General features: G+C 29.6%; 116 protein-coding genes and 1 riboswitch (2 of these 117 cut by a window edge). Of the genes, 110 read left to right on the forward strand and 6 right to left on the reverse strand.

What is annotated here, in order from left to right:
* The 36 genes from sigE to K5V21_RS08670 all read left to right on the forward strand — a co-directional run.
* Positions 1-181, forward strand: partial view of an RNA polymerase sporulation sigma factor SigE gene (gene sigE, locus K5V21_RS08495; protein ID WP_221860837.1) — the 3' portion only. It extends 527 nt beyond the left edge of the window; only the last 181 of its 708 coding nucleotides appear in the window; its start codon lies off the left edge, out of view; its stop codon occupies positions 179-181.
* 80 nt (positions 182-261) lie between these two features.
* Positions 262-1,035 (forward strand): RNA polymerase sporulation sigma factor SigG, encoded by a 774-nt coding sequence (gene sigG / locus K5V21_RS08500; protein ID WP_221860845.1) that lies wholly within the window; start codon positions 262-264, stop codon positions 1,033-1,035.
* 92 nt (positions 1,036-1,127) lie between these two features.
* On the forward strand, positions 1,128-1,406 hold the full coding sequence (locus K5V21_RS08505; RefSeq protein WP_204595677.1) for a YlmC/YmxH family sporulation protein: 279 nt from the start codon (positions 1,128-1,130) through the stop codon (positions 1,404-1,406).
* A gap of 81 nt (positions 1,407-1,487) precedes the next feature.
* Positions 1,488-1,937, forward strand: a complete 450-nt coding sequence (nrdR, locus tag K5V21_RS08510) for a transcriptional regulator NrdR (RefSeq protein ID WP_204595678.1) — start codon at positions 1,488-1,490, stop codon at positions 1,935-1,937.
* A 507-nt stretch (positions 1,938-2,444) separates the two neighbouring features.
* Positions 2,445-3,002, forward strand: a complete 558-nt coding sequence (locus K5V21_RS08515; protein ID WP_221860847.1) for a DUF4352 domain-containing protein — start codon at positions 2,445-2,447, stop codon at positions 3,000-3,002.
* Positions 3,003-3,519: 517 nt separating this feature from the next.
* Positions 3,520-4,254, forward strand: coding sequence for a peptidoglycan editing factor PgeF (gene pgeF, locus K5V21_RS08520; protein ID WP_221860849.1), 735 nt, complete (start codon positions 3,520-3,522; stop codon positions 4,252-4,254).
* A gap of 15 nt (positions 4,255-4,269) precedes the next feature.
* On the forward strand, positions 4,270-4,977 hold the full coding sequence (locus K5V21_RS08525) for a response regulator transcription factor (protein ID WP_204595217.1): 708 nt from the start codon (positions 4,270-4,272) through the stop codon (positions 4,975-4,977).
* Positions 4,974-6,665, forward strand: a complete 1,692-nt coding sequence (locus K5V21_RS08530; RefSeq protein ID WP_221860851.1) for a HAMP domain-containing sensor histidine kinase — start codon at positions 4,974-4,976, stop codon at positions 6,663-6,665. Before K5V21_RS08525 ends, K5V21_RS08530 begins: the two co-directional genes overlap by 4 nt.
* A gap of 204 nt (positions 6,666-6,869) precedes the next feature.
* Positions 6,870-7,748: a phosphate ABC transporter substrate-binding protein gene (locus K5V21_RS08535; protein ID WP_221860853.1), complete on the forward strand. Its 879-nt coding sequence runs from the start codon at positions 6,870-6,872 to the stop codon at positions 7,746-7,748.
* 31 nt (positions 7,749-7,779) lie between these two features.
* Positions 7,780-8,670, forward strand: a complete 891-nt coding sequence (pstC, locus tag K5V21_RS08540) for a phosphate ABC transporter permease subunit PstC (protein WP_221860855.1) — start codon at positions 7,780-7,782, stop codon at positions 8,668-8,670.
* Between the two features lie 2 nt (positions 8,671-8,672).
* Positions 8,673-9,557, forward strand: a complete 885-nt coding sequence (gene pstA / locus K5V21_RS08545; protein ID WP_221860856.1) for a phosphate ABC transporter permease PstA — start codon at positions 8,673-8,675, stop codon at positions 9,555-9,557.
* A gap of 9 nt (positions 9,558-9,566) precedes the next feature.
* Positions 9,567-10,316, forward strand: coding sequence for a phosphate ABC transporter ATP-binding protein PstB (gene pstB, locus K5V21_RS08550; protein WP_221860858.1), 750 nt, complete (start codon positions 9,567-9,569; stop codon positions 10,314-10,316).
* Between the two features lie 21 nt (positions 10,317-10,337).
* Positions 10,338-10,994 carry a phosphate signaling complex protein PhoU gene (gene phoU, locus K5V21_RS08555; protein ID WP_221860861.1) on the forward strand — a complete coding sequence of 219 codons (657 nt, stop codon included), beginning with the start codon at positions 10,338-10,340 and terminating at the stop codon, positions 10,992-10,994.
* Between the two features lie 168 nt (positions 10,995-11,162).
* Complete coding sequence (locus K5V21_RS08560; protein ID WP_221860863.1) at positions 11,163-12,494, forward strand: DUF512 domain-containing protein; 1,332 nt, start codon at positions 11,163-11,165, stop codon at positions 12,492-12,494.
* Positions 12,495-12,496: 2 nt separating this feature from the next.
* Entirely contained in the window at positions 12,497-13,813 is a 1,317-nt protein-coding gene (gene der / locus K5V21_RS08565; RefSeq protein WP_221860865.1) for a ribosome biogenesis GTPase Der, read from the forward strand.
* A 2-nt stretch (positions 13,814-13,815) separates the two neighbouring features.
* A complete protein-coding gene (locus tag K5V21_RS08570) occupies positions 13,816-14,808 on the forward strand; it encodes an NAD(P)H-dependent glycerol-3-phosphate dehydrogenase (protein WP_204595226.1) in 993 nt (330 codons plus the stop codon).
* 425 nt (positions 14,809-15,233) lie between these two features.
* Entirely contained in the window at positions 15,234-16,712 is a 1,479-nt protein-coding gene (gene spoIVA, locus K5V21_RS08575; RefSeq protein ID WP_221860867.1) for a stage IV sporulation protein A, read from the forward strand.
* Positions 16,713-16,860: 148 nt separating this feature from the next.
* The gene (locus tag K5V21_RS08580; protein WP_221860869.1) at positions 16,861-17,256 is read left to right on the forward strand and encodes a PBECR3 domain-containing polyvalent protein; all 396 of its coding nucleotides are present in this window, start codon (positions 16,861-16,863) and stop codon (positions 17,254-17,256) included.
* 218 nt (positions 17,257-17,474) lie between these two features.
* Positions 17,475-18,467 carry an asparaginase gene (locus K5V21_RS08585; protein ID WP_204595229.1) on the forward strand — a complete coding sequence of 331 codons (993 nt, stop codon included), beginning with the start codon at positions 17,475-17,477 and terminating at the stop codon, positions 18,465-18,467.
* Positions 18,468-18,561: 94 nt separating this feature from the next.
* A riboswitch (purine riboswitch) is annotated at positions 18,562-18,659 on the forward strand.
* Positions 18,660-18,738: 79 nt separating this feature from the next.
* A complete protein-coding gene (locus tag K5V21_RS08590; RefSeq protein ID WP_221860872.1) occupies positions 18,739-20,103 on the forward strand; it encodes an NCS2 family permease in 1,365 nt (454 codons plus the stop codon).
* A 157-nt stretch (positions 20,104-20,260) separates the two neighbouring features.
* A complete protein-coding gene (locus tag K5V21_RS08595; RefSeq protein ID WP_221860874.1) occupies positions 20,261-21,142 on the forward strand; it encodes a YicC/YloC family endoribonuclease in 882 nt (293 codons plus the stop codon).
* 14 nt (positions 21,143-21,156) lie between these two features.
* The gene (gene remA / locus K5V21_RS08600; protein ID WP_039316141.1) at positions 21,157-21,426 is read left to right on the forward strand and encodes an extracellular matrix/biofilm regulator RemA; all 270 of its coding nucleotides are present in this window, start codon (positions 21,157-21,159) and stop codon (positions 21,424-21,426) included.
* Complete coding sequence (gene gmk, locus K5V21_RS08605; protein WP_221860877.1) at positions 21,426-22,058, forward strand: guanylate kinase; 633 nt, start codon at positions 21,426-21,428, stop codon at positions 22,056-22,058. Before remA ends, gmk begins: the two co-directional genes overlap by 1 nt.
* Complete coding sequence (gene rpoZ, locus K5V21_RS08610; RefSeq protein WP_221860879.1) at positions 22,039-22,260, forward strand: DNA-directed RNA polymerase subunit omega; 222 nt, start codon at positions 22,039-22,041, stop codon at positions 22,258-22,260. The genes gmk and rpoZ overlap by 20 nt, the downstream gene beginning before the upstream one ends.
* Positions 22,261-22,266: 6 nt before the next feature.
* Positions 22,267-23,457 (forward strand): bifunctional phosphopantothenoylcysteine decarboxylase/phosphopantothenate--cysteine ligase CoaBC, encoded by a 1,191-nt coding sequence (gene coaBC, locus K5V21_RS08615; RefSeq protein ID WP_221860881.1) that lies wholly within the window; start codon positions 22,267-22,269, stop codon positions 23,455-23,457.
* A gap of 53 nt (positions 23,458-23,510) precedes the next feature.
* Positions 23,511-25,706: a primosomal protein N' gene (gene priA, locus K5V21_RS08620; RefSeq protein WP_221860883.1), complete on the forward strand. Its 2,196-nt coding sequence runs from the start codon at positions 23,511-23,513 to the stop codon at positions 25,704-25,706.
* A 12-nt stretch (positions 25,707-25,718) separates the two neighbouring features.
* Positions 25,719-26,162, forward strand: coding sequence for a peptide deformylase (gene def, locus K5V21_RS08625; RefSeq protein ID WP_221860885.1), 444 nt, complete (start codon positions 25,719-25,721; stop codon positions 26,160-26,162).
* Between the two features lie 31 nt (positions 26,163-26,193).
* Positions 26,194-27,138 (forward strand): methionyl-tRNA formyltransferase, encoded by a 945-nt coding sequence (gene fmt, locus K5V21_RS08630; RefSeq protein ID WP_221860886.1) that lies wholly within the window; start codon positions 26,194-26,196, stop codon positions 27,136-27,138.
* Positions 27,139-27,149: 11 nt separating this feature from the next.
* Positions 27,150-27,839 (forward strand): zinc metallopeptidase, encoded by a 690-nt coding sequence (locus K5V21_RS08635; protein WP_221860888.1) that lies wholly within the window; start codon positions 27,150-27,152, stop codon positions 27,837-27,839.
* Between the two features lie 50 nt (positions 27,840-27,889).
* Entirely contained in the window at positions 27,890-29,203 is a 1,314-nt protein-coding gene (rsmB, locus tag K5V21_RS08640) for a 16S rRNA (cytosine(967)-C(5))-methyltransferase RsmB (protein WP_221860890.1), read from the forward strand.
* Positions 29,204-29,216: 13 nt separating this feature from the next.
* Positions 29,217-30,248 (forward strand): 23S rRNA (adenine(2503)-C(2))-methyltransferase RlmN, encoded by a 1,032-nt coding sequence (rlmN, locus tag K5V21_RS08645; protein WP_221860891.1) that lies wholly within the window; start codon positions 29,217-29,219, stop codon positions 30,246-30,248.
* 11 nt (positions 30,249-30,259) lie between these two features.
* Positions 30,260-30,979, forward strand: a complete 720-nt coding sequence (locus K5V21_RS08650) for a Stp1/IreP family PP2C-type Ser/Thr phosphatase (RefSeq protein WP_221860893.1) — start codon at positions 30,260-30,262, stop codon at positions 30,977-30,979.
* Complete coding sequence (gene pknB, locus K5V21_RS08655) at positions 30,976-33,171, forward strand: Stk1 family PASTA domain-containing Ser/Thr kinase (RefSeq protein WP_221860895.1); 2,196 nt, start codon at positions 30,976-30,978, stop codon at positions 33,169-33,171. The genes K5V21_RS08650 and pknB overlap by 4 nt, the downstream gene beginning before the upstream one ends.
* A gap of 155 nt (positions 33,172-33,326) precedes the next feature.
* Positions 33,327-34,190, forward strand: coding sequence for a ribosome small subunit-dependent GTPase A (gene rsgA / locus K5V21_RS08660; RefSeq protein WP_221860897.1), 864 nt, complete (start codon positions 33,327-33,329; stop codon positions 34,188-34,190).
* Positions 34,190-34,840, forward strand: coding sequence for a ribulose-phosphate 3-epimerase (gene rpe, locus K5V21_RS08665; RefSeq protein ID WP_204595244.1), 651 nt, complete (start codon positions 34,190-34,192; stop codon positions 34,838-34,840). The genes rsgA and rpe overlap by 1 nt, the downstream gene beginning before the upstream one ends.
* 1 nt (position 34,841) lies before the next feature.
* Positions 34,842-35,480, forward strand: coding sequence for a thiamine diphosphokinase (locus tag K5V21_RS08670; RefSeq protein WP_204595245.1), 639 nt, complete (start codon positions 34,842-34,844; stop codon positions 35,478-35,480).
* A gap of 241 nt (positions 35,481-35,721) precedes the next feature.
* Here the strand turns inward: K5V21_RS08670 and rpmB are convergent, their stop codons facing one another.
* Positions 35,722-35,913: a 50S ribosomal protein L28 gene (rpmB, locus tag K5V21_RS08675; RefSeq protein ID WP_039316116.1), complete on the reverse strand. Its 192-nt coding sequence runs from the start codon at positions 35,911-35,913 to the stop codon at positions 35,722-35,724.
* Between the two features lie 197 nt (positions 35,914-36,110).
* On the opposite strand from rpmB, the gene K5V21_RS08680 reads away from it, so the two are divergent.
* The 6 genes from K5V21_RS08680 (at position 36,111) to K5V21_RS08705 (ending at position 41,897) form a co-directional block, all read left to right on the forward strand.
* Positions 36,111-36,461, forward strand: coding sequence for an Asp23/Gls24 family envelope stress response protein (locus K5V21_RS08680; protein ID WP_204595246.1), 351 nt, complete (start codon positions 36,111-36,113; stop codon positions 36,459-36,461).
* Between the two features lie 14 nt (positions 36,462-36,475).
* Positions 36,476-38,125 carry a DAK2 domain-containing protein gene (locus K5V21_RS08685; protein ID WP_221860899.1) on the forward strand — a complete coding sequence of 550 codons (1,650 nt, stop codon included), beginning with the start codon at positions 36,476-36,478 and terminating at the stop codon, positions 38,123-38,125.
* A 76-nt stretch (positions 38,126-38,201) separates the two neighbouring features.
* Positions 38,202-40,232 (forward strand): ATP-dependent DNA helicase RecG, encoded by a 2,031-nt coding sequence (gene recG / locus K5V21_RS08690; RefSeq protein ID WP_221860901.1) that lies wholly within the window; start codon positions 38,202-38,204, stop codon positions 40,230-40,232.
* Between the two features lie 69 nt (positions 40,233-40,301).
* Positions 40,302-40,862: a 16S rRNA (guanine(966)-N(2))-methyltransferase RsmD gene (gene rsmD / locus K5V21_RS08695; protein ID WP_221860903.1), complete on the forward strand. Its 561-nt coding sequence runs from the start codon at positions 40,302-40,304 to the stop codon at positions 40,860-40,862.
* Entirely contained in the window at positions 40,862-41,377 is a 516-nt protein-coding gene (coaD, locus tag K5V21_RS08700) for a pantetheine-phosphate adenylyltransferase (protein WP_221860905.1), read from the forward strand. Before rsmD ends, coaD begins: the two co-directional genes overlap by 1 nt.
* On the forward strand, positions 41,358-41,897 hold the full coding sequence (locus K5V21_RS08705; protein ID WP_204595251.1) for an ATPase: 540 nt from the start codon (positions 41,358-41,360) through the stop codon (positions 41,895-41,897). Before coaD ends, K5V21_RS08705 begins: the two co-directional genes overlap by 20 nt.
* On the opposite strand, the gene ylbJ is transcribed toward K5V21_RS08705, so the two are convergent.
* Positions 41,880-43,058, reverse strand: coding sequence for a sporulation integral membrane protein YlbJ (gene ylbJ / locus K5V21_RS08710; RefSeq protein WP_221860907.1), 1,179 nt, complete (start codon positions 43,056-43,058; stop codon positions 41,880-41,882). The two genes, K5V21_RS08705 and ylbJ, sit on opposite strands and share 18 nt — an antisense overlap.
* 42 nt (positions 43,059-43,100) lie before the next feature.
* A complete protein-coding gene (locus K5V21_RS08715; protein ID WP_221860909.1) occupies positions 43,101-44,312 on the reverse strand; it encodes a nucleotidyltransferase in 1,212 nt (403 codons plus the stop codon).
* A 228-nt stretch (positions 44,313-44,540) separates the two neighbouring features.
* On the opposite strand from K5V21_RS08715, the gene pta reads away from it, so the two are divergent.
* The 19 genes from pta (at position 44,541) to K5V21_RS08810 (ending at position 61,383) form a co-directional block, all read left to right on the forward strand.
* Complete coding sequence (gene pta / locus K5V21_RS08720) at positions 44,541-45,542, forward strand: phosphate acetyltransferase (protein WP_204595254.1); 1,002 nt, start codon at positions 44,541-44,543, stop codon at positions 45,540-45,542.
* 55 nt (positions 45,543-45,597) lie between these two features.
* On the forward strand, positions 45,598-46,794 hold the full coding sequence (locus K5V21_RS08725; protein WP_221860911.1) for an acetate/propionate family kinase: 1,197 nt from the start codon (positions 45,598-45,600) through the stop codon (positions 46,792-46,794).
* 175 nt (positions 46,795-46,969) lie between these two features.
* Positions 46,970-47,476 (forward strand): YceD family protein, encoded by a 507-nt coding sequence (locus tag K5V21_RS08730; RefSeq protein WP_221860913.1) that lies wholly within the window; start codon positions 46,970-46,972, stop codon positions 47,474-47,476.
* Between the two features lie 2 nt (positions 47,477-47,478).
* The gene (rpmF, locus tag K5V21_RS08735; RefSeq protein ID WP_204595256.1) at positions 47,479-47,661 is read left to right on the forward strand and encodes a 50S ribosomal protein L32; all 183 of its coding nucleotides are present in this window, start codon (positions 47,479-47,481) and stop codon (positions 47,659-47,661) included.
* Between the two features lie 57 nt (positions 47,662-47,718).
* Complete coding sequence (gene plsX, locus K5V21_RS08740; protein WP_221860915.1) at positions 47,719-48,717, forward strand: phosphate acyltransferase PlsX; 999 nt, start codon at positions 47,719-47,721, stop codon at positions 48,715-48,717.
* Positions 48,718-48,794: 77 nt separating this feature from the next.
* The gene (gene acpP / locus K5V21_RS08745) at positions 48,795-49,025 is read left to right on the forward strand and encodes an acyl carrier protein (RefSeq protein ID WP_204595258.1); all 231 of its coding nucleotides are present in this window, start codon (positions 48,795-48,797) and stop codon (positions 49,023-49,025) included.
* A 108-nt stretch (positions 49,026-49,133) separates the two neighbouring features.
* Positions 49,134-49,832: a ribonuclease III gene (rnc, locus tag K5V21_RS08750; protein ID WP_221860917.1), complete on the forward strand. Its 699-nt coding sequence runs from the start codon at positions 49,134-49,136 to the stop codon at positions 49,830-49,832.
* Entirely contained in the window at positions 49,825-50,847 is a 1,023-nt protein-coding gene (locus K5V21_RS08755) for an elongator complex protein 3 (protein ID WP_221860918.1), read from the forward strand. The genes rnc and K5V21_RS08755 overlap by 8 nt, the downstream gene beginning before the upstream one ends.
* A 185-nt stretch (positions 50,848-51,032) precedes the next feature.
* Positions 51,033-54,590 carry a chromosome segregation protein SMC gene (smc, locus tag K5V21_RS08760; protein WP_221860920.1) on the forward strand — a complete coding sequence of 1,186 codons (3,558 nt, stop codon included), beginning with the start codon at positions 51,033-51,035 and terminating at the stop codon, positions 54,588-54,590.
* A gap of 22 nt (positions 54,591-54,612) precedes the next feature.
* Positions 54,613-55,527, forward strand: coding sequence for a signal recognition particle-docking protein FtsY (gene ftsY / locus K5V21_RS08765; RefSeq protein WP_221860922.1), 915 nt, complete (start codon positions 54,613-54,615; stop codon positions 55,525-55,527).
* Between the two features lie 84 nt (positions 55,528-55,611).
* Positions 55,612-55,941 (forward strand): putative DNA-binding protein, encoded by a 330-nt coding sequence (locus tag K5V21_RS08770; protein WP_204595328.1) that lies wholly within the window; start codon positions 55,612-55,614, stop codon positions 55,939-55,941.
* A gap of 16 nt (positions 55,942-55,957) precedes the next feature.
* Entirely contained in the window at positions 55,958-57,313 is a 1,356-nt protein-coding gene (gene ffh / locus K5V21_RS08775; RefSeq protein WP_221860924.1) for a signal recognition particle protein, read from the forward strand.
* Between the two features lie 34 nt (positions 57,314-57,347).
* Complete coding sequence (gene rpsP / locus K5V21_RS08780; RefSeq protein WP_204595264.1) at positions 57,348-57,593, forward strand: 30S ribosomal protein S16; 246 nt, start codon at positions 57,348-57,350, stop codon at positions 57,591-57,593.
* 51 nt (positions 57,594-57,644) lie between these two features.
* Positions 57,645-57,872 (forward strand): KH domain-containing protein, encoded by a 228-nt coding sequence (locus K5V21_RS08785; RefSeq protein WP_204595329.1) that lies wholly within the window; start codon positions 57,645-57,647, stop codon positions 57,870-57,872.
* Positions 57,873-57,958: 86 nt separating this feature from the next.
* Positions 57,959-58,456 (forward strand): ribosome maturation factor RimM, encoded by a 498-nt coding sequence (gene rimM, locus K5V21_RS08790; protein WP_221860926.1) that lies wholly within the window; start codon positions 57,959-57,961, stop codon positions 58,454-58,456.
* A complete protein-coding gene (gene trmD, locus K5V21_RS08795) occupies positions 58,446-59,162 on the forward strand; it encodes a tRNA (guanosine(37)-N1)-methyltransferase TrmD (RefSeq protein WP_221860928.1) in 717 nt (238 codons plus the stop codon). Before rimM ends, trmD begins: the two co-directional genes overlap by 11 nt.
* 119 nt (positions 59,163-59,281) lie before the next feature.
* A complete protein-coding gene (rplS, locus tag K5V21_RS08800) occupies positions 59,282-59,629 on the forward strand; it encodes a 50S ribosomal protein L19 (RefSeq protein ID WP_204595267.1) in 348 nt (115 codons plus the stop codon).
* An 81-nt stretch (positions 59,630-59,710) separates the two neighbouring features.
* A complete protein-coding gene (ylqF, locus tag K5V21_RS08805; RefSeq protein WP_204595268.1) occupies positions 59,711-60,553 on the forward strand; it encodes a ribosome biogenesis GTPase YlqF in 843 nt (280 codons plus the stop codon).
* Between the two features lie 23 nt (positions 60,554-60,576).
* A complete protein-coding gene (locus K5V21_RS08810; protein ID WP_221860930.1) occupies positions 60,577-61,383 on the forward strand; it encodes a ribonuclease HII in 807 nt (268 codons plus the stop codon).
* A gap of 39 nt (positions 61,384-61,422) precedes the next feature.
* Here K5V21_RS08810 and K5V21_RS08815 read toward each other — a convergent pair whose 3' ends face one another.
* A complete protein-coding gene (locus K5V21_RS08815) occupies positions 61,423-61,788 on the reverse strand; it encodes a YraN family protein (protein WP_221860932.1) in 366 nt (121 codons plus the stop codon).
* A gap of 113 nt (positions 61,789-61,901) precedes the next feature.
* Between K5V21_RS08815 and K5V21_RS08820 the strand changes: the two genes are divergently transcribed.
* The 37 genes from K5V21_RS08820 (at position 61,902) to K5V21_RS09000 (ending at position 103,739) form a co-directional block, all read left to right on the forward strand.
* On the forward strand, positions 61,902-63,431 hold the full coding sequence (locus K5V21_RS08820) for a YifB family Mg chelatase-like AAA ATPase (protein ID WP_221860934.1): 1,530 nt from the start codon (positions 61,902-61,904) through the stop codon (positions 63,429-63,431).
* A gap of 14 nt (positions 63,432-63,445) precedes the next feature.
* Positions 63,446-64,504 (forward strand): DNA-processing protein DprA, encoded by a 1,059-nt coding sequence (dprA, locus tag K5V21_RS08825; protein ID WP_221860936.1) that lies wholly within the window; start codon positions 63,446-63,448, stop codon positions 64,502-64,504.
* A 44-nt stretch (positions 64,505-64,548) separates the two neighbouring features.
* Positions 64,549-66,642 (forward strand): type I DNA topoisomerase, encoded by a 2,094-nt coding sequence (gene topA, locus K5V21_RS08830; protein ID WP_221860938.1) that lies wholly within the window; start codon positions 64,549-64,551, stop codon positions 66,640-66,642.
* 195 nt (positions 66,643-66,837) lie between these two features.
* Complete coding sequence (gene codY / locus K5V21_RS08835; RefSeq protein WP_204595274.1) at positions 66,838-67,614, forward strand: GTP-sensing pleiotropic transcriptional regulator CodY; 777 nt, start codon at positions 66,838-66,840, stop codon at positions 67,612-67,614.
* Between the two features lie 218 nt (positions 67,615-67,832).
* The gene (rpsB, locus tag K5V21_RS08840) at positions 67,833-68,534 is read left to right on the forward strand and encodes a 30S ribosomal protein S2 (protein WP_204595275.1); all 702 of its coding nucleotides are present in this window, start codon (positions 67,833-67,835) and stop codon (positions 68,532-68,534) included.
* Between the two features lie 95 nt (positions 68,535-68,629).
* Positions 68,630-69,538, forward strand: a complete 909-nt coding sequence (gene tsf / locus K5V21_RS08845; RefSeq protein WP_221860940.1) for a translation elongation factor Ts — start codon at positions 68,630-68,632, stop codon at positions 69,536-69,538.
* 71 nt (positions 69,539-69,609) lie between these two features.
* Positions 69,610-70,320, forward strand: coding sequence for a UMP kinase (pyrH, locus tag K5V21_RS08850; protein WP_204595277.1), 711 nt, complete (start codon positions 69,610-69,612; stop codon positions 70,318-70,320).
* Positions 70,321-70,333: 13 nt separating this feature from the next.
* Positions 70,334-70,891: a ribosome recycling factor gene (gene frr / locus K5V21_RS08855; protein ID WP_204595278.1), complete on the forward strand. Its 558-nt coding sequence runs from the start codon at positions 70,334-70,336 to the stop codon at positions 70,889-70,891.
* Between the two features lie 64 nt (positions 70,892-70,955).
* The gene (locus tag K5V21_RS08860; protein WP_204595279.1) at positions 70,956-71,717 is read left to right on the forward strand and encodes an isoprenyl transferase; all 762 of its coding nucleotides are present in this window, start codon (positions 70,956-70,958) and stop codon (positions 71,715-71,717) included.
* Between the two features lie 22 nt (positions 71,718-71,739).
* Positions 71,740-72,534 (forward strand): phosphatidate cytidylyltransferase, encoded by a 795-nt coding sequence (locus tag K5V21_RS08865; protein WP_221860942.1) that lies wholly within the window; start codon positions 71,740-71,742, stop codon positions 72,532-72,534.
* Positions 72,535-72,704: 170 nt separating this feature from the next.
* Positions 72,705-73,667: an AI-2E family transporter gene (locus K5V21_RS08870; protein ID WP_221860944.1), complete on the forward strand. Its 963-nt coding sequence runs from the start codon at positions 72,705-72,707 to the stop codon at positions 73,665-73,667.
* Between the two features lie 21 nt (positions 73,668-73,688).
* A complete protein-coding gene (gene dxr / locus K5V21_RS08875; RefSeq protein WP_221860946.1) occupies positions 73,689-74,846 on the forward strand; it encodes a 1-deoxy-D-xylulose-5-phosphate reductoisomerase in 1,158 nt (385 codons plus the stop codon).
* Between the two features lie 11 nt (positions 74,847-74,857).
* Positions 74,858-75,871, forward strand: coding sequence for an RIP metalloprotease RseP (gene rseP / locus K5V21_RS08880; RefSeq protein ID WP_204595283.1), 1,014 nt, complete (start codon positions 74,858-74,860; stop codon positions 75,869-75,871).
* A 12-nt stretch (positions 75,872-75,883) separates the two neighbouring features.
* On the forward strand, positions 75,884-76,933 hold the full coding sequence (ispG, locus tag K5V21_RS08885) for a flavodoxin-dependent (E)-4-hydroxy-3-methylbut-2-enyl-diphosphate synthase (RefSeq protein WP_204595330.1): 1,050 nt from the start codon (positions 75,884-75,886) through the stop codon (positions 76,931-76,933).
* A gap of 73 nt (positions 76,934-77,006) precedes the next feature.
* Positions 77,007-81,353 carry a PolC-type DNA polymerase III gene (locus tag K5V21_RS08890; RefSeq protein WP_221860948.1) on the forward strand — a complete coding sequence of 1,449 codons (4,347 nt, stop codon included), beginning with the start codon at positions 77,007-77,009 and terminating at the stop codon, positions 81,351-81,353.
* A 235-nt stretch (positions 81,354-81,588) separates the two neighbouring features.
* Entirely contained in the window at positions 81,589-82,047 is a 459-nt protein-coding gene (gene rimP, locus K5V21_RS08895; protein WP_221860950.1) for a ribosome maturation factor RimP, read from the forward strand.
* Positions 82,048-82,062: 15 nt separating this feature from the next.
* Positions 82,063-83,175, forward strand: coding sequence for a transcription termination factor NusA (gene nusA, locus K5V21_RS08900; RefSeq protein WP_221860953.1), 1,113 nt, complete (start codon positions 82,063-82,065; stop codon positions 83,173-83,175).
* A 14-nt stretch (positions 83,176-83,189) separates the two neighbouring features.
* The gene (gene rnpM / locus K5V21_RS08905; RefSeq protein WP_204595287.1) at positions 83,190-83,456 is read left to right on the forward strand and encodes an RNase P modulator RnpM; all 267 of its coding nucleotides are present in this window, start codon (positions 83,190-83,192) and stop codon (positions 83,454-83,456) included.
* The gene (locus K5V21_RS08910; RefSeq protein WP_204595331.1) at positions 83,449-83,766 is read left to right on the forward strand and encodes a ribosomal L7Ae/L30e/S12e/Gadd45 family protein; all 318 of its coding nucleotides are present in this window, start codon (positions 83,449-83,451) and stop codon (positions 83,764-83,766) included. The genes rnpM and K5V21_RS08910 overlap by 8 nt, the downstream gene beginning before the upstream one ends.
* 14 nt (positions 83,767-83,780) lie before the next feature.
* Entirely contained in the window at positions 83,781-85,823 is a 2,043-nt protein-coding gene (infB, locus tag K5V21_RS08915; protein ID WP_221860954.1) for a translation initiation factor IF-2, read from the forward strand.
* A 19-nt stretch (positions 85,824-85,842) separates the two neighbouring features.
* Complete coding sequence (rbfA, locus tag K5V21_RS08920) at positions 85,843-86,193, forward strand: 30S ribosome-binding factor RbfA (protein ID WP_221860955.1); 351 nt, start codon at positions 85,843-85,845, stop codon at positions 86,191-86,193.
* 1 nt (position 86,194) lies between these two features.
* Positions 86,195-87,181: a DHH family phosphoesterase gene (locus K5V21_RS08925; RefSeq protein ID WP_221860956.1), complete on the forward strand. Its 987-nt coding sequence runs from the start codon at positions 86,195-86,197 to the stop codon at positions 87,179-87,181.
* Positions 87,169-88,044 carry a tRNA pseudouridine(55) synthase TruB gene (truB, locus tag K5V21_RS08930; protein WP_221860957.1) on the forward strand — a complete coding sequence of 292 codons (876 nt, stop codon included), beginning with the start codon at positions 87,169-87,171 and terminating at the stop codon, positions 88,042-88,044. The genes K5V21_RS08925 and truB overlap by 13 nt, the downstream gene beginning before the upstream one ends.
* A 22-nt stretch (positions 88,045-88,066) precedes the next feature.
* Positions 88,067-88,993 (forward strand): bifunctional riboflavin kinase/FAD synthetase, encoded by a 927-nt coding sequence (locus K5V21_RS08935; protein ID WP_221860958.1) that lies wholly within the window; start codon positions 88,067-88,069, stop codon positions 88,991-88,993.
* Between the two features lie 115 nt (positions 88,994-89,108).
* Positions 89,109-89,372: a 30S ribosomal protein S15 gene (gene rpsO, locus K5V21_RS08940; protein WP_045725674.1), complete on the forward strand. Its 264-nt coding sequence runs from the start codon at positions 89,109-89,111 to the stop codon at positions 89,370-89,372.
* A 78-nt stretch (positions 89,373-89,450) separates the two neighbouring features.
* Positions 89,451-91,559, forward strand: a complete 2,109-nt coding sequence (locus K5V21_RS08945) for a polyribonucleotide nucleotidyltransferase (RefSeq protein WP_221860959.1) — start codon at positions 89,451-89,453, stop codon at positions 91,557-91,559.
* Between the two features lie 49 nt (positions 91,560-91,608).
* The gene (locus K5V21_RS08950) at positions 91,609-92,916 is read left to right on the forward strand and encodes a M16 family metallopeptidase (RefSeq protein WP_221860960.1); all 1,308 of its coding nucleotides are present in this window, start codon (positions 91,609-91,611) and stop codon (positions 92,914-92,916) included.
* 68 nt (positions 92,917-92,984) lie between these two features.
* Positions 92,985-93,275: a YlmC/YmxH family sporulation protein gene (locus K5V21_RS08955; protein ID WP_204595295.1), complete on the forward strand. Its 291-nt coding sequence runs from the start codon at positions 92,985-92,987 to the stop codon at positions 93,273-93,275.
* A gap of 18 nt (positions 93,276-93,293) precedes the next feature.
* On the forward strand, positions 93,294-94,493 hold the full coding sequence (dapG, locus tag K5V21_RS08960; RefSeq protein ID WP_221860961.1) for an aspartate kinase: 1,200 nt from the start codon (positions 93,294-93,296) through the stop codon (positions 94,491-94,493).
* An 82-nt stretch (positions 94,494-94,575) separates the two neighbouring features.
* Positions 94,576-95,280, forward strand: coding sequence for a ClpP family protease (locus tag K5V21_RS08965; protein ID WP_221860962.1), 705 nt, complete (start codon positions 94,576-94,578; stop codon positions 95,278-95,280).
* A 101-nt stretch (positions 95,281-95,381) separates the two neighbouring features.
* The gene (locus K5V21_RS08970) at positions 95,382-97,793 is read left to right on the forward strand and encodes an FtsK/SpoIIIE family DNA translocase (RefSeq protein WP_221860963.1); all 2,412 of its coding nucleotides are present in this window, start codon (positions 95,382-95,384) and stop codon (positions 97,791-97,793) included.
* A 96-nt stretch (positions 97,794-97,889) separates the two neighbouring features.
* Complete coding sequence (gene rimO / locus K5V21_RS08975) at positions 97,890-99,236, forward strand: 30S ribosomal protein S12 methylthiotransferase RimO (RefSeq protein ID WP_221860964.1); 1,347 nt, start codon at positions 97,890-97,892, stop codon at positions 99,234-99,236.
* Entirely contained in the window at positions 99,220-99,810 is a 591-nt protein-coding gene (gene pgsA / locus K5V21_RS08980) for a CDP-diacylglycerol--glycerol-3-phosphate 3-phosphatidyltransferase (protein ID WP_221860965.1), read from the forward strand. The genes rimO and pgsA overlap by 17 nt, the downstream gene beginning before the upstream one ends.
* 149 nt (positions 99,811-99,959) lie before the next feature.
* Complete coding sequence (gene recA / locus K5V21_RS08985) at positions 99,960-101,006, forward strand: recombinase RecA (protein ID WP_221860966.1); 1,047 nt, start codon at positions 99,960-99,962, stop codon at positions 101,004-101,006.
* 343 nt (positions 101,007-101,349) lie between these two features.
* The gene (gene rny, locus K5V21_RS08990; RefSeq protein ID WP_204595332.1) at positions 101,350-102,885 is read left to right on the forward strand and encodes a ribonuclease Y; all 1,536 of its coding nucleotides are present in this window, start codon (positions 101,350-101,352) and stop codon (positions 102,883-102,885) included.
* A gap of 172 nt (positions 102,886-103,057) precedes the next feature.
* A complete protein-coding gene (locus K5V21_RS08995; protein WP_221860967.1) occupies positions 103,058-103,318 on the forward strand; it encodes a stage V sporulation protein S in 261 nt (86 codons plus the stop codon).
* Between the two features lie 160 nt (positions 103,319-103,478).
* Entirely contained in the window at positions 103,479-103,739 is a 261-nt protein-coding gene (locus K5V21_RS09000; protein WP_204595303.1) for an HPr family phosphocarrier protein, read from the forward strand.
* 86 nt (positions 103,740-103,825) lie between these two features.
* Here the strand turns inward: K5V21_RS09000 and K5V21_RS09005 are convergent, their stop codons facing one another.
* The gene (locus K5V21_RS09005) at positions 103,826-104,041 is read right to left on the reverse strand and encodes a DUF378 domain-containing protein (protein ID WP_221860968.1); all 216 of its coding nucleotides are present in this window, start codon (positions 104,039-104,041) and stop codon (positions 103,826-103,828) included.
* A 167-nt stretch (positions 104,042-104,208) separates the two neighbouring features.
* Between K5V21_RS09005 and purB the strand changes: the two genes are divergently transcribed.
* The 3 genes from purB to cobT all read left to right on the forward strand — a co-directional run bounded on the left by purB (position 104,209) and on the right by cobT (position 108,116).
* Positions 104,209-105,639, forward strand: a complete 1,431-nt coding sequence (gene purB / locus K5V21_RS09010) for an adenylosuccinate lyase (protein WP_221860969.1) — start codon at positions 104,209-104,211, stop codon at positions 105,637-105,639.
* 108 nt (positions 105,640-105,747) lie between these two features.
* Positions 105,748-106,905, forward strand: coding sequence for an MFS transporter (locus tag K5V21_RS09015; RefSeq protein WP_221860970.1), 1,158 nt, complete (start codon positions 105,748-105,750; stop codon positions 106,903-106,905).
* A gap of 110 nt (positions 106,906-107,015) precedes the next feature.
* Positions 107,016-108,116 (forward strand): nicotinate-nucleotide--dimethylbenzimidazole phosphoribosyltransferase, encoded by a 1,101-nt coding sequence (cobT, locus tag K5V21_RS09020; protein ID WP_221860971.1) that lies wholly within the window; start codon positions 107,016-107,018, stop codon positions 108,114-108,116.
* 7 nt (positions 108,117-108,123) lie between these two features.
* Here the strand turns inward: cobT and K5V21_RS09025 are convergent, their stop codons facing one another.
* On the reverse strand, positions 108,124-108,939 hold the full coding sequence (locus K5V21_RS09025; RefSeq protein ID WP_221860972.1) for a phosphotransferase: 816 nt from the start codon (positions 108,937-108,939) through the stop codon (positions 108,124-108,126).
* 65 nt (positions 108,940-109,004) lie between these two features.
* Here K5V21_RS09025 and K5V21_RS09030 point away from each other — a divergent pair, with 65 nt between their 5' ends.
* The 9 genes in view from K5V21_RS09030 to K5V21_RS09070 are tightly spaced (at most 60 nt apart) and all read left to right on the forward strand, a layout consistent with a single transcriptional unit that may run on beyond the window.
* A complete protein-coding gene (locus tag K5V21_RS09030; protein ID WP_221860973.1) occupies positions 109,005-109,565 on the forward strand; it encodes a bifunctional adenosylcobinamide kinase/adenosylcobinamide-phosphate guanylyltransferase in 561 nt (186 codons plus the stop codon).
* On the forward strand, positions 109,552-110,304 hold the full coding sequence (locus tag K5V21_RS09035; RefSeq protein ID WP_221860974.1) for an adenosylcobinamide-GDP ribazoletransferase: 753 nt from the start codon (positions 109,552-109,554) through the stop codon (positions 110,302-110,304). Before K5V21_RS09030 ends, K5V21_RS09035 begins: the two co-directional genes overlap by 14 nt.
* Before the next feature lie 11 nt (positions 110,305-110,315).
* Positions 110,316-110,696 (forward strand): bifunctional adenosylcobinamide kinase/adenosylcobinamide-phosphate guanylyltransferase, encoded by a 381-nt coding sequence (locus tag K5V21_RS09040; protein WP_221860975.1) that lies wholly within the window; start codon positions 110,316-110,318, stop codon positions 110,694-110,696.
* Entirely contained in the window at positions 110,689-111,285 is a 597-nt protein-coding gene (locus tag K5V21_RS09045; RefSeq protein ID WP_221860977.1) for a histidine phosphatase family protein, read from the forward strand. The genes K5V21_RS09040 and K5V21_RS09045 overlap by 8 nt, the downstream gene beginning before the upstream one ends.
* Before the next feature lie 60 nt (positions 111,286-111,345).
* A complete protein-coding gene (locus K5V21_RS09050; protein WP_204595313.1) occupies positions 111,346-112,269 on the forward strand; it encodes an ABC transporter substrate-binding protein in 924 nt (307 codons plus the stop codon).
* On the forward strand, positions 112,250-113,278 hold the full coding sequence (locus tag K5V21_RS09055; RefSeq protein WP_204595314.1) for a FecCD family ABC transporter permease: 1,029 nt from the start codon (positions 112,250-112,252) through the stop codon (positions 113,276-113,278). The genes K5V21_RS09050 and K5V21_RS09055 overlap by 20 nt, the downstream gene beginning before the upstream one ends.
* A gap of 8 nt (positions 113,279-113,286) precedes the next feature.
* Positions 113,287-114,042 carry an ABC transporter ATP-binding protein gene (locus K5V21_RS09060; RefSeq protein ID WP_221860979.1) on the forward strand — a complete coding sequence of 252 codons (756 nt, stop codon included), beginning with the start codon at positions 113,287-113,289 and terminating at the stop codon, positions 114,040-114,042.
* 10 nt (positions 114,043-114,052) lie between these two features.
* On the forward strand, positions 114,053-114,703 hold the full coding sequence (locus tag K5V21_RS09065) for a Dph6-related ATP pyrophosphatase (RefSeq protein ID WP_221861047.1): 651 nt from the start codon (positions 114,053-114,055) through the stop codon (positions 114,701-114,703).
* Between the two features lie 20 nt (positions 114,704-114,723).
* A protein-coding gene (locus tag K5V21_RS09070; protein ID WP_221860981.1) for a cobyric acid synthase crosses the window boundary here: on the forward strand, positions 114,724-115,343 show its 5' portion. 916 nt of this gene lie beyond the right edge of the window; 620 of the gene's 1,536 nt are visible here — the first part of the coding sequence; the start codon lies at positions 114,724-114,726; its stop codon lies beyond the right edge, outside the window.

The following is a 115,343-nucleotide window of genomic DNA, read 5'->3' on the forward strand; positions in this document are numbered from 1 at the left end:
ACTAAAAAATTTAAACGAAAGAGAAAAGGAAATTGTAAAACTAAGATTTGGTCTAAATGGGACAAATGAAAAGACTCAGAAAGAGGTTGCAGATCTTTTAGGCATATCTCAATCTTATATTTCAAGATTAGAAAAAAAGATAATAAATAGATTAAAAAAAGAAATTAGCAAAATGGTTTAGGTTGTCTGTAGTATAAAACTATTATCTTGCGGAAATACTTTTTAGTGTGATGATATTACTTCCAAAAGGAGTTGATGATATTGATCATTAATAAAGTTGAAATATGTGGAGTAAATACTGCGAAACTTCCTATACTTAAAGAAAAAGAAAAAAGAGAACTTTTATTAAAGATGCAATCAGGAGATAATAGTGCAAGAGAAGCATTTATAAAAGGAAATTTAAGATTAGTGTTAAGTGTAATTCAAAGATTTAATAATAGAGGAGAAAATGTTGATGATTTATTTCAAGTTGGATGCATAGGACTTATGAAGGCTATTGATAATTTTGATCTTTCTCAAAATGTTAAGTTTTCAACTTATGCAGTTCCAATGATAATTGGAGAAATCAGAAGATATTTAAGAGATAATAATTCAATAAGGGTTAGTAGATCATTGAGAGATATAGCATATAAAGCATTACTAGTAAGAGATAAATTGGTTAAAGACAATAATAAGGAACCAAATATCTCACAAATAGCAAAAGAATTAGAGATACCTAGAGAAGATGTTGTATTTGCATTAGATGCTATACAAGATCCTGTATCTTTATTTGAACCAATATATCACGATGGCGGAGATGCTATATATGTTATGGATCAAATTAGTGATTCTAAAAATACTGATGAAAATTGGTTAGAAAATATCTCAATAAATGAAGCTATGAAGAGATTAACAGATAGAGAAAAGTTAATATTGGATCTTAGGTTTTTTAGAGGAAGAACGCAGATGGAAGTTGCAGATGAGATAGGTATATCTCAGGCACAAGTTTCAAGACTAGAGAAAACAGCACTAAAACATATGAGGAAGTATATTTAGAAAAAGAACTCTTAAAGAGTTCTTTTTCTTTAGATAAATAATAAATAACTATACTTTTGAATATAAATGTAAAATGTAAAGGGGGAGTTTAAATGGAAGAAAATTTACATTCAATTAATGCAATGAGAAATATGGAGATAATAGATGTAAACACTGGAAGAAAGCTTGGATATATAGTAGACATAAAATTAGATTGTGAAGAAGATAAAGTACAATCATTAATTATACCAGGAGAGAATAAAGGATGGTTTGGAAAAGGCGAGGAGATAGAGATTCCTTGGGAGAATATAGAGAAAATAGGTATTGATGTTATACTAGTATCAGCTGAAAATTTAAATATTGTTTCAAGAGATGATAATAATTACAGATAATATCTAGCCAGGAAAGGAAAAAATATGTATAATAACGATATAGAGTAAGTAATTAAATGTACAGAAAGGTGGGAGCTATCTATGAAATGCCCTTTTTGTTCTTTTCAAGAAAGTAAGGTAGTTGATTCAAGATCAACAGATGATAATACCACAATTAGAAGAAGAAGAGAATGTTCAAATTGTAATAAAAGATATACAACATATGAAAAGGTAGAAGATATTCCAATTTTAGTTATTAAAAAAGATTTAACTAGAGAAAATTTCAATAAAGAAAAAATTGTGAATGGACTAATTATAGCATGTCAAAAGAGACCTATTTCTAGAAAGCAAATAGAAGAAATTGCAGAGGATATTGAAAAGACAATATCAAATAAGATGATGACAGAAGTCCAATCAAACTACATAGGCGAAATGGTTATGGAGAGACTTAAAGAAATTGATGAGGTTTCATATGTAAGGTTTGCTTCTGTTTATAGGCAATTCAAAGATATTAATACCTTTATGGAAGAAATAAATAGATTAATGAGATAAGTGTAAAGCATTTTAATTCTAAATTTAGGATTAAAGTGCTTTTTTATATTAAATATTATTTAAAGTTTTTAAATTTAAGAATATATCCTTAAATAAAATACTTTCACTAATAAAATAATTAAACTACTTTATTAGTAAGAGCTTTTTTATAAAAATTTTAGATTATTTACTATTTAAAGTTCTAAATGTAATTTCAAAATTCTAATTTAATAAGAAAACCTATATTAGATGATTCATAACGATAATTTATATAAATATTCTAATAAATTTATATATTATAAATATATAATAATTTAAACGTTTAATTTATATAATAAGAACAAATTTTCAATGAAAATAAATAGATTAATAATTAGTTAATAATAAGAATAATATATTAATAAAAAATGTACTTTTAGTAAATTGACGATAAAATACCTCTATGATATTCTAATTATGGCATTATTACCAATTTATATAGATATTAAAGGGTAAAATGTATTTTAATATTTTTAGGGGGATTTATTAATGGGAAAAGAAAAAAAAGCTATTTTTAAAAAATGGTGGTTCTGGATTATAATTGTAGTAGTTGTTGGAGGTGCCATAGGAGCAGGATCAAATACAGCTGAAAATGGAGATACTCCGGTAGCTAATCAAGGACAAAAAGAAGATGCTAATAAAAAAGAAGAGGCCAATAAAACGGAAACCTTCAAAATAGGGGATACTATAGAAGTTAAAGATTTTAAAATAAAAGTTAATAAAATTAGCGTAGATAATGGTGGGAAAATTATTAAACCAGAAGATGGAAATGAATTTGTAAAAGTTGATGTTACAGTTGAAAATATATCAAGCGAAGAAAAAACAGTTTCATCAATTTTAATGTTCAAAGTTGTTGATAAAGATGGAAGAGAATGCAAGCAAGCGATTACAGAAAATCAAAATGGACAATTAGATGGTAAAGTTGCACCTGGAAGAAAAATAACTGGAGAATATGCTGTTCAAGCTCCTAAAGGAGAAAAAGGTCTTGAATTACAATTTGATAGTTCATTACTTTCTAGCGGACAAATAATAGTTAAATTAAATTAGTAAAATAAAAAGACTAGATTATGTTTCTAGTCTTTTATTATATTACAATAAAATAGGTATAAAGATTAAAAAAGAGATTAGATTTCTAGTTACTATAATCAATATTTTAATTATAAGTACTAATATAACAAACAGAAAATATACAAATAGAATCTAATAAAAGTGATAAGAAAAAATATACTAATAAGATAAGTGTAAGGCATTTTAATTCTAAAGTTAGGATTAAAGTGTTTTTTTATATTAAATATTATTTAAAGATTTTTAGAAGTAAGAATATAATCTTAAATAATATACTCGTAAATGATTATAAAATAATAAAATAAATCATTTTAACGAAGTAATTTAAAAATTAAAGTAAGATAAAAGATATTGAAGAATTATTAGAATGATATAGATAATAAGCAATTGAAAATTTAAAATATTTTTTAAGTTAAAGTTAAGTAAAAATAATATGAGTTTAATAGATAATAGATGTAGTAAATGTTAAAATAATATTAAAAGATATGGAGGTACTATTATGAATAGAATGCATAAAGAGAATTTTAAAATAAAAAAAGATTTTTTATTATTAGAAAATAATAAATCAAGTGTTATATTTTCAACAGCTGAAGATGAGAGAAGTTTTAATAGAAATACAGATGAGGGAATAGATGCAATAAATAGTATAAAAGAAGATTTTAATGTAGATAAGGTGATTTATCTAAATCAAATACATTCAGACATAGTATTAAACTATAACGATGAAATAGATTTTATCGAGAATGAAGGGGACGGAATAATAACAAATAAGAGAAATATTGCAATTGGAGTATTTACTGCTGACTGTGTACCAGTAATTATTGTAAATGAAGTAGATGGAGTAATAGGCGCTGTTCATAGTGGTTGGAAAGGAACTTTTAATTCAATTACAAAAAAAGCTCTACAAAGAATGGTTGATCTATATTCTGTTAATCATAAAAATACAAAAATTTATATAGGGGCTCATATAAGAAAATGTTGTTATGAAGTATCAGAAGAGCTTAAAGAAAAATTTATAAAAGAAAAAAATATCAAAGAAGATATTTTATTTGATGGCAGAAATTTAAGTTTAAAAGAGTGCATTATAAAAGATGTAATAGATAGTGGTATATTAGAAGAAAATATATATGATTTTGATTCATGCACTTATTGTGAAGATAAAGTAAAATTACATTCATATAGAAAATCAAATGGATCATATGGAAGATTATTTTCATTTGTTCTATTAAAATAGAGGGGGATTAATGTTTTGGCACAAGAAAAAATATTAATAGTTGATGATGAAGAACACATATTAGAATTATTAAAGTTTAATATTAAAAATGCTGGATATGAAGTTATTACTGCAAACAATGGATTAGACGGAGTTAAACTTGCAAAAGAGGAAAAGCCAGATTTAGTATTATTAGATCTTATGTTACCAGGGATGGATGGTTATGATGTATGTAAAGAAATAAAGAAAAATAAAGAAACAAATAATACAGCTATAATAATGCTAACTGCAAAAGGTGAGGAGTTAGATAAGATATTAGGGCTTGAACTTGGAGCAGATGATTATATGACAAAGCCGTTTTCTATAAGAGAATTGCTTGCAAGAGTCAAAGCAGTTTTAAGAAGGAGTATACATACTAATTCAAATCAAGAAGAAGATTATTATGAAAATGGAAGACTTAAAATTGATTTTGAAAGACATGAAGTATTAATAAATAAAGAAAGAATAGACATGACTCTTAAGGAATTTGAACTTCTTGAAATACTTATCAAAAATAGAGGGAAAATTTTAAAAAGAGAGGTACTTTTAGATAAGATATGGGGATACGAATATATTGGAGAAACAAGAACCGTTGATGTTCATATACGATATTTGAGAAAGAAAGTAGAAGAAGATGATAAAAATCCTAAACTTATCGAAACAATAAGAGGGGTAGGATATAGGTTTAACGGGCAAGGGTTATGAAGAAAAAAATAGTAACATCAGTAATAATAACGGTTATATTCGCTTTAGTAATATTAACATCATCTTTTATGGCATTATCTAGTATACAAGAAATTCAAAATACTAGAGATATACTTAAAAATTACAACAATATTGCTGCTAAATGGATAGATAATGGAAGATTAGAGAAGGCTGAATTAAATAATTTTAAAATAAATGGAACCGATATAAGATTTACTATAATAAATAAAGATGGAAAAGTAACATTTGACTCAATAAGCGATATTAGTAATAATTATTTAGGTAGAGAAGAAATAGAAAAAGCAAAAATGAGCTCAAGTGGAGTAGGGTATTCAGAGAGGTATAGTGAAACATTAGGATTAAACATGATATATTGTGCGACAAAACTTAGTGATGGAACTATAATAAGAAGTAGTGTACCTGAATCTACAGTGAAAATATTTTACGCAGAAAATATGAAATATTATATTATAGTAGTATTTATAGTTTTAATTCTTTCAGTTGCATTAGCACTTAAGCTTGTAAGAATAATTGTTGATCCTGTTAAACATCTAGAAAGTGTTACTTCAAAAATTGCAAATGGAAATCTTCAAACTAGAGTTAATATGGGTTCAAATGATGAACTAGGGCATTTAGGAAAAACATTTAATAATATGGCAGATCAACTCCAAAGTAAAATGAATGAAATAGTAGATAAACAAAATAGATTAGAGTCTATTTTAAATTGTATGCAAAGTGGGGTTATAGCTGTAGATAATAATAATGATATAATTACAATTAATCCTTATGCACAAAGAATATTTGGAATAAATATAAATGCCACAGGAAAATCTTTAAATGATTGTATTGAAGATAAGAGAATTAAAGATATATTAAAAGGTGAAGATGGCACTGAAGTTCAAGTTAAAATAAAAAAACCAGCTAGAAGATTCTTGAAAATAAAGACGGCAACTGTTATTAATGGATATAAGAGAATTGGCAGAGTTATTGCAATACAAGATATAACAGAAATGAAGAGACTTGAAAATATAAGAACACAATTTGTTGCAAATGTATCTCATGAACTTAAAACACCTCTTACATCTATTAAAGGTTTTGCAGAGACGTTAAGATATGTAGATGATGAGGAAACAAAGAATAAATTTTTAGATATAATAGATAAGGAAGCTGTAAGACTTACAAGGCTTATTAATGATATTCTGGTACTTTCAAATTTAGAAAGCAATACAATAGAAGAGATGGAAGAATTTTTACCAGATGATATTATTGATGATGTTGTTAATATTTTAAGTGAGCAAGCAAGTAGAAAAGATATTAAAGTAACATTTTATAGAGATAATATAAATTATATTTTAGGGCAGAGAGATAAATTTTTACAAATGGCCCTTAATATTATTGAAAATGCAATAAAGTATTCAGAAGAAGGAGCGAAAGTTGATATAAAGAGTTTCTCTAGAAATGGATACTATAACTTTATTGTAAGAGATACAGGGATTGGAATACCAGAAGATGATCTTCCAAGGATATTTGAAAGGTTTTATAGAGTAGATAAGGCAAGAAAAAGTGGTGGAACAGGGCTTGGACTTGCGATAGTAAAACATATAGTCAAAAGTTTTGGAGGTACCATAGAAGTTAAATCTGTGCTTAATGAAGGTACAGAATTTATATTTAAAATAAAACATGTTTAGTTAAAAAGGTAAAAATCTATAATTTTAGATTTTTACCTTTTTTCTCGTTATTAATACATTTGTTAAATTCATTTAACAAAATCCTAATGTAGTTTAACTTTTGTATAATAACAGCTTAACTTTCAAAAGATATTATAAAGACATAGCAATTAAGCATAATAAATCAGAAAAGGAATTATCAAATATTTTGTGGAGGTTATAGATATGAGAAAGAAAAATTTGAAAATGGTGGTAACAGCATTAGCGATAACTATGGTAGGAGGAATATTTGTAGGATGTGGTTCAGGTACAAATAATGCAGCAAATGATGGGCAAACAATAACAATAAGCGGGTCATCAGCACTTCTTCCACTTATGGAACAGTCAATAGAAAAATTCAATGAAATTAAACCAGGAAATACAATTAACGCGCAGGCAGGTGGATCAGGAACTGGACTTACTCAAGTTTTAGAAGGATCAGTAAACATAGGTAATTCAGATGTACTTGCAGAAAGCAAATTAACAAAAGAGCAAGCAAGTGAATTAGTAGATCATAAAGTAGTAGCTCAAGGATTTGGTGTAGTAGTTAACAAAGCTGCTGGAATTACTAATTTAACAAAGAAGCAAATACAAGATATATTCTCAGGTAAGGTTAAAAATTGGAAAGAGGTTGGTGGAAAGGATATGGAGATATTAGTAATTCATAGACCAGCATCTTCAGGAACAAGAGCAACATTTACAGAAAAAGTTTTGGACGGCAAAAAGGAATTAGAAAATGATTCAATCGGAGCAGTTCAAGATAGTAATGGAGCTGTATTAAATGCTATGAAACAAAATGATGGTGCAATAAGCTATGTAGCTCTTTCATATATGAATAATGAAGAGGCTAAAAAATCGTTAGATTTAGTCAAAATAGATGGTGCAGAACCTACAGTTGATAATATAAAATCAGGAAATTATAAATTCTGGTCATGGGGACATATGTACACTAAAGGAGAGGCTAATGGACTTTCAAAAGAATTTATTGATTTTGTAGGTAGCAAAGAGAATTCAGAAAGCATAAATAATCTTGGATTAATTCCTGGTAATGAAATTAAAGAATAGATATAAAAAGCAATAGATAGGAATGAGAAATATGAAGAAAAGAAGTTTTAAAGAAAGGTTATTAAATGAATATTTAGGAAAAGGATTTTCAAGTTTTTGTGGGATTTTAATAATTTTAATAACAATATCAATAATTATATTTATAGGATCAAAAGGAATACAAACTTTCACTAAAGGTGAATATAGCGTATTAGAGTTTTTATTCACAAACAACTGGAACCCAACAGGTAGCCCTAAAACCTTTGGAGCTTTTGCCTTCATATTAGGATCAACATTAGTATCATTAGGGGCAGTGATTTTAAGTGCCCCTGTTGCTATTGCATTAGGGATATTTGTTAATGTGATTTCCAAGGGATTTGGAGAGAAGATTATTAAACCGGCTTTAGAAATATTAGTTGGTATACCATCAGTAGTATATGGTTGGGTAGGTGTATCAGTACTAGTACCTCTTATAAAGGATAACTTTGGAGGTATGGGATTCTCACTTTTAGCTGGGATACTAGTATTATCACTTATGATACTTCCAACTATAGCAACACTTTCAATAGATGCAATCAAAGGAATCCCAAGAGAACATATTGAAGCATCATATGGCCTTGGAGCAACAAGATGGCAAACAATTAAAAACGTAATAGTACCTGGTTCAAAATCTGGAATACTTACAGGTGTTGTACTTGGAATAGCGAGAGCTTTTGGAGAAGCCCTTGCAGTACAAATGGTAATTGGAAATGCAGTTAAAATACCAGATGGTTTAACATCATCAGCAGCAACATTAACAAGTATATTAACAATGGATATGGCAAACACAGTAAGTGGATCAGCATGGAATGATGCTTTATGGACACTTGCACTAATACTACTAGTAATATCATTTATATTCATACTAATAGTTAGAAATATAGAGAAAAGAGGAGTGAAATAAGAATGGACGCAAAAAAAATAGATAAAATTGCAACGGGAGTATTCTACTTAGTAGCATTTATGGTAGTAGCTATACTTGGGGCATTCATTGCGTATATTTTATATAAAGGTATTGGCATGATAACTCCTTCATTTATATTTGGAAAACCTAGTATGACAAGTGCAGGTGGTGGAATTGGACCACAAATATTTAATTCACTTTACATGTTAGTTATTTCATTAATAATAACAGTACCTATAGGAATAGGAGCAGGGATATATTTAGCAGAGTATGCTAAAGAAGGTGTAGTATTAAATATTATAAGATTATCACTTGAAACAATGTCATCATTACCTTCAATAGTAATAGGTATGTTTGGTCTTTTAGTATTTGTAAATTTAGCTGGATGGGGATACTCAATAATAGCAGGTGCATTATCAGTTAGTATATTAAATATTCCATCAATGACAAGAATATCAGAAAATGCTATAAGACATGCATCTAAGAAAGTTAAAGAAGCTTCATTAGGCCTTGGAGCTAGTAAATGGCAAACTATAAGAAGATTAACACTTCCAATAGCGATGAAAGATATTCTAACAGGAATAATATTAGCTTCAGGAAGAATTTTTGGAGAAGCAGCAGCATTCTTATATACAGCAGGATTAAGTTCAGGAATGCTTAACTTTAATCAAATTAGTCTTACTGGAAACACATCTGCATTCTCACTTTTTAGACCAGCAGAAACGTTAGCGGTTCATATATGGAAATTAAATTCAGAAGGTGTAGTACCAGATGCTTCAGCAATAGCAAATGGAACAGCAGCAGTGCTTATAATAATGGTTTTACTATTTAATTTATTAGCAAAAGTTATTGGAAATAGAATGTTAAAGGCATATAGTGGCAAGTAGGAGGAACGTATGAGTATAATAGAAACTAAAAATTTAAATCTTTATTATGGAACAAATAGAGCTCTTAAAGATATAAATATGAAATTTGAAAAGAATGAGGTTACAGCGCTTATAGGACCATCAGGTTGTGGTAAGTCAACCTTCTTAAGAACAATAAATAGAATGAATGATCTTATAGACTCAGTAAAAATAGAAGGAGAAGTTCTATTTGAAGGAAATAATATATTTGATGATTATGATGAGATTGCATTAAGAAAAAGAATTGGTATGGTATTCCAAAAGCCAAATCCTTTCCCAATGTCTATATATGATAATGTAGCTTACGGTCCAAGAATACATGGAATTAAAGATAAGAAAACATTAGACGAAATAGTAGAAAAAAGCTTAAAAGGTGCAGCACTATGGGAAGAAACAAAAGACAGGCTTAAAAAGAGTGCTATGGGATTATCAGGAGGTCAACAACAAAGACTATGTATAGCAAGAACTCTTGCCATATCACCTGAAATAATTCTTATGGATGAACCAACATCAGCACTTGACCCTATTTCTACTAATAAAGTAGAGGACTTAATTGAAGAACTTAAAAAAGAGTATACTGTTATTATAGTTACTCATAATATGCAGCAAGCTGGAAGAATAGCAGATAAAACAGCATTCTTTTTAAATGGTGAGGTTATAGAGTATGGTAAAACAGAAGATATATTCTATAGACCAGAGGATAAGAGAACAGAGGATTATATTACAGGAAGATTTGGTTAATAATAATTAAGAGGTGGTTATATGATAAGGGAGTCACAAAAATTAAGAATAAATACTATAAACAACAACTTAAGTAAAATGACTGATTTAGTAAAAGATCAATTAAATCAAAGTATGCTAGCATTAAAAGAAAGAGATAGCAAATTAGCAGATGAAATAATAAAAGATGATGATAAAGTAGATAATCTTCAAAGAGTAATTGAAGAAGAATGTATTAAGTTCATAGCAACAGAGCAACCTTTAGCAAAAGATTTAAGAAGAGTATTTACAGCATCAAAAATAGTAACTGATTTAGAAAGAATGGCAGACCATGCAGTTGACATATGTAAAATAGCAAGAAAAGCAGATTCTAAAACTTATATAAGTGAAGCAAAAAAACTTTGGGTTATGGAAGAGAAAATACAAAATATGATTAATCTAGCATTAAAGGCTTATCTAGATAGAGATGCTGATAAAGCTTATGATATATGTAAATTAGATGATGAGATAGATGATTTATATAAAGAGGTCTTTAAAGATACATTAGTTTATATAAAAGATGATGAAAGTCAAGTTGAAGTTGGGACTAATTTATTGTTTGTAAGTAAGTATTTAGAGAGAATTGGAGACCATGTAACTAATATTTGCGAATGGATCATATTTAGCAAAAAAGGTGAATATGTTGATTTAAATGAATAGTTTAAAACCACGCTAATAACTTTAGTGTGGTTTTTATTATGTATTTATTTTATATAATTTAAATTATATATGTAAATGTAGTGTTTTTCATGACTTTTATTGACTAACTACATATATTAATGTAATATAACAAAAGATACACTAGTTTATAAAAAGGGGAGTGAAAATATGAAGAATTTAATAAAAAGTGTGCTTCCAGATAGTATTGCAGAAGAAGTAGGTATAGAGCCTGGAGATTTTCTTCTTACAATTAATGATAAGGAAATAGAAGATATTATTGATTATAGATTTTTAGCTGTAGATGAAGAGATAACAATTCAGGTAGAAAAAGCTAGTGGTGAGATATGGGATATTGAAATAGAAAAAGATTACGGTGAAGAGCTTGGACTAGATTTCGAAGGTGGAATAATGGATAAAGCAAAGAGCTGTAGTAATAAATGCGTATTTTGTTTTATAGATCAATTGCCAAAGGGTATGAGAGATACTCTTTATTTTAAAGATGATGATTCAAGGCTATCATTTTTACAAGGTAATTTTGTTACATTAACAAATATGAAAGAAAAAGATATAGATAGAATAATAAATTACAAAATAAGTCCTATTAATATATCAGTACATACCACAAATCCAGAACTTAGAGTTAAGATGCTTAATAATAGATTTGCAGGTGAAATCTATGAAAGAATGAAAAGACTTAAAGATGCAGGAATTCAAATGCATGCTCAAATAGTATGTGTGCCTGGAATTAATGATGGGGAAGAGCTTAAGAGAACAATAAATGATTTATATACTCTTTATCCTCAAGTTAATAATGTAGCTGTAGTACCAATTGGTATCACTAAGTTTAGAAAAGGATTAACACATGTAAATACATTTACAAAGGAAAGTTCAAAAGAAGCAATAGAAATGGTAGGTAAACTTCAAAATAAATTTATGAAAGAAGTTAATGAACCATTTGTAAGATTATCAGATGAATTTTATGTTGTAGCAGAAGAAGATGTTCCAGGTGAAGACTTCTATAATGGCTTTGAACAATTAGAGGATGGTGTAGGAACTATTCGTTATTATAGAGAAGCTATAAAGAGAGATTTAGAATTTTTAGATCTAAATAAAAAAGGAAGTTATACTGTAGTAACTGGTACATTAGCTTATAATGAAATAAAAGATGCTATGGATAGTATAGTTGCAAAAAATCCAAAAGTTAAAATAGATGTAAAAAAGATTGTAAATAATTATTTTGGAGAGACTATTACAGTAGCAGGTCTTTTAACAGGAACAGATATCATAGAGCAAATAAAAGATAGTATAGATACAAAATATCTTATAATGCCAGATAATATGTTCAGAAGAGGATATGAATTAGCTCCAGAGGAACTTGTTATGCTAGATGACGTAACAATTGATATGTTAGAAGATGCACTAGGTGTCAAGGTTATCGTGTGCGATTACTCAGGAGATGGGTTTATAGATATAATAAATAATTACAATGAGGAGGAATAGTAATGGGAAAACCGATTGTTGCAATGGTAGGAAGACCAAACGTTGGTAAATCTACATTATTTAATAGATTAGCAGGAAAGAGAATTTCTATAGTTGAAGATACACCAGGAGTTACAAGAGACAGAGTGTATGCTGAAGCTGAATGGCTTAATCATAATTTTACAATGATAGATACAGGAGGTATAGAACCTGAAAGAGACGATATCATAGTAAAACAAATGAGAAGACAAGCGAATATAGCAATAGAAACAGCAGATGTAATAGTATTTATTGTTGATGGTAAAGAAGGTTTAACACCAGCTGACCAAGAAGTTGCGTCAATGCTTAGAAAAAGCAAAAAGCCAGTTGTTCTAGTAGTTAATAAGGTAGATACACTAAAAGAAGAAGATAATGCATGGGAGTTCTATAATTTAGGTATAGGAGATCCAATTACAATATCAGGAGCTCAAGGATTAGGGCTTGGAGATATGCTAGATAGAGTAGTTGAACATTTTGATAACTCATATTTAGACGAGGAAGAAGACGAATTTATAAGAATAGCTATGATTGGTAAGCCAAATGTAGGTAAATCATCACTTATAAATAAGCTTTTAGGTGAAGATAGAGTTATAGTTTCAAATGTTCCAGGAACAACAAGAGATGCAATTGACTCATACCTAGAAACTGATGAAGGTAAGTTTATACTTATAGATACTGCTGGAATTAGAAGAAAAAGTAAAGTAAAAGAAGAAATAGAAAGATATAGTGTTATAAGAACTTACACAGCTATTGAAAGAGCAGATGTTTGCATATTAATGGTAGATGCACAAGAAGGTATAACAGAACAAGACGAAAAGATAATAGGATATGCTCATGAAATGAGAAAAGCTATTATGGTAGTAGTTAATAAATGGGATCTTATAGAAAAAGATGATAAGACACTTGATAAATATAAAAAGGAACTTCAAGGAAAACTTAAATTCTTAAGTTATGCTCCATATGTATTTATTTCAGCACTTACAGGACAAAGAACACATAAAATTCTTAGTACTGCAAGAATGTGTTACGATAACTATTCAAAGAGAATTTCAACAGGTGTTTTAAATGATGTAATAAATAGAGCAGTTCTTATGAAAGAACCACCAATTGTTGGATTAAAGAGAATGAAAATTTATTATGCAACACAAGTTGCTGCAAGACCACCTAAATTTATTTTCTTTGTTAATGACTCAAATGCAACACATTTCTCATATCAAAGATACTTAGAGAACCAATTAAGACAAAGTTTTGATTTTGAAGGAACAGGTATACAAATAGAGTATAGAGAAAGGAAAATGTAATTATGAGTAAGGTAGCATTTATTGGAGGAGGAAGCTTTGGTACAGCATTAGCTGTTCAGCTTGGTCAAAAAGGAAACGAAATAAGTATATTTGACAGAGATATTAATGTATGTAATGACATTAATAATAACAGAAGAAATGATAAATATATTAAAGACCTAATCATTCCAGAAAATATTACAGCCTATAATAATTTAGATGAGGCAATAGAAGGAGTTGACTATTTAGTTTTAGCTATTCCTTCTCATGTAATAAGAGATGTTACTAGATCTTTAAAAGGGAAAATTACAAAAGATGTAGTTATAATATCTATAGCAAAAGGTATTGAACCTACAAGCAACAAAAGACTATCAGAGGTTATAGAAGAAGAACTTCCTAATCCTGTGGTTATATTATCAGGACCAAGTCATGCTGAAGAGGTGGCAATAGAGATTCCGACTACGTTAGTTGCAACATCAAACGAAATGAAGTATGCAGAACAAGTTCAAGAATTATTTATGACACCAACACTTAGAATATACACTAACGAGGATATAGTTGGGGTAGAGATAGGTGGAGCTGTTAAAAATATTATTGCACTAGCGGCAGGTATTGGTGATGGTGTTGGATATGGTGACAATTCAAAGGCAGCATTAATGACAAGAGGAATGAAAGAAATTTCAAGAGTAGGGATGGCCTTAGGCGGAAAGGCTGAAACATTCTTTGGACTTACAGGAATGGGAGATTTAATCGTTACTTGTACATCAATGCATTCAAGAAATAGAAGAGCTGGTATTCTTATAGGAAAAGGTGCTTCTTTGGATGAAGCTTTAGATGAAGTTGGAATGATAGTTGAAGGTGTTAAAGCCTGCAGGGCTTTCCATGAACTAAATAGAGAAATTGGCGTTAGCATGCCAATTACCGATGCACTATATAGTATACTTTTTGAAGGTAAAGACCCGAGAGAAGCTGTTCAAGAACTAATGCTTAGAGAAAAGAAAAATGAAACACATTAAAAAAGCAACCAAATTTGGTTGCTTTTTTTATATTTGTTTCATATCTTATAACCTTAATGTCATATAACTATAATATAGAGTTATATGAGGAGGTTTTTAGTTCAGAAATATAAATTTAAGTTCTATATTATATTAGATCAATGTACATTGCGTAAAAGTTTTTATAAGGAATTTTATTATATTGATTTTATATTTTAGGGCAATAAGAAATATGCAGGATTAGCATTCATAAATGAAATAGCAACTCTTACGAAATTTTTTAATCTTATTATAGTCTTTCTGTTTACTTATTTTAATTTATATAAATATTTTACTGTATTACGTTAGACACTGGAAATATATTTAAAAATTCAATTATAAATTAGTATATAATTTTAATATTTAGAATATATATATATTGTTATAAATAGTTAGGAGGTATTTTCTTGGACAACTTTAAAATCTATAAAGATATATCAGAAAGAACCCAAGGAGACATATATGTAGGAGTTGTTGGTCCTGTAAGAACTGGTAAGTCAACTTTTATAAAAAAATTTATGGATCTTATGGTAATACCAAAGATAGATAATGAATTTAAGAAGGAAAGGGCAAAGGATGAATTACCACAAAGTGGATCAGGGAAAATGATACACACAACAGAGCCCAAATTTGTTCCAAATGAAGCAATTGAAATAAACATTGAAGATGAAATAAAATTTAAAGTTAGAATGGTTGATTGTGTAGGCTATATAGTAAAAGAAGCATTAGGATATATAGAGGGTGATACACCTAAAATGGTAAATACTCCGTGGTATGATTATGAAATTCCATTTGAAGATGCAGCTGAAATAGGAACTAGAAAGGTTATAACAGACCATTCAACAATTGGTTTAGTTATAACTACAGATGGAAGCATAACTGGACTTGAAAGACAAGATTATGTTGAAGCAGAAGAAAGAGTAATTTCTGAACTGCAATCAATAAATAAGCCATTTGTAGTAGTACTTAATAGCTCAAGAGTAAATTCTAAGGAAACAAAAGAAATTAAAAAGGAAATGGAAGAAAAATATAACGTTGAAGTTCAACCTATGGACATAGCAAATATGAGAGAAGAAGACATTGAAAATTTATTTAAGCATGTACTTAAAGAATTCCCAGTAAAAGAAGTTAACATTGATATGCCGGAGTGGCTTGAGAGATTAGAAGCAGAACATTGGCTTAAAAAGGATTTCTTTAACATAATAAGAGGGATGAGCAAAAACATATCAAAAATAAGAGATATAAAAATTTCTCTAGATAAATTAGATGGAGAGGAGTTTTTAGGAGAGGCTTTTATAAAAGAAATAGATCTTGGGATAGGGACAGCTAGAGTTATTATGAAACCTAAGGATGGAATATTCTATAAAGTTTTAAGTGAAATTTGTGAATTAGATGTTACTTCAGAAAATGATCTTATGGCAATAATAAAAGAATTAAATTTTGCTAAAAAAGAATATGATAAAGTTAAAGATGCTTTAAATGATGTAAATGAAACAGGTTATGGGCTAGTAGCACCACAACTTAAAGAAATGAAATTTGAAGAACCTGAAATAGTTAAACATGGATCTCAATATGGAGTTAAGCTAAAGGCAAGTGCACCATCACTTCATTTTATAAAAGCTAATATACAAACTGAAATAAGCCCTATCATGGGGTCTGAAAAAGAATCAGAGGAGTTAGTTAAGTCATTACTTGAACAGTTTGAAAATGACCCAGCAACTTTATGGCAAAGTAATATGTTAGGTAAATCACTTGAAGTTCTTGTTAAGGAAGGTCTTCAAAATAAATTATATAAAATGCCAGAAGATGTTCAGATAAAAATTCAAAAAACATTACAAAAAATAATAAATGAGGGTAATGGAGGATTAATCTGTATAATCCTATAGAAATAAAAAAAGGTTAGTATCTTGTTTAACATTATACTAGCCTTTTTAAGATTATGTTATCATATCCATCAAATTGTGAATAATATATAATAGATAATATAAAATATATATTTTTAAAGTATTACGCGAAAAGGCATGGTGAGGTATTATGATTAATAAATACAAGGCTTATAAAAAAGTTGGGGTAATAGATAAGACAATCGCAGAGAAAGTAGGGTTTGATTTTTATGGAAATGTCTATGCTTCACCAGGAGTATTAAAGCATATAAGAAAAAAGCACGGCAAGCAGCTTACTAGAAATATAAAAGATAATTTAACAATAATTATTGAAAGAATTATTGTTAATCCTGATTTTGTAGGAATGAATAAAAGGAATGCAGAATTAGGTGCATTAGAATTAGTAAAAAAAGTTGATGCATATATAATGCTAGTACTTGAAGTTGATTTAAAAGAAAAATATATTTATGTTTCAAGTATGTATCCAGTAACAAAAAGTAAGATGAGAAATAAGATATATAGTGGCACTTTGAAAGAGGCTGTATAATAAAAAAAGTATTATTTGCTTGAAAAATGTTTCATTAAGTATGTATAATAAAAATATATAAAAGTTTTTGAGGTGAGAAAAGGCTCCTCACGCGCTAATATAATTTAGTAAACAGAGATGTAGGATACGCCGCCCTACCAAAAATTATTTAAAGACTTAGAGACTTTTGGTAAATACCAAGAGTTCTTTTTATTACAAAGGAAAACAGGAGGATGACTATGAAAAAAATTGCGGTTGTTTTTAATGGTGGAACAATATCAATGAAAGTTGATGATAGAATAAAGGCTGCTGTGCCAAGCTTAAGTGGAGAAGAGATAATGGCAATGGTTACAGGGATAGAAGATTATGCTGAAGTTGTAAATTATAATTTCTCATCTCTTCCATCACCACACGTTACACCTGAACTTATGCTTAAATTATCAAAATTTGTTCAAGAGCTAGCAGATAGAGAGGATATTGCAGGAATTGTTATAACACATGGTACAGATACTTTAGAAGAGACAGCATACTTTTTAGATTTAACAGTTAAGACTAAAAAACCAATAGTTGTAACTGGTGCTATGAGAAGTTCTTCAGAACTTGGATATGATGGGCCTTTTAATTTAGCTGCATCAATTTGTACAGCTATAGCTGAAGAGTCAAGAGGGAGAGGCGTGATAGTTTGTTTTAATGGAGAATTGAATGATGCAAGAGAAGTTACTAAAGCAAATTCAATGGCATTAAATGCTTTTAGAACTCCAAACTTTGGACCTGTTGGAATAGTTGACAATAATAAAGTTATATTCTATAGAAAGGGTAAAAAAGGAGAAAAGTTATCACCAAATAATATGGACAAAGATGTTGCACTTATAAAGTGTGTTGCTGGAATGGACTCATCTTACATAGAATTTGCTTTAGAAAAAGGATTTAAGGGTATTGTAATTGAAGGAATGGGAAGAGGAAATGTTCCACCAACAATGGTTGATGGAATAAAAAAAGCAATATCAATGAATATTCCAGTAATTCTTGTATCTAGATGCTTTGAAGGAAGAGTCTTTGAAAGCTATGGATATGAAGGAGGCGGAAAACATTTAATGGACCTTGGAGTTATATTTGGTGATACAATGCCAGGTCAAAAAGCGAGAATACAGCTTTTGGCAGCTATAAATTCAGGTAAGAAATTAGATGAAATTAAAAAATTATTTGAAGAAGGATTATATGAACATAATTAGATAAATGAATGAATTTTATTCATAAATTTAAAAATATTCGTATATAACAATATATTTTAATGAAATGTATTGACAATATTCGCAATAATTAATAGAATAGTATTGTAAAAAAACTCATATAATAGTGGAATATGGGCCGCTAGTTTCTACGAGATACCGTAATATCTTACTATGGGAAGACTATTCTTAAGAAAAAATTAAAGAAGGTCATTATGAGTTATTTTATAGAAAATAGGTCATAATGACCTTCTTGGTTTTGTGGGGGGAAAAAATGAATAAAGAAAAAAGGGTTTTCGAAATATTAGAAAACAAGAATGTTGATTTTAAGAAAGAGATTGTAGCTGGGATAACAACATTCTTAACAATGGCGTACATAATAGCTGTTAATCCAAGCATACTAAGTGCAACAGGAATGGATCAAGGTGCATTAGTTACTGCAACTTGTCTAGCAGCAGCTATAGCAACAATGCTTATGGGAGTATTTGCAAATCTACCATTTGCATTAGCATCAGGTATGGGACTTAATGCTTATTTTGCTTTTTCCGTTGTAATTGGAAAAGGTATATCATGGGAGATAGCACTTACAGCAGTTTTTGTTGAAGGTATCATATTTATTCTTATGTCACTATTTAAAGTTCGTCAAGCAGTTGTAAAAGCAATACCTATGAATATGAAATATGCAGTTACAGCTGGGATTGGATTATTTATTGCTTTTATAGGTCTTACTGGAAGTAAGATAGTTGTTGATAATCCAGATACATTTTTAGCACTAGGACATTTTACTACACCAACAGTTATAATAGCATTGATTGGAGTAGTGGTTATTGCTGTATTAGATAAAAAGGGAGTTAAAGCATCTATACTTTTTGGAATATTAGTATCAACATTACTTGCATGGGGATATGCAATGTTTAATCCAGAATATGCAGCAAGTCTTGGTATATATTTACCTAATGGAATTATTAAATTTGAAAGTATAGCTCCTATAGCAGGAAAACTTGATTTTGGTTATATGTTAAATCCAAATACTATATGGACTTTTATAACAGTAGTTTGTACATTCTTATTTGTTGATTTCTTTGATACTATTGGAACATTAGTTGGAGTTACATCAAGGGCTGGAATGCTTGATAAAGATGGTAATATTCCAAATGTAGGTAAAGCCTTAATGGTTGATGCGATAGGAACAACAGCAGGAGCGTGTCTTGGTGTTTCTACAGTAACAACTTTTGTAGAGAGTTCAACAGGAGTAGCAGCAGGGGGAAGAACAGGATGGACATCAGTAACAACTGGGTTATTATTCTTAGTTGCGATGTTTTTCTCACCAATTTTTGTAGCAATCCCTGCATGTGCAACAGCACCAGCTTTAATATATGTTGGTTATTTAATGCTTGGAGCTGTTAAAAATATTGATTTTAATGAAATAACAGAAGGATTCCCTGCATTTATAACAATTGCAGCTATGCCACTTACTTATAGTATAGGAGATGGACTAACGCTAGGAGTTCTAGCTTATGTTTTCATTAACGTTTTATATAATACATTCTTTATAAAGAAGAGAGAAGAAAAGAAAAAAATATCTATAGTTATGATTGTACTTGCAATAGTATTCTTATTTAAATTATTTTTATTATAAAATAAATGAAGGACTAGCTCAAAAGGCTAGTCCTTTTTTATGGGAAAGATAAATAAAACTTAAATGTAAACATTTTGTTAACAAACTATTGACTTTAATGTTATACTAAAATAATATGTATTTATGAATTTAAGTTTTATGTAGAGGAGGGAAAATAATGGTAAAAAGTATGACTAGCTTTGGAAGAGCTAGTAGTGAAGAAGGTAAAGAAAGACTTTTTTCTATTGAAATGAAAAGTGTAAATCATAGATATTTAGATATGAATATAAGAATGCCAAAGTCAATTTTTCCTTTAGAAGAAAGACTTCGTAAATTAATAAGCTCAAAATTAAATAGAGGAAAAGTTGATGTTTATATAAATCTTAAGAACTTTTCTAAAGGTGAAAGTATTGCAGAAGTTAATGAAACGTTAGCTAGAAGTTATTTTGAATGTTTAGCTAGAATTTCAGAAGAATTAAATATTCCAAATGATGCAACAGCAACTAAGATAGCAAGATTTCCAGATGTAATTTCAGTTACAGAAAAAGAAGAAAATATTGAAGAAATATTTGAAGAAATAAAAGTTTTAATGGAAACTTCTCTTGAAAATATGGTTGAAATGAGGGAGAGAGAAGGAGAAAAACTTAAAGAGGATATATTAGAAAAGCTTAATGTAATAGAAAACCTTGTACTTGATATAGAGAAAATTGCAGATTTAATTCCAATGCAGTATAAAGGAAAGCTAGAAGATAGAATAAAAGACCTAACTACAGGGATTGAAATAGATGAAAATAGAGTTGCAGTTGAAATTGCTATTTTCGCAGATAAGGCTACTGTAGATGAAGAAATTATAAGACTTAGAAGTCATATATCTCAAATGAGAAGTACTCTTGATATATGTGAGCCAATAGGTAGAAAGCTTGACTTTATTGTTCAAGAAATGAATAGAGAAGCAAATACTATAGCTTCTAAATCAAATGACATGAAAATGACAAATATAGTCATTGACATAAAAAATCTAATTGAAAAGATTAGAGAACAAGTTCAAAACATAGAATAATAAGGAGGATACACATGGGTATTAAATTAATCAATATTGGCTTTGGAAATATTGTGTCAGCTAATAGACTAGTTGCTATTGTAAGTCCTGAGTCTGCACCAATTAAGAGAATAATCCAGGAAGCTAGAGATAGAGGAATGCTTATCGATGCAACTTATGGAAGAAGAACAAGAGCAGTTATTATAACTGATAGTGACCATGTAATTTTATCAGCAGTTCAACCAGAAACAGTAGCTCACAGATTATCAAATAAAGATGATCATGAAGATGAGGTAGATGAATAATGAGTAAAAAAGGCGTTTTATTAGTAATATCAGGTCCATCAGGAGCTGGTAAAGGAACAATTTGTAAGGCATTATTAGATAAACATAAGGATATTTATTTATCAGTTTCAGCCACAACTAGAGAGCCAAGAGTTGGCGAAGTGCATGGTGTAAATTATTTCTTCAAAACCAAAGAAGAATTTTTACAAAAGGTCGAAGAAGGAGATTTCTTAGAACATGCAGAAGTGTATGGCAATTACTATGGAACACCAAAGTCTAGTGTACAAAAGATGTTAGACGAAGGCAGAGATGTAATATTAGAAATAGATATACAAGGAGCTTTAAAGGTCAAAGAAAATTGTGAAGAGGGAATATTTATATTTATACTTCCTCCATCAATGGAAGAATTAAAACAAAGAATCATTAAAAGAGGAAGTGAAACACCAGAATCTTTAATGACAAGATTTAAATCAGCGTATAAAGAAATAAACTATATTTCAAAATATAATTATGCTGTAGTAAATGATGAAGTAGATACAGCTGTAACAAAACTTGAAGCTATAATTGCAGCTGAAAAATGTAGAGTAGATAGAATGAAAAATAAGATATTAGATTCTAAGGAGGGCTTTATACATGAACAACTCTATGATTAATCCATCAATAGTAGATTTATTAAAAAAGGTAGAAGACAGATACTCACTAGTTATAGTGACTTCAAAGAGAGCTAGACAAATAATTGCAGGTAGTGAACCATTAGTAAAAGTAAATTCACAAAAACCTTTAACAATCGCAATAAATGAAGTAAACGAAAGCAAAGTAGGATACGAAACTACAGAAGTAGTAGAGGAAAATTAAAATACTATGTATAAGAATAAATGCGTTGTATTAGGAGTTTGTGGAGGAATTGCAGTTTATAAAGCATTAGATGTTGTAAGCGCTCTTCGTAAAAAAGGAGTAGAGGTTAGAGTCATAATGACTGAATCAGCTACTCAATTTGTTACACCATTAACATTTCAGTCAATTAGTCAAAATATGGTTATAACTGATATGTTTGCAGAACCAAAGGCGTGGGAAATTCAACATATTAGTCTTGCTCAAAAAGCAGATATAATGCTTGTTGCACCAGCTACAGCCAATATAATAGGTAAAGTTGCAAATGGTATAGCAGATGATATGTTATCCACTACTATCATGGCTACTAAAGCTAAGGTTATATTTGCGCCGGCAATGAATACAAATATGTATGAAAATCCAATTGTTCAAGCTAATATTAAAAAGCTTAAAGAATATGGATATGAGTTTATAGAACCAGATTCAGGAAGACTTGCATGTGGAGATGTTGGCAAAGGAAAACTTCCAAAGCCAGAAGTTATCTTTGAGCATGTTTTAACAGCACTTCACCCAACTAAAGATTTAGAAGGTAAGAAAGTTCTTGTAACAGCAGGACCTACTAGAGCCAATATAGATCCAGTTAGATTTATAACAAATAATTCAACTGGGAAAATGGGATATGCTATTGCAGAAGAAGCAAGAGATAGAGGGGCTAGAGTTGTACTTGTAACTGGAGCTAAGAATATAAAGAAACCACATGGAATAGAAATTATTGAAGTAGATACAAATTCTGAAATGAGAAGGGCTGTCCTTGATCATTATAATTCATCTGACATTGTTATAAAGTCAGCAGCTGTTGCTGATTATAAGCCTAAGGAATATAGCGATGAGAAAATAAAAAAAGGTGACGGGAATTTAAATATAGAATTTACTAGAGATAATGATATTTTAATGGAACTTGGGGAAAAGAAAAAGAACCAAGTATTAATTGGTTTTGCTGCTGAAAGTAGTAATTTGATAGAAAACGCAAAAGGCAAATTAAAGAGAAAGAATCTTGATTATATTATAGCAAATGATATTACATCAAAAGAAACAGGTTTTGGTAGTGATCAAAATAAAGTTTTTGTAATTTCAAAGGATGGTTCTATAAAAGAACTTGATATAATGAGTAAAAGAGAAGTAGCTAGTAATTTGTTTGATGTTATTGAAAGAAAGCGCTAAGTATGCGCTTTCTTCTCTTATTAAGAAGAATTTTGAAAGGGTGAACTTATAAAATGGAACTATATGCTGAAGTAATTGTAAATAGTGACGCTGTAGAGATAGATAAGCCATTCACTTATAAAGTTAAAGATGATCTAGTTCCTTTAATTAGTGTAGGTCACAGAGTTAAGATTCCATTTGGAGTGAGAAATAAACCTACAGAAGGGTTTGTTATGGCTCTTTCAACTGAATTTAATGATACATATAAGGTTAAAGAAATAATTAAATTATGTGATGAAGAACCTATTCTTACAAAAGAAGATTTGCTTATGATAGAATTTTTAATACGGAAAACTCTTTGCAAACATATAGATGCAATAAGGGTTTTAATACCAACTGGACTTATTAAAGGACTAAAAAGCAAAAAGAAAAAAGTTATTAAGTTTGTTAATGATTTTTATGAAGATATAAAAAATAAAGAAAAATATAAAAATCTTATTAGATTTATAAAAGATAATGATTGTTTATTTTCTAAAGCAGAATTATCTAAAGAATATAACTTTTCTACATATGTAATAAATAAATCAATAGAAAAAGGCTATTTATCTGTTGAAGAGACAGTAATAGAGAGATTTAATCGTAGGATTTATAAAGAAGATAATTCTAAAGATTTAACAGAAGAACAAAAACAAGCAATATTAAGGATTGAAAACACAGATAAAAATGGAGTGCTTTTAAAGGGTGTAACAGGATCGGGGAAAACTGAAATTTATATGAATTTAGTAGAAAAGGTACTAAATAGAGGAGAGGGAACTATTGTTTTAGTTCCAGAAATAGCATTAACTCCACAGATGATTGAAAGATTTAAAGGGAGATTTGGAGAAGATGTTGCACTGTTTCATAGTAGGCTTTCAGATGGTGAAAGATTCGATGAATGGTATAGAGTAAAATCAGGAAGGTGTAGACTTGTAGTTGGAGCTAGAAGTGCAATATTCCTTCCGGTAGATAAATTAGGATTAATAATTATCGATGAAGAACATGAAGGAACTTATAAATCTGAACATAACCCTAAGTATAATACTAAAGAAGTAGCAGAATTTTTAAGTGTTATAAAGGGATGTAAATATATTTTAGGATCTGCAACGCCATCTGTTGAAAGTTTTGCAGATGCTATGGTCTCAAAAGTAGAATTAATTGAACTTAATAATAGAGTTGATAATAAACCTCTTCCTACTATGGAAATAGTAGATATGAGGGAAGAACTTAAAGTTAAGAATCTTTCAATGTTTTCAAGAAAACTTTATAAAGAAATGAAAGAAGCTTTAGAGAGAAAAGAGCAAATTATATTATTCTTAAATAGAAGAGGGTTTTCTACATTTATTTCTTGTAGAAGCTGTGGATATGTATTTAAATGTCATAAATGTGACATATCTATGACTTATCATAAAAATGGATACTTAGTTTGCCATTATTGTGGCAGAACAGAAAAGCAAGTTAAAATTTGTCCAAAATGTAAGAGTAAATATGTTAAGTTTTTTGGAGCTGGTACTGAAAAAGTAGAGAATGAAGTTAGAAAATATTTTAAAGACGCTAGAATTCTTAGGATGGATGCTGACACAACAAGAAATAAAGATTCTCATGAAAAAATATACAATTCTTTTAAAAGAGGAGAAGCTGATATATTAATTGGAACCCAAATGATAACAAAAGGCTTAGATTTTAAAGGAGTTACCTTAGTTGGAGTATTGGCTGCTGATATGTCACTTAATATACCTGATTATAGATCTAGTGAGAGGACGTTTCAGGTAATAACTCAGGTTGCAGGAAGAGCAGGCAGAGGAGATAAAGAAGGAAAAGTTATAATACAATCTTATACTCCAAATCATCCAAGTTTAAAGTATGCTATAGATAATGATTATGTAGGCATGTTTAAAGAAGAAATTGCTATAAGAAAAGGAATGGGATATCCACCTTTTGGAAAAATACTGCTTATAAGAGGAATTTCAAAAAATGAAGAAAAATTAAAAAAATTTATGGAATCTATAGCTAAGGAAGTTGATAAATTATTAGATGATGAAATAACACTGCTAGGGCCAACTCAATGTATAGTTGGAAAGATTAAGGATAAGTATAGATGGCAAATCTTAATTAAGGGCAAAATTATAGATGAAGTAGCTAAAAAAATAAAAGATAGACTTTATGAAATGAATAAGAGTGTATATAATGAAATAAGAGTAAATATTGATATAAACCCAAATAATTTATTATAGGAGGAATTTTTCATGGCAATTAGAAAGATAAGACTTAAAGGTGATGAAGTATTAAGAAAGAATAGTAAGGTTGTTGATAAAATAGATAATAGAACTTTAACATTAATAGAAGATATGATAGATACTATGTATGAAGCTGATGGAGTTGGTCTTGCAGCGCCACAAGTTGGAATACTTAAAAGAATATTTGTTATAGATGTTTATGATGGAGAAGGTGCTAGAGTATTTATAAATCCTGAAATTCTTGAAACTTCAGGAAGTCAATATGGAGAAGAAGGATGTCTTAGTGTACCAGGTGAATTTGAAGATGTAGAAAGACCAAACTATGTAAAGATAAAGGCTTTAAATGAAAAAGGTGAAGAATTTATTTTAGAAGGTGAAGAATTACTTGCAAGAGCAATTGTACACGAAAATGATCACTTAAATGGTATTTTATTTATAGATAAAGTAAGATAAAGTTTACTAACACAAAAAAGGAGGGATACTTTTGAAGATAGTATTTATGGGAACACCAGATTTTGCAGTTCCATCTTTAAAAGAATTAATAGATAAATATGGAGTAGAGGCAGTATTTACTCAACCAGATAGACCAAAAGGTAGAGGTAAGAAATTAGCTTTTTCACCAGTTAAAGAGGAAGCCTTAAAGCATGATATTAAGGTATATCAACCAGAAAAATTAAAAGATGAAAAAGAAATGATTGAAATGCTAAAAGAAATGAATCCAGACTTTATTATAGTTGTAGCATTTGGTCAATTACTTACTAAAGAAGTTCTTGACATACCAAAGTATGGTTGTATAAATTTACATGGATCAATACTTCCTATGTATAGAGGTGCAGCTCCTATAAACTGGGCAATTATAAATGGAGAAAAGGTATCAGGAAACACTACTATGCTTATGGATGTTGGGCTTGATACTGGAGATATGCTTCTAAAGGATGAAGTTGAAATAACTGACAACATGAATGCAGGAGAACTTTATGATATCCTTAAAGAAAGAGGCGGAAAGCTTTTAGTTGATACAATAGAAGGTGTAGTTAATGGAACTATAACGCCAGAAAAACAAAGTCCAGAAAAACAAAGTGATGAAACTTTCTATGCTAAAATGCTAAATAAAAAGATGGCTGAAATTGATTGGAATAAGAGTGCTAAAGAAATTCATAATATGATTAGAGGATTAAATCCTTGGCCTGTTGCACATACTTTATATAATGGAAGCACTATGAAAATATTTGAAAGTGAAGCTTTAAATAAAGAAAGTAAGGCAGAGTGCGGAAAAATAATAGAAGTCTCAAAGAAGGGAATAGAAGTCTCTACTGGAGAAGGTGTTCTTTTAATTAAAAAAATGCAATTCCCGAATTCAAAACCTTTAATGGTAGAACAATATATAAATGGTCATGAGGTTAATAAAGAATTTATATTAGGTAGATAGGAGAGATATTTATGTATTATCCATTTTATTTTGATAGAACAATGCTTATATTAATACCTGCTCTTTTAGTTAGTTTTTGGGCTCAAGCAAGAATTAGCTCAACTTATAATAAATATAGAAATATAAGAACTATGAATGGGTATACAGGTGAGCAAGTTGCAAGAATGATGCTAAATGAAGCAGGACTTTCTTTTGTAAATATTGAAATGGTAAATACAAAACTTGGAGATCATTATGATCCAAGGAATAAAGTGCTTAGATTATCTCCAGAAGTATATAGCGGGACCTCAATTGCAGCTGCTGGAATTGCAGCTCATGAGGTTGGTCATGCAATTCAACATAAAGAAGCTTATAAGCCGCTTATGATTAGAAATTCAATTGTTCCAGTTGTAAATTTTGGTTCGAGTATTTCATGGATTTTATTTGTTATTGGGCTGTTTATGGGAAATAGTTTGCTTGTTAATTTAGGAATTGTATTATTTTCAGGAGTAGTAGTATTTCAATTAGTAACACTTCCAGTTGAGTTTAATGCATCAAGCAGAGCTATTAATATAGTAGATAAAAGAGGTATATTATATGGTGATGAAGTGAGTGGTGCTAAAAAAGTATTAGGAGCAGCTGCTATGACATATATTGCATCTGCATTAATGGCAATTGCACAGTTATTAAGATTAATTGCAATTAGTAAAAGAGATAATTAAAAAGTATTATAGATTAATAGATTAAGAAAAACTGAAAGAAGAGGTATTTTATGAATAGTAGAAGCATAGCTTTAAAAGTACTAAATAGGGTATTTAATGAAGGGGCTTATTCAAACTTAGCATTATCAAATGAATTAAACAATTCAGACCTTAATGATAAAGATAAAGCATTAGTAACAGAAATAGTTTATGGAACTATAAGAAGAAAAAGTAGTTTAGATACTCTTATAGCTTCATTTGTTAAAGATATAAAGATAATGGATAAAAGAGTATTAAATATCCTAAGAATGGCAATGTATCAATTGAAATTTTTAGATAAGGTTCCAAGTTATGCTGCGTGTAATGAAGCTGTAGAGCAAGCTAAAAAAATATCTTTAGGATCAAGCAAATTAGTTAATGGTATTTTAAGAACTTATGGTAAAAAAGGTGAGTCAGGGTTAAACTTTAAAAATAAAATATATGAACTAGCCTATACATATTCTTTTGAACCATGGCTTATAAGATTATTTATAAAACAATATGGAGAGGAAGATACTATAAAAATTCTAAATGGATTAAACTTTACTCCAAAGGTAACAGTTAGAGTAAATTCATTAAAATCTAACTTTGATGAAGTGTTTGAAGAGTTAGAAGAAAATGGTTATAATGTAGAAGAAGGATATATATGTCCTGAGGCTATTTCAATTAAAGGTGGAAAAAGTGTAGAAAATAATAAATTGTTTAATGAAGGTAAGATAACTGTTCAAGATGAAAGTGCTATGTTAGTTGCACCACTTTTAGATGTAAAGCATGGTGAAACTGTATTAGATTTATGTAGTGCACCTGGAGGTAAGACAACTCATATATCAGAGCTTCTTGAGAATACAGGAAAAGTTTTAGCTTTTGATTTACATGAAAATAAATTAGGATTAATTAAAGAAAATTGTGATAGACTAGGAATAGATAATGTAGAATTAAAAGAAATGGATGCTACAAAGATAGACGTAGAGCTTGTAGGTCTTGCTGATAAAATACTTTTAGATGTTCCATGTTCAGGTCTAGGAATAATAAAGAGAAAACCAGAAATTAAATGGAATAAAAATCGTGAAGAACTTAAAGAAATAGTTAAAGTACAAAGAGATATTATGGAAAATTCATGGCAATATTTAAAAATTGGTGGAGCTATGGTTTACTCAACTTGTACTTTAAATAAAGAAGAAAACGAGCAAAACATTGAATGGTTCTTAAATAAACATAAAGACTGTAAGTTAGAGAAAGTATTCATAGGCAAGGGAGATAATTTAAAATATCAAAATGATATGTTAACAGTTTTTCCAAATGAGTATATGGATGGTTTCTTTATGGCTAAACTTAAGAAAATTTAGTAGGAGAAATTTTATGAAAAATTTATTAGATTATACTTTAGATGAATTTGCATCATGGTTAAAAGAAAATGGTGAAAGTGCTTTTAGATCAAAACAAGTATTTTCATGGATGTACAAAGATATATGGAATTTTGATGATATGAAAAATATACCAAAGTCATTAAAAGAAAAGTTAAATGAAAACTTTGAAATTTTAATTCCTGAGGTTGTTGAATGTTTTAAGTCATCAGATGATAATACGAGGAAATTACTTTTAGCGCTTAATGATGGAAATTTAATAGAATGTGTAATCATGCAATACAAACATGGAAATACAATATGTATTTCTACTCAAGTTGGATGTAGAATGGGATGTAAATTCTGTGCATCAACAATAGATGGTAGAGTGAGAAACTTGACTTCTGGTGAAATTCTTTCACAAATAATGATAGCTCAAAAGGTATTAGGAGAAAGAATATCAAATATTGTTTTAATGGGAAGTGGGGAACCACTTGATAATTATGACAATGTTTTAAAATTCCTAAAAGAAGTGACTTCTGAATATGGATTTAACATAGGTCAAAGGCATATTACACTATCAACATGTGGATTAGTACCTAAAGTTTATGAATTAGCAGATGAAGGTATGACAATAACACTTGCGATTTCATTACATGCATTTAGTGATGAAAAGAGAAGAGAGATAATGCCAATTGCTAACAAATATTCAATAAAAGAAATTTTAGATGCATGTCATTACTATATTGACAAAACTAATAGAAGAGTAACATTTGAATATGCACTAGTAAAAGATGTTAATGATAGTAAAGAAGATGCTAAATCTTTAGGGCAATTATTAAAAGGAATGCTTTGTCATGTCAATTTAATACCTGTAAATGAAGTAAAAGAAAATTCATTTAAAAGATCTTCTAATAAAACTGTAGAAACTTTTGCAGAAATTCTTAAAGATAGAGGAATTGAAGCTACAGTTAGAAGAGAAATGGGCGGAGATATTAATGCAGCATGCGGGCAATTGAGAAGAAGTTACATTAAGTCCCAAAGTTAGGGGGAGAGTATATGGTAGGATATAAAAGTGATGTTGGAATAAAACGAAAATTTAATGAAGATAGTTTTGGTTACTTTGAAGATGATTCTTATAGTATTTACGTAGTTGCAGATGGAATGGGTGGCCATAATGCAGGTGAAGTAGCTAGTGAAATGGCAGTTAGTGAAGTTATAAAATTTGTAAATGATAATATTAATGAGTTTTGTGATAATGTTCTTGAAGAAGCAATAAAAAAAGTAAACTCTAATATATATAATTATTCAGCAAGTGATAAAAAGTTAAAGGGAATGGGAACTACAATAACAGCATGTTTGTGTTATAATAATAAAGTAATTGTTGCAAATGTAGGTGATAGTTCTTGTTTTGGAGTTAAGGATGATATTGTATATAAGCTTACAAAGGATCACTCTTTAGTTCAGCAACTTTTAGATGCTGGAAGTATATCAGAAACTGAGGCAATGAATCACCCAAATAAAAACATTATTACAAGAGCTGTTGGAACTAGTGAAAATGTTGAAGTAGATATATTTAAATTTGAGCTAAATGAATATGATAAATATCTAATATGTTCAGATGGATTAACTAATGAAGTCACAATTGATGAAATGAACAATATATTAAAGAGAGAAAAAAACAATAAACTTGCCTGTGAATACTTAGTAGATGAAGCTAATAAAAATGGAGGCAGAGATAATATTACAGTGATGTTGTTTGGAGGAGAGATAATATGAATGGGGAAATATTAGGCGATAGATATGAACTACTTGAGCAAGTTGGCGAAGGTGGCATGGCTATTGTTTATAAGGCTAGATGTAATAAGCTAAATAGATATGTAGCGGTTAAAATTCTAAAAGCTGAGTACTCAGATAATGAAGAAATAGTTAGTAAGTTTAAAAAAGAAGCAACTGCCATAGCGAAGCTATCTGACAACAATATAGTTAATGTTCTAGATGTAGGTACTCAAGGAGATACTAATTATATTGTAATGGAACTAGTGAATGGTAAAACACTTAAAGAAGTTATAGAACAGTTTGGTAAAGTAAGTTATGAGACTGCTATAACTATTGCAATTCAAGTTGCAAAAGCTTTAGATTGTGCGCATAAAAATAATATAATTCATAGAGATATAAAACCTCAAAACATATTGGTTACTGAAGATGGTTTAGTTAAAGTAACTGATTTTGGTATTGCTAAATCTTCAGATTCTGCAACATTAACAAATACAAGTACTATTTTAGGTTCAGCACATTACTTCTCACCAGAGCAAGCAAAAGGAAGTTTTATTGATGATAGAACAGACATTTATTCATTAGGTGTTGTAATGTATGAAATGTTAACAGGAAAAGTGCCATTTGAAGCAGATTCTCCTGTTACAATAGCTTTAAAGCATCTTCAGGAACAAGTAATTCCGCCAAAGGAGTTAAATAGTAAAATTCCTGAAAGCTTAAATAAAGTTGTATTAAAGTGTATGGAAAAGGATGCAAATAAAAGATATCAAGATGTTAAAGAGCTAATATCTGATCTTGAAAAAATAAAAGAAAATCCAGATGCTGAAATTGGAGCTGCTAGTAAAATTGGAAATGATACTCAAGCAACTACTCAGCATACTATTGTAATGGATGCTATAAAAGAGCCAATAATAACAAAAGATGATCATAATGACTTAGAAGACGAATATTATGATGATGAAGATGATGAATATTATGATGAAGATGATGGCTATTATGATGAATCAGAAGATGATAATTATGAAGAAGAAAAGAAACCTAAAAAGAAGGATCAACATAAAAAAAGCAGTAAAGGAATTATAATTGGTATAGCAGCTGTAGTTATTATTGCACTTTTAGGTGTTGGGGGATACTTTATGCTTGGAGGAGGAGGTTCTCCTAAGAAAGTAAATGTTCCAAATCTTGTTGGTATGGCTTTTGAAGATGCTCAGAAAGAAGCAAGTGGTCTTGGACTTAAAGTTGTTAAAATTAAAGAAGTTAAAAGTGACAAAAAAGCTGGAACGGTATTAGAAACTGATCCTAAAGCTGGAGAAGCAGTTAATGAAGGAACAACTATAAATGTTACAGTTAGTGGTGAAGAAAAAACATATATGCCAAATGTAGTTGAAGATACTTTAGATGATGCTAAAACTAAGCTAAATAGTATTGGAATAACTAATATAAATGTTACGGAAGAATATAGCGATAGTATATCATCAGGAAAAGTAATTTCACAAGATCCATCAAAAGATAGTGAAGTCACTAAAGATACTACTGTTAATTTAGTTGTAAGTAAAGGCAAAAAGACAACAAATGTTACTATACCTTCATTGAAGGGATTAACTGAAAGAGAAGCTAGAGACAAATTATCTTCTCTTGGATTAAACGTAAATGTTCAAACAAGCAAAACAACAGATCCATCATTAAAGGATAAAGTAATAGATTCATCACCAAAATCAGGTACTACTGTAGAAAAAGGTTCAGATGTTATATTAACTATTGGAACTTACACAGAAGAAAATATAGATATAATGAGTAAAATTAGTGGAATGAGCTTTAAAAATGCTGTTAAGGAGTTAGCTAAATATAATATTACAGCAACTATTCAAGATGGATATGATAAAGATGGGAATATTGTGAGTTCTTCTCCATCTTCTGTAAAACCAGGAGGTTCAGTAACGCTAACAACTGATAAAGAAAAAACACAACAAATTGATAGTAGTAAAGTAATCGGAAAATCTTTTAGTGATGCATCATCATATTTAGAAGGATTAGGATATAAAGTACATTCAAATCCTGGTAATGCAGGTCCTAATGACATAGTAACTGGTATGGATGTAAATGGAAAAAGTGTTGCTCTTACTATAAAAAAAGATGATAGTACAGAAACTGGTACAGAAGCGGGTCATAAAGAGAACAAAAATAAAAAAAATTAATAATATTTAATTTAATAAATAAAAAAAGGGGCAATAGTGCCTCTTTTTTATTTATTAAAATTTATATAAATTCTTAAAGCATAATTTAAAAAGGTTGCAAAAAATAATGAAAAGTGTTTATATTAATAAGTAAGAAAGAAATTTTTGGAGGAACTATGAAGGGAAAAATAATTAAAGGAATAGGTGGATTCTATTATATAAAAACTGACGAAGGAATAATAGAATGTAAGGCTAGAGGGAAGTTTAGACATAAATCACTTAAACCTATGGTTGGAGATAATGTAGAGATTTTAATAGAAAATGGAAAAGGAACTATTGAAAAGATAGATGATAGAACTTCAGAGCTTATAAGACCAACAGTTGCAAACGTAACACAAGCATTTGTAGTCTTTGCTATAAAAAATCCTGATTTAAACTTTGATTTATTAAATAGATTTTTAGTGCTTTGTGAAAGTAATAATATAAAGGCAATAGTAGCTTTAAATAAAATCGATTTAGTAAATGAAGAAGAAAGAAAAGAATTAAAAGAAAAGATTAATGCTATAGGATATGAAGTGTTATTTATAAATGCTAAAAAGGGAATAGGCATAGATAATTTAAAAGAAAGATTAGAGGGTAACGTAACCGTTTTATGTGGCCCATCAGGAGCAGGAAAATCAACTCTTATAAATACACTTACAGATAGATTGCATATGGAAACAGGAGAAGTTAGTGAAAAAATTGGTAGAGGAAAGCATACTACAAGACATAGTGAGCTTATAGATGTATCTAATGGATATATTGTTGATACACCAGGATTTTCAACTTTAGATGTAACATTTATTGATAAAGATGATTTAAGATATTGTTTCCCAGATTTTGAGAAATATAATAATGAATGTAAATATAGAGGGTGTCTGCATCATAAAGAACCAGGATGTGCAGTTAAAGGCGCTGTAGAAGAGGGAAAAATTAATAAATATAGATATGAATTTTATATAAGAACATTAGAAGAAATATTAAAAGGGAGGAAGTATTAATGATAAAAATAGCACCGTCAATTTTATCAGCAGATTTTTCAAGATTAGGGGAGGAAATAGAGCTTTTAGATAAAAGTGGAGCAGATTACATACATATAGACGTTATGGATGGAGCCTTTGTACCCAATATAACTCTTGGAGCACCAATAGTTAAGGCTATTAGAAACAGAACAGATAAAATATTTGATGTTCACCTAATGGTTGAATCACCATCAAGATACATAGATGATTTTGTAGATGCAGGAGCAGATATCATAACTATACATTATGAAGCTGAAAAACATATAGATAGAGCAATTCAATATATAAAATCAAAAGGTGTAAAAGCTGGAGTTGTATTAAATCCAGGAACTCCAACTATACTTATTAAAGATTTAATTTCTAAATTAGATATGGTTTTAATAATGAGTGTTAATCCGGGTTTTGGAGGACAAAGCTTCATTGATTATTCTATAGAAAAGATTAAAGAAGTAGATGAAATGAGAAAAAAATATAATAAAGATTTAATAATAGAGATAGATGGTGGGATTGGTATAGATAACATTAAGACAGTTAGAGAGGCTGGAGTGGATGTTGCTGTTGCAGGTTCTTCTGTATACAAGAATGGTGAAGTTATTAAAAATATAGAGAATCTTAAAAGGAATTCATAAAATGAGAGCAATAATAGTAACTGGTGGTAATCCACCTTCAGAAAAACTATTAAAATCATATATAAAAGAAAATGATATTATAATCGGAGTAGATAGTGGATGTAATATTTTATATAAGCTAAATATAATTCCAAATTTAATATTAGGAGATTTTGATTCAATTAGAAAAGAGGTCTTAGAATATTTCTTAGAAAATGGAGTAAATATTGAAAAGTATAACTCGGAAAAAGATTATACAGATACTGATTTAGGTTATAGAAAAGCTAAAGAGGTATTTAATGTTAATGATATTCTTATGTTTGGAGCTACAGGCTCAAGGCTTGATCATACTTTAGGTAATATAGGAATACTATTTAGAGCTCTTAAAGATAAAATTAAAATGGAAATTATAGATGAGCATAATAGAATGTATATAGTAGATAAAAGTTCGATTATAAAAAAAGAAGAAGGTATGGTTATATCATTTCATGCTTTAAGTGAAGTTGTAAAGAATTTTACTATAAGAGGTGGTAAGTATGATTTGACAAGCTATGATATGACACTTCTAGAGCCAAGAGCTATTTGTAATGAATTTTTAGCGAGTGATATTAATATCACTTTTGATTCAGGTATAATTTTAGTTATGTATACTAGAGACTAAAAATAGTTTATAGTAAAAATAGGAACTAATATTTCTTTTTTGCATACAATGTAAAAAGGGGATATTGGTTCTTTTTTATTAATTTGTATTTATGGGAGGAAGAAATGAAAATAGTAGCTATAAAATTACCTAAATGTATATCAAGTATAATAAAATTTTTTAGAAGAAAAAAATAAAATACATAAGAATTTAAAATATAAAAAAAATGCAGTGCGTATGCAATGCATTTTTTTTATTTGAACTATATTGCTCTTTCAACCTTACCAGATCTAAGACATCTTGTACAAACGTGAACTTTCTTTGGAGTTCCATTAACTAAAGCTTTTACTTTCTTTATGTTAGGAGCCCAAGTTCTCTTTGATTGACGATGTGAATGGCTGTATTGAACACCTGCAACAACACCTTTGTTACAAATTTCGCATCTTCTTGCCATTTGAAAACACCTCCTTGTTAAGTGAAGATATATTTCTCTTCAATAGGACAGAATTCATTGTAACATAATATTATATGATTTTGCAAGTGCTTATTTTAAAAAAATATAGATTATTTTCCTATATTCTCATATAAATCTTGAATAATAGAGTTTTCTAATATAAAATATAGATATGATATGTATGAGGAGGAATAGTAATGGTAGGATTTTCAAAAGAAAATGGAAAAGTTCATTACTCAGAAGAAGTCTTAGCTAAGATTGTTGGATTATCAACAATGGAATGCTATGGTGTAGTAGGTATGGTTTCAAAGAATGCTACAGAAGGTCTTTGGGAGTTAATTAGAATAGAACATTTTAACAAGGGAGTTAAGATAGCTATTAATGATGATGATAAATTAGATATTGAATTATTTGTTATGGTAGAGTATGGAACAAAAATATCTGTTATAGCAAACAATATAATTCAAAAAGTACGTTATAATGTAGAAAACTTTACTGGACTAAAGGTAGCATCAATTTCAGTAAATGTTCAAGCGGTAAGAGTCTAGGAGGTAAACGACTAATGGAATTTAATAAGATAAACGGCCGTGATTTTTATAACATGGTAGTAAACGCAAGCAATAGGCTAGCGGAAAAGAGTGATTATGTTAATGCATTAAATGTATTCCCAGTACCAGACGGAGATACAGGAACTAACATGTCAATGACTTTTAAAGCTGCTGTTAAGGAAATAGAAAATATAGATTCAGATTCTATAGGAGAAGTTTCTAAAAAGCTTGCGAAAGGTGCATTAATGGGTGCAAGAGGTAACTCAGGGGTTATTCTTTCTCAAATTTTAAGAGGAATTTCAAAGGGATTAACTAATCTTGAGGAAGTTTCAGCTAGCGAGTTTGCAAATGCATTACAAGAAGGATCAAATTCTGCATATAAGGCAGTTATGAGACCAACTGAAGGAACTATACTTTCAGTTATAAGAGCTACAGCTGAAGCAGGTATGCATTCAAAAAAACACAACGTAAAAGAACTTTTAGAAGAAGTTACAGTTGCTGCAAAGGTAATGCTTGATAAAACACCAGAATTATTACCAGCACTTAAAAAGGCGAAAGTTGTAGATTCAGGTGGTATGGGACTTTATATAATACTTCAAGGTATGCTTGAAGCATTAAAAGATGGAATAGTTGCAGAAGTTAAAGATATTAAAATTGGTGAAGGTGGCGGAGAAGTTACTGGAGCTAAGACAACTGGAGATGCAGATATTAAATTTGGATATTGCACTGAGTTTATAATATTAGGTGATGCGACACATGCAACAGAATTACAAAATGAAATTGAACCTTTTGGGGATTCAATGATAGTTGTTGGATATGATGATGTAATAAAAGTTCATATTCATACAAATGATCCAGGGCTTGTCTTATCAAAAGCTGTAAAGATTGGTGAACTTTCAAAGATCAAGATTGATAATATGAGGGAAGAACATAGAGAACTTTTAGCTGGAGAAATGAGAGAAGAACAAGCAAAGCAAGCAGAAGAAGCAGCAGAACAAGAAGAAATTAAGAAGTATGGTTTTGTTACAGTTGCTATGGGTGATGGAATTACAAACATATTTAAAGACTTAGGTGTTGATTATGTAATTGAAGGTGGTCAAACTATGAACCCTTCAACACAAGATATATTAGATTGTATAGATAAAATTAATGCAGAAAATATATTCATATTACCAAATAATAAAAATATAATAATGGCTGCATCACAAGCACAAGAAATATCAGATAAAAACGTAATTGTAATACCAACAACAACTATTCCACAAGGAATAACTTGTGTATCAATGTTCAATAGAGATGCTGAACCAAAGGAAAATGAAGAAGAGCTGAAAGAATTAATGGAAGCTGTTAAAACTGGTTCAGTAACATATGCTGTTAGAGATACAGAAATGGATGGAATAAACATTAAAGAAGGAAATATGCTTGGCTTAGTAGAAGGCAAGATTAAAGAAGTTGGGGAAGACAAATTCGAAGTTGCTGAAAAAGTACTTGAAAATATGGTCGATGATGATAGTGAACTTATAACTATATTCTATGGTGAAGATGTTACGGACAATGAAGCAAATGAATTTGTATCTAAGTTAGAAGAAAAGTATGAAGATTGTGATATACAATTATATAAAGGTGACCAACCTTTATACTACTTCTTAATGTCAGTTGAATAATATATATTAAATTACACAAAATAAAAAGCACCGTAAGGTGCTTTTTATATTTATATTGGACGAGGTGAGGAAAGGGATGAATATTTACACTGAAGTTAGCAATATAAAGGGGGTAGGACCTAAGGCAACTGAGAGACTTAATAAAGCAGGTATATTTAGTGTCCTTGATCTTCTTTTATATTTTCCAAGAGACTATGAATTTATAAATGGTAACAGTAGTATAAAAGAGATAGATGAAAATGAAAAACAGATATTAAGCTGTACTATGGTAAGAGCAAAGGGAGACTTTAGGACAAAGACTGGTAAAATAATAACTAATATAGAATTTAACTATAATGGTATAAGTATTATAGGAAAGTGGTTTAATCAACCTTATATAAAAACTAAATTCAGAAAAGGTGAAACTTATAATCTATTAGGCAAATACAAAAAGGTAGGACACACACTTGAGATTACAAATCCTCAAATTGGTTCAAATGAGTCGTTAAAAAGTGAGATAATACCTAAATACTCATTGAAAGGTGAGCTTACGAATAATTTTCTAGCAAAGGTAGTTGGGCAAGTTTTAGATACTATAACTGTAACTGAAAATTTACCTTTGGATATATTAAAAAAATATAATTTAATTTCTTTAGATGAATCTATTAGAGAAATTCACTTTCCAAAAGGAAAAGATAAATTAGAGAGAGCTATTGAAAGATTAAAGTTTCAGGAGTTATTCACATATTCGATGAAATTACTTATGCTTAAACAAAAGATTAGAATAAAAAATGGTATAGGATATAATTGGACTGATGAACTTAACGATTTAAGAGAATCTCTTCCATATAGTTTGACAAATGCTCAAGCTAAAGTTGTAAGATCTATATTAAAAGATCAAAAGTCATTGTATCCAATGAATAGGTTGGTTCAGGGAGATGTAGGTTCTGGCAAAACTATAGTTGCTTTAATTGCTATTTTTAATGCTTATAAAAATGGTTATAAATCTGCATTTATGGCACCGACTGAAATTCTTGCAAATCAACATTATAAAGAAGCTAAGAATATTTTTGAAGGGTTCAATATAGAAATTGAACTTTTAACTGGAAGCACATCTATGAAAGAGAAAAAAAGAATAAAGGAAAGAATAAAAGAAGAGGGACCTTTACTTGTAATAGGAACTCATGCACTTATCCAAGAGGATGTTGAATTTAATAATTTAGGTCTTGTGGTAACTGATGAACAACATAGATTTGGGGTAGAACAAAGAAGTAGACTTATTAATAAAGGTAAGAGGGCTGATGTGTTAGTTATGACAGCAACTCCAATTCCTAGAACTTTAGCACTTTATGTTTACTCGGATTTAGATGTATCAGCTATAGATGAATTACCACCTGGTAGAAAGAAGATAGATACAAGATTTTTTAAAGATGATGAAAGAGATAGTGCTTATAGATTAGCACTTAGTGAAATCAATAAAGGAAGACAGGTATATATTGTATGCCCACTTATTGAAGAAGATGAAAAAGAACAACTAAATTCAGTTGAAAGTGTATATGAAAAATTAAATTATGGAATCTTTAAAGATATTAAGGTTGAGTATCTTCATGGAAAGATGAAAGGTGTAGAAAAAGATGAGATTATAAATAGATTTAAAAGTGGAGACACTAAAGTTTTAATATCAACTACTGTTATAGAAGTAGGAGTAAATGTTCCAAATGCATCGGTTATGATTGTTGAAAATGCTGAAAGGTTTGGATTGGCACAACTTCATCAATTGAGAGGTAGAGTTGGTAGAGGAGAATATGAATCATATTGTATATTAATTGCAAAGGCAAAAAGTGAAACCACAAAAAGAAGAATGGAAATACTTACAGAATCAACAGATGGTTTTTATATATCGGAGCAAGATTTAAAACTTAGAGGCTCAGGTGAAATGTTTGGAATGAGACAAAGTGGTGATGAAGGGCTTTTACTTGCAGATTTATATAATGATATGAAAATATTAATAAAAGCTAGAGAAGAAGCTAATAATATTTTATTAAATGAGACAGAAAAAAATAAAATATTAATAAGGGAAATAAAGAGCAATTTAGAAAAAAGTAGTAAATATATATGTTTTAACTAATTATAAATTGTATAAAAAAGTTGATTATGATAGAATAAAAGATATATGGCACTAAGGAGGATATAAATAGTGAGAATAATAGCAGGAAAAGCAAGAGGACGTAAAATATTATCACCAGCAACATACGAGACAAGACCAACTTTAGACAGAGTAAAGGAAGCTATGTTTAGTATGATTCAAGGATACATACCAGAAGCAATAGTTGTGGATGTTTTTGCAGGAACAGGAAGCTTAGGACTGGAAGCGGCAAGCAGAGGTGCTAAGGAGTGCTACTTATTTGATAAGAGTGAAGTAACCTTCCCACTATTAAAAGAAAATGTTGAAAATCTTAAGTTTACAGATTTTTGTCATCCATTAAAGATAGATGCGTATGCAGGTCTTAAGATGCTTGCAAAGAAGGGGAAAAGATTTGATTTAGTTTTCATAGATCCACCTTACTGCAAAGAAATGATTCCAGAGGCAATAAAAACAATTAAAGAAAATGATATGTTAAATGAAGATGGAATAATAGTTACAAAAATAGATTCTATAGAAGAAAGATATGAAGGATATGAGGATATTAAACTTACAAGAAGTAAGAAATATGGAAATACAACAGTTTGCTTCTATAAAATCCAAGGAGAAGAATAATGAAGTCTGCAATATATCCTGGAAGCTTTGATCCAATAACTAATGGACATTTAGATGTTATAGAAAGAGGGGCAAGAATATTTGATAAGATTATAGTTGCCGTTCTTATAAATGTTGAGAAAAAAGGGTTGTTTGATATAGAAGAACGTGTTGAACTTATAAAAAAGGCTACTCAAGGAATTGGAAATGTTGAAATTATAAGTTTTGAAGGATTACTTATAGATTTACTTAAGCAAAAAGAAACTAATATAATATTAAAAGGACTTAGAACAGTAATGGACTTTGAATATGAATTGCAAATGGCTTTAATGAATAACAAATTAGATAAAGAAGTAGAAACCTTATTCATGGCAACTGCTACTGAAACTTCATTTGTAAGTTCATCAGCAGTTAAGCAAGTAGCTAAATTTGGCGGAAGTATTGAGGGGTTAGTTCCAAGTAATATTGTTGATGATATTGAAAGAAAGATTAACAGGGATGATAGAGGTGTTGTAAATGGACAAACAAGAAATTAATATTGTTGAGCTTTTAGAATATCTACAAGACCTTGTAGATAATTCACCAAAGGTACCTATGAGTGGAAAAGCTATGGTAGATAAAAAAGAATTTATAAACGTTATAGACCAAATAATAAATTATCTGCCAGATCAATTTAAAAAAGCTCAATGGGTAATGAATGAAAGAGATAGAATACTTACAGAAGCTAAAAGAGAATATGATTCAGTAAAAGAAGAAACAATGCATCTTATGAGACAAAATGTTGAGAATCATGATATAGTCAAAGAAGCGAAAATCAGAGGTCAAGAAATTTTAGCATCAGCAAAAAGAGATGCTAAAAAGATAAGAGTTGGAGCTAGAGATTATGCTGATGAAATATTATCAGAGCTTGATAAAGAAATGGAAAAAAAGAAGATGGAGCTTATTAAGTCACTTCAAATAAGTTTTGAAGATACAGCAAAAGAAATTGATCAAAACCTTACAGAAGCATGCTCCATTGTAAAAGAAAATATTAAAGAATTAAGAGATATGAACTAATATTTTTCTTAAAGACTTTAAAATTAAAGGAATTGATAAAAATATTAGTATTGGTACTGCATACATAAATAAATTTTTATATGAATTAGTTGATGTTATAAGTGATGAGGTTTCTGTAGTTTTAAAAATAATATTTGATAAGCAAAAACTTACTGTAAAGCTAAATAAACCTTGTACAAGCTTTAAAAACATATATTTAATCATAGAAACATTATTTTTACTCATAAATGATGATGTTTGTGCAATAGCGGATAAACCGGAAAATGATGCAAAAAAGCTTATTATGGATAATTTAAGGTGTATTGAAAGGTTACTTGAAGCTATTATATTACAACCATTTGTCATTTCAATGCTTCCTAAAAATGTTCCGTATAAGGCGTTTTTTGGTATGTTTAAAAAAGTTTCTATATTATAGAATGTACTACTTATTAATGAACTATTTTTAAGTATAGATATAATTACAGAGAATGCTACCACATAGCCAGACACTGCTAATGTGGTATTAATTGCGTTTTTAATTGCATCATCAATTGCAAGTCCAAAATTTACATTAGAACTTTTTGAAATCTTCTTCTTATAATTATTATTAGAGGAAGATTTTTTTATTGTTAAAAGTGCAATAAAGAAAAGTGATAAGTAATTGCTTATAAGAAGGAAGTAACCATATTTAGGATTACCCAGTAAAGTTGCACCAACAGAACCTAGAAGAAATATTGGGCCTGTATTTGAAGCTATATTAACTAATCTAAAATATTCTTTTTTTTCTATATATCCTAATTCGTAAATATCTGAGCTATATTTTGCACCTAATGGGTATCCACACAACATACTTGCAACTATAGGAAAAGAACAGCTAGGAGAAAGTTTAAGAGGTCTACACACAAGGGGACCTAGTATATTAGAGTACAGTGATATTCCATCATAGGAAATAAGTAAATTACAAATTAGCGAAAAAGAAAAAACAGTGGGCACAATAGCTTTAAAAGAAAGCTTACAACCTTCTATGGCAGCTTGGATAGAAGATTCGATATTAACTACAAACAGAACAATTAATACGGTAATAACAAAACAAAAGATATAATTTCTTTTAATATTAGTTAGCTTAAGAAGTATAAATGTAAAAATAAATATAAATATCCATAAAATAAAAATACTATTCATGAAATCACTCCCATCAATAGTATTTATATGCACAAAATTAAGTTAAATTCTTCTATAAATATAAGGAGTTTTAAAATAATCCTCCATAGGTGAAATTGAGTTATTTAATAATGAGTATGCTTTTGTACCTTGAAGGTCAAGTTGAAGCATATTATTAGAAATATGTCTAGGAATTTTGGTTAGTATATTTATTTCACTATTTTCTTTAATTGATTTTAGTATTTTTGCTCCCTTTTCATTAAAAGCTAAAGGTCTTATATACGTTATATCGGAAGTTTGAATTGCTTCTATAGGGAAGTTTTCAAAGCCTATAAAAACTTTAGAAAGTATTCTAGATATTTTAGTATAAGTATATCTTTTACTTTTTGATTTTAATATAAGTTCTTTTAATGAGTTGCAATTGATTATTTCTTTTAAAATTTTATTATCAAGGCCTTCAGATACATCGGATATAGATTTAATACTTTCTGCATTTGTTAAAAGTTTATATTTTAAAAATGGAAATAAAGATTCTTCAAAAACAAAATTATAATTTTTTTCATTAAGTTCAGTTATTACTTTTAAGCTTTCGGTTGGAATAGAGTTTTTAATAATATTTACATCAAAATTATCTTTTAAAGTCTCTCTAATTGAAGTTGCAGAAGAAAATGTCTTACTTAGGGAAATATCATTATAATTACTACCTTCTCTTTTTAATGTAAAAGGCTTAATATTACTATCTAATTTAAGTAATGCTTTTATATACTCGATAGCTAGAATATTGTTAGAACTTGATAATATTTCGCTAATATTTGAAAACAATAATAAAGAATTTAAAGCATTAAGTCTAGCTGTATGGAAGGGCAATCCTTTATCTAATTCTATCTTTAGTCTGTCTTTATAATTTTTTGGCTCATCTTTTAATATTTGTGCAATACTAATTAAATCTTCTATTTTGCCACTTTCACTTCCAAAATATATATTATCAATGCAATTTAGAGAATTTAATAGCTTAACACCTCCGTAAGCAAAATTTTCAGCTGAAGATAATGAATATACTAATGGAAGTTCTAGTACAAGATCAACACCGTTTAAAACAGCCATTTTTGCTCTATTATATTTATCTATAATTGCAGGGTTACCTCTTTGCATGAAATTTCCACTCATTACAGAAACTATTCCATCGGCATTTGTATCCTCAATTGCTTTCTCTAAGTGATATTTATGACCTAAATGGAATGGATTATACTCTGTGATAATTCCTGTTAAATTCATATGAATAATCCTCCTAAAAATAAAGAATATTCATAAGTATAGCATAAAAAAAGTGAAATGGCACGTTTAAAGGTGGAGAGGTTATTATTCAGAAAATTTGCAGTATTTCAAATCTATTGAATTCAAGCGTTAGGAAAAAAAATAGAGCTTAGAGGTTGAAAATAGCCATCATTTAGGAGTATAGTAGTATATGGAGATATACACGGATCTTTGAAAGGAGAAATGAACATGGAACTTATGAACAAGATATGGGAGGCTGCTAAAGCTGACAAAAAGAAGATAGTTCTTCCTGAAGGAAATGAGGCTAGAACAGTAGTTGCTGCTCAAAAAATAGCTGAAGAAGGAATAGCTACACCAATGCTAGTTGGTAATAAAGAAGAAATATTAAAGGCTGGTAAGGAGCAAGGTGTTGAACTTAAAGGAGTAGAGATAATAGATCCAGAAGTTTCACCTAAGCTTAACGAATACATAGAAGCTTTTTATGAATTAAGAAAAAATAAAGGTATGACAATGGAAAAGGCTGAAAGAATAGTTAGAGATCCTCTTTATTTTGCTACAATGATGGTAAAATTAGATGATGCTGATGGAATGGTTTCAGGAGCTGTTCATACTACAGGAGATCTTTTAAGACCAGGTCTTCAAATAATAAAAACTGCACCAGGAGTTTCAGTAGTATCAAGTTTCTTTATAATGCTTGTACCTGGATCAAAATATGGAGAAGAAGGTATGCTTTTATTCTCAGACTGCGCAGTTAACCCGAATCCAAACTCAGAACAATTAGCTGCAATTGCAATAGCTACAGCTGAAACTGCAAAGAACCTTTGCAAAATGGATCCAAAAGTAGCAATGCTTTCATTCTCAACAATGGGAAGTGCAGATCATGAAGTTGTCGATAAAGTTAGAATTGCAACTGAAAGAGCAAAAGAATTAAGACCTGATTTACAAATAGATGGAGAAATGCAATTAGATGCTGCTATAGTACAAAAAGTAGCTGACCAAAAGGCTCCAAACAGTAATGTTGCAGGTAATGCTAATGTATTAATATTCCCAGATTTACAAGCTGGTAATATAGGATATAAATTAGTTCAAAGATTTGCAAATGCAGAAGCTATAGGACCAGTATGTCAAGGATTTGCAAAACCAATAAACGACTTATCAAGAGGTTGTAGTTCAGAAGATATAGTTAATGTTGTTGCTTTAACAGCAGTTCAAGCGCAAGCTTCAAAATAATATTGAATTAATATTAACAAAAAGTTTACAGTGAGTTTAGAAGGGAGTTTTCAAGATGAAAATTTTAGTAATAAATTGTGGAAGTTCTTCATTGAAATACCAATTAATAAACATGGCTAACGAAGGAGTTTTAGCGCAAGGTTTAGTAGAAAGAATAGGAATAGATGGATCAATTCTTACTCAAAAAGTTGAGGGAAGAGATAAATATATAATAGAGCAACCAATGCAAGATCATAAAGATGCTATAAAATTAGTTTTAGGTGCATTAGTTGATGAAAAAAATGGCGTTATTAAGTCAATGGATGAAATCGCAGCTGTAGGACATAGAGTTGTTCATGGTGGAGAAAAATACTCAAAATCAGTATTAGTTGATGATGAAGTAATGAAGTATTTAGAAGAGTGTGTGAAACTTGCACCACTTCATAATCCACCAAATATAATAGGTATTGAAGCTTGTAAAGCGTTAATGCCAAATACACCAATGTCAGTTGTATTTGATACAGCTTTCCATCAAACAATGCCAGCTAAAGCATTTACTTATGCTATTCCATATGAATTATACGAAAAACATGGAATAAGAAGATACGGGTTCCACGGAACTTCTCATAAGTATGTTTCAAGAAAAGTTGCAGAAGTTATGAATAAGAACATAGAGGACTTAAAGATAATAACTTGTCATTTAGGTAATGGTGGTTCATTAACAGCTGTAGATGGCGGTAAATCAATAGATACTTCAATGGGATTCACACCACTTGAAGGAATAGTTATGGGTACAAGATCAGGAAATATAGACCCTGCAATCTTAACATACTTAATGAGTGAATTAAATTACACTGCTGATGAAGTTAATACAATGCTTAATAAAAAGTCAGGATTACTTGGAATATCAGAATTAAGCTCAGATTTTAGAGATATTCGTGATGCTGCTTTTGATAGAAAAGAAGAGAGAGCAATACTTACTAAAGATGTATTCTTCTATAGTATAAAGAAGCAAATAGGAGCATATGCTGCTGCTATGGGTGGAGTTGATGTTATAGTATTTACAGCAGGTATAGGAGAAAATTCTAAGGAAACTAGAGAAGGCGTTTTAGAAGGTTTAGAATTTCTTGGAGTTGAAATAGATAAAGAAAAGAATGCTATTAGAGCAGATATAAATGAAATATCAAAAGATGATTCTAAAGTTAAGGCTTATGTTATTGCAACAAATGAAGAATTAATGATAGCAAAAGAGACTTTAGACCTAATAAAATAGTAAATATTAATAAATTTTCTTGACTTTTCATTCACCCCTTTATATAATAAATTGTGTTTGTTCAGTAAATATTTTAAGCTAAGGGGTGAAAAAAGCGCTTTCGCTCGAGCTATGTTGATATAAATTGACATAATGTACCTTATGGTACGAGGAATTTTTCCAGAGCATGAAGATTATGAAATTACAATTTTCTAGCCTTTACTCAAAAAGAGAAAGAGAAAAAAGTATTAACTACGAATTTAAGATGGACAATTTTCACTTTGAAGGTGAATTAATTGAACCAGTATTAAATGTTTCTGTTGAAGGAGTAGTATCTTCAAAAGAAAGAGAGCTTGTAGTTAGCCTACATGTTAGAACAAAGCTTAAGATTGCTTGTTCAAGATGTTTAGATACCTTTATCTATCCAATAGATTTTGAAATAGAAGAAAGGTTTACAAATGTTGACGAATCAGTTAATGATGATGTAACATTTGTAAAGAGTGATGAATTAGATCTCACAGATTTTATTGAAAGAGAAATAATTTCAACCTTACCGATTAAAAGACTTTGTAGTGAAAAATGCAAAGGCCTTTGCCACAACTGTGGTAAAAATCTTAACATCGAAAGTTGCACTTGTAATAGTGATGATATTGATGTAAGATTAGCAGGTCTTAAGGCACTGCTTGATAATAAGGAGGTGTAAGCATGGGAAATCCAGCAAGAAAAACTTATAGAGCAAAGAGAGATTCAAGAAGAGCTCAAACTTTTAAAGCGAGCTTACCAGGAATAGTTGAATGTCCACAATGCCACGAAATGAAGCTTGCTCATAGAGTATGCAAGAACTGTGGATATTATAAGAGTAAAGAAGTAATATCTTCAGCAGAATAAAAGAAAGTCTTATGACTTTCTTTTCTTTATATACAAAGAAAAAAGGGGTGAAATTAGATGAAGATAGCAATAGATGGAATGGGTGGAGATAATGCACCTATGGCTGTTGTAGAAGGCGTTGTAGAGGCTTTAAAAGAGCATAATGACATGGAAATCTATATAACAGGACCAAAAGATAAAATAGAAGCAGAATTTAATAAGCATACTTATCCAAAGGATAAGGTAACTATAGTAGATGCTAGTGAAGTTATAAGCACTAATGAACATCCAGTTATGGCACTTAGAAGAAAAAAGGATTCAAGTATAGTAAAGGCTTTAAATTTAGTTAAATCTGGAGAATGTGAAGGTATTATATCAGCAGGAAGTACTGGAGCATTTTTAGCTGGTTGTACTCTTATTGTTGGAAGAATAAAAGGAGTAGAGCGACCATCTCTTGCACCTATTATGCCAGGTAGAAGAGGAAGCTTCATGATAATAGATGCTGGAGCTAATGTCGATTGTAAACCAGGTTATCTTGTTCAATTTGCTAAAATGGGAAAGATATATTATGAAAGTGTCTTTAAGAAAAATAATCCATCAGTTGGATTAATAAATATTGGAGCTGAAGAAGAAAAGGGAAATGAACTTACAAAAGCCACATATAAACTTCTTAAAGAAGAAGATATGAATTTTGTTGGAAACGTTGAACCTAGAGATATACCTACAGGAGATGTAGATGTATTAGTATGTGATGGTTTTGTAGGTAATACTGCACTTAAACTTTATGAAGGTGCTGCTATGAATTTACTTGGAATTATTAAAGATCATATTATGGAAGCTTCAGCATTATCAAAATTAGGCGCAGCCTTACTTAAACCTGTCTTTAAAAAGCTTATGATTAAGTTTGACTATAAAGAAGTTGGTGGAGCACCATTTTTAGGAGTAGATGGAATATGTATTAAAGCGCATGGAAGCTCAGATGGGAAGGCTTTTAAAAATGCTATAAGACAAACAAAAATATTCCATGAAGGAAAAGTAATAGATAAAATAAAAGTAGAATTAGGACAAAATAATTAAAATTTATTTTGGTAGAATATTGACTGTATATTTAATATATAATATTATCTAAGGGAAGGATTTCAGGAGGTGATAATATGTTTGAAAAAATTCAAGAAATTATAGCAGAAAAATTAAGCGTAGATGCTGATGAAATTACATTAGATTCATCATTCGTTGATGACCTTAATGCAGATTCACTAGACATTGTAGAATTAATAATGGCACTAGAAGATGAATTAGATATGGAAATTCCAGATGAAGACGTTGAGGGATTCAAAACAGTTGGAGATGTTGTAGAATACGTAAAAAACCATGTTGAAGAATAATAAAATCCCGCCCAAATGCGGGGTTTTTATATTTTAAAAGAAATAGTTTATTCTTGAATTTGTTTAACTGGAGCAAACTGAAGAATAAACTTAGAGGAGTGTAGAAAAATGAATAAATTAAAGTTGAAAGAGTTTCAAAGTGCACTTGGTGTTAAGTTCACTAATCTAAGTTATTTAAAGAAGGCACTTACACATAGTTCCTTTGCAAATCAATATAAAGATACAGAATATAATGAAAGATTAGAATTTTTAGGAGATTCTGTATTACAATTATGTATAACAGAATATTTATTTAAAAATTATTTAGATAAGGCTGAAGGAGAACTTACAAAGATTAGAAGTCTTATAGTATGTGAGAATTCCTTATTTGAAATAGCTAAGAAGCTTGATCTAGGTAATTATATTAGAATGAGTAAGGGAGAAGAACTTACTGGAGGAAGAAATAGAACATCAATACAAGCGGATGCTGTAGAAGCGGTTCTAGCTGCTATATATTTAGATAAAGGACTGGAATTTACTAGAGAATTTATATTAAATCAATTTAGAGAGATAATAGATAAGGCCATAGAAAATAAAATTATATTAGATTTCAAAACCAAGCTTCAAGAACACCTTCAAAAGAATGGTGAGGTAAACATAATATATGATTTAGTAAAGTTTGAGGGACCACCTCACAGAAGAAAGTTTTTCACTAAAGTACTTATAAATAATGAGTGTATGGGAGAAGGTGAAGGATTCTCTAAAAAAGAAGCAGAACAGGCTTCAGCAAAACAAGCATTAGAAAAGATGGGGGTAATAAATGAGTAAAAACCACTATATTATACCAATATTTGTACCGCACGAAGGATGTCCTCATAACTGTGTATTTTGTAATCAAGACAGAATAACAGGGGTAAAGGATAGAGTTGATGGAGAAAAGGTTAAAAATATTATTGAAGAATATTATGAAACTATACAAAACAAGGAAGCGACTATAGAAGTTTCTTTCTTTGGAGGTACATTTACAGCAATAAGAGAAGAAAAGCAAAGAGAGTTGCTTGAAGTTGCTAAAAGGTATAAGGAACTTGGGATAGTAAGCAAAATTAGAATGTCTACAAGACCTGACTATATAAATGATTATATATTAAGCTATTTAAAAGATTATGATGTTGACATAATTGAACTTGGAATTCAGTCATTAGATGAAGAAGTATTAATAGCATCTGGAAGAGGACATAGCGTATTAGATGTAATTAATGCATCTAAGCTTATTAAGAAATATGGAATAACCTTAGGACATCAATTAATGCCTGGTCTTCCTAAGTCAAATCCAGAAAAAGATATAAAGAGTGCTATTGACTCAATAAAAATGGAGCCAGAGATAGTAAGGATATATCCTTCACTTGTTATTAAAGATACGCCTATGGAAGTTATGTATAAAAGAGGAGAATATTCTCCATATACATTAGATATGGCAGTTGAAGTTAGTAAAAAGATATACAGTATGTTTAATGAAAAAGGTATAAATGTTATTAGAATAGGACTTCAACCTACAGAAACAATAAATGAAGGTGGAGATATAATAGATGGTCCATTCCATCCTGCCTTTAGAGAACTTGTTGAAAGTAGCTTGATTTTAGATAAGATTAGAGATAAAGTAAGTAGTAAGTCTTTTGAAATCTTAATAAATAATAAGGATGTAAGTAAACTTTATGCCAATAAAAAATCTTATTTTAATAAGTTAAAAGAAGATGGATATAATGTAACTGTAAAAATAACTGATGAGGTTACACGAGGTATACTAATACTTAAAGATGATACAGAAAAGCAAATAAGTATTTAATAAAGCGAGAGGAAACTCTCGTTTTGTTAAATAATTTAAAGAGTTTAATATATACTAAATTCAGAGGTGATTTATATGAGAAAAAAAACAAGAGAGAAGATGCAAATTGCACTTGCGGTATTTTTAGTTTTAGTATTTTTAATATCATTAGTACCGATATTTATATAGCATAGGGAGTGGAATGGTTGTTTTTAAAATCTTTAGAAGTAAGAGGGTTTAAATCCTTCGCTGATAAAACAGAACTTAAATTTAGGAAAGGGGTTACAGCGGTTGTAGGACCTAACGGCAGTGGAAAGAGTAATATTTCAGATGCAGTAAGATGGGTTCTTGGAGAACAAAGTGTTAAGACACTTAGAGGTGGCAAGATGGAGGATGTAATCTTTGCCGGAACTCAGTACAGAAAACCAGTTGGACTTGCACAGGTTTCTCTTACTTTAGATAATTCAGATGAAGTCCTTTCAACTGATTATAATGAAGTAACTGTAACTAGAAGGATATTTAGATCAGGAGAAACTGAATATCTTATAAATAATAGTAAATGTAGACTTAAGGATATAACAAGTCTTTTTATGGATACAGGGATTGGTAAAGAGGGCTATTCACTTATTGGACAAGGTAAAATTGAAGCAATCTTAAGTGGGAGGCCAGAGGATAGAAGAGCACTTCTTGAAGAGGCTGCTGGGATTGTTAAATATAAGTGGAGAAAAAATGAGGCTGAGAAGAAGTTATCTAATACTGATGAAAATTTAATCAGAATAAGAGATATTATATCTACTTATGAAGAAAGATTAGAACCTTTAAGAGTAGAGAGAGAAAAAGCTTTAAAATTTAATGATTTATCTGAGGAGCTTAAAGAAAAGGAAGTTTCTTTAATTGTAAGTAATATAAAATTTGTTGAAAATGAACTAAAGGCTTTTAATGAAGAACTAGAAAAAAGAGAAAAAGATTTAAATTTTAAAAGAGATGAATTAAAGAATAAAAGAGAAACATTAAAAAGTATAGAAGAAAAGATTGAAGAACTTGAAAGTAAGACTACTGATAAGAAACTTGAGTACTTTACTAAAAAGGAAGATATAACAAAAGCTAATAGCGATATTGAATTATTTAATGAAAGAATAAACAATTTAAATAAAACTATTGAAAAAAATAAATTTGAAGAGTATGGACTTAATAATAAAGTTAAAGATATACATAAAGAAAAAGAAATCTTAGAAAAAGAGTTATCTACAAAAAAAGATGAACAAAAAGCTAGAGAAGAAGAGATTATTAAGCTTGAAGAAAAAAATAAAAATCTTAGTTTAAAGATAAAGGAATTTGAATTAGAGCTTAAGAAATTAAAAAATAGTGAGCTAGAATTACTTAGAGGAAATTCTTCTATAAAAAATAAGATAACAGAAATAAGTAGCGAAATAAAAAATAAAGAAGAACGAAAAAATAGGATAAAAAGTTCTCTTGAAAGTGTCAATAGCAATATAAATCTTAGCAAAGCTAGCATAAATGGATTAACTTTAAAAATAGAATCAGAAGAAAAAGAATTTGAAATATTAAGAGAAAAGATTTCTTCAAGTAAACAAATACTATCAAGACTTAATAATAATTTGTTTAAGAAAGAAAATGAATCTAAGGGAGCTAATATAGCTATAAGTAAGCTTGAGGCTAATAAGTCTATGCTTGAGGATCTTGAAAATCAATATGAAGGATATAATAGATCTCTTAAGAACTTAATGGACAGGGTATATAAAAAGCTTACTCCTCATACTGAAAATATAAATGTTTTAGGGGAAGTTTTTGATGTTCCCAAAGGATATGAACATGCTATAGAAACAGCTCTTGGAGGGTCAATTTCAAATGTTATCACAGAGACAGAAAAAGTTGCTAAGGATTTAATTGGATATTTGAAAGACAATAAACTCGGAAGAATTACTTTCCTGCCTCTTAACATAATAAATGGAAAGAGAATTAGTGTTGATAATAGAGTAAAAGATATAGATGGATATTTAGGTATAGCATCAGAGATAATTGAATTTGATAATAAGTACACTAAGGTTATTGACTATGTTCTTGGAAGAACTTTAATCTGTTCTAATATGGATAGTGCTTTTAAAATTGCAAAGATGACAGGCTATAAGAATAAAATTGTAACTTTAGAAGGTGAAGTTTTAAATGCAGGAGGGGCATTAACTGGAGGTAGTATAAAGGGCAAAACCTCAAATATATTAAGTAGAAAAAGAGAAATTGAAGAAATTGAAAATAGAATTGTTCTAGGAAAAGAAAAATTAAAAGAGATATCAAACGAAATAGAAAAAATAAATAGTGAAAGAAAAATTATAGATGAATCAATTTTAAATAACACAGATAAAATACATGGAATAAAAATAGAGATAGCTACAAATAAAACTGAGCTATCAAACTTAGAAAGTCAAATTAATAAATTAAAAGATACATTAATTTCATCTCAAAATGAAGAATCTAAGATTGATTTAGATATATGTTCTTTAAAAGAGCGTTTAAATGAATATGAGAGAAATCTTAAAGAATTAGCAAGTGAAAATTCTTTAAATAAAGAAAGAGAAATCGAACTTGAAGATATTTTAAATAGAGAAAAAGCGCACATTGAAAAATGCAATAATGAATTAACAGAGGCTAGAATAAATAGAGCTTCTATAAATGAAGCACTTCAAGGTAAGATTAATGATATCTCAAGAAAAGATATTGAATTAAAAGAAAGTAATTTAAAACTTATAGAAATTCAAAAGGAAAATGAAGATTCTTTAAAGGGTATAGAAAAATCTAAAGAAGATATTGAATCTAGTTTAAATGTAATAAAAGAGAATACTAAGAGATTAGAAGAATTAGAAGATATATTTAAAGAAGATGAAATTAAAAAAGGTTCTCTTAAAGAAGATTTTAAAAAGATTGATAGTTTAATTACTGAGATGAGAGAGATAATAAATAAAGAAGAAGGCGAGTTTAATAGAAGAGAGATTCTTAAAGCTAAAAGTGAAATGGAAATAGAAAATCACTTTAAAAAGCTTAATGAAGAGATGGATTTAACTTATGCAGAGGCTCTTGAAATTGCAAAGCCTATTGAAAATATAATTGCCTTTAAGGACAATATAAATTCAATTAAAAGAAGGATATCAGCTTTAGGAACTGTAAATCTTGCAGCTATTTCAGAATATGAAGAAGTCAGTGAAAAGTATGAGTTTATGTCTACGCAAGAGCAGGATTTAGAGAAGGCTAAAGAAGAGCTTATTTCAGTTATAGAAGAAATGACTTTAAAGATGAAAGTAATATTCAAAGATAATTTTAAAATTTTAAATAAAAACTTTGATGAAACATTTAAAGAATTATTTAAAGGTGGAACTGCAGAGCTTATATTAGGGGAAGGCGATGAACTTACAGCTAATATAGAGATAAATGTAATGCCGCCAGGAAAGAAGCTTCAAAACATTAATTTAATGTCTGGTGGAGAAAAAGTATTGTCTGCAATAGCCTTACTTTTTGGTATACTTAAAATGAAACCAACTCCTTTCTGTATATTAGATGAAATTGAAGCTGCACTTGATGATGCAAATGTATATAGATATGCAGAGTTCTTAAAGAAGTTTTCAGAAAAAGATATTCAATTTATAGTAATTACTCATAGAAAAGGAACTATGGAAGTAAGTGATGTCATGTATGGTGTTACAATGGAAGAAAAGGGAGTTTCTAAAGTAGTATCAGTTGATTTAACTAAATAGGTGTAGAAGTGGAGGACTTAAAATGTTTGGAAAATTATTTGATAAGTTAAAAACAGGTTTAACAAAGACTAGGGATGGGTTACAAGATAAAATTAATGAGGCATTAAATTTAGCTGTAACTATTGATGATGATTTATACGAGGAATTAGAAGAGATATTAATAATTTCAGATATAGGTATGGATACAACTGTTGAAATTATAGATAGGTTAAAAGTTAAAATTAGAAAAGAAAAAATAAATGATCCTCAGATGGTAAAACCAGCCCTTAAGGAAGTTATAACTGAAATGCTTCTTGAAGGTGATAATGAAGAGGAATCTAATGGATTAGAAAAAGAAGTTTTACTTGTAATTGGGGTAAATGGAGTTGGTAAAACAACATCTATTGGAAAGCTTGCAGCTAAAAATAAACAAGATGGTAAAAAGGTATTACTTGCAGCAGCAGATACATTTAGAGCGGCTGCAATTGATCAGCTTGAAGTATGGAGTGATAGAGCAGAGGTTGATATAGTAAAGCAAAGTGAAGGATCAGATCCAGCTGCAGTTGTTTTTGATGCAGTTCAAGCAGCTAAAGCTAGAAATGTAGATCTTTTAATTTGTGATACAGCTGGAAGACTTCATAACAAAAAGAATTTAATGAATGAACTTTCAAAGATAAATAGAATTATAGATAGAGAATATGGGGAAGCTAAGAAGCAAACACTTCTTGTTTTAGATGGTACAACAGGACAAAATGCGGTAATTCAAGCTAAACAGTTCATGGAGGCTTGCCCTATAGATGGAATAATATTAACAAAATTAGACGGTACTGCAAAAGGTGGAGTTGTTATATCTATAAAGCAATCTCTTAACATACCAGTTAAGTATATTGGTGTTGGAGAAGGTATTGATGATCTTCAAAAATTTGATGCAGAAAGTTTTGCTGAAGCATTATTTTAAAAAAAATTAAGGTGTTAAGTAAAAATACTTGACACCTTAAAATATATCTGTTATTATCTCTTTTGTGGGTAAGGTGATTATATGATGGAAGATAGGGTTGAGATTTCATTATTGATGGATTTTTACAAACCATTACTAACTGAAAAGCAAAAAAATATTATGGAATTATATTTTGAGGATGACTTATCCTTAGCTGAAATTGCTGAATTAAACAACACAAGTCGTCAAGCGATCCATGATTTGCTTAAAAGATGTTATAAGCAACTTTTAACCTATGAAGAAAAGTTAGGCTTACTTCAAAAGAGTATAAATCGAGAAGAAAAAATTATAAAACTTCTAAAAAACTTTAAAGAAAAGTATTCTATTTATAATAAAGAATATGATATGCTAAAGAAAGAACTAGAAGATTTATAACATTAGGAGGTTTAATATGGCTTTTGAGGGATTATCAGAAAAGCTTCAAAATACCTTTAAAAAATTAAAGGGAAAAGGAAAGCTTAATGAAAAAGATATTAAAGAAGCTATGAGGGAAGTAAAACTTGCTTTACTAGAAGCAGATGTTAACTATAAAGTAGTAAAAAAGTTTGTTAAGAGTGTTAGTGAAAAATGCGTTGGTAGCAATGTATTAGAAAGCTTGACACCAGGGCAACAAGTTATTAAAATAGTTAACGATGAACTTACTGAACTTATGGGAGGAAGCGAAAGTAAAATAAATTATTCAAGTAGTGGTACTACAGTAATAATGCTTGTAGGACTTCAAGGAGCTGGTAAAACTACAATGTGTGGTAAGCTAGCATTAAACCTTAGACAGAATAATAAAAAACCGCTTCTTGTAGCATGTGATATTTATAGACCTGCGGCTATAAAACAATTAGAAGTTGTAGGAAAGCAAATAGACATACCTGTATTCTCTATGGGAGATAAAGAAAAAGCAGTTAATATTGCTAAAGAGGGTATAAAATATGCAAAAGACAATGGAAATAACGTAGTTATTATAGATACAGCCGGAAGATTACATATCGATGAAGGCTTAATGCAAGAATTAAAAGATGTAAAGGAAGCTGTAAATCCTTCAGAGATTTTACTTGTAGTAGATTCAATGACAGGTCAAGATGCAGTAAATGTTGCAGAAAGTTTTAATGATGAACTTGATGTATCAGGAGTTATCTTAACTAAGCTTGATGGTGATACTAGAGGTGGTGCTGCACTTTCAATCAGATCAATTACTGAAAAACCAATAAAATTTGTTGGTATCGGTGAAAAAATGAATGATTTTGAAGTATTCCATCCAGATAGAATGGCTTCAAGAATACTTGGAATGGGAGATGTGTTATCTCTAATTGAGAAAGCTCAATCTGCAATTGATGAAGATGAAGCAGCAGATTTTACAAAGAAAATGATGAACCAAGGTCTTAACTTTGAAGATTATTTAACAGCAATGGAACAAATGAAAAAGCTTGGACCATTGAATAAGTTAATGGAGATGATTCCGGGAGTTAATGCAAAAGAATTACAAGGTGTTGATTTTGATCAAGGTCAAAAACAAATGGAGAAGGTTAGAGCTATAATTCTTTCAATGACTTTAAAAGAAAGAAGAAATCCATCACTTGTAATTAGTAATTCTTCAAGAAAAAAAAGAATTGCAAAGGGATCAGGTTCAACAATACAAGAAGTTAATAAACTTATTAAAGGATTTGAAATGATGAAAAAGCAAATGAAGCAAATGAAATCACTTCAAAAGGGAGGCAAAAAAGGTCTTCTAGGTAAATTGCCTTTTATGAGTTAATATATAATTATACTTTAAAGGAGGTGAAATTAACATGGCAGTAAAGATTAGATTAAGAAGAATGGGAGCTAAGAAAGCACCTTTCTACAGAGTAGTTGTTGCTGATTCAAGAAGCCCAAGAGATGGTAGATTCATCGAAGAAATCGGATTCTACAATCCAGTTTCAGAACCAGCTGAAATAAAAATCAACGAAGAAAAAGCTAACAAATGGCTACAAAATGGTGCACAACCAACAGAAGTAGTTAAAAAGCTTTTCGTAAAGGCAGGCCTAAACAAGTAATTTTAGGAGGTGAATACTGCACCTAGTACATACACTATATGCAGGACACTTATGAAAGAATTAGTTGAAATAATAGCTAAGTCTCTTGTGGATAAGCCCGATGAAGTTAAAGTAAATGAAATTGCAGGTGAGCAATCAATTATACTAGAACTTAGGGTTGCGCCAGAAGATATGGGCAAAGTTATTGGAAAACAGGGAAGAATAGCAAAAGCTATTAGAACCGTAGTAAAGGCTGCAGCAATAAAAGAAGAAAAAAGAGTAGTAGTTGAAATTATCTAAAGAGTTAGGCCTGTCCTAACTCTTTTTATATAATATAAGGATAAATATTTAATTCTTTGATAATTATAAAAAAGAGGTGAAAGCTAATGGGAGAATTTTTTAGAGTAGGTAAAATAGTAAATACCCATGGATTAAAAGGTGAAGTTAAAGTTATGGCAACAACTTCTGATGTTAATAACTTTAAAAGATATGGAACTGTTTTTATAAACGGAGTTGAAAGAGCTATTGAAGGTGTTAAATTCCAAAAAGATAGAGTAATCTTAAAGATAGAAGGAATAAATTCAATTGATGAAGCTGAAACATATAAAACTAAAATAATAGAAGTTCCTAGAGAAAGAGAACCAGAGCTTCCAGATGATACTTTTTATGTTACAGATCTTATAGGTATACATGTATTTGATACTGAAGGTAAGGATCTTGGAGCTATATATGATGTTATAGAAACGAAAAATAATGATGTATATTGGATTAGAGAACCTAAAGAATTACTAATCCCTGTACTTAAGACAATTGTTTTAGATATAGATTTAGATAATGAGAAGATTGTTATAAGACCAGTAGGAGAATGGCAAGATGAAGATTAGTGTTTTAACGCTTTTCCCTGATATGTTTTCTATATTTAATCATAGTATTATAGGTAAAGCGCAAGAAAAAGGACTGGTAAATATAGAGTGCTTTAATATTAGGGATTATACAAAACATAAAAATAAAAAGGTTGATGATTATCCTTATGGGGGTGGTGCAGGAATGGTGATGGCACCTCAACCTATTGTAGATACTATAAGAGAATGTAAGAAAAATAATTCTGGAAAAGTTATATTTTTAGGGCCTAGGGGAAAACAATTTAATCATGAACTTTCAAAGGAACTTGCAAAAGAAGACAACTTAATATTCATATGTGGACATTATGAGGGTATTGATGAAAGAGTATATCAGCATATAGATATGGAAATATCACTTGGAGATTTTATATTAACAGGTGGTGAAATGGCTGCTATTCCTGTAATTGATTCTATTCTTAGATTAAAACCAGGAGTACTTGGAAAAGAAGAAAGTTTTATGGATGAATCATTCTCTAATGGACTTTTAGAATATCCCCAATATACAAGACCTGAGGAATTTGAAGGAGTTAAGGTTCCGGAAGTATTACTCTCAGGACATCATGAAAATATAAGAAAATGGAGAAGAAAAGAGTCATTAATAGCAACAAGAGAAAGAAGAAAAGATTTATTTGATAAAATAGAACTTACAAAAGAAGACAAAAATATATTAAAAGAGCATAATAAATAAAATGTTGCAATAAATGATATTTTATGCTAGAATATGCTTTGTGCTAGTACGGGCGTTCCTCTTTTGGATTATAGCTCCGGAAAGAACGTCACAATTTACTTATTAGGAGGGAATGCACAATGAACGAAATTTTAAGAGCAATAGAACAAGAACAAATCAGAAACGATTTACCAAGCTTCAACGTTGGGGACAACATAAAAGTTCACCAATTAATCAAAGAAGGTAACAGAGAAAGAGTTCAAGTATTTGAAGGAACTGTTATCAAGAAACAAAATGGTGGTTTAAGAGAAACTTTCACTGTAAGAAGATTAGCTTATGGAACAGGTGTTGAAAAGACTTTCCCAATGAACGCTCCAATGATCCAAAAGATCGAAGTTACAAGAAGAGGTAAAGTAAGAAGAGCTAAGTTATTCTACTTAAGAGACAGAGTAGGTAAGGCTGCTAAGGTTAAAGAATTATTAAGATAGTTAACCATAAAGAAGAGGCTTAGAATTAAGTCTCTTTTTTTCTATAGATAAAAACAATTAAATATGTAAGGAGGAATTTTTATGGCAATTAACTGGTTTCCGGGGCATATGAAGAAGACTCAAAGGGAAATTAAAGAGAATTTAAAACTTGTAGATGCTGTTATAGAAATTAGAGATGCTAGAATTCCAGCAAGTTCTGCAAATCCAGATATAGATAAATTAGTAGGAGATAAGCCAAGATTAATACTTTTAAATAAAAGTGATTTAACAGAAGCTAAAGTTACTAAGGAATGGATAAAACATCTAACTAAAGATAATGTTATGGCTATGGAAGTAAACTGTTTAAAAGGAAGTGGACTTCAAAAAATAAAGCCTGCACTTAATGAGCTATTAAAAGAAAAGCATGAAAGACTTAAAGGTAAGGGATTAAAGGTGATCATGACAAGAGTTATGGTTGTAGGAATACCTAATGTAGGAAAGTCTACATTTATAAATAAGATGGCTAAAAATAATATAGCGCAAACAGGGGATAGACCAGGAGTAACTAAGAGTAAGAGATGGATAAAAACAGCGATGGATATAGAAATGCTTGATACTCCAGGAGTTTTATGGCCTAAGTTTAAAGATGATGAAACAGCATTAAATCTTGCATTTACAGGGGCGATAAGAGATGAAATAATGGATATAGAAGATTTAGCCTATAGATTAATTGAAAGGCTTCAAGAGTTCTATCCTGACAACTTAATAGAAAGATATAAGATAGATACTGTATATGATAATCCACTTGAAACTATGGATGCTATAGCTATAAAAAGAGGAGCTATAATGAAAGGTAGAGAAATAGATTATAATAGAATATCAGTTATTATATTAGATGAATTTAGAGGTGGGAAGATAGGAAACATCTCATTGGAAAGACCTTAATTTTATCAAATTGGAGTGATTTTATGAAACTTCTAAATAGTGATTTAAGCACTATGAGTTATAAAAATATAAAAGAAGAGTTTGATAGTCTTAATCTTGATTTTAAGAGTGATTATGCTGTAGCTTTAAGTGAAACACTATTGAATGATAAAAGAAAGAATGTTAATAGTCTGGGAAGCAAGATATTAAAAGAGAAGCAGAAGCTTAAAGATGAAGAAATTAGAGTAAAGAAGATGTATGACTTTGATAGAGGATTTGCAAAAGGGAGGCTTCTAGCTGGAGTTGATGAAGTTGGCAGAGGACCTCTTGCAGGGCCTATAGTATCAGCAGCTGTAATACTTGATTTAGATTCAATAGATGATGAGATGATTTTTTATTTAAATGACTCAAAAAAATTATCAGAAAAAAAGAGATCAGAACTTTCTTTAATAATAAAGGAAAAAGCAATAGCCTACTGTATTAGTGAATGCTCTAATGATGAAATAGATGAAAAAGGCGTAGGAGTATGCAATAATGAAGTTTTTCTTAAAGCAATACATGGTTTAGAGAAAAGAGCTGATATTATTTTATCTGATGGATATACTGTTAAAGGTATAGATAGAGAAAATAAATCGGTCATAAAAGGTGATACAAAAAGCGCATCAATTGCTGCTGCTTCAATTATAGCTAAAGTATATAGAGATAACTTGATGAAGGAACTTGGAAAAGTTTACCCAGAGTACGGGTTTGAACATAATGTAGGGTATGGAGCTTCAAAGCATGTTGAAGCAATAAAAGAGTATGGTGCAACGCCTATTCATAGAATGAGTTTTTTAAGAAATATATTATAAAAAGTAGTAATAGCTAAAAAGCTATTACTACTTTTTATTTTATCTAAATGCATCTTTAGTGTGTATTATATTATTAGTATTATTTCGATGATTTAAATACACTTCTATGACATCAAATCTTACAAAATAATCATTAAATTTATTATTAAGTAGAAAATATTTTGTTAATTTTTTTATATTCTGAATTTTACTGAAGCTAATTGATTCAATACCTCTTCCAAACGTAATATCATATCTACTTTTTACTTCTATGAAGCATAAGACATCATTTTTTAAACATATTATATCTATTTCTCCAAATCTATTAGAGTAGTTTCTTTCTAGGATTATATAGTCTTTACTACATAAATAATTTGAAGCAAGGTCTTCTCCATAATAACCAATATATTTATTATATTTTTTCATTTAAAACACCTCTCTAATTATGATTATTGACAATTAAAAGAATTTTTAGCGCTATAAGAATCTTTGATTAAAAATATTTTTTAGTGTTAATACTCCTTTATGAGGTGAGGTAGATGGCAATAAATATAAAAAGTGCAACTAATATTGGAATAAATAGCTTTATAGTAAATGTTGAAGTTGATATATCAAAGGGACTTCCGGGGTTTAATATAGTTGGACTCGCAGATACATCAGTTAGAGAAGCAAAAGAGAGAGTTAGAACTGCTATTGTTAATTCAGGATTTGAATTTCCTTTAGGAAGAATAGTGATAAATTTAGCACCGGCAGATATTAAGAAAATAGGAACGTTACTGGATTTACCTATTGCAATAGGGATACTTATAGAATCAAATCAAATTCAGAAAAAGGATTTAGATAAATATTTAATTATAGGTGAACTATCATTAAATGGAGAACTTAAAAGAACTAGAGGAATAACACCGATTATAATTAAAGGAATTGAAGAAGATATCGAAAACTTTATTATACCAAGAGAAAATATAGATGAAGCTATTGAGGTATCAAAAGGAAATGTATATGCGATGACTTCTTTAAAGGAATCTGTAGATTATGTAAATTGTGAGGATATGTTGCCGTTAGATTTTGGTGAGTATAAAGAAGAAAAAAATGTCGAATGGGAAAATAATTTTAATTCTATAATTGGACAATATTCATCAAAGAGAGCGATGGAAATTGCAGCTGCTGGTAGACATAACATTTTATTATATGGAAATCCAGGTTCAGGTAAGACTATGCTTGCAAAAGCATTTAATTCAATACTTCCGCCCCTTACTGAAGAAGAAAAAATTGAAATTGCAAAGATATATTCAATATGTGGGATTATTGACACATATAAAAATATAAGAATACCATTTAGAGAGCCACATCATACAATTTCAAAAGTTGCATTAGTTGGTGGAGGGCGAGATATTAAACCAGGAGAAATTACTTTAGCTCATAATGGAGTTCTTTATTTGGATGAAATTTTAGAATTCAAGAAGGAAGTTCTAGAGGTGCTAAGGATTCCTTTGGAAGAAGGAGTAATTAGAGTGGATAGAATAAATGAAAGAGTTGAAATGCCAAGTAAATTTCAGCTTATAGCTTCTTTTAATCCATGTCCATGTGGTAAAAAATCTATAATTCCTGGAGAATATGATAAATGCGAATGTAGTGAAAGTGAAATACGAAGATATCAAAAGAGATTATCAAAGCCGTTAAAAGATAGAATTGATATATTTAATTATGTTCCTTCATTGAAATTTGAGGAGTTAAAAAAGAAAAATTTAGAGGATGAAACTAAAAATATTAAGGAAAGAGTTTTGAAGGCTAGAGAAATACAGAAAGAGAGATTAAAGGATACTTCTTATAAGTTTAATTCAGATATAAGAGGGAAAGATATATTTAATTTATGCAAGATATCTAGAGAAGGAAAAGAAATTTTAGAAAATTATTTTAAAATTAACAATCCTTCTTTAAGAGGATATGGGAAAGTTATAAAGGTGGCTCAAACTATAGCAGATTTGGAGCTTCAGGAAGTAATAAAAAGAGAACATATTATAGAAGCAATTAATTATAGAAAAGATGTAAATGGAGAAATTATATAATAAGAGGTGGACAAATGGAAAAATATATATTATGGTTAATGATGTTAGAATGTACAAATATGCAAAAAATAAAATTAATCAGTATTTTCTCTAATGAGAAGAATATATTTGATAATTTTGATGAAATAATAAAAACATATTTAAAAAGTTATAAAAATTTTGTAAATTATGATAAAGAAAAAGAATTAGAAAAAGTTACTCTTATCGAGAAAAGGTTAAGAAGTGAAAACATAAGTTTTATAACTATAAAAAGTAATAAGTATCCAGAAAATTTGAAAAACATCCAAGAACCGCCTTATGTATTATTTTATATAGGAAATATAGATTTATTAAGTAAGAGAAAGGTTGGGATTGTAGGATCTAGAAAGAATAGCGTTTATGGAGAAAGAGCTACTAGAGTTATAACTAAAGAACTAGTTAAGAATGATATATGTATCGTAAGTGGTGGTGCTTTGGGGATTGATGCTATAGCACATGATGAATGTCTAAAAAATCAAGGTGATACAATTGCAATATTAGGATCTGGGCTAGATATTTATTATCCATATAAGAATAAAGCTCTATTTAATAAAATTAGAGAAAAAGGTCTCATTATTTCAGAGTTTTTACCAGGCACTAAGCCTTATGCATATAATTTTCCAAGAAGGAACAGAATAATTAGTGGATTATCAGAAGCTATAGTAGTTACAGAAGCAACGAGGAAGAGTGGGTCATTAATAACTGTTACATGCGCACTAGAGCAAGGTAAAGATGTTTTAGTTGTACCACAATCAATTTTTTCAAGTGGTGGATATGGTGCAAACCTTTTAATAAGAGATGGTGCGTATATTTATACATCAATTGAAGATATTTATTTGCTTTTACATATAGATAAGAGTAAGGTAAAAGAAGAGAATAATGATATGGTTCATAGTAATATTTTGAAAATTATAGAGGGTGAACCAATGCATATTGATGATATATTTACAAAGTCACAGGTTGACAGAAATACTTTATATGGTTTATTATTTGAACTGCAAATTAAAAATGAAATATTAAGTCTACCTGGCAATTATTATGTCAGAGTAACATAAGTTTAAGGGGGTGAATAACTCCAGTAGTATTAGTGGAGTTAGTTATGGGCCAAAAATTAGTAATAGTAGAATCACCAGCAAAGGCAAAAACAATAGGAAAATATTTAGGAAAAAATTATATTGTTGAAGCGTCAATGGGGCATATAAGAGATTTACCTAAAAGTAAATTAGGTGTTGATATAGATAATGATTTTGAACCAAAGTATATAACAATAAGAGGTAAGGGAGATCTTCTTAAGACATTAAGAAAAGCTGCAAAGAAGGCGGATAAAGTTTATCTTGCAACTGACCCCGATCGTGAAGGAGAAGCAATATCATGGCATTTAGCAAATCTTCTAAATATAGAAGAAGGAGAAGAATGTAGGATTGTATTTAATGAAATAACGAAAACTGCAGTTAAAAATTCTATAAAAAATGCTAGACAGATAAATCAAAATTTAGTTGATGCACAGCAGGCTAGAAGAATTTTAGATAGATTAGTTGGTTATGAAATAAGTCCAATTCTTTGGAAAAATGTAAAATGGGGGTTAAGTGCAGGTAGAGTACAATCAGCAGCGCTTAAACTTATATGTGAAAGAGAAGAAGAAATAAAAAAATTCATTCCAGAAGAATATTGGACGGTTGACTGTGAATTAAAAAAAGGAAGAAAAAAATTCCCTATAAAGCTATCAACATATAAAAATAAAAAGATAGAATTAAAAACAGAAGATGAAACAAATAAGGTTATAAATTTAATAGACAAAGATAATTTCGTTATTAAGTCAATAAAAAAAGGAAGTAAACTAAAAAATCCTATGGCTCCTTTTACAACTAGTACACTTCAACAAGAGGCAAGTAAGAAACTTAACTTTATGACAAAGAAAACAATGTCAGTAGCTCAAGGGCTATATGAAGGTGTGGAAGTTAAAGGACATGGAACTGTAGGTCTTATCACTTACATGAGAACTGATTCTATGAGAATATCACAAGAAGCGCAAGAAAGTGCAAAAAACTTTATATTAAACAACTATGGAGAAAGTTATCTACCAAAAGAAAGTAGAGTATATAAAGGAAAGAAAAATATTCAAGATGCTCATGAAGCTATAAGACCAACAAATATAGAAATAACACCAGAAGTTGCAAAAGCAAACTTAACAAATGACCAGTATAAACTTTATACACTTATATGGAAGAGATTTGTATCTTCTCAAATGGCATCATGCATTTTAAATACTAATTCAATTGATATATTAAATGGAGATTATAAATTTAAGGCTAGTGGATCTACAATTCAATTTGATGGATTCATGAAGATATATGAATATGCAATTAGTGATGAGGACGATAATTCATTACCAGAGCTTGAAGAAGGAGAAATATTAAATTCAGCTTCCCTTGAAGGAAAGCAACATTTTACTCAACCTCCTGCAAGGTATACAGAAGCATCATTTGTTAAACTGTTAGAAGAAAAGGGTATAGGAAGACCAAGTACTTATGTTCCTACAATTTCTACATTATTAAGTAGAGATTATGTGAATAGAGAAAAGAAAAATCTAATACCAACAGAACTTGGATTTATAGTAAATAATATAATTTGTGAATACTTCAAACAAATAGCAGATGTAGATTTTACAGCTAGTATGGAAAGGAACTTAGACCATATTGAAGAAGGTGAAATACAATGGAAGTCTGTTGTAGGTGAATTCTTCGATCCACTAAAACATTCACTAGAAAAAGCAGAAAAGGAAATGGCTAAAGTTGTAATAGAAGATGAAGTAAGTGATGTTCCTTGTGATAAATGTGGTAGAATGATGGTCATAAAAAAAGGACGATATGGAAAGTTCTTAGCATGTCCTGGTTACCCTGAATGTAAAAATGCTAAGCCTATAGTTGAAGAAATAAAAGCACCTTGTCCAAAGTGTGGGAGAAAAGTATTAGCAAAGAGAAGTAAAAAAGGTAAGAGATTCTATGGATGTTCAGGTTATCCAGAATGTGATTTTGTAAGTTGGAATGAACCTGTTGAAAAGAAATGTCCAGAATGTAATTCATATATGGTTAAGAAATATTCGAAAAAATCTGGAGATTATATTCAATGTTCAAATAGCGAATGTAAGTATAAAGAAGAAATAAAGAGTGAGAAGCAAGAAGATAAAGAATAAAGTAGGTAATTATGATATAATGATGCATTAAAGAATCCTTTTGTCGAAAAAAATAATAATATTGTTGAAATAGAGTACCTAGTATGATAAACTGAACTAGTATTACGAATTTGTTAAAAAATTAAAAGGATTTTGAATAGTCTAACAAATGGCAATATAAATCTGAAATTCGTTAGATATCAAGGAGGATTTTTAATGTCATCATTACTTAATAAAGCGAGAAAATTAAACAAAATATTACAGAAATCGGGCACTGAAGCAGTAGCATTTGAAGATATCTGTGAACTTTTAAGCGATGTATTAGCCTGCAACGTTTACATTGTTAGTAAAAGAGGTAAGGTTATAGGACATAGTTTTTCAGAAAATTTTGAATGTGCAATAATGAAAGAAAAAGTAGTCTATGAAAAAAGATTTCCAAACGAATACAATGAAAAGTTATTAAGGGTAACAGAAACACTATCCAACTTACCTAATAAAGGTGAATGTGTATTTGATGGAATTGGAAAGTGTGATATGTCAGACAAGCTTTCAACAATTGTTCCTATAATAGGAAATAGAGAAAGACTTGGTACACTTCTTTTAGCTAGATTTGGAGAATCATTTACAGATGATGATTTAGTTCTTTGTGAATATAGTGCAACAATTGTTGGAATGGAAATGTTAAGAGCTAAACAAGAAGAATTAGCTGAAGAGACAAGAAAGAAAGCAGTTGTTCAATTAGCCATAGGAACTCTTTCATATTCAGAGTTAGAAGCTGTAGAACATATTTTTAATGAACTTGGAGGTACTGAAGGTTTACTTGTAGCATCAAAGATTGCAGATAAAGTTGGAATAACAAGAAGCGTAATTGTAAATGCGTTAAGAAAATTTGAAAGTGCTGGAGTAATTGAATCAAGATCATTAGGGATGAAGGGAACTCATATTAGAATACTAAACGATAAATTATTAGATGAATTAAAAAAGATAAAATAAGCAATAGTAACGAGTGATTGATAAATTTCAATCACTCGTATATTTTTAGTGAAAAATATAAAAAAAAATAAATTTATGTTGATAGAAAAAAAAGCTTATGTTATACTATCATAGGTAACAAAATACGCACATTATCGGGTTTGCAAGATAGGTGCCTTTGATTATAAGGTTTCTTGTAATTACAACGATAGTGGAGGAAAAAACCAGGAGGTAACAAAATGTCAGTTATATCAATGAAACAATTATTAGAAGCTGGTGTACATTTCGGACACCAAACTAGAAGATGGAACCCTAAGATGGCTCCTTATATCTTCACAGAAAGAAACGGAATCTATATAATAGATTTACAAAAAACAGTTAAGAAGGCTGAAGAAGCTTACAACTTCTTAAGAGAAGTTTCAGAAGAAGGAAAAGAAATACTTTTCGTTGGAACTAAGAAGCAAGCTCAAGAAGCTATCAAAGAAGAAGCAATAAGATCAAACATGCACTTCGTTAACAATAGATGGTTAGGTGGAATGTTAACAAACTTCAAAACTATCAGAACAAGAATTAAGAGATTAGAAGATTTAGAAAGAATGCAAGAAGATGGAACATTCGACGTTCTTCCTAAGAAAGAAGTTATCAAATTAAAAGGCGAAATGGAAAAGCTTGAAAAGAATCTTGGCGGAATCAAGAACTTAGATTCAAGAAACATTGGAGCTATGTTCGTAGTTGATCCAAGAAAAGAAAAGAACGCTATTTCAGAAGCTAAGATATTAGGAATTCCAGTAGTAGCTATCGTAGATACTAACTGTGATCCAGAAGAAGTTGACTACGTAATCCCAGGTAATGATGATGCTATAAGAGCGGTTAAATTAATAGCTGCTAAGATGGCTGATGCTATTATCGAAGGAAGACAAGGTGAACAAATAGCTGAATAATATCAGAAGTATAAAAGGTAGGTGGAGAGATTCTTCATTTACCTTTTACCCTAAATGGTAAGGGTTACTTTTTTTAAAATAAGGAGGAATTGAATATGATTACTGCAAAATCAGTTAAAGAATTAAGAGATAAGACTGGCGCAGGTATGATGGACTGCAAAAAGGCTTTAACAGAAACTAACGGAGACGTAGAAAAGGCTGTTGAAGTATTAAGAGAAAAAGGATTAGCTGCTGCTGCTAAGAAAGCTGGAAGAGTTGCTGCTGAAGGAATAGTTAAGACTTTCGTATCAGAAGATAACAAGAAAGCTTCAATAGTAGAAGTAAACTGTGAAACAGATTTCGTTGCTGCTAATGAAGAATTCGTAGGTTTTGCTGAAAATGTAGCAGAATTAGTTGCTAACACTTCAGTTGAAACTGTAGAAGAATTATTAAATGAAAAATTAGGAGATGCTACTGTACAAGAAACTCTTACAGCTTTAGTTGCTAAGCTTGGAGAAAACATGACAGTTAGAAGATTTGAAAGATTAGCATTAGATAATGGTGCTATCGAAAGCTATATCCACGGTGGCGGAAGAATCGGAGTTTTAGTTGAAGTTTCAACTGAAGGTGATGCTAACGTAGCTAAAGAAGTAGCTAAAGAAGTTTGTATGCAAGTTGCTGCTGCAAATCCATTATTCTTAAATAGAGATTCAGTAGATCAAGAAGCTTTAGAAAAAGAAAAAGAAATCTACAGAGTTCAAGCTTTAAACGAAGGAAAGCCAGAAAAAATCGTTGAAAAAATGGTTATGGGAAGAATCCAAAAGTACTTCAAAGAAGTTTGTTTAGTTGACCAAGTATGGGTTAAAGACGGAGACAAGACAATAACTAAGTTATTAGAAGAAAAGTCAAAAGAAGCAGGTGCTCCAATGACTATAACAAAATTTGTTAGATTTGAAAGAGGCGAAGGTATCGAAAAGAAAGAAGAAAACTTTGCTGAAGAAGTTGCAAGACAAATGGGTAAATAGTAACCTACAAAAGAGAACACCTTGTGTTCTCTTTTTTTAAAAATTAATATGAATATTTTGGAGGGATTATAATGGCAGATTGTAAATATAATAGAGTAATACTAAAATTATCTGGTGAAGCTCTTGCTGGAACTAATGGATTTGGAATAGATTTTACTGTTGCAACAAGAATAGCTTTAGAAATAAAGCAATTAGTAGATTCAGGTGTTGAAGTTGGATGCGTAGTAGGCGGCGGAAACATCTGGAGAGGTAGAAGCGGAGAAGGAATGGATAGAACTACTGCAGATTATATGGGTATGATGGCTACATGTATTAATGCATTAGCGCTTCAAGATTCACTAGAACAAGTAGGCGTAGATACTAGAGTTTTAACTGCTATTGAAATGAAGGAAGTTGCAGAACCATTTATAAGAAGAAGAGCTATGAGACATCTAGAAAAGGGAAGAGTTGTTATTTTTGCAGCTGGAACTGGTAATCCATACTTCTCAACTGATACAACAGCAGCACTTAGAGCGGCGGAAATAGAAGCTGATGTAATTCTTTTAGCTAAAAAAGTTGATGGTGTTTATGATAAAGACCCTCATAAGTATTCAGATGCAACAAAATATGATAAACTATCATATATAGAAGTTTTAGAACAAGGATTACAAGTAATGGATTCTACTGCAACTTCTTTATGTATGGATAATAATATTCCTATATTAGTATTTGGTTTAGATGAACCAGGTAATATTCAAAAAGCTATTTCAGGTCAAGAAATAGGTACATTAGTTTCAAAATAAAAGGAGGATATTTATGAGTAAAAACATTCTTAAAAATGCTGAAGAAAAAATGACAAAAACAATAAGTGTTTTAGAAGTTGATTTATCAACTATGAAAGCTGGTAGAGCTAATCCTACAATGCTTGATAGAGTTCAAGTTGAATATTATGGAAGCATGTGTCCAATAACACAAGTAGCCAATGTATCAGCTCCAGAACCAAGAGTTCTTCAAATAACTCCTTGGGAACAGACATTGTTAAAAGATATAGAAAAAGCTATACTTACTTCAGATTTAGGATTAAATCCTTCAAATGATGGATCAGTTATCAGATTAGTAATACCAGAGTTAACAGAAGAAACTAGAAAAAATTTAGTTAAAAATGTTAAAAAGGCTGGAGAGGACTCAAAAGTTGCTTTAAGATCAATTAGAAGAGATTCTAATGATAAGATAAAAGCCTTAAAGAAGGATGGAGAGCTTAGCGAAGACGAAGTTAAAAAAGCTGAAGATAATATCCAAAAGGTTACAGATAAATTTGTCAAAGAAGTGGATAAATTAATAGAAGCAAAAGAAAAAGAGATAATGTCAATCTAGTTAAACAAAAAACCTGCTCTTTAGCAGGTTTTTTATATAAAGAAAAAAGTGGGGAGGAGAACTCATGCTTAAGTTTTTTAAAGGGGAACAGATTACAGAAAATGAAGAAATAAGCCTTGATATGGATAATATTCCGAGACATATTGCAATAATAATGGATGGAAATGGAAGATGGGCTAAGAAAAGAAAGCTTCCAAGAACTATGGGGCATAAAGCTGGAGTTGAAACAATTCGTAGAGTATTAAAAGAAGCAGATAAGCTTGGTGTTAAATATATGACACTTTATGCTTTTTCAACGGAAAATTGGAAAAGACCGAAAGATGAAGTTAATTCTTTAATGAAGTTATTAATACAATACCTAAGACAAGAAATTAATGAGCTACATAAAAATGGCGTTAAAATAAATGTATTAGGCGATATGTCTAAATTGCCTAAAGAGTGTCAAGAAGAGATAGAGAAATCTGTTCTTAAGACGGAAAATAATACAGGTATAACAATGAATATAGCTTTAAATTATGGTGGAAGAGATGAAATATTAAGAGCTGTAAAATCAATTTCAGAAGATGTATCAAAGGGAATAATAAAATCTTCTGAAATTGATGATACTATTTTTGAAAGTTATTTATATACAAAAGGTGTGCCAGATCCAGATATAATCATTAGACCTTCCGGAGAACAAAGATTAAGTAATTTTCTACTTTGGCAATGTGCTTATTCTGAATTTTGGTATTCGGATATTTGTTGGCCAGATTTTAAGGAATCAGATCTTCATAGAGCAATTTATGATTTTCAAAAAAGAGATAGAAGGTTTGGCGGCGTAAAATAAAAAGAAATAAGGTGGTTTTTAAGTGAAATCAAATAATAGATATCTCGGTGCTTTAATTATTGCTCCTTTTATTATATTTGTATTTTTAGGTGGTGCATGGTTAGAAGGTCTTACAATTGTGTTATCAGCCTTAGGATTACATGAATTTTATAATGCATTAAAGCAAAAAGAATTTAATCCTATCTCTATTGTAGGATACTTACTTTTAATTGGGTATTATATTTTAAATAATGATTTAGGATTACTAACATACTTAGTTGTATTTGCAACATTTATACTTTTAATAATTCCAGTTATAAACCTAAAATATACATTTATAGATGTTGCTATAACATTACTTGGATTTTTATATGTAGGAGTATTATTTAGTTTTTTACATTTAGTAAATATTAAATTTGGTGGACAGTATTTAGTTTGGCTTATATTTATAGGATCCTGGATGACAGATACTTCAGCTTATTATGCTGGAAGATTCTTTGGAAAACATAAATTATGCCCTAAAGTTAGTCCTAAGAAAACTATTGAGGGTTCAATTGGTGGTATGCTTGGAGCTACGATATTTTGCGGAATATTTGGAATAGTAGTATCTAAGTATGTATATATAATGCCTTTATATCACTACTTTATAATAGGGGCATTATGTGGAGTATTTAGTCAATTTGGAGATTTGGTAGCTTCTTCTGTAAAGAGATATGTTGGAATAAAAGATTATAGTAATTTAATACCAGGACATGGTGGAATATTAGATAGATTTGATAGTATACTTTTCTCAGGTCTTGTAGTGTTTTATTATTTAACTTTTATAGTATGTATATAGTGAAAGGGTTCTAAAAGAAAAACTTTTAGGACTCTTTTATTTTATAATTCAAGATTACTTTATGATTTTTATTCTATTTCTTAATGTAATATTTAATTTAGTTATGAGCCTTAGAAAAATTCTAAGGTTTTTTTTATTGCATATAAATATAGAATAAAGGGGGGGAAGAAGTGAAGTTGAAGGAAGATCATAAAAAACTTATAGAAGCACTTGTATTATTATTAATTATATTTATATTTGTAGTTTTAATTAGAAGTTATTTTAAGCCCTTTCTTTGGATTGTAATAATATTTATATTAAGTAGTCCTTTATATAATATTTTTACTAAGCTTAAGATAGGTAAAAAGATATCAGCGACATTAAGTTTGCTTGTTTTAAATATCTCTGTAATATTAATAATTTATTATCTGGGAAGAAATATATTCGATTTAGTAAATAATATATATAACAGCAATATAAACATGATTAATGAACTTTTAAATGAATTTAATACAATACTAGAGAGTATACTTGGAAACGTAGATATAAGTAGTGAGGCTATGAATTTATTTCATCCTAGAATTTTAACGGAGGGAGCGTTAACTACAGGTGAAGGGATAATAAGTTATTTTATAGGTAATGTATGTTCATTTTTTATACTAGTAGACAAGGAGAAAATCATATATTACATGAATAGACTTGTTCCACAAAATGCTCTTAGGAGAATTAATAATGGTGGAAAGAACATAAAAAGTATTATATCAATACAAGCAATACTTATCTTAATATCCACACTTATAATAATTATAGGATTTATGATACTTGGAATAAAAAATTCCTTTATTTTAGGAGTGATTTGTGGTATTTTAGATTTACTTCCATATGTAGGAACAATAATTGTATTTATACCAATTATAATATACAATATTATAGTAAAAGATTATCTTATAGCTTTTGGATTAATATGTCTTTATCTATTAGTCCAAATTGTAAGAGAAATATTAGAAGCAAAATTGTTAAGCAATAAATTTAATGTGCATCCTTTAATAATATTTCTTTCTATATATATTGGTATAAAGGTTTTTGGTATGATTGGAATTTTTATAGGACCTTTGTATAGTATGATGGTTAGAGATATTTTTTGTGAGGATTAGATAGATACGGAGGAAGAGAAAATGAAAAATATTTCAATACTAGGTGCCACAGGCTCTATAGGTACTCAAACTTTAGATGTAATTAGAAAATCTGAAGAGATAAACTTGATAGGGGTAACTGCTAACACTTCTGTAGAGAAGGTTAAAGATATAATAGATGAATTTTATCCTAAATATGTAGGAATGATGGATGAAAAATCAAAAGAAGAAATAGATAGATATGTAGAAAAAAAGGGATTAAACATAAAAGTATTATTTGGTATAGAGGGCCTTAAGAAAATAGCTTCACTTGATGAAATTGACACAGTAGTGACATCAGTTGTTGGTATGATTGGTCTTGAGCCTACAATTGAAGCCATAAAGAAGAAAAAGGATATTGCTCTTGCAAATAAAGAAACATTAGTTGTTGCTGGAGAGCTTGTAATGAATGAAGCTAAAAAATATGGAGTTAGAATACTTCCAGTAGATTCAGAACATAGTGCAATATTCCAAAGTTTAAGAGGCAATGATTTAAGTACATTAAAAAAGATAATTTTAACTGCTTCAGGTGGTCCTTTTAGAGGAAAGAAAAAAGAAGATTTGGTTAATACATCATTAGAAGAAGCTTTAAATCATCCAAATTGGAGTATGGGAAGAAAAATAACTATAGATTCATCGACTTTAATGAATAAGGGACTTGAAGTTATTGAAGCACACTGGTTATTTGATTGTGATTATGATGATATACAAGTATTAGTTCATCCTCAAAGTATAGTACATTCAATGGTTGAATATTCAGATAACAGTATAATAGCGCAACTTGGATCAGCCGATATGAGACTTCCTATTCAATATGCTCTTAATTATCCAGACAGAAAAGAAGCTATTGCAAATGGAATAGACTTTTATGAAATATCAAAGCTTACATTTGAAAAGCCTGATATGGATACATTTAAGTGTTTAAAACTTGCTTTTGAAGCAGGAAAGCAAGGTAAACTTATGCCAACTATCTTAAACGGCGCAAATGAGGAAGTTGTACAATTATTTTTAGATAATAAGATTTCATATCTTCAAATTGGAGATATAATTGAACATTGTATGGAACATTTTAAAGAGGAAGGGAAAAAAGAAGTAACTTTAGAAAATGTAATTTCATTAGATAAAAAAGTTAAGGAATATGTGAGAGAAAATTATAGCTAGGAGGAAACTTAATGTACATTGTATATGCTGTAATAGCATTTGGACTACTTATAATAGTTCATGAATTTGGTCATTTTATACTTGCAAAGATAAATGGGGTAAAGGTAGAAGAGTTTTCGATAGGTATGGGTCCTAAGATATTTTCTATTGATGGTAAAGAAACTAAATATTCATTAGGTATATTGCCTATAGGTGGGTATGTAAAAATGCTTGGAGAAGAGGAAGATGTTCAAGATGAAAGAAGTTTTTCATCTAAATCTCCTTTTAGAAGGATTACAATTATTTTAGCAGGTGCTATAATGAATTTAATTCTTGCAATAGTAATATTTACTGCGTTTTTACATCACTTTGGATATACATTACCAAAGGTTAATTCAGTAATTGATAACAGTCCAGCGTATGAAGCGGGAATAAAACCTGGAGATGAATTTAAAAAAATTGATGGTCAAAGAATATTTGCGCCAGATGATATTTCAATTGGTATAAATCTTGCAAAGGGTAATCCAGTTAATTTAGAAGTTGATAGAAATGGAGAAATGCTTAATTTTACTGTTAAGCCTGAATATAATGAAAAAGAAAAAAGGAATATGATAGGATTTGCTTTTGAAACAGTTAAAAATCCATCAATATTAGATAGTTTTAAAGAAAGTTTCAATCAAACAGCATCACTAGTAAATCAAACATTTAAAGGGCTTAAAATGATATTTACTGGAAAAGCAGACTTAAAGACAGATGTAGGTGGTCCTGTCACTATAATAAAATTATCAGGAGCAGCTGCAAAAGCTGGTATATGGAATCTTTTATATTTTACAGCGTTTATAAGTGTAAACCTTGCTGTCTTTAATTTATTACCATTCCCTGCATTAGATGGAGGGTGGACAGTATTACTTTTAATTGAGCTTATTACAAAAAGAAAGGTTCCAGATAAGATAGTAGGTGCTTTAAATTTCGCAGGTTTTGCACTACTTATGGGACTTATGCTTTTAGTTACAGTTAAGGATATATTGTTCCCAATAAATTTTTAGGAGAGTAAAATGATGGAGAGAAAAATCACAAGAATTGTTAAAGTTGGAGGGATAGAAATTGGTGGTGAAGCACCTGTTATTATCCAATCAATGACCAATACAGATACAAGAGATGTAAATAAAACTTTAGAGCAAATAGATAAATTAGTAAAGGCAGGATGCCAGATTATAAGATGTGCTGTTCCGGATATGGAAGCTTGTGATGCATTGAAGGAAATTACAGAAAAATCACCAGTTCCAATAGTTGCAGACATTCATTTTGATTATAGATTAGCACTTAAAGCTATTGATAATGGAGTAGCTAAACTTAGAATAAACCCTGGGAATATAGGAAACTATGAAAGGGTAAAAGCTGTAGTTGAAAAAGCAAAAGAAAAAAATATTCCTATAAGAATTGGAGTAAATTCAGGATCTTTAGAGAAAGATATTTTAGAAAGAGATGGAAAACCAACCGCTAAAGGACTAGTTGAAAGTGCATTAAGACATGTTAAAATATTAGAAGATTTAAATTTCTATGATATAGTTATTTCAATAAAATCTTCTAATGTACCTATGATGATAGAAAGTTATAGATTAATGAGTGAAAAATGTAATTATCCACTACATTTAGGAGTAACAGAGTCAGGTACAGTATTTAAAGGGACAATAAAATCAAGTATAGGAATTGGAACTCTTTTAGCAGAAGGGATTGGAAATACTATTAGAGTATCATTAACTTCAGATCCAATTGAAGAAATAAAAGTTGCTAAAGAAATACTTAAAGCATTAGATTACACAAAGGAAGGGATAGAATTTGTATCATGTCCTACTTGTGGAAGAACAGAAATAAATTTAATAAAAATAGCAGAAGAAGTAGAAGAAAGACTTAAAGATACTAATAAAAATATTAAAGTTGCTGTAATGGGATGTGTTGTTAATGGTCCTGGAGAAGCAAGAGAAGCTGATATTGGTATTGCTGGAGGAAAAGGTGTTGGCATAATATTTAAGAAAGGCCAAATAATAAAGAAGGTAAAAGAAGAAGAATTAGTTGATGAACTTATAAAGGAAATAGAATCTTTATAAGATTTATATGTAATTTGTCCCCCAAAATTTAATTTATTTTGGGGGCTAATATTTTTAAAATGGAGGTAATCCTTTGAGTGAAGAGTTCATTAAAAAAATTAATAAAGAAATAAATAAAAATGAAGATTTAGAAGATAAGGAAATAAAGTTAAATAGATTTCAATTTTATAGAAAAAGTAATGTATTAAAAGTAGTAATAAAATGTAAAGATAATTTAATTCAAAGTGAAGAGGATTGGATAAAGAAATTAATATCTACAAATTTAGGACTAAATATAAAAGTAGAACTATTAGTTTATAAGGATGTAGAAGATGCAAGTATAGATGATATATTAACAAAATATTGGTCTGATGTTGTTCTAGATATAGTTAGAAAAAATCCACTATCAAAAAATGTTTTATATTCTAAACATAAGGATATTAAAGAAGATAACATAACAATTAGATATGGAAGTGAAGCTATTGTAAATCATCTAAAAAAGAAGGATATAGAGAGAAAAGTAGCTGCTCAAATACATGATATATTTGGAAGAAGGATAAGGATTGAATTAAAATATGATAATTCTTTAGAAGATACAAATTATGAAGAGAATAAAGCAAAAGAAAATAAAAAGATAGTTGATGATGTGCTTCAAGGTAGAATAGTTCAAGGTAATCCATCAGGAGATAGTTCTGATAAGAAAGAGAAGAAAGAAAGAAAAGAAGCGCCAAAGAAACAACAAAATGAAGGATATCAAAAATATAAAAGAGAACCTAAAGGTGAAAATACTATTTTAGGTAGAAATATAAGTCAAGAAGCTATGAATATATGTGATATTGATGAGACATCAGGATATGTTGCTATAATTGGAGAAGTATTTAAAACTGAGATAATTGAAACTAGAACTGGTAAAAGTATTCTTACATTCTTTATAACCGATTATACAAGTTCAATTACGGTTAAATGTTTCTTGAAAGAAAAAGATAAAGAAGAAGTTTTAGAAAATGTCAAGAAGGGCTTATATTGCAAGGTAAGGGGAGAGGCTATATACGATACCTATGCTAGAGAAGTAGTAATAATGGGTAGAGATATAGTCAAAATGAAAAAAATAGAAAGAATGGATGGAGCGGAAGATAAGAGAGTTGAACTTCATTTACATACTAATATGAGTACTATGGATGGAATGGTATCTGCAAGCAAGTTAATAGAAAGAGCAGCAAAATGGGGACATAAAGCCATTGCTATAACAGACCATGGTGTGGTTCAATCCTTTCCAGATGCACAAAGTGCTTCAAAGAAATTTGGTATAAAAGTTCTTTATGGAGTTGAGGGATATTTAGTTGATGATGGTATACCGGTAGCGCTTCATGAAAGAGGAGAATCTTTAGATGATTCATATGTTGTTTTTGATTTAGAGACAACAGGATTCTCAGCTAAGAATGATAAGATAATAGAAATTGGTGCAGTTAAAATACAAAATGAGAAAATAGTGGATAGATTTAGTGAGTTTGTAAATCCGGAGAGAAATATACCATATAAGATTACAGAGCTTACTGGAATATCAGATGATATGGTAAGAAATAGTGAAACTATAGAAAATATACTTCCTAGATTTTTAGAATTTTGCAATGGAAGCGTATTAGTTGCACATAATGCAGGCTTTGATACAGGATTTATTAAAAATAATTGTAGAAGAATGGGATTAGGCTTTGATTTTACAATTGTTGATACTGTTCCTTTAGCAAGATTTTTATACCCAGAACTTAAAAAAGTAAAACTAAATATAGTTGCAAAACATTTAGGGATATCCCTTGAAAATCATCACAGAGCTGTAGATGATGCAAAGGCAACAGCAGATATTTTGCTAGTTTGTTTTAAAAAATTAAGAGAAGAAAAAGAAATATATACCTTAAGTAAATTAAATGAAGGGTTTTTATCAAATATAGATATAAAAAGACAACCAGCTTATCATATAATAATTTTAGCTAAAACTCAGGAAGGGCTTAAAAATTTATATAAGTTAGTATCAGAAGCTCATCTTGAGAATTTCTTTAAAAGTGCAAGAACTAAAAAAAGTAGACTTCAAGAAATGAGAGATGGACTTATAATAGGCTCTGCTTGTGAAGCAGGTGAAGTATATAGAGCTATATTAGATGGTAGAAGCGATGAAGAAGTTATGAAGGTTTGTGAATTTTATGATTATTTAGAGATTCAACCTATAGCTAATAATAATTTCTTAATAGCAAAGGGAAATGTTAAAGATGAAGATGAATTAAGAGAAATAAATAGAAAAATATATAATATAGGTAAAAAACTTAATAAGCCTGTGGTCGCAACTGGAGATGTACATTTCTTAGAACCTGAAGATGAATCATTTAGAAGAATAATAATGGCTGGTAAGGGATTTAAAGATGCCGATAATCAACCACCATTATATTTAAAAACTACAGATGAAATGCTAAAAGAATTTTCATATTTAGGTGAAAATGAAGCAAAAGAAGTTGTTATAGTAAATCCTAATAATATAGCAAATGAAATTGAAGCTATAAAACCTATTCCTGACGAGACATTTCCACCTAAGATTGAAGGTGCAGAAGAAGAAATCAGAAATATGGTTATGACAAAAGTTCATTCAATTTATGGAGAAAACTTGCCAGAAGTTATTCAAAAGAGATTAGATAAAGAGTTAAACTCTATCATAAATAATGGATATGCAGTTCTTTACCTTATTGCACAAAAGCTTGTTGCGAAATCTCTTGAAGATGGATATCTTGTTGGTTCAAGAGGATCAGTTGGATCTTCCTTTGTAGCTACAATGTCAGATATAACAGAGGTTAATGGACTTCCACCTCACTATGTATGTCCAAATTGTAAAAAATCAGAATTCTTTTTAGATGGATCTATAAGTTCAGGTGCAGATTTACCACCAAAAGATTGTCCGGAATGTGGTGCTCATTATATAAGAGATGGCCATGATATTCCATTTGAAACTTTCTTAGGGTTTGAAGGTGATAAAGAACCGGATATTGACCTTAATTTCTCAGGCGAATATCAAGGAGTTGTCCATAAGTATTGTGAAGTACTTTTCGGTAAAGGATATGTATTCAAGGCTGGTACAATAGGTACAGTTGCAGAAAAGACTGCATATGGATATGTTAGAAAATATCTAGATGAAAGGGATATAAGAGTTTCTAGTGCAGAAATTGAAAGATTAACAATTGGATGTACAGGAATAAAAAGAACATCAGGGCAACATCCAGGTGGTATAATGGTTGTTCCAAGTGATAATGAGATTTATAACTTTACACCAATACAGCATCCAGCTGATGATAATGATACTGATATAATTACTACTCACTTTGATTACCATTCAATAAGTGGTAGGCTTTTAAAACTTGATATACTGGGTCATGATGATCCTACTGTTCTTAGAATGCTTCAAGACTTAACAGGTCTTGATCCAAAAACAATACCTCTTAATGATGAGAAAGTACTTAGTTTATTTGTAAAACCTGATGCACTCGGTGTTACAAAAGAGGAATTAGAGTGTGAAGTTGGAAGTTATGGATTACCTGAGTTTGGTACTAAGTTCGTTCGTCAGATGCTAGTTGACACACAACCTAAGAGTTTTGCTGATTTAGTAAGAATATCGGGTTTATCACATGGTACTGATGTATGGCTTAATAATGCTCAATATTTCATAAAAGAAGGATACACAACATTAAAAGATTGTATAGCAACGAGAGATGATATTATGGTTTATTTAATGTATCAAGGTGTACCACCAAAGAGTTCCTTTACTATAATGGAAAAAGTAAGAAAAGGAAAGGGACTTACAGAAGATGATGAAAAATTAATGAGAGAAAATAAAGTTCCTGATTGGTACATTGAATCTTGTAAGAGAATAAAATACATGTTCCCTAAAGGTCATGCTGTTGCATATGTAATGATGGCAGTAAGAATTGCATACTATAAGGTATATTACCCAGAAGCTTATTACGCTACATATTTCACAGTAAGAGCAGATGATTTTGATGCTGATCTTATATGCAAAGGCGAAGGTGCAATTCATGAAAAACTTCATGAACTTTATGATCTTGGCAATGCAGTAAGTACAAAGGAAAAAGGAACTATAACTTCCCTTGAAATGGCATTTGAAATGTATAAGAGAGGTTTTAAATTCTTAAAGGTAGACCTTTATAAGTCAGAAGCTACTAAGTTCATAATTGAAGAAGATGGTCTTAGACCTCCTATAAATGCTCTTCAAGGAGTTGGAGATAATGCTGCTAAAGCAATTGTTGAAGCTAGAAAAGATGGAGAATTTATATCAAAGGAAGATTTAAGACTTAGATCTAAAATCACAAAAACAGCAGTTGAAACATTAAATAATCATGGATGTTTAGAGGGGATGTCTGAAACAAATCAGTTATCATTGTTCTAAATATAATAGAGATATATGTAATTTATTCAAATATACTTGAAAAAAAACAGGTTATATGTTAGAATTTTAATTGATGATTATTACTAATAGCTAGATTAAAGGAGTGGGGAAATTATTTACCCGCTCTTTCTGTTTAAAGCGCAACTTCTTAGTTGCGTTTTTACTTAAAATAGATTTTAAGTTATTTGGGAATAATAAATTTATAAAAATTGAATATTGAAAAGGAGGGTAACATATGAAAAAAGATGCCTTAATAGAAAAATTAGAAGAGTTAGTTATGCCAATAACTGATGAATTAGGTTATGAATTATATCATGTAGAGTTTGTAAAAGAAGATGGAGAAAATTATTTAAGAATATATATAGACAATGAAGAAGGCATTACACTTACTGATTGCGAAAAGGTTTCAAGAAGAGTTAGTGAAATGCTAGATGAAGAAGATCCAATTTCTACATCATACTTCCTAGAACTTTCTTCACCAGGTATAAACAGAGGTTTATTTAAAGAAGAACATTTTAAGAAGGCTGTAGGAAGAGAAGTTTTTATAAGATTTACTGGTTCATTAAATGGACGTAAGAACATAAAAGGTATATTAAAATCTTATGAAGGTGAATTTATAGAAGTTCAAGGTGAAGAATTAGTTAAAGTACCAATGGATAAAATAAAAAAAGCTAACTTAGAAGGGGAATTATAAAAGGAGGATAAGGACATGAACGAAGAGTTTATAGGTGCTCTTAAAGAGATAGTTAAAGAAAAAGGAATAAGTGAAGATTTAATATTTACAACAATTGAAGATGCAATGGTTGCAGCTTATAAAAAGAATTATGCAAACCAATACACTTCAGCTCAAAATGTTAAAGTTACAATTAACAGAGAAAGTGGAGAAATTGGAGTATATGCTCAAAAAGTTGTTGTAGACGAAGTATATGATGAAGTAACAGAAATAAGCTTAGAAGAGGCTAAGGAAATAAATCCTAAGTATGAAGTAGATGATGTTGTTGATATGGAAGTTACACCTAGAAACTTTGGAAGAGTAGCAGCACAACTTGCAAAACAAGTAGTTACACAAAGAATTAAAGAAGCTGAAAGAAATATAGTGTATAATGAATATAAGGAGAAAGAGTTTGACATAATAACTGGTACAATTCTTAGAAAAGATAAAGGATTAGTTTTTGTTAACCTTGGAAAACTTGAAGGTGTTATAGGACCTAATGAACAAATGAAGGGTGAAGAATATAATTTTAATGAAAAATTAAAGTTATATATAGTTGAAGTTAAAAATGCTTCAAAAGGAGCACAAATTCATGTTTCAAGAACACATCCAGGATTAGTTAAGAGATTATTTGAACTTGAGGTTCCAGAAATATATGAAGGAATAGTTGAAATAAAAAGTATCTCAAGAGAAGCTGGTTCAAGAAGTAAAATAGCAGTTTACTCAAATGATGAATCTGTAGATGCTATGGGGGCTTGTGTAGGACCTAAGGGTGTAAGAGTTCAAAGTATAGTAAATGAACTTAAGAATGAAAAGATAGACATAATAAAATGGAGCAAAGATTCAGCAGAATTTATAGCAAATTCTTTAAGTCCTGCAAAAGTTTTAAGTGTTACAGTTAATGAAGAAGAAAAGTCAGCTAAAGTTGTTGTTGATGATAGCCAACTTTCACTTGCAATTGGTAAGGAAGGTCAAAATGTTAGATTAGCAGCAAAACTTACTAATTGGAAGATAGATATTAAAAGTAAATCACAAGCTTTACAAGAAGAGGAAGAAGTTATAGCTGAAGAAGTAATAGAAAACGTAGATTCAGAAGAAATATCAGAATAAGAGAGGTGTTTTTCATGAAAACTAAAAAGATACCTTTAAGAATGTGTACTGGATGTATGGAGATGAAACCTAAGAATGAACTTATTAGGGTGGTTAAATCTAAGGAGGGAGATGTCTCTGTTGATTTAACAGGAAAAAAGTCAGGAAGAGGTGCATATGTTTGTAAATCAAAAGATTGTTTAGCAAAATCTTTTAAGACAAGAAGACTAAGCAGAAATCTTGATGTACAAATAAGTGAAGAAATATATGATAGACTAAGGGAAGAGATGGATGATGAGTAAATTTTTCAATTTTCTAGGCTTAGCTAAAAGATCAGGTAACCTAGTTGAGGGTTATAGTAAATGTAATGAATTAAGAAATAAAAAGAGAATGTATCTATTTGTTATTTCAAAAGATGCATCAGAATCAACAAAGAATAAATTTAAAAAACATTGTAATGAAAAGCAAATACCATGTATTGAAGATTTCTCTAAAGAGGATTTAGGCATTGGCATAGGAAAAGATGAAATAAAGATTCTGGCTGTGCAAGATAAGAATATGGCTAAAAAGTTAATAGCTCTTTACGAGGAGGAGAATATATGTAGAAATTAATCGGGGGTGACTGTATGTCAAAAATTAGAGTACATGAATTAGCAAAAGAATTAGGTATAAGTTCAAAGGAACTTATTGATTTATTAATGGATGAGTTCAACATAGAAGTCAAAAATCATATGAGCGTAATAGAAGACGAAGATGCAGAGCTTATAAAGGAACTTTTAAGTAATGTAGCACCTGCAGAGAATGTAGTAGAAGAATACGAAAAAATTGCAGATGAAGAAGCTAACAAAGGAGCTAAGAAAAAGAAAAAGTTTAAAAAAGATGATGACGCTGAAGAAAATTCAGAAGATGCTGAAGCAAAAGTAATTGAAATTGGTGAAACAATAACAGTTAAGGAATTAGCAGAAAAGCTAAACAAACCAACAGCAGATGTTATTAAAACACTTATATTTACAGGGGTTATGGCAGGTATAAACCAAGAAGTAGATTTTGAGACTGCTGAAAAAGTTTGTGAAAAATATGAAGTTTTAATAGAGAAGAAAGAAGAATCAGCTGAACTTGATGCAGTTGAAGTTGAAGAAGATAGTGAAGAAAATCTTCAAAAGAGACCACCAATTATAACAGTAATGGGTCACGTTGACCACGGTAAGACATCTTTATTAGATGCTATAAGAAAAGCTAAGGTTACTGCAACTGAAGCAGGAGGAATAACTCAACATATAGGTGCTTATACTGTTAATGTAAATGGAGAAGAAATTACTTTCTTAGATACTCCAGGACATGAAGCTTTCACAGCTATGAGAGCTAGAGGAGCACAAATAACAGATGTAGTTATTTTAGTTGTTGCTGCAGATGATGGTATAATGCCACAAACAAAAGAAGCTATAAATCACTGTAAAGCAGCTGGAGTTCCTATGGTTGTTGCAATAAACAAAATTGACAGACCAAATGCAAACATTGATAGAGTTAAACAAGAATTAACAGAACATGGTTTAGTAGCAGAAGACTGGGGTGGAGATACAGTTTGTGTTCCAGTTTCAGCAAAGCAAGGTGAAGGAATAGATACTTTACTTGAAATGGTACTTTTAACTTCAGAAATGTTAGAATTAAAGGCTAATCCAGATAGAAAAGCAAAAGGTACTGTAATAGAAGCTAAACTTGATAAAGGTAGAGGTTCAGTTGCAAGTTTACTTGTTCAAAATGGTACACTACATGTTGGAGATTCAATATTAGTTGGAGCAACTTACGGAAGAATAAGAGCTATGTTTGATGATACAGGTAAAAAGATAAAATCAGCAGGCCCATCAATACCAGTTGAAATATTAGGACTTTCAGAAGTGCCAGCTGCAGGAGACAGATTTAATCAAGTTAAAGATGAAAAAACTGCAAGAAATATGGCTGAAATCAGAAAAGAAAAAGATAAAACTGATAGCTTAAATGCTAGACATAGAGTTTCACTTGAAGATTTATATAGCCAAATAAAAGAAGGTACTGTAAAAGAACTTGATATAGTTGTGAAAGCAGACGTTCAGGGATCAGTTGAAGCTATAAGACAATCACTTGAAAAATTATCAACAGATGATGTTAAGGTAAGAGTAATACACGGTGGTGTTGGAGCGATAACAGAAACAGATATATCATTAGCAACTGCATCAAATGCTATAGTAATAGGATTTAACGTAAGACCTGATTCAAATTCAGTTGCAGCAGCTGAAAGAGAAGGAGTAGATGTTAAAACTTACAGAATAATCTATGATGCAATAGAAGATGTTAAATCAGCTATGATAGGAATGCTTGAACCAGAATACAAAGAAGTTATTTTAGGTAAAGCAGAAGTTAGAGAAACTTACAAGATCTCAAGCGTAGGAACAATAGCTGGATGTTACGTATTAGATGGAAAAATTACAAGAAATTCAGATATAAGAATAATTAGAGATGGTATCGTAGTATTTGAATCAACTTTAGCTTCATTAAAGAGATTTAAAGATGACGCTAAGGAAGTTAGAAGCGGATATGAATGTGGTTTAAGCGTTGAAAAATTTAACGACCTTAAAGAAGGAGATATCATAGAAGCATACACTATGGAAGCCATTGTAAGAAAAGAACTTTAATTTTTAAGAGGTGATATATATGGCTAATTATAGAGGTGGAAGAATAAACGAAGAAGTTAAAAAAGTAGTAAGCACCTTAATACAAAATGAAATAAAAGATCCAAGATTAACTGCTATGATTTCTGTAACTGGAGTTGAAGTTACTAGAGATCTAGGTTATGCTAAAATATTTGTAAGTATATTTGCAAATAGTGAAGAAGAAAAAGAAAACAACTTAAAAGCATTAAAGAGTGCAAGTAGTTTTATTAGAAGAGAAGTTGGACGTAAAGTTAAATTAAGAGTTACTCCTCAAATAATTTTTGAATTAGATGAATCAATTGATTATGGAATGAAAATTGATGGACTAATAAGAAAAGCTAAGGAGCAATAAAATGGCACTTAAAGATATAAAAAAAATTATCATTGAGGCTAATAAAATTGGAATTACTTTTCATACTTCACCAGATGGAGATGCAATTGGAAGTGCATTAGGACTTCTTAATGGATTAAGAGAACTTGGAAAAGATGTATATATAATTTCAAAAGATAAAATTTCTGAAAATCTTGCATTTCTTCCATATTCAGAAGAAGTAACTGGAGAAATAATAGATCCTAAAGAAGGTACTGATTTAGTTATAGTACTAGATTGTGGTAATGTTGAAAGAATTTCAGCGAATCTTTCAGGATTTTCTGGAATGGTAATTAATATAGACCACCATGTATCTAATGATAAGTATGGTTTTATAAATTATATTGATACTACAGCGGCAGCTACAGCTGAAATAGTATTCTTATTATTAAAAGAAATGGGATATGAATTCTCTGTTAATGAAGAAATATTAGAGAGAATAGGAAGATGTCTTTATACTTCATTAGTTACAGACACAGGATCATTCAGACACTCTAACGTTACCAAAAGAACACATGAGATTGCAGGTATGCTAATTGGAGTTGGAGTTGATAATTCTAAGATATACAATAATTTATTTGATAATAGAAGTATAAATAAATTAAATCTTATGGGATATGCTTTCCAAAATGCTAAACTTTATTTTGATGGTAAAGTGGTAGTTACAGTTTTAGATAATGATTCCCTTAAAAAATTTGATGCTGAAAAAGAAGATACATCTGATATCATCGGAAATCTTTTAAGTATTAAAACAGTTGAAGTTGCAGTTCTTTTAAAGGAAGTTGAAGAAGGTGTTAAAGCAAGTCTTAGATCAAAATATGATTTTGATGTTAGAAAGATTGCTGAGACATTTGGTGGTGGTGGACACCCAAAAGCTTCAGGACTTATGCAAAGGGGAGTTATGCTTCAAATTGCAAAAGATAATATTTTAAAAGCTATTGAAAGAGAGATAGACCTATGCAAGGAGTAATAAATGTTTTTAAAAATTCTGGAATGACATCTTTTGATGTGGTTAGAAAAATTAAAAAAATTGCTCGTGAAAGAAAAGTTGGTCATACTGGGACATTAGATCCGGAAGCATTTGGAGTGCTTCCGGTATGTCTAGGTAAAGCTACTAAAATAATAGATTATATTATGACAGCACCTAAAACATATAAAGTAATATTTTCTTTAGGTTTTAAGACAACAACATATGATCTAGAGGGGGAAGTTCTTGATAGAAAAGATATTTCTCATCTTAATGAAAATGAAATTTTAGAAGCTATTAATTCTTTCAAAGGTACATATAGTCAGATTCCACCAATGTATTCAGCACTTAAAAAAAATGGAGTTAGACTTTATGAACTAGCAAGACAAGGTATTGAAATTGAGAGGGAAGGTAGAGATATAACTATTTTTGATATAAAAGACATTAGTATCAATCTTCCTGAAATTACAATGACAGTAACTTGCTCAAAGGGAACGTATATAAGAAGTCTATGTTATGATATCGGAGAAAAGCTTAATGTATACGGAACTATGGTTAATTTAAGAAGAACAGCTACTTCGATTTTTAAAGAAGAAGATAGTGTAAATATAGATTTGTTGACAGAAGATAATATTGAAGAATATTTAATACCTATTGAGGATGCTTTAGAGGCGTATCCTAAAACAATAATAAATAATAAATTTAGAAATCTTCTTATAAATGGCGCAAGAGTTTATGATAGGAGATTGCTAAAGGATAATATTGAAGATAATATATTGTATAGGGTTTATGATGAAGACAATATTTTCATTGGTCTTGGCATTAAAGATAAAGATGGGTTTAAGTTAGAAAAGTTATTAATGTAGCTTAGGAGAAGACTAAAACGATATGAAGGTAGTGGATGGAAAAATAACTAACAAAAATGATGAGTACTATGTTGCACTTGGAAGTTTTGATGGTTTACATAAAGGACATTTATCATTAATTCATAAGTGTATAGAACTTGCAAAAGAAACTAATTCTAAAAGTATGGTATTTACATTTAGTAATCATCCAAGAACAGTTATAAATCCAAGTATAAAAATGAAGTATCTGATGGATAATATAGAAAAAGTAGATATTTTAAAAAAAGAGGGGATAGATAAAGTTGTTCTTAGAAAATTTAATAAAGAATTTATGGAACTATCACCAGAAGGTTTTATAAAAAGACTTTGCAATGATTACAATATTAAAGGCATAGTTGTTGGATTTAACTATAGATTTGGATATAAAAATTTAGGAGATACCAATCTTTTAAGAGAACTATCAACAAAGTATAACTACAGACTAGAAGTAATAGCACCTTTATTACATGATGCAGATGTTGTAAGTAGCACTAGAATTAGAAATGCTTTGAAAGATGGAGAAATTAGTGAGGCTAATAAAATGTTAACTAGACCTTATAGTTTAAGCGGAATAGTTGAGCATGGCAGACAGATTGGAAGGACTATTGGATTCCCAACTGCAAATCTAAAGTTTGGAGAAGAAAAAATCATTCCAAATATCGGTGTATACTACACAAATGTTAGATGGAAAAATAATATTTATAAAGGAATAACTTCTGTTGGAAGCAATCCAACTGTAAATGGTAAGAGATTAACAGTTGAAACATTTATATTAGATTTTCATAATGATATCTATGATGATGAAATAGTAGTATACTTTATAGAAAAAATTAGGAATGAAAAAAGATTTGATTCTATTGATTGTTTAAAAGAGCAATTAAAAAAGGATGAAGAATATGCGAAATTAAAAGAATTAGCTGTTATTATATAAATATTATTTACAACATTACATTGTTTTGTTATAATAATAGCGGAAACCTAGTCCTATGTTCTAAGGTGCCATCTTATTACATGGAACTAAGGGGATATTTTACGGAGGTGTAATTATGGAAAAGGCAAGAAAGCAAGAAATAATTAAAGAATTTGGAAGAAGTGAACACGATACAGGATCAGCAGAAGTTCAAATCGCATTATTAAGCGAAAGAATTAATGAATTAACTGGACATTTAAAAGTTCACAAGAAAGACCACCACTCAAGAAGAGGACTATTAATGATGGTTGGACAAAGAAGAGGTCTTTTAAATTACTTAGCAAAGCAAGATATCGAAAGATACAGAGCTATAATTAAAAAATTAGGTTTAAGAAGATAGCTTAGAGCGGTTAAAACCGCTCTATTATTTTAAAGTCGTTAGAAAAATTTGTAAATGGAAACGAAAGGAGGTCCCTTTATGAGGAACACACTTAGTACAGTAGTAGCTGGAAGAGAGATGAAAGTCGAATTTGGTGATTTTGGTATGTTATCAAATGCAGCTATATTAATGAGCTACGGTGATACTGTAATATTAACTAATGTAAATAAATCAGAAGAACCAAGAGATGGAATTGATTTCTTTCCTTTAAGCGTTGAGTATGAAGAAAGATTATACGCTGTTGGTAAGATACCTGGAGGATTTATAAAAAGAGAAGGAAGACCATCAGAAAAAGCAATTCTTCATGGAAGAGCAGTTGACAGAACAATAAGACCGTTATTTCCTAAAGGATATAGAAATGATGTTCAAGTTGTTTGCACCGTTGTTTCAGTTGAAAAGGACAATATACCTGAAATATTAGCAATTAATGCAGCATCAATGGGATTATGTTTATCAAGTATACCATATAATATTCCAGTTGCAGGAGTTCAAGTAGGATTAATAGGTGATGAATTTATTTTAAATCCAACTTCAGAGCAAAGAGAGCAGAGTATACTGGATCTTACGGTTTGTTCTACAAAAGAAAAGGTTATGATGATTGAAGCTGGGGGTAATGAAATACCAGAAGATACTATGATAGCAGCTATTGAATTTGGATTTGATTCATGTAAACAAATAATAGCATTCCAAGAAGAAGCTATGGCTAAATTCGGTAAAGCTAAGGAAGAAGCAGTTTTATTTAAAGTAGATGAAGAAGTTGAAAAAGATGTAAAAGCTTTTGCTAGTGATATGGTAAAAGAAGCAATGTATATTATGGATAAAGATGAAAGAAACATTGCTATGGATGAAGTGAATAAAAAAGTATTTGCTGAATTCGAAGAAAAGCATGAAGGTAAAGAAGGAGATATAAAAGAAATTCTTTATACAATGCAAAAAGCAGTTGTAAGACAAATGCTTTTAAAAGATAAAAGAAGACCAGATGGAAGAGCTTTTGATCAAATAAGACAACTTGGATGTGAAGTTGGGATATTACCAAGAACTCATGGTACAGGATTATTTACAAGAGGATTAACTCAAGTAATGACAGTTGCTACTTTAGGTTCAGTTGGAGATATTCAAATTTTAGATGGTATAGATGAAGCGGAATCAAAGAGATATATGCATCATTATAATTTCCCAGCATACAGTGTTGGTGAAGTTAGACCACTTAGGGGACCAGGAAGAAGAGAAATTGGTCATGGAGCACTTGCAGAAAGAGCACTTGAACCATTAATACCTTCAGAAGAAGAATTCCCATATACTATTAGATTAGTATCAGAAGTATTAAGTTCAAATGGATCAACATCACAAGCTTCAGTTTGTGGATCAACATTAGCATTATTAGATGCTGGAGTTCCAATAAAGAGACCAGCTGCAGGTATTGCAATGGGACTTATAACATCAGAGGATTTAACTGAAGAAGAAGTATTAACAGATATTCAAGGAATAGAAGATTTCTTTGGAGATATGGACTTTAAGGTTGCAGGAACTGAAAAAGGTATTACTTCAATACAGGTTGATACAAAACTTAAAGGATTAAGTTTTAATGTTGTTAATACTGCAATAAAAAATGCAAGAAAAGCTAGAATGGTAATTTTAGATAAGATAAATGAGTGTATAGCAGAACCAAGACAAGATGTTTCAAAGTATGCACCAAAGACATCAATAATTAAAATTGATCCAGAAAAGATAAGAGATGTTATAGGAGCTGGTGGAAAGGTTATTAATAAAATAATCGAAGATACTGGAGTTAAGATAGACATAAAAGAGGATGGAACTGTATTTGTATCTTCTGTAGATCATGAAGGTGTAAATGAAGCTTTAAAGATAATCGAAGGATTAACAAAGGTAGTTAAAGCTGGAGAGGTTTATCTAGGAAAAGTAACTAAAATAGCGACATTTGGAGCTTTCGTAGAAATTCTTCCTAATAAAGAAGGCTTAGTTCATATTTCAAAACTTGATAAGAATAGAGTAAATAAAGTTGAAGATGTAGTTTCAGTTGGAGATGAAATTCTTGTTAAAGTAACAGAAATTGATAATCAAGGCAGAATAAATCTTTCAAGAAAAGATGCATTACAAGATAATGAAGAAGAAAAAGAAGATAAGTAATACTAAAAGGGCAATGTTATTGCCTTTTTTTTACTAAGAGGAGGCTTTTATGCATAAGATTTTTACACTAGAAAATGGGCTTAGAATTGTAACAGAAAAACTAGATGGGGTTAATTCGGTTAGTGTAGGAGTAATGATTCAAAATGGATCAAGAAATGAGAGTGAGAAGCTAAATGGTATCTCTCATTTTATTGAGCATATGTTTTTTAAAGGTACCTATAAAAGAACAGCAAAAGAAATAGCAGAAGAAATTGAAAATGTTGGTGGCCAAATAAATGCATTTACTAGCAAAGAGGCTACTTGTTATTATATAAAGACCCTTAGTACACATTTGGATATTTCATTAGATGTACTATCAGATATGCTTTTAAATTCAAAATTTGATGAGAATGATATTGAAAAGGAAAAGGGAGTAGTAATTGAAGAAATAAATATGAGTGAAGATAATCCGGAAGATGTTTTAGATAATATTCATTCAAAAGCTTCATTTGAAGAAAACTCTCTTGCATATCCAATACTAGGAACCATCGATAAAATTAAAAGTTTAAAAAGAGAAGATATAATTAATTTTATAAATGATAAATATACTCCTTACAATTCAGTTATATCTATCTGTGGTAAGTTTGATGAAGAAGAGATTATTAATTTGGTAGGGGAATTCTTCGGAAAGTGGAAGAGTAAAGAAAAATATACACCTATTTATGAAGGAACTGATATTAAGAAAAATTCAATTTTTCTTAAAAAAGAGATTGAACAATTACATATTGATTTAGGGCTTCAAGGATTACAATTTGGTGATGATAGAGGATATGCACTAGTTCTTCTTAATAATATTTTAGGTGGAGGAGCTTCATCTATTTTATTTCAAAAGGTTCGTGAAGAGTTAGGTCTTTGTTATGTAATTTACTCTTATATACAGCCATTTCAAAATGCAGGCTTAATAAACATATATGTTGGATTAAGTAAAGAATATGCAGATAAAGCTCTAGAGGTTATAAAAAGAGAACTTGAGAAATTTGTAGAAGATGGGATAACTGAAGAACAACTTAGAATAAATAAAGAAAAAATAAAAGCAAATTATATATTAGGATTAGAAAGTACCAGTTCAAAAATGTTTGCTAATGCAAAATCTTTATTGTTTAGAAATGAGATTAGAACAGAAGAAGAAGTTATTGAAAAAATAGATAATATAAGTAAAGCAGACATAGATTATGTTCTAAAAAATTGTTTCGGAAAAGGTATTATGAATACTTCTTATGTTGGAAGTGAAATTGATAAGGATTATTTAGATTCCTTTATTTATAAATCAAAAGAAGCCTATGATAATTCTAGAAAATCAACTAAAAGTAAGTTATAATATTAGAAGTAATATATCTCTTCCCTAACTCATATATTTATTTATGAATGTTAGGGAGGGATTATTGTATGTATGTGCAAGGTGATAAAAATATAAAATATCTTAGTGAACTTGAAAGATATGAGCTTATAAATATTAATGATGGAGAAAAGTATGATTATCTTCAAAACAATGACTTAGTAATTGATGATGAAGGAAATATAAAGTATCTTCTTATAGATGCATCTTCTTCTAAATTTAGTATTTTTGGCGGGGCTAGAGAGATATTAGAAATTGACTGGAGTGCAGTACAGAAAGTTGGGGCTAAAACAATAATACTAGATGCCGATGAAAACAGCATAAAGAGGGCAAAGGTATGAATCTAAGGGGGAAAAATTATGAAAATTGTAGTACAAAAGTTTGGTGGCACATCTGTATCTACAAAAGAGAGAAGACAAAAGGTAGTTGAAAAAGTTAAAAGTGCCATTGATGAAGGGTACTCTCCTGTAGTAGTAGTTTCAGCTATGGGCAGGAGTGGAGATCCTTATGCAACAGATACACTTTTATCATTAGTTGGAGATAAGTTTAAAAACACAAATAAACTAGCATCAGACCTTTTAATGTGTTGTGGTGAACTTATAAGTTCAGTAGTTATGAGTAATGAGTTATTTGATGTTGGAATTGATGCCATTCCATTAACTGGAGGACAGGCTGGTATTAAAACTGATAATGTATTTACAAATGCAAAACATTTAGATGTTGATCCAAAGCAAATATTAGACTTTGTATCAAAAGGAAGAGTGCCAGTTGTTACTGGATTCCAAGGAATGAGTGAAGATGGATTTTTCACAACTCTTGGAAGAGGCGGTAGCGATACTAGTGCGGCTATATTAGGAGTTGCATTAGAAGCTGAACAAATAGAAATTTATACCGATGTAGATGGTATAATGACAGCTGATCCAAGAATAGTAAAAGATGCATCATTAATAAATGTGATAAGTTATAATGAAGTATTCCAATTAGCAGAGCAAGGTGCAAAAGTTATTCATCCAAGAGCTGTTGACATAGCTATGAAGAGTAACGTACCATTATTTATTAAAAATACAATGAGCGATGCTAAAGGAACATTAATTAATAATAATGGAGATCTTAATAATGGTAAGATAATTACTGGTATTACTCATCAAAATGATAGAATACAAGTGAAAATTAAAGCAAAAGAAAATTTAAATAATCCAAAATACAAGGATTTATTAAGCTTACTTGCAGCTAATAAAATAAGTTTGGATTTAATAAATATATTCCCAGAACAGCAAATTTTCACAATTGGAGAAAATAAGAAGAAAGAGCTTGAAAAGATATTAGATGCTATAAACATAAAATATTCATTAACAGAGAACTGTAGTCAATTAGCAGTGATAGGATCACGAATGGCTGGTATACCAGGGGTCATTGCTAAAATAGTTAGATCATTAAATGAAAATAATATTGAAGTTTTACAAACAGCAGATTCTCATATGACTATATGGTGTTTAATACATTCAGATAATGTGGCTGAAGCTATAAATGCGCTACATAAATCATTTGAACTATCATAATAATAAAATTTAATATTTATATAAGCATAAAGTATAAAAAAATTCCTCTTGTACAAAATAAAAGTGTATAGGAGGAATGTTTATGAATACAAATTTTTTAAAAAGCGAAAATGATAATGATAATAATGAAAAATTAGATAAAAATAGTGAATCAATCAAAGAATTTGGAAATATGGGTGTAGTAAATCCAAATGAAAGAATTAGGGTGTTACCAATTATCGGACAGGTAGAAGGACACGTAGTTTCTCCAGCTCAAACTAAAGCAACTAAGTATGAACACGTAATACCACAGCTTATTGAAATGGAGCAAAATGAAAATGTTAAGGGTGTACTAATTGTATTGAACACTGTTGGAGGAGATGTTGAAGCAGGACTTGGAATTGCAGAAATGATAAATTCTTTATCAAAGCCAACTGTTTCTATAGTTATAGGAGGAGGCCACTCTATTGGAGTGCCACTTGCAACATCAGCAAAATATTCGTTTATAACTCCATCTGCAACAATGATAGTTCATCCTATTAGAATGAATGGATTTATAATTGGAGTGTCTCAAACTTTTGAGTATCTAAAAAAGATGCAAGAGAGAATTAATGAATTTATAGTTAGAACTTCTGATATAAAGAAGGAAGAACTAGAAAAACTTTTAAGACAGCAGGGTGATTTATTAAATGATGTAGGAACTATTTTAATTGGCAATCAAGCAGTTGAGTGTGGATTAATAAATGAAGTTGGTGGACTAAAAGAAGCTATTTCAAAGTTAAATACATTGATAGATGAAAATGAGTAAGTTATTAGGATCAGCTGTAAATATTTTATAGCTGATTTTATTATGTTTATAAAAGGAATTTTATTATATATGTAGAAAGTAATAAAGTGGGGTGATTATTTTTGAGCAGAACTAAAAAATCAAGTAAGAATAAGAAAAATAATAATAAAAATACAGATATACTTGGAATAGTATATATTTCAGTAGGAATACTTTTATCAGTTGCAATATATACAGATTTTGTAGGAATATTATCAGCAATATCTCAAAAGTTATCTCATTTTCTAGTGGGTATTGGAGCATATATAATCCCTATTTATTTATTATATTTGGGATATGAATATATAAAGTCTAAAGGTAGTATTAAGCTTAATAAAAATTTCTATGGAGTAACTATATACGCTGCTATATTAATATTAATATTTTCAACAATATATCTTCAAAGTATGAATAGTGTTACTTCTTTTGGACAAGGTATAGAGGGCATTTTAAGTATGAAATCAATATTAAATGGAGGAGTTTTAGGATATCTAATATCATATCCGTTATTTAAATTTGTAGGAACAGTAGGTTCTTATATCATTTATATAGCACTTATTATAATAGCAACTATACTTACATTTGATATTACATTATATGATGTTGGTATAACTGTGAAGAATAAGAGCAGTGAAATAAAAAAATCTAGAAAGAGAAGAAAACCACAAGTCAAAGACAGAAACAATGATATAGATGATACATTTATTAAAGTGGTTAAAAAAGATGAAGGTAAGAATGTAGATAAAAAAGAATTTTTAAATGGAGTAAATAACAAGATTAAAATTTTAGATTTTATGAAGAATTCCTCTCTTGATGATGAAGACGCTATATATGAAGATGAGGCATATAAAAATAATGAAGAAGTAGTTGAGAAAATAGAGCCTAAGGAGCATCAAGAAAAAATTGATACTTTCTTAAAAGATTCAAATAAGATAGATAATACTTATAAAAAAGAAAAGTTAGATAATTCAGTGAAAGCTGTAGTACATGATGAAATCGAAACTAGTATACAAGAAGGAAAAGAAGAAGGAATGAAGTCCGAATATGTTCATCCGGATACATCATTACTTAATATAAATAGTGGAACTAAATTAAATAGTAATGATAAACAAGAACTTATTGAAAGTGCAAATAAATTATCAGAAACATTAGGAAGTTTTGGGGTTGATGCTAAAGTCACTCAAGTAACAAAAGGACCTTCAGTTACTAGATTTGAACTTCAACCAAGTCCAGGCGTAAAGGTAAGTAAAATTGTAAATTTATCTGATGATATAGCTTTAGGTCTTGCAGCCTCTGGAGTTAGAATAGAGGCACCTATACCAGGTAAAGCGGCTGTTGGAATAGAAGTTCCAAATAGAGAACAGACTCCAGTATTTTTAAGAGAAGTATTAGAATCAGATGAATTTTTAAATACTAATAAGAAGTTAGCATTTTCACTAGGAAAAGATATAGGAGGTCAATGTGTTGTAGGGGATTTAAGTAAAATGCCGCATACATTAATTGCAGGTGCCACAGGATCAGGAAAGAGTGTATGTATAAATACATTAATAATAAGTTTGCTTTATAAATACTCTCCAGATGAAGTTAAACTTCTAATGGTTGATCCAAAGGTTGTTGAATTGAGTGTATACAATGGAATACCTCATCTATTGATACCAGTTGTTACAGATCCAAAGAAGGCAGCTGGAGCATTAAACTGGGCTGTAAATGAAATGACAAGAAGATATAAATTATTTGCAGATTCAGGAGCAAGAAATATTGATTCCTACAATTCACTTTACTCTAAAGGAACAATTGAAGAGAAACTTCCTTATATAGTTATCATAGTAGATGAGCTTGCTGATCTTATGATGGTATGTCCAAATGATGTTGAAGATTATATAGGGAGATTAGCACAGATGGCAAGAGCTGCAGGTATGCATCTAGTAATTGCAACTCAAAGACCTTCTGTAGACGTAATAACTGGAGTAATTAAAGCAAATATACCATCTAGAATATCTTTTTCTGTTTCATCTCAAATAGATTCAAGGACAATATTAGATAGTGGTGGAGCAGAAAAACTTTTAGGAAGAGGGGATATGCTTTATTATCCTGTTGGAGAAAGTAAACCACTTAGAGTTCAAGGATGCTTTATATCAGAAGAAGAAGTTGAAAAAGTAGTTGAATTTATAAAAGATGGAGAAAATGAGGCTATATATAAAGAAGAAATTATAGAGCATATAAATAATGAAGCAGAAGCATCAAATTCTAATATGCAAGGAGATGATGTAGATGACCTTTTAGAAGAAGCTATAAATATAGTTATTGATTATGGCCAAGCATCTACATCATTTTTACAAAGAAGACTTAGAATTGGTTTTAATAGAGCATCAAGAATAATGGATGATCTAGAAGCTAGGGGGGTAATATCTCCTAAAGATGGCAGTAGACCAAGGCAAGTATTAATATCTAAGGATGATTTAACAGCAGCGGATTGCAGTGATAATAACATTTAATGAGGAGAAGGAAATTTTATCTTGTAATAGCGCAAAAACAGTTATAAAATAGTTAGGTATAAAAGTATTTTTTTAAAACATAGGAGGAAAAAAGTTTTGGCAAAATATAAAGTAGGAATGGTTAGCTTAGGTTGCGATAAAAATAGAGTAGACTCTGAAATTATGCTTGGAGTTATGAATAAAGAATATGAAATAATAAATAATCCAAAAGAGGCAGATATAATTATAGTTAATACCTGTGGTTTTATTGAAAAGGCAAAACAAGAATCAATTGATACTATCTTAGAGATGGCAAATTATAAAACTAAGCACAATTGCAAATTATTAATTGCAACTGGTTGTTTAACTCAAAGATATGGAAAAGAGCTACAAGAGTTAATGCCTGAAATAGACATAATGCTTGGAGTGAATGACTATAATAAAATAGATAAGTTAATTAGAGAATTTATAACAAAAGAAAACATGGAAGATAGGTTTACAGAAGTAAACTATTCAGATGATAATATAAATGAAGGTGAAAGAGTGCTCACAACAGATAAGAGCACTGCATATTTAAGAATTGCTGAAGGTTGTAATAATTTCTGTACGTATTGTATAATACCTAAGATAAGAGGTAAATTTAGAAGTAGAGAAATGGAAAGCATATTGAAAGAGGCGGAAGGATTAGCTAAAAAAGGTGTTAAAGAACTAATATTAATAGCTCAAGATACCACTCTTTATGGAAGTGATTTATATGGAAAGAAAAGTCTTCATATACTTTTAAATAAGTTATCAAAAATTGAGGGCATAAAATGGATTAGAGTATTATATTGTTATCCAGAAGAGATATATGATGATCTTATAACAGAAATGGCTACAAATGATAAAGTGTTAAAATACTTAGATTTACCAATACAACACATAAGTAATAACATATTAAAACTTATGGGAAGAAAAACAACAAAAGAAGATATAATAAATAAAATTGATAAATTAAGAAGAGAAATACCACAAATAGCACTTAGAACTTCTCTTATAGTAGGATTTCCAAATGAAACAGAGGATGACTTTAATGAGCTTAAAGAATTCTTAAAAGAACATAAGCTTGAAAAGGTTGGAGTATTTAAATATTCAAGAGAAGAAGGAACACCAGCTGCTATTATGGATATGCAAATAGATGAAGAAATAAAAGAAATAAGAGAAAAAGAGCTTATGTTAATTCAAAGTGAAATTTCAAAAGAAATAAATAGTTTGAAAATAGGTAATATATATGATATTCTTGTTGAAGGATATAATGGTGAATATTACTATGGAAGAAATTATGAAATGGCACCTGAGATAGATGGAAATGTATTCTTTACAAAGCATTGTCCTGTAGATAAAGGAGATATTGTTGAAGTTAGAATAGAAAAGAATACAGAGTATGATTTAATAGGAGTTGGTATGTGTGAATCTTGCAAATAAATTAACATTACTAAGAATGATCTTAGTACCAATTTTTTTGATATTTATTGCAATTAAAGGAATACCATATGGTACTTTTGTAGCAACATTTATATTTGTTATTGCTTCAATAACAGATAAACTTGATGGGTATATTGCAAGAAGTAGAAATCAAATAACTAATTTTGGTAAATTTATGGATCCTTTAGCAGATAAATTATTAGTTACAGCTGCATTAATTTCACTTATAGAATATGGAGTTGTTCCAAGTTGGGCAGCTATAATAATTATTGCGAGAGAATTTGCAGTTTCAGGACTTAGAACTCTAGCGGCAGCAGAAGGTAAGGTTATTGCAGCAAGCTGGTGGGGAAAAATTAAAACTGTTATACAAATAGTAGCTATAATAATACTTTTAATAGAAATAAATATAACGCAAAGTACAAGTTTAAATAATGCTGTTATAAATAGTGATTTTTTAACTAATTTCTTTAAGTATATTCCAAGTTTAGCATTAAATATAGCAGTTGTTATAACTATAATATCAGGATATGATTACTTTAGAAAAAATAAAAATGTAATAACAATGAATAAGTAAAATGATTAGAAAATAATAAATATGTCAATTATAATAAAAGTTCCTACTAAAAGTTGGGGCTTTTATCTGTATTTATAGTTGACTATATATAAGTAGTTCTATATAATTATAGATATAGAACATAAGTTCGGTGAGAGGATGGTGTATTAATGAATAATATAGATTCAAATAAATTAAAAGCAATTGAGGCAGCCATGGGCCAAATAGAAAAACAATTTGGTAAGGGTTCAGTTATGAAATTAGGAGAAGAATCAGTTCTTAATGTTGATTCAATTCCAACAGGCTGCTTAGATTTAGATATAGGGCTTGGAATTGGTGGAGTACCAAAGGGAAGAATTGTAGAAATATATGGACCAGAAAGTTCAGGTAAAACTACAGTTGCACTTCATATTGTTGCAGAGGCACAAAAATTAGGTGGGGCAGTTGGATTTATAGATGCAGAACATGCATTAGACCCTTCATATGCTAGAAAAATTGGAGTAGATACAGAAAATTTAATAGTTTCTCAACCAGATACTGGAGAGCAAGGACTTGAAATAGCAGAAGCTTTAGTTCGTTCAGGAGCTATTGATGTTATAGTTGTTGACTCAGTTGCAGCACTTGTTCCAAGAGCTGAAATTGAAGGAGAAATGGGAGATTCACATGTTGGTCTTCAAGCTAGATTAATGTCTCAAGCACTAAGAAAGCTTGCAGGAACAATAAGCAAAACAAATTGTGTTGCTATATTTATAAATCAACTTAGAGAAAAAGTTGGTATAATGTTTGGTAATCCTGAAACAACTCCTGGAGGAAGAGCATTAAAATTCTATGCATCAGTTAGAATGGATGTTAGAAGAATAGATTCAATTAAGCAAGGTGAAAGTATAGTAGGTAACAGAACAAGAGTTAAGATAATAAAGAATAAGGTTGCACCACCATTTAGACAAGCGGAATTCGATATAATGTATAACGAAGGTATCTCAAGAGAAGGAAATATCATTGATGTTGGTGTTAAGGAAGAAATAGTTCAAAAGAGTGGAGCATGGTTCTCATACGGAGATGTAAGATTAGGTCAAGGTAGAGAAAATGCAAAAGCGTACTTAAAAGAAAATCCAGAAGTAGCCTTAGATATAGAAAATCAAATTAGATCAAAGCATAATCTTCCCCTTAATAAATCAGTGGAGAAAGAAACTGCTGCCGATAAAGAAAGCAAATAGTAACAACATTAATTTAAAATAAGATTGAGTTTTTATGGTAAGGCAACCTAAAGAATAGGTGTCTTACCATTTTTTATTAAACAACATAAAAAAATAATAGTTAAAGGTTTACTTAAAGATGAAATGTTAATAAGAAATTAGGCGTAAAAAAGAGAGAAAATGAGTATAATAAAGAAAATGAGTTGATTAATACTTTATATTAGTCAACTTGACATAATTTTATTTTTACTATACAATAATAACAAATACTGGTTTATCATATTCCAAGGATAACAGTGAGAAACAGTATGACACCACTACGCTTTCACTTAAAAATAAGCGAGGGGGTGTTAATATGCCACAAATTGTAACAATGATTATAATTGATATAATTGTGCTGTTAATATTAGGAATAGTACTTTACAAAACAATACAAAGTACATCAAAAAACAAAATAGAATCTCTTGAAAGAGAAGCAGAAAAACTTGTAGAAGATGCAAAAAAAGATGCAGAAGCTATGAAGAAGGAAGCTATACTTGAAGCAAAAGAAGAGGTTCATAGATTAAGAAATGATTTAGAAAAAGATTCTCGTGAGAGAAGAAATGAGATCCAAAGGCTTGAAAGAAGAGTTTTACAAAGAGAAGAATCTCTTGATAAAAAGAGCGATTTTCTTGAAAAGAAGGAAGAAACCATTAATGGTAGAATGAATGACATTAAACAGTTAGAAAAAGAAGCTAACGATCTTCATGAAAAGAGAAGAGAGGAACTTGAAAGAGTTGCAAACTTATCTAGTGAAGAGGCTCGTCAATTAATTTTAGATGAAGTTAGAAAAGAAGTTTCACACGAGTCTGCTATAATGATTAAAGAAATTGAGAGCAAGGCTAAGGAAGAAGCGGATAAGAAGGCGAGAGAAATCGTTACTACAGCAATACAAAGATGTGCTGCTGATCATGTTTCAGAAACAACTGTTCATGTTGTTGCGTTACCTAATGATGAGATGAAGGGTAGAATAATAGGTAGAGAAGGAAGAAACATTAGAACCCTAGAAACATTAACAGGAGTAGATTTAATTATAGATGATACTCCAGAGGCAGTAATTTTATCAAGTTTTGATCCAATTAGGAGAGAAGTTGCTAGAATGGCACTAGAAAAGTTAATAGTAGATGGCAGAATACATCCAGCAAGAATCGAAGAGATGGTTGAAAGAGCTCAAAAAGATGTTGAAAATGACATTAAAGAAGAAGGAGAACAAGCAACATTAGAAACAGCTGTTCATGGTCTTCACCCAGAGCTTACAAGATTACTTGGTAGATTAAAGTATAGAACTAGTTATGGCCAAAATGTATTAAAACATTCCATAGAAGTTTCATATTTAGCTGGTTTGATGGCTTCAGAATTAGGTTTAGATGTTACTCTAGCTAGAAGAGCTGGTTTATTACATGATATAGGGAAAGCTGTAGATCAAGAACAAGAAGGGCCACATGCAATTATTGGGGCTGATCTTGCTAAGAAATATGGTGAATCTAAATTAGTAGTAAATGCTATAGGAGCCCATCATGGGGATGTTGAAATGCAATCTTTAGAAGCAATATTGGTTCAGGCAGCAGATGCAATATCAGCAGCAAGACCAGGAGCAAGAAGAGAAACATTGGAGGCATATATAAAGAGATTAGAGAAGTTAGAAGAAATTTCTAACTCATATGAAGGTGTAGAAAAGTCATATGCCATTCAAGCTGGTAGAGAGATTAGAATTATGGTTAAACCAGATCAAATTGATGATGCTGGATCAGTTGAACTTGCTAGAAATCTTGCAAAGAGCATAGAAGAACAATTAGAATATCCAGGTCAAATAAAAATCAATGTTATTAGAGAAACTAGAGCAATTGATTTTGCTAAATAAATCGTCAATATTAAAATACATTTTGCTTTGTCAAAATGTATTTTTTTATAAAATTTCAAAAAAATAAAGGGATTTATAAATAAGAGTAGAATATATATATTATGCCATAAGATGGTAGAGTATTTTTATTAATGTAAACGATTAGTAATAAAATGTAGGAGGAGAAATAAAAGTGGAAGTATTAAAAGTTTCAACAAAATCAAACCCAAATTCAGTAGCAGGAGCATTAGCTGCAATAATAAAAGAAAAGAATATAGTAGAAATTCAAGCGGTAGGAGCTGGCGCTATAAATCAAGCTATTAAAGCTATTGCTATAGCAAGAGTATTCGTAGCTCCAAGTGGAAAAGATATAATTTGTGTACCGGCATTTACAGATATAATTATTGATGGAGAAGAAAGAACAGCTATTAAGCTTATAGTACAGCCAAGATAATAATATGTATTATTTTTAAAAATACATAACTAAATTGGAAGTAGAGGTAATTTATTTGTAAATTAGATTATTCAATAGTTGAAATTTTCACGAAAACCATTTATAATAAAATGGTTAATAAAATATTAACCTATTAAATTAAGTAAAGAGGTGTATTTACATGGTATCTAAAGAGGTTTTAGTTAAGAATGCTACTGGTTTACACGCTAGACCAGCAACTTTACTAGTTAAAAAAGCTTCTTCATTCAAATCAGATGTGAGCTTAGAGTTTAACGGTAAGAAAGCAAACGTTAAGAGCTTAATTGGAGTTCTTTCATTAGCTGTTACTGCTAACTCAGTGGTAAACGTTATTGCTTCAGGAGATGATGAAGCTTTAGCTGTAGAAGAAATTTCAAAATTAATCGAAAACTTAGAAGATTAATTAAAGATTAAAGGTTCCTAATATTTTAGGAACCTTTTTCTTTTTTAATAAGAATTTATGTATATAAAATCAGTTACATATGATTCTTATTTTAATGATATAAGTTTACATCTAAATAATAATGTTATTAAGTTAATGCCAGATATAGCGATTAGTATATATATAATCCTAGATACCATTGCTACTCCAAAGCTTAATAAGGTAACTAAATTAAAATTTAATAAACCAATTAAACCCCAATTAAGTGCACCTATTATAACTAGTAGAAAAGATAGTTTGTCTAATATGTTTATTTTACACATAATAAAATCTCCTTTCATTACTATCTAAAATATATATATGAATATATAATATTAATAATGACTTTAATGAAAGTTTTTTTTACAAAAAGATGAAAATAATAAATAATTATGTTATAATACGAACTATATTATGTAATATTTTAAATATATTCGTATGGAGGTCTAGGATGAGAAATTTATATAGTACACCGTTAAATTCAAGATATGCATCAAAAGAAATGAGTTTTATTTTTTCTGATGATATGAAATTTACAACTTGGAGAAAATTATGGCTAGCACTTGCAGAAAGTGAAAGAGAGTTAGGATTAAATATAACTGAAGAGCAGATAGAAGAATTAAAAGAACATGTAAATGATATAAACTATGAAGATGCAATAAAAAGAGAAAAAGAAGTAAGACATGATGTTATGAGTCATGTATATGCATATGGATTACAATGCCCAAATGCTAAAGGAATAATACATCTTGGAGCAACTAGTTGTTATGTTGGAGATAATACAGATGTAATAATAATGAGAGATGCATTATTATTAGTAAAGAAAAAGATAGTTACTGTGTTACATAGATTAAGTAAGTTTGCTTTAGAATATAAGGATATGCCAACACTAGGATTTACACATTTCCAACCAGCACAGCTTACAACAGTAGGTAAGAGAGCTACTCTATGGATGCAAGATTTAGTAATGGACATAGAGAACATTGATTTCCTTTTAAGTACTTTAAAATTAAGAGGTGTTAAAGGAACAACTGGAACACAAGCGAGCTTTATGACTCTTTTTGAAGATGATGAAGAAAAAGTAAAGATATTAGATAAAAAGATTGCAGAAAAAATGGGATTTGAAAAAAGTTATGGAGTTACAGGTCAAACTTACCCAAGAAAGTTAGATTCAATAGTTTTAAATACATTATCAGAAGTAGCACAAAGTTGTTATAAATTTAGTAATGATTTAAGATTGCTTCAAAGTATGAAGGAAGTAGAAGAACCTTTTGAAAAAAATCAAATAGGATCATCAGCAATGGCATATAAGAGAAATCCTATGAGAAGTGAGAGGATGGGTGCTCTAGCAAGATATGTTATTGTAGATGCTCTAAATCCTGCTATAACAGCTTCTACACAATGGTTCGAAAGAACATTAGATGATTCTGCTAATAAAAGGCTTTCAATTGCAGAAGGGTTCTTAGCTTTAGATGGAGTTCTAAATTTATATATTAATATAGCTGAGAATATGGTTGTATATGACAAGGTAATAGCTGCTCATGTAAATAATGAATTACCATTTATGGCAACTGAAAATATTATGATGGAATCAGTAAAAAGAGGCGGAGACAGACAAGAATTACATGAAAAAATAAGAACCCACTCAATGGCTGCAGCTCAAAGAGTTAAGGGTGAAGGTCTTGATAATGATTTAATAAAGAGAATAATTAATGATGGTACTTTTAATCTTTCAGAAGAAGAGATTAGGGCAATTATTGATCCTAATAAATTTGTTGGTAGAGCTCCAAGTCAAGTTGTGGAGTTTATTGACGAGTATGTGAATCCGATTATAGAGAATAATAAGGAAGCAATAGAAGTTAAGAGTGAAATTAACGTCTAAATTATTAAACTAGAAGTTATCCATTGTAGCTTCTAGTTTTTTACTTTATAAAATTAAAAGAAGTATGCTATAATAACTTTGTTTTACAAGAGACGAAGGGAGAAAAAAATGAGCGATAAAAATAAAATAATATCAACTACTTTAATATATTTTGTAATGGTGGTTGCGGCAATAACAGAAGGTCTTATAAATATCTTTACAGTGCCTATAAAAAGAGATTTTGCAATAACTGATACAAAATTATCATTAATGTTTATGTTTGGTACAATAGCATATTTAATATGTAATTATGTTGGTGGAGCTTTATGTGAAAAGATAGGTCAGAAAAAGTTATTTTTAATAGGATTATTAGGAGCTGCTCTAACTAATTTAATACAAGCGTGGTCACCTAATTTTACAATATTTATAATTGCATTTGCAGCAATTCAAGCTTTTCTAGGTTTAATGTCTATTGCAGCAAATACTATAATACCAGTAATATGGATTACGGGACAAGCAATTGCTATGAATTTAACTCACTTTGCTTATGGAGTAGGTCTTTCTGCATCACAAAAACTTTCAGGTGTATTAATGACAGATGGATTTGGATGGAGAAAGATTTATATAGGTTCAGCGATAATTACATTTATAGTATTAATAGCATTTTTATTTGTAAAGCTTCCAGTAGTAAAAATGGATAAAAAAGATGATAAAATATCTTTATTTGTAATTTTACAAGATAAATTAGTTTGGTTCTTCTTTATAGGTTTAGGTTTTTATATAATAGCTGAACAAGGAACAGGAAGATGGTTGCCAACGTACATAAAATCTAATTATGCAAATGTTACAGAATCAAAAATAGCATCTTATGTATCAATATTTTTCTTATTATTAACTATTGGTAGATTAGTCGGTGGATTTATAGTTGAAAAAATTGGCACTATGAGATCTGTAAAAATATTTTCGTTAATTGGTGGATGCTTATTTATAATTGGGCTTATAAGTGGAGAAGTGGGATTATATATAGTATCAATTGCAGGATTCTTTTTCTCAATAATGTTTCCAACGGTTGTTGTTATTATAAGTAATACATTTAAAAAGAGCACTGCTTATACTACTGGAATTATAATAGCACTTGCAAGTATTGTAAATACTGTTATGAATTTATTGGTAGGAGTTGTATCGGATAGTGTAGGAATAAAATATGCTATGTTTATAATGCCAATATCTATATTAATTACATTTGTATTTTTATGCTTAGCAAGCAGAACTGCTAAATCAAGATAATTCATTTTAGCTGAATGCACATAATGGTGTATTCAGCTAATTTTCAATAAAGTACACCAAAGAATTAGGTATAGTAAATTATATGATATTATTTAAGGAGTATTAGTGATATGAAGGATAGAAAATATGAAATATATAAGATAATAAATAATATAAATTCTACAGATAAAGAAATTCAAAGAAAAGCAAGAGAACGGGTTGATTCTTTAGCAAAACCACTTGGTAGTCTTGGTAAACTTGAAGAAATTGCTATTAAGATAACAGGGATAACTAACAAAATGAAGAACACTTTTGAAAATAAATGTGTAATCATTTTCTGCTCAGATAATGGGGTATTTGAAGAAGGTATAGCAAGTACTCCTCAATATGTTACGCTTGCACAAACTATTAATTTTACAAAAGGATTATCCGGTGTTGGAGTAATTGCAAAGCAAAATGGAAGCGACTTAATGGTAGTGGATATAGGAATAAATAGTAATTTAAAGGTTCCAGGTGTAATACATAAAAAAATAAGAAGAGGAACTAATAATATTGCAAAAGGTCCAGCTATGAGTGAAGAAGAATGTATAACTGCTATATTAGCAGGAGTAGAATCTGTTAAGAAAGCTATAGATGAAGGATGTGAAATTTTAGGGGTAGGAGAGATGGGAATAGCAAATACCAGTACTAGTAGTGCAATTTTAATATCTCTACAAGAATGTAGTATAGAGAAAGCAGTTGGAAGAGGATCAGGATTAACTAATAGTTCATTCGATAAAAAGAAAGCTATAATAAAACAAGCGTTAGAGATAAATAATCCAGATAAAAATGACCCTATAGATGTACTGACGAAGGTTGGAGGATTTGATATTGCAGCTATGGCAGGTGCGTTTTTAGGTGCAGCGTATTATAAAGTTCCAATAGTTATAGACGGATTTATATCAGCTGTGGCAGCACTTGTAGCATCAAGATTAAACAGCAATGTAAGAGATTATCTATTTTCATCTCATTTATCTCAAGAAATTGGATATAGCCTAGCTATTAAAGAATTAGGGCTTCAACCTATGGTGAATTTAGATATGAGGCTTGGAGAAGGTAGTGGTTGTCCTATAGCATTCACTATAATAGATACAGCAAATGCTATATTAAGAGACATGTCAACCTTCGAAGAGTCAGGAATAAATTGTGAATATTTAGATGAAATACGTGATGAGGAATGTTATAAAGTATAGATGTAACTTATATAGAACTTAATACAAGAAAACCACCTTTTTTATAATCATAATTTTTATTAGTAGATGGTGATTTTGTTATGCTCCACAAACCATTATATAATTTCACAAGTTTAATATAATTTTTAAGTTTTTCTATATCATAATTTGTTATTGTTCCTAAATATGATTCTAAGAAATATAATTTCTTAGAATCATCTATAAATAGTGAATATGTAGCCAAATCAAAGAATATGTCATTTAATGCTGAAAATTCAAAATCTATTAATAGAGGATTATTATTTGAAACTATAATATTAGATGGATTTAAATCATTATGGCATAGAGAAAATTCTTTAATTGGAAATTTATTTTCTATGTAATTTAATAATTCTAAGTAATAATCATAAGTTTTAGGAAGCTGTATATTATTATCTTTGCAATATGATAACTTATCATTAATATAAGAAAATGGAGATATACAATTTAATTCTTTTGAAGGGGTGAGTGAATGAAATTCCTTTAGCTTAGTAGATAATTTATTTATAAATTCATTTGAGTTACAAAGGTATTCACATGGAGTATCCCCATCAATCCAATTACATAATAAAATAAATAAGTTTTCACATTTTAAAATATATGACTTTCGATTGATAATTTTTAATATGCTATGCTCTTTTAATAGATTTTTTTCATCTAAAGAAAGCTTCATTAGATATAAACTATTATTTATAGAGATATTATAAGCATCATTAGAAAGACTTTGAAGTTTATTAATTAATTTTACATTGTGTATGCTAGTATTAAATTTTTTAGATACACATAAAAAAACGTTTTTTAACAAATAATCACCTAAATTCTTAAAGTATATTATGCATTATAACATAAAAAATAAAGAGGAGAAAATATATGAAAATAGCAGTAATAGGAGGAACAAGAAGTGGTAAATCTTTTCTTGGAGAAGAGATTTGTAAAAGGATAAAAACTTCAAATAAAATAAAATATATAGCTACTATGGAACCTCATTGCGATGAGGATTTAAAAAGAATAGAAGGGCATCTGGAAAGAAGAAAAGACAATACTTTCATAACATTAGAGGCGTTTAGAGATTTAGATAAAATAATTAATAAAATAAATAAATTAGATACTATTCTTTTAGATAGTGTTACTACTTTACTTAATAATGAAATGTTTACTAAGGATGGAGTTAAAAAATATACATATAAAAAAATAGCTAAAAATATTATTGATCTAAGCAATGAATGCAAAAATATAGTAGTTGTAACTGATTATATTTTTAGTGACTCTATATTGTATGATGATTTTACTAATGAATATAGAAAAGAATTAGCATATTTAAATAGACTAATAGTTAAGGATTTCGATATAGTGATTGAATGTAATTATAATAATTTTGAAATTCATAAAGGGAATCTTGAGGGGAGAAAAATAATAAATGAGATATATTAGAAGCTTTTTTATGGCATTGTCTATGTTTTCGGTAATACCAGCACCTAGATATAAATGGGAGAAAGAAAATACAAGAAATATTTTAAAGTTTTATCCTTTTATTGGAGCTATAATAGGAGCTTTATGGGTATTACTTTATAGTATATTAAATTGGTTTAATATAAATTATATATTAATTAGTGCAGTACTCTTAATTTATCCTATAATGGTTACTGGAATGCTACATTTGGATGGATTTATGGATATATGTGATGCAATACTTTCAAGAAGAGATAGGGAGACAAAATTAAAAATTCTTAAAGATTCATGTACTGGAGCATTTTCAGTGATTTGTCTTGTAATCTTAATGATAATTCAATTTGCGTCTATTTATTCAATAATAGAAGATAATAAAAATATACTATTTCTTTTATTTATACCTATAATAAGTAGAAGTTTTATGGCACTTATGATATTAACAAAAACAGAAATAAAAGAGAGTACATTAGTGAAGATATTTAAAGATGGTACTAATACATGGGATAGGGCGTTACAATTAATTATATTGATTATAACTTTTATGGTTATATATCTTACATTAGGATTGATATACAATGGTATTATGCTTATAATGTGCTTGATTATGCTTTATAAAACAGATGTTAATATAAAAGAGCTTGGAGGAATAAATGGAGATGTAGCAGGCTATGGACTTATAGTTGGAGAGTGTGTTGGAATTTTAATGTTAGCAGTATTTTAAGGAGAAAAGATATGATATTAGTTTTTGGTGGTGCTTATAACGGTAAATTAGCCTATGTAAAAGAAAAATATAATTTATGTGATAAAGATATATTTTATTGTAATTCAGGCAATATAAACTTAGAAAAAAAAGTTATATGTGGTTTTCATATATTTGTTAGAAATATGATTTTGGAAAATAAGAGTCCTGTAGAATATATAAAAAATAATATGGATAAATTAAAAGATAAAATAATTATAACTGATGATATTGGACTAGGAATAGTACCAATTGAAAAAATAGATAGAATTTGGAGAGATGAGCATGGAAAATCAATTCAATATATATCTTCTAAGAGCAACAAGGTTATAAGAATTTTTTTAGGTATAGAGAAGGTTTTAAAAGATGAATAAAATAAATTTATATTTAATAAGACATGGGAAAACAGAAGGTAATGAGAAATGTTTATATTGTGGATATACTGATTTGCCACTTTCGGATAAGGGAAAGACTGAATTAGAATCTTTAAAAGGAATATATACAGTTTGTGATAATTATTATACTACAGGACTTAAGAGAACAAATGAGACATTAAACATATTGTTTGATTGTGATAATTATTCAATTGAAGAGGGCTTTAAAGAGTATAATTTTGGTGATTTTGAGATGAAAGGATATGAAGAATTAAAAAATAAAAAAGAATACATAGATTGGATAGAAGATACCAGTGGGAAATATGTTATTCCTAATGGAGAATGCAAAAATTCCTACAGAGAAAGAATAAAAGATACATTTTATAAATTTATAAATGAATTATTTAGTAAAAATCAAAAAAATGTTGCGTTAATCTGTCATGGAGGAACTATTGGAACAATTCTAGAACAATTTTATAGTAGTGAGAAAAATTTATTTGATTGGCAACCAAGTTGCGGAAAAGGTTATCTATTAGAAATAATATTAGAAAATAATAATATTAAAATAGTTAATATGGAAAAAATATAAATAAGGTGTTATACATGATATAATAAATAAGAAAATCTAAGGAGAAAAATAGGAGGACATATGAAAAAGTTTAAAGGAATAAAGTTACTTACTATTATAGCTTCAATATTTTTATTTGCAGCTATATTTGTAGGTTGCACAGGAACTGAAAAAACAATGAAAGATAGAGAGGGAAATCAATTTAATGTACCAAAGAAGATGGATAGAATAATTTCCACAGCTCCATCAAATACAGAAGTTCTAGTATCTTTAGGTCTTGGTGATAAAATAATTGCTACAGATACATATTCAAAAGATGTTTCTGGAACTAATAAAGATATTACTAGAATAGATTTTATGAACCCAGATGCAGAGACAATAATATCACTTAAACCAGATATTATCATAGCATCAGGACAGAATAAAGTAGATGGTAAAGATCCATTTGAAGCAATTAAAGCAGCTGGAATACCAGTTGTATACATTCCAAGTAGTAATAGCATTCAAGGTATATATGATGATATAGATTTTTTAGCTAAATTAACTGGTACGGAAAATAAAGGAAACGAAATAGTTTCTGATATGAAAAATGAAGTAGAGAAGATAAGGAAAATTGGAGATACAATAAAAGATAAGAAGTCAGTTTATTTTGAAATAGGACCAGAGCCATCATTATATAGTTTTGGTAAAGGAACATTTTTAAATGAAATGATAGATATAATTGGAGCAAAGAATATATTTAGTAATGAAAATGGATGGATATCACCAAGTGCTGAATCAGTTATTGAAAAAAATCCTGATGTTATCTTAACAAATGTAAATTATATAAAAGACCCTGTTAAAAAAATTGAAGATAGAAAAGGATGGGATACTATTAATGCTGTTAAAAATGGAGATGTGTACCAGATAGATACAAATTCATCATCAAGACCATCACAATACATTATAAAAGCTTTAAAACAAATGGCAAAGGATATATATCCAAATGAATATAAAGATCAATAGAAAAAGGAATTTAGCTTTTTTAACTATACCTATAGTTTTTTTAGTTATATGTATTGGAACTTCCATTGGAAGTTCCAATATTAACTTATTTGATATTTTTTCAATAATAGGTAATAAATTAGTTAATATTCCGTTAAAAGAAAATGTAACAGGGCAAGAGATAGCTATTATATGGGAACTTAGATTTCCAAGAGTTTTACTGGCATTTTTAGTTGGTGGCGCATTAGCTGTGAGTGGAGCGGTTGTTCAGTCAGTGCTTAAGAATCCGCTGGCATCACCCTATACATTAGGAATTTCATCAGGGGCTGGTCTTGGTGCAGCACTTGTAATGATTTTTGGAGTAAATATACCGTTAATTCAAGAATTTTCTTTACCAATAGTTGGCTTTATATTTGGTTTGTTTACAGTTATAATAGTAATAGCTTTTGCAAAGAGAGTAGATAAACTTTTATCTAATAACACTATAATACTTGCTGGAATGGTATTTTCATTATTTTTAAATGCAATACTTACAACTATAGGATCAATGCATGGAGATAGTTTAAAAGCTATTTCACTTTGGCAGATGGGATCTTTCTCTATGAAGGGATGGAGCTACGTTAAAGTATTTATACCATTTTTACTTATAGGAATTGTAGGAATCATCTTATATACAAGAGAAATGGATATACTTACATTTGGAGAAGATAGTGCTAAAACAGTTGGAGTAGACACAAATAAAGTTAAAACAAGACTTTTCTTATTTACAGCTATATTAACAGGTAGTGCTGTAGCTTTAAGCGGAATAATAGGTTTTGTAGATTTAATAGCACCACATGTAGTAAGAAAAATATTTGGAGCTAAACATAGTTTAGTAATACCAATGTCTTTTGTGTTTGGTGGGATTCTAATGGTTATTACAGATTTAATATCTAGAACAATAATTTCACCATCAGAACTTCCAGTAGGTGCAATAACTGCATTGATAGGAGCACCTTTCTTTGCTTATATATACTTTAAAAAGAAGTAGGTGAAAGAATGATAAAACTAGATAATGTATATACTGGATATGATAAAATAGATATTATTAAAAATGCTAATTTGGAAGTTAATAAGAATGAATTATTTTGTATAATAGGACCTAATGGTTGTGGAAAAAGTACGCTTTTAAAAGCAATAGCTAATATAAATGATTATACAGGAAGTATTAAAATTTTAGATAAAGAAATAAAGAGTATAAAGAGAAAAGAATTAGCTAAAGAAATAGCACTAATGTCTCAGATAACAGAAGTATATTTTTCATATACAGTATATGAAACTATTTCCTTAGGAAGATATGCTCATATAAAAGGGGCTTTTACTACTTTAGGAAAAGATGATAAAATTATTATTGATAGTGTAATTGAGGATTTGTCTCTTAAAGATATAGAAAATAAATATATAAGCGAACTTTCAGGAGGACAACTTCAAAGAGTATTTTTAGCTAGAGCAATAGTTCAAAATCCTAAAGTTATATTATTAGATGAACCTACTAATCATTTAGATTTTAAGCATCAAATAGAACTTCTAGAGAACTTAAAAAAATGGTGTAGAAAAGGAGAGAGAACTGTTATAGGAGTATTACATGATCTTAACCTTGTTCAAATATATGCAGATAGAGTAGCACTTATAAATAATGGGGAGATAGTAAATATAGGTAGCAGTGAAGAAATATTAAAATCAAAAGAAGTAGAAGATATATATGGAATAAATATAAGAGAGTTTATGATTAGGGTATTGAAAAAATGGAGTTAAGGAGAAGTTTATAATGAAAAAATTTATTTTATCATATAGCTGTGGTAAAGATAGTACTTTGGCACTATATAGATTAATAAAAAGGGGTTTAAAACCTGTTGGATTGATAGTAACAGTAAATAAAGATGAGAATGAGTCATGGTTTCATAGAATACCAGAATCAATATTAGATGAAGTTTCAAGCTCATTAGATATTCCTTTAATAAAAGTAGTATGCTCAGGAGAGCAGTATGAGGATTACTTTGAAGAAGCTCTAAAAAAAGGAAAAGAACTTGGAGCAGAAATGTGCGCATTTGGAGATATAGATATAGAATCCCATAGAGGCTGGTGTACAGATAGATGTAATAATGTTTCAATAGATGCAGAGTTTCCTTTATGGCAAGAAGATAGAGAAGAATTAACACATGAATTTATAGAAGCTGGATTTAAAGGTATAATTAAGTGTTGTAATGATACTCAATTAAATGATACATATCTGGGGAAAGTTTTAACAAAAGAAGTTGTATCAGATATAAAAGAAACAGGGGCAGATCCATGTGGAGAAAATGGAGAATATCATACTTTTGTTTGTGGTGGGCCTATATTTGAAAAAGATATAAAGTTTAAATTAGGTGAAAAACTTAAGATTAATAATTATAATCATATAGTAATTGAGAAATAATGTTTATGAGGTGACAGGTTATGAAAAAAAATGTAATGATTTTAGGTACTGCATCCTCAGTTGGTAAAAGTACTATTGCAACAGCACTATGCAGGTTTTTAAAGAAGAGAGGGTATGATGTAGCACCATTTAAAGCACTTAATATTACTTCTAAAACAAATTCAATAGGAAATGGGGAAGAAATTGGACGTGCTCAAATAGTACAAGCAGAAGCTTGCGAAATAAAACCAGAATATACAATGAATCCTATCTTAATTAAAGAGATTGCTAATAAAAAAACAAAAATAATAGTTAATGGTAAATCCTATTGTCACAAAGATAATTGTTCTTATGAAGAATTAAGTAAAGATTTAAAGGAGTTTATAAAAGAAGACTTTGAAAAATTGGTTGAGAAACATAGTAATATAATTGTAGAGGGAGAAGGAAGTTGTATAGAATTAGGATGTAAAAATGAAGATTTAGCTAATTTTTATACTGCAAAACTTACAAATTCAGATGTTATACTAGTTGGAAATAGCGAAGATGGTGGTGTATTTTCTTCAATTTATGGAACTATTATGCTACTTAATGAGGAAGATAGGAAATTAGTAAAAGGGATTATAATAAATAAGTTCAAAGGTAATAAAGATGAATTAGAAAA

Source organism: Clostridium sardiniense (assembly GCF_019753795.1).
GTDB classification, from domain to species: Bacteria; Bacillota; Clostridia; order Clostridiales; family Clostridiaceae; genus Clostridium; species Clostridium sardiniense.

What these genes read in the sequence shown, in the direction of transcription:
- ffh (WP_221860924.1), top strand. Translation starts at nt 55,958, where the DNA reads ATGGCTTTTGAGGGATTATCAGAAAAGCTTCAAAATACCTTTAAAAAA.
- recA (WP_221860966.1), top strand. Translation starts at nt 99,960, where the DNA reads ATGAATAATATAGATTCAAATAAATTAAAAGCAATTGAGGCAGCCATG.
- K5V21_RS08810 (WP_221860930.1), top strand. Translation starts at nt 60,577, where the DNA reads ATGAAACTTCTAAATAGTGATTTAAGCACTATGAGTTATAAAAATATA.
- K5V21_RS08580 (WP_221860869.1), top strand. Translation starts at nt 16,861, where the DNA reads ATGATTAATAAATACAAGGCTTATAAAAAAGTTGGGGTAATAGATAAG.
- K5V21_RS09045 (WP_221860977.1), top strand. Translation starts at nt 110,689, where the DNA reads ATGAATAAAATAAATTTATATTTAATAAGACATGGGAAAACAGAAGGT.
- nrdR (WP_204595678.1), top strand. Translation starts at nt 1,488, where the DNA reads ATGAAATGCCCTTTTTGTTCTTTTCAAGAAAGTAAGGTAGTTGATTCA.
- trmD (WP_221860928.1), top strand. Translation starts at nt 58,446, where the DNA reads ATGAAGATTAGTGTTTTAACGCTTTTCCCTGATATGTTTTCTATATTT.
- K5V21_RS08755 (WP_221860918.1), top strand. Translation starts at nt 49,825, where the DNA reads ATGAGTAAAAACCACTATATTATACCAATATTTGTACCGCACGAAGGA.
- K5V21_RS08515 (WP_221860847.1), top strand. Translation starts at nt 2,445, where the DNA reads ATGGGAAAAGAAAAAAAAGCTATTTTTAAAAAATGGTGGTTCTGGATT.
- K5V21_RS08955 (WP_204595295.1), top strand. Translation starts at nt 92,985, where the DNA reads ATGTATGTGCAAGGTGATAAAAATATAAAATATCTTAGTGAACTTGAA.
- topA (WP_221860938.1), top strand. Translation starts at nt 64,549, where the DNA reads ATGGGCCAAAAATTAGTAATAGTAGAATCACCAGCAAAGGCAAAAACA.
- rseP (WP_204595283.1), top strand. Translation starts at nt 74,858, where the DNA reads ATGTACATTGTATATGCTGTAATAGCATTTGGACTACTTATAATAGTT.
- codY (WP_204595274.1), top strand. Translation starts at nt 66,838, where the DNA reads ATGTCATCATTACTTAATAAAGCGAGAAAATTAAACAAAATATTACAG.
- pstC (WP_221860855.1), top strand. Translation starts at nt 7,780, where the DNA reads ATGAAGAAAAGAAGTTTTAAAGAAAGGTTATTAAATGAATATTTAGGA.
- recG (WP_221860901.1), top strand. Translation starts at nt 38,202, where the DNA reads ATGAATATTTACACTGAAGTTAGCAATATAAAGGGGGTAGGACCTAAG.
- K5V21_RS08650 (WP_221860893.1), top strand. Translation starts at nt 30,260, where the DNA reads ATGGTAGGATATAAAAGTGATGTTGGAATAAAACGAAAATTTAATGAA.
- coaBC (WP_221860881.1), top strand. Translation starts at nt 22,267, where the DNA reads ATGTATAAGAATAAATGCGTTGTATTAGGAGTTTGTGGAGGAATTGCA.
- K5V21_RS09000 (WP_204595303.1), top strand. Translation starts at nt 103,479, where the DNA reads ATGGTATCTAAAGAGGTTTTAGTTAAGAATGCTACTGGTTTACACGCT.
- rimP (WP_221860950.1), top strand. Translation starts at nt 81,589, where the DNA reads ATGAAAAAAGATGCCTTAATAGAAAAATTAGAAGAGTTAGTTATGCCA.
- nusA (WP_221860953.1), top strand. Translation starts at nt 82,063, where the DNA reads ATGAACGAAGAGTTTATAGGTGCTCTTAAAGAGATAGTTAAAGAAAAA.
- pta (WP_204595254.1), top strand. Translation starts at nt 44,541, where the DNA reads ATGGAACTTATGAACAAGATATGGGAGGCTGCTAAAGCTGACAAAAAG.
- remA (WP_039316141.1), top strand. Translation starts at nt 21,157, where the DNA reads ATGGGTATTAAATTAATCAATATTGGCTTTGGAAATATTGTGTCAGCT.
- K5V21_RS08925 (WP_221860956.1), top strand. Translation starts at nt 86,195, where the DNA reads ATGGCACTTAAAGATATAAAAAAAATTATCATTGAGGCTAATAAAATT.
- ispG (WP_204595330.1), top strand. Translation starts at nt 75,884, where the DNA reads ATGGAGAGAAAAATCACAAGAATTGTTAAAGTTGGAGGGATAGAAATT.
- pknB (WP_221860895.1), top strand. Translation starts at nt 30,976, where the DNA reads ATGAATGGGGAAATATTAGGCGATAGATATGAACTACTTGAGCAAGTT.
- cobT (WP_221860971.1), top strand. Translation starts at nt 107,016, where the DNA reads ATGAAGGATAGAAAATATGAAATATATAAGATAATAAATAATATAAAT.
- K5V21_RS08535 (WP_221860853.1), top strand. Translation starts at nt 6,870, where the DNA reads ATGAGAAAGAAAAATTTGAAAATGGTGGTAACAGCATTAGCGATAACT.
- rlmN (WP_221860891.1), top strand. Translation starts at nt 29,217, where the DNA reads ATGAAAAATTTATTAGATTATACTTTAGATGAATTTGCATCATGGTTA.
- gmk (WP_221860877.1), top strand. Translation starts at nt 21,426, where the DNA reads ATGAGTAAAAAAGGCGTTTTATTAGTAATATCAGGTCCATCAGGAGCT.
- K5V21_RS08705 (WP_204595251.1), top strand. Translation starts at nt 41,358, where the DNA reads ATGGACAAACAAGAAATTAATATTGTTGAGCTTTTAGAATATCTACAA.
- ftsY (WP_221860922.1), top strand. Translation starts at nt 54,613, where the DNA reads ATGTTTGGAAAATTATTTGATAAGTTAAAAACAGGTTTAACAAAGACT.
- phoU (WP_221860861.1), top strand. Translation starts at nt 10,338, where the DNA reads ATGATAAGGGAGTCACAAAAATTAAGAATAAATACTATAAACAACAAC.
- K5V21_RS09040 (WP_221860975.1), top strand. Translation starts at nt 110,316, where the DNA reads ATGATATTAGTTTTTGGTGGTGCTTATAACGGTAAATTAGCCTATGTA.
- frr (WP_204595278.1), top strand. Translation starts at nt 70,334, where the DNA reads ATGAGTAAAAACATTCTTAAAAATGCTGAAGAAAAAATGACAAAAACA.
- K5V21_RS08860 (WP_204595279.1), top strand. Translation starts at nt 70,956, where the DNA reads ATGCTTAAGTTTTTTAAAGGGGAACAGATTACAGAAAATGAAGAAATA.
- coaD (WP_221860905.1), top strand. Translation starts at nt 40,862, where the DNA reads ATGAAGTCTGCAATATATCCTGGAAGCTTTGATCCAATAACTAATGGA.
- K5V21_RS08570 (WP_204595226.1), top strand. Translation starts at nt 13,816, where the DNA reads ATGAGTAAGGTAGCATTTATTGGAGGAGGAAGCTTTGGTACAGCATTA.
- plsX (WP_221860915.1), top strand. Translation starts at nt 47,719, where the DNA reads ATGAAGATAGCAATAGATGGAATGGGTGGAGATAATGCACCTATGGCT.
- def (WP_221860885.1), top strand. Translation starts at nt 25,719, where the DNA reads ATGGCAATTAGAAAGATAAGACTTAAAGGTGATGAAGTATTAAGAAAG.
- rpsO (WP_045725674.1), top strand. Translation starts at nt 89,109, where the DNA reads ATGGAAAAGGCAAGAAAGCAAGAAATAATTAAAGAATTTGGAAGAAGT.
- K5V21_RS08560 (WP_221860863.1), top strand. Translation starts at nt 11,163, where the DNA reads ATGAAGAATTTAATAAAAAGTGTGCTTCCAGATAGTATTGCAGAAGAA.
- K5V21_RS08590 (WP_221860872.1), top strand. Translation starts at nt 18,739, where the DNA reads ATGAATAAAGAAAAAAGGGTTTTCGAAATATTAGAAAACAAGAATGTT.
- pyrH (WP_204595277.1), top strand. Translation starts at nt 69,610, where the DNA reads ATGGCAGATTGTAAATATAATAGAGTAATACTAAAATTATCTGGTGAA.
- der (WP_221860865.1), top strand. Translation starts at nt 12,497, where the DNA reads ATGGGAAAACCGATTGTTGCAATGGTAGGAAGACCAAACGTTGGTAAA.
- K5V21_RS09015 (WP_221860970.1), top strand. Translation starts at nt 105,748, where the DNA reads ATGAGCGATAAAAATAAAATAATATCAACTACTTTAATATATTTTGTA.
- K5V21_RS09005 (WP_221860968.1), bottom strand. Translation starts at nt 104,041, where the DNA reads ATGTGTAAAATAAACATATTAGACAAACTATCTTTTCTACTAGTTATA.
- rsmB (WP_221860890.1), top strand. Translation starts at nt 27,890, where the DNA reads ATGAATAGTAGAAGCATAGCTTTAAAAGTACTAAATAGGGTATTTAAT.
- dapG (WP_221860961.1), top strand. Translation starts at nt 93,294, where the DNA reads ATGAAAATTGTAGTACAAAAGTTTGGTGGCACATCTGTATCTACAAAA.
- K5V21_RS08945 (WP_221860959.1), top strand. Translation starts at nt 89,451, where the DNA reads ATGAGGAACACACTTAGTACAGTAGTAGCTGGAAGAGAGATGAAAGTC.
- K5V21_RS08670 (WP_204595245.1), top strand. Translation starts at nt 34,842, where the DNA reads ATGAGAGCAATAATAGTAACTGGTGGTAATCCACCTTCAGAAAAACTA.
- rsgA (WP_221860897.1), top strand. Translation starts at nt 33,327, where the DNA reads ATGAAGGGAAAAATAATTAAAGGAATAGGTGGATTCTATTATATAAAA.
- K5V21_RS08730 (WP_221860913.1), top strand. Translation starts at nt 46,970, where the DNA reads ATGAAATTACAATTTTCTAGCCTTTACTCAAAAAGAGAAAGAGAAAAA.
- K5V21_RS08685 (WP_221860899.1), top strand. Translation starts at nt 36,476, where the DNA reads ATGGAATTTAATAAGATAAACGGCCGTGATTTTTATAACATGGTAGTA.
- rnc (WP_221860917.1), top strand. Translation starts at nt 49,134, where the DNA reads ATGAATAAATTAAAGTTGAAAGAGTTTCAAAGTGCACTTGGTGTTAAG.
- pstB (WP_221860858.1), top strand. Translation starts at nt 9,567, where the DNA reads ATGAGTATAATAGAAACTAAAAATTTAAATCTTTATTATGGAACAAAT.
- ylqF (WP_204595268.1), top strand. Translation starts at nt 59,711, where the DNA reads ATGGCAATTAACTGGTTTCCGGGGCATATGAAGAAGACTCAAAGGGAA.
- pstA (WP_221860856.1), top strand. Translation starts at nt 8,673, where the DNA reads ATGGACGCAAAAAAAATAGATAAAATTGCAACGGGAGTATTCTACTTA.
- K5V21_RS09030 (WP_221860973.1), top strand. Translation starts at nt 109,005, where the DNA reads ATGAAAATAGCAGTAATAGGAGGAACAAGAAGTGGTAAATCTTTTCTT.
- rpmF (WP_204595256.1), top strand. Translation starts at nt 47,479, where the DNA reads ATGGGAAATCCAGCAAGAAAAACTTATAGAGCAAAGAGAGATTCAAGA.
- rpmB (WP_039316116.1), bottom strand. Translation starts at nt 35,913, where the DNA reads ATGGCAAGAAGATGCGAAATTTGTAACAAAGGTGTTGTTGCAGGTGTT.
- tsf (WP_221860940.1), top strand. Translation starts at nt 68,630, where the DNA reads ATGATTACTGCAAAATCAGTTAAAGAATTAAGAGATAAGACTGGCGCA.
- K5V21_RS08585 (WP_204595229.1), top strand. Translation starts at nt 17,475, where the DNA reads ATGAAAAAAATTGCGGTTGTTTTTAATGGTGGAACAATATCAATGAAA.
- K5V21_RS08785 (WP_204595329.1), top strand. Translation starts at nt 57,645, where the DNA reads ATGAAAGAATTAGTTGAAATAATAGCTAAGTCTCTTGTGGATAAGCCC.
- K5V21_RS08680 (WP_204595246.1), top strand. Translation starts at nt 36,111, where the DNA reads ATGGTAGGATTTTCAAAAGAAAATGGAAAAGTTCATTACTCAGAAGAA.
- dprA (WP_221860936.1), top strand. Translation starts at nt 63,446, where the DNA reads ATGGAAAAATATATATTATGGTTAATGATGTTAGAATGTACAAATATG.
- rpsB (WP_204595275.1), top strand. Translation starts at nt 67,833, where the DNA reads ATGTCAGTTATATCAATGAAACAATTATTAGAAGCTGGTGTACATTTC.
- acpP (WP_204595258.1), top strand. Translation starts at nt 48,795, where the DNA reads ATGTTTGAAAAAATTCAAGAAATTATAGCAGAAAAATTAAGCGTAGAT.
- pgeF (WP_221860849.1), top strand. Translation starts at nt 3,520, where the DNA reads ATGAATAGAATGCATAAAGAGAATTTTAAAATAAAAAAAGATTTTTTA.
- purB (WP_221860969.1), top strand. Translation starts at nt 104,209, where the DNA reads ATGAGAAATTTATATAGTACACCGTTAAATTCAAGATATGCATCAAAA.
- K5V21_RS08595 (WP_221860874.1), top strand. Translation starts at nt 20,261, where the DNA reads ATGGTAAAAAGTATGACTAGCTTTGGAAGAGCTAGTAGTGAAGAAGGT.
- K5V21_RS08635 (WP_221860888.1), top strand. Translation starts at nt 27,150, where the DNA reads ATGTATTATCCATTTTATTTTGATAGAACAATGCTTATATTAATACCT.
- infB (WP_221860954.1), top strand. Translation starts at nt 83,781, where the DNA reads ATGTCAAAAATTAGAGTACATGAATTAGCAAAAGAATTAGGTATAAGT.
- truB (WP_221860957.1), top strand. Translation starts at nt 87,169, where the DNA reads ATGCAAGGAGTAATAAATGTTTTTAAAAATTCTGGAATGACATCTTTT.
- K5V21_RS08950 (WP_221860960.1), top strand. Translation starts at nt 91,609, where the DNA reads ATGCATAAGATTTTTACACTAGAAAATGGGCTTAGAATTGTAACAGAA.
- K5V21_RS08725 (WP_221860911.1), top strand. Translation starts at nt 45,598, where the DNA reads ATGAAAATTTTAGTAATAAATTGTGGAAGTTCTTCATTGAAATACCAA.
- priA (WP_221860883.1), top strand. Translation starts at nt 23,511, where the DNA reads ATGGAACTATATGCTGAAGTAATTGTAAATAGTGACGCTGTAGAGATA.
- rpoZ (WP_221860879.1), top strand. Translation starts at nt 22,039, where the DNA reads ATGAACAACTCTATGATTAATCCATCAATAGTAGATTTATTAAAAAAG.
- rplS (WP_204595267.1), top strand. Translation starts at nt 59,282, where the DNA reads ATGAACGAAATTTTAAGAGCAATAGAACAAGAACAAATCAGAAACGAT.
- K5V21_RS09060 (WP_221860979.1), top strand. Translation starts at nt 113,287, where the DNA reads ATGATAAAACTAGATAATGTATATACTGGATATGATAAAATAGATATT.
- K5V21_RS09035 (WP_221860974.1), top strand. Translation starts at nt 109,552, where the DNA reads ATGAGATATATTAGAAGCTTTTTTATGGCATTGTCTATGTTTTCGGTA.
- K5V21_RS08815 (WP_221860932.1), bottom strand. Translation starts at nt 61,788, where the DNA reads ATGAAAAAATATAATAAATATATTGGTTATTATGGAGAAGACCTTGCT.
- K5V21_RS08530 (WP_221860851.1), top strand. Translation starts at nt 4,974, where the DNA reads ATGAAGAAAAAAATAGTAACATCAGTAATAATAACGGTTATATTCGCT.
- K5V21_RS08910 (WP_204595331.1), top strand. Translation starts at nt 83,449, where the DNA reads ATGAGTAAATTTTTCAATTTTCTAGGCTTAGCTAAAAGATCAGGTAAC.
- K5V21_RS09050 (WP_204595313.1), top strand. Translation starts at nt 111,346, where the DNA reads ATGAAAAAGTTTAAAGGAATAAAGTTACTTACTATTATAGCTTCAATA.
- K5V21_RS08965 (WP_221860962.1), top strand. Translation starts at nt 94,576, where the DNA reads ATGAATACAAATTTTTTAAAAAGCGAAAATGATAATGATAATAATGAA.
- K5V21_RS08770 (WP_204595328.1), top strand. Translation starts at nt 55,612, where the DNA reads ATGGAAGATAGGGTTGAGATTTCATTATTGATGGATTTTTACAAACCA.
- K5V21_RS08935 (WP_221860958.1), top strand. Translation starts at nt 88,067, where the DNA reads ATGAAGGTAGTGGATGGAAAAATAACTAACAAAAATGATGAGTACTAT.
- K5V21_RS08715 (WP_221860909.1), bottom strand. Translation starts at nt 44,312, where the DNA reads ATGAATTTAACAGGAATTATCACAGAGTATAATCCATTCCATTTAGGT.
- K5V21_RS08820 (WP_221860934.1), top strand. Translation starts at nt 61,902, where the DNA reads ATGGCAATAAATATAAAAAGTGCAACTAATATTGGAATAAATAGCTTT.
- rnpM (WP_204595287.1), top strand. Translation starts at nt 83,190, where the DNA reads ATGAAAACTAAAAAGATACCTTTAAGAATGTGTACTGGATGTATGGAG.
- rpe (WP_204595244.1), top strand. Translation starts at nt 34,190, where the DNA reads ATGATAAAAATAGCACCGTCAATTTTATCAGCAGATTTTTCAAGATTA.
- K5V21_RS09055 (WP_204595314.1), top strand. Translation starts at nt 112,250, where the DNA reads ATGAATATAAAGATCAATAGAAAAAGGAATTTAGCTTTTTTAACTATA.
- rbfA (WP_221860955.1), top strand. Translation starts at nt 85,843, where the DNA reads ATGGCTAATTATAGAGGTGGAAGAATAAACGAAGAAGTTAAAAAAGTA.
- ylbJ (WP_221860907.1), bottom strand. Translation starts at nt 43,058, where the DNA reads ATGAATAGTATTTTTATTTTATGGATATTTATATTTATTTTTACATTT.
- rpsP (WP_204595264.1), top strand. Translation starts at nt 57,348, where the DNA reads ATGGCAGTAAAGATTAGATTAAGAAGAATGGGAGCTAAGAAAGCACCT.
- dxr (WP_221860946.1), top strand. Translation starts at nt 73,689, where the DNA reads ATGAAAAATATTTCAATACTAGGTGCCACAGGCTCTATAGGTACTCAA.
- K5V21_RS08505 (WP_204595677.1), top strand. Translation starts at nt 1,128, where the DNA reads ATGGAAGAAAATTTACATTCAATTAATGCAATGAGAAATATGGAGATA.
- rimM (WP_221860926.1), top strand. Translation starts at nt 57,959, where the DNA reads ATGGGAGAATTTTTTAGAGTAGGTAAAATAGTAAATACCCATGGATTA.